We start from the raw sequence: 115343 nt of genomic DNA, 5'->3' as shown, positions 1-115343 counted from the left end.
TCGGGCGGGGTGGCCGAGACCCGCTCGGGGCGGCATTAGGGTGGAACGGTGCAGACAGGCCAGGACGCAGACCACCCGCACGCGGATCCACTCGGCGGACCCCGGATCTGGGGCGGAACCACGCTCACCGAACGCAAGCAGGTGCGGCGGGCGACGTTGCTGGAGGCGGCCCTCGATCTGATCGGCGAATCCGGAGCAGCCGGAGTCACCATGCGGGCGGTGTGCCGCCGGGCCAACCTCACCGACCGCTACTTCTACGAGAGCTTCGCCAGCCGGGACGAGCTGCTCGATGTGCTCTACCGGCAGGTGGCCGAGGAGTTCCTGGAGCCGATGACCGCCTTCGCCGTCGCCGACGATCCCTCCAGGGACCGCAGCCTGTCGGAGGTCCTGGTGGACAAGGTGCTCGAGGACCCGCGCAAATCCCGTCTGTTCCTGGTGGAGCCCTATTCCAGTACCGGCCTCGGTCAGACCACCATCGCGGTGATGCCCGCGTTCACCCGGCTCATCCAGGACCATCTGTTCTCCCAGATCGCCGACCCGGTGCGTCGCCGCCTGGCCGCCGTCACCATGGCCAGCGGCAACGCGGGCATGTTCTCGGCCTGGCTCGGCGGTTCGCTGCGCGCCGACCGCGCGGAGATCATCGACCATCTCGTCGCGATGATCACCGCCTATCGCGGGCTGTACCAGCACTGACCGCCGCTGCGGCGCCACCAGTGAAACGTAAGGTGAGCGTAGGAGGTTCGAACGTTGACCGATGCGGTGGTGGGTTCTACGGGTACGCTGATCTCGCCGATCCGGGGGGCCGGGACGCTGGGTGAGGTCCTGGTCGCCATCCGAGGGGGAACCGAGCTCTACATCGCGCGCGCCACCGAGCCGATCGCAGCCGGGGCGACCGTGCTGATCATCGCTGTCGACTCCGGCCGCATCGCCGACGTGGTGCCGTGGATCCCCCTCGTCCCGGATCCGCTGGACCGACGTTCGAAACAATAAGGGAGACACACGTGCTGGGTTACCACGTTCCTGATCCGGACGAGGCGATGCTGGTCAGCGGCGCCAAGAGCAAGGACAACGCCCCGTTCAGGGTGATCATCGGGCGCGGCGCCTGGGTGGTGCCGTTCTTCCGCAAGGTGCGGTACCTGTCGCTGGCGATGTTCGAGGCCGAGATCAAGGAGCGCTGCGAGACGAAACAGGCGATCCAGCTCGATGTGCGCGCGGTCATCGCGTTCAAGGTCGCCAACGACACCCCGTCGATCGTCAATGCCGCGCAACGATTCCTGTCCGAGCAGGAACGCGAGATGTCGATGCTGACCGGGCGGATCTTCTCCGGTCACCTGCGCTCCATCGTCGGCTCCATGACCGTGGAGGAGATCATCAGGGAGCGGCAGCGGCTCGCCGACGAGGTGCTGGTGGCGTCGAAGGTCGAGATGAGCAATATCGGCCTCTGGGTGGACTCGTTCCAGATCATGTCCATCGACGACGGCGAACTCGGCTATATCTCCGCGCTCGCCGCACCGCACAACGCCGCGGTACAGCGCGACGCCCAGATCGCCCAGTCCCAGGCCGCACAGCGCTCCGCCGAGGCCGAGCAGGAATCGCTGCGCCGGCAGGCCGAATACGAGCGGGAGACCTCGCTGCTCAAGGCCGAATACCAACGCGATATCGACAAGGCGCAGGCGGAGGCCGCCGCGGCCGGTCCGCTGGCTCAGGCCTTGGCCCAGCAGGAGGTGCTGATCGCCAAGGCCGAACAGGCGCGTAAAGAGGCCGAACTGCGCGAGCAGCAGTTGCAGGCCGAGGTGGTGAAACCGGCGGCGGCCGAGGCGGAACGAGTGCGCATTCTCGCCGAGGCCGAGGCCGACCGCACCAGAATTCAGGCCGAGGCCGCCGCCTCCAACAACCGGATCGCGCTGGACCAGTTGCTCATCGAGCAGCTGCCCGAGATCGTGCGGCAGGCCTCGCACGGGTTGTCCAATGCCAACCTCACCGTGCTGAACGGGCCCGACGGGGTGAGTGAATTGGTGAACGGAATGGTCGGTCAGGGGCTGACGGTCTTCACTTCGCTGCAAAAGGCGCTTTCCTCCAACGATGGAGAAAATGCGGGCTAAAGTGGCCCGGTAGCGTCGGCGGCGAGGAGCGGGTGTGGTGTCCATCGGGAAATTGGTGTCGTTCGACAGCTCGCGCGGATTCGGCTTCATCCGGCCCGAAGACGGCGGCCCGGATGTGTTCGTGCACGTCAACGACATCGGTCTCGACGAGGACGAACTGCGCCAGGGCCGGGTGTTCGAATTCGAGATCACCGAGGGTGATCGCGGCCCGAAGGCGGTCAACCTCGCCGCCACCGGCGCACCGGCGCCCGCTCCCCGCGGCCGGACCAGAGACCGGGCGGGCGTGGTCGTGCTCAGCACCGCCGAGCACACCAGGCTGGTCACCGAACTGTTGCTCGAGGCCAGCCCGGCGCTCACCGCCGGCGAGATCGTCACCATCCGCGAACGGCTCACCGCCTTCGCCGGTGAACACGGCTGGCTCGACGACTGAGCCGGCGGCGGGCGTGGCCGTTCGACGCGCCTGCCGCCGCATGCACGGATCCCGCACGCTGTCGGTGCCGCCGCATACGATCGCGACACCGATGAATCCTCGTCGGCCGCGACGTCGACATCGGTGAGGACCGACTCCGAGGAGGATCGCGTGGACCTACCGGTGATGCCACCCGTGCGACCGATGCTCGCCAAAGCCGCGCCAGCGGTACCGCGCGAGGCGGGTCTGAGCTATGAGCCCAAATGGGATGGATTCCGGTGCGTCGTGTTCCGTGACGGCGCCGAGATCGAGCTGGGCTCTCGTAATGATCGGCCGCTGACCAGGTATTTTCCCGAGGTTGCCGAACTGCTCGCGGCCGCGTTGCCGCCACGGTGCGTGGTCGACGGTGAGATCGTCATCGTCACCGAGGCCGGACTCGATTTCGACACTCTCCAGTTGCGGCTGCATCCCGCGGCCTCGCGGGTCGCCAAGCTCGCCGCGGAAACCCCGGCCAGTTTCGTCGCCTTCGATCTGCTGGCGCTGGGTGACGATGATCTGACCGGCGAACCGTTCCGCGAACGGCGGCGTCTGCTCGAGACGATCCTCGACACCGAGCTGGCTCGGGTGCACCTGACGCCCATCACCTCCGATCCCGATGTCGCCGAGGACTGGTTCACCCGCTTCGAGGGCGCAGGTTTCGACGGTGTGATGGTCAAGGCCGACGATCAGCGTTATCTCCAGGACAAACGGGTGATGCTCAAGGTCAAACACGAGCGCACCGCCGATTGCGTCGTCGCCGGATTCCGCTGGCACAAGGACGGTGCGGGCATCGGTTCCCTGCTGCTCGGGCTCTACGACGACGAAGGCAACCTGCATCACGTCGGGGTCGCCAGCAGTTTCACCGCCGCCAAACGCACCCAACTCATCGATGAGCTGGCGCCGTGGCGCGAGGGCGCGCTGGACGATCATCCGTGGCGCGACTGGGCCGATGCCGCGGCGCAGGCGCGGGCCGACGGGAAGATGCCGGGCGGGGTGAGCCGATGGACCGGCGGCAAGGATCTGTCCTGGGAGGCGCTGCGGCCCGAGCTGGTCGCCGAGGTGCGCTATGAGCATGTGCAGTCGGGCCGGTTCCGGCATGGCGGCAGGCTGGTGCGCTTCCGCAACGACCGCACACCGCAGTCGTGCACCTACGCCCAGCTCGACGAGGTGGCCCCCGCCGAATTGGCCGCCATCTTCGGTTCCGAGGTGGCCCGATGAGCGATTCGGTCGATATCGAGGTCGACGGCCGCGCGGTCACCATCTCCCACCCGGACAAGGTGTATTTCACCAAGCGCGGTGAGACGAAACTGGATCTGGCGCGCTACTACCAAGCCGTGGCCGAGCCGCTGCTCGGTGTGATCGGCCAGCGCCCGCTGCTGCTGGAACGCTATCCCGACGGCGCCTCCGGGAAATCCTGGTTCCAGAAGCGGGTGCCGAAATCCGCACCGGACTGGCTGCACACCGTCGAGGTGTCCACCCCCAACGGCACCACGAGCGATGCGCTCGTCGCGCACGATCTGGCGCATATCCTGTGGGCGGTCAACCAGGGCTGTCTCGGATTCCACGTGTGGCCCAACCATGTCGACGATCTCCGCATCGCCGACGAACTGCGCGTCGACCTCGACCCCTCCCCAGGTATCGGCTTCGACGATCTGCGTGCGGCCGCCGTACTCACCCGAGAACTGTGCACCGAACTCGGTATCGACGCACGCGTCAAGACCTCAGGGTCGCGCGGGCTGCACCTGTATGTCGCGCTGGAACCGCGATGGGACGGCTATCAGGTGCGAGCGGCGGCCGTCGCGTTGGCGCGGGAACTGGAGCGCCGCCACCCCGACCACATCACCGCGCAATGGTGGAAGGAAGAACGCGGCAGCCGCGTCTTCATCGACTTCAACCAGAACGCGCCGCACAAAACGGTTTTCGGTGCCTGGTGTGTGCGCCCCAAGGTCGGCGCACAGGTGTCGACACCGATCTCCTGGGACGAACTGGACTCGGTGGTGCCGGAGGAACTGACCATCGCCACCGTGCCCACCCGGCTCGCCGAACGCGGCGATCCCTGGGCCGACCGGCCCGCACAGTCGATCGAACCACTGTTGGAGATGTCCGAACGCGATATGGCCGCCGGGCTCATGGACGCACCATGGCCACCGCAGTATCCGAAGATGCCCAACGAGCCACCGCGGGTGCAGCCCAGCCGCGCCAAGAAGGCCGACTGAGTCCGGGTGTACGGCAGGGCGGCCCCCGGCCGTACACCCCCGCGCCTCAGTCCTCGAGCGCGTCGACGGTGGGGACGACGATGCCGAACAGGTCGGTGACGGTGGTCAGCGCCGCTGCCTGTAGCGCGGCCGCGGGCACGACCGTGCCATCGGGTGCGGTGAGGGCGCGGGTGGCGGTGGTCTCGGCGACGACGGTCGGGCGGTAACCGAGGGTGAACGCGCCCTGCGCGGTGAAGCCGACGCACATATGCGTCATGAAACCGGCGAGCACGAGATCGCTGCCGGGTTCGACGCCCGCGGCACGCAGTGTCGGTTCCAGTTCGGTGGCGTGAAACGCATTCGGGAACTGCTTCACCACCACCGGCTCACCCTCGATGGGCGCGACTTCGGCGCTGAGGGAGCCGATCTCGGCGCGGATATCGTAGGGGCTGCCCTCGCCACCGTCGTTGACGATGTGCACGACCGGAATTCCGGCGGCGCGGGCGCGTTCCAGCAGCCGCGCACCGGCCGTGAGGGCGGGCTCGGCGCCGTCCAAGGCCATGACGCCCGTCCGGTAGGTGTTCTGGTAGTCGATCATGATCAGCGCCGACTCACGCAGCCGCGGCGCCCGGTCGTCCAATCCGGAGACGGTGCGCAGGGTGGCGGAGGGGTGAGTTGTGGTCATGGAACAGCCTTTCGATGGGAAATGGGCATGCGAAATCCCCTCCTCGCACGGATGCCGAGGGGAGGTCGAGGGGTCGGGCGGATCAGGCCGTCCGAGTGCGGAAGCGGCGGCGATAGGCCGCCGGAGTGGTGCCGAGCTGGCGTTTGAAGGCCCGGTGCAGCGTCTCCACCGAACCGAGTCCCGCACCGGCCGCGACCTGGTCGAGGCCGCGATCGGTGGTCTCGAGCAAACGTCGCGCGACCTCGACACGGGTCGCTTCGACATAGGTGCTCGGACCGACACCCATCTCGGCGGTGAACACGCGCACGAAATGACGTTCGCTCAGACGCATCCGGGCCGCGAGTGCCTCGGTCGACAGATCCTGGTCGAAATGCTCGGCGATCCACAGCCGCAGCTCATCGATATCGCGGCGGGCCGGTGCGGGGCGGCTCAGCGGCACCGAGAACTGACTCTGTCCGCCTTGCCGTTTGAGGTACATCACCAGTTGGCGCGCGACCGCCAACGCGGTCTGCTCACCCAGATCCTCGGTGACCAAGGCCAATGCCAGGTCGAGGCAGGCGCTGATACCGGCGCCGGTCCACAGCCTGCCGCGGTCGGTGCGCACGAAGATGGGGTCGGGGTCGACGGTGATCTCGGGATGGCGGGCGGCCAGCTGCGCGGCGGTCGACCAGTGGGTGGTTGCGGTCTTACCGTCGAGCAGCCCGGCCGCGGCGAGCAGGTGCGCGCCGACGCACACCGAGGCCACTCGCCGCGCGTGCGGCGCCGTCGCGATCAGCCACGCCACCACCTCGTCATCGATCCGGGCGATGGGTCCGGTGTCGGTCATCTCGACCGCGCCCGGCACCAGCAGGGTGTCGACCTGCCCCTCGACCTGCTCGAAGGTCAGATCCGGCAGCAGCCGGACTCCGGCCGATGTGGTGACCGGGTCGGCCGACGGGGCCGCCAGCCGGATCTCGTACCCGGCGCGGCCCGCGGTCTCCCGGTTGGCCAGCGCGAAGACCTCCGCCGGGCCGGTGACGTCGAGGAGGTCGACCTCGGGGAAGACCGCGATGACGACTCGATGCGATATGGGCACGAACTCATCCTCGCCGCTGCCCCGGATGACGGCAATGACGAGTCTCTGTCAGATTCGGACATCCACGCTGCCGGGCCGCCGGAACCTCAGGCCGTCCACAGCACCCAGGTGGCGCCCCGGCCCTGTCCCTCACAGACCAGGGCACGCCCGTCCGCGGTGCGGGCGGTGGCCGCGACCCCCGGTGTACAGCTGGTGCCGCCCTCGCCGATGATCTCGGACACCGTGTAGGGGCCCTTCCATTGGAAACCGGTGGTCGAGGTCGCCGTGGTGAGGCACAGCAGCGTCGATCCGTCGGCGGCGGTGCCGATGAGGCCCGCCTCGGGGCAGGCGGTGCGCAGCGCGGCCGTCGGGGTCGCGGCGACCGCGGGCCCCGAGGTGGATGCGCCGGTGGGCGCCGTCTCGGGTGGCGCGGTATTCGTGTCCGGCGCGGGGCCGGTCGGTCCGGTCGCCGAAGCGGCCAACACGGACTGTGAGGTCTGCGTCGACGCGAGAGTCCCGGTGCGCGACACCACATCCGAGAGCAGATCGCCCGGCACCAGGATCAGGCCCGCGATGATCGCCGCCTCGATCAGGCCGAGCGCCAGCGCGGACAGTGCCATCACGCGGCCGCGCGGATGGCTGAAGGCGATGAGCCCGAACACGATCGCCACGGGCATCAACAGCAGCAGGGCCGCGACCAGCGCGATCACCGCGTAGGGGTTGACAATTCGGCGCGGGCCCGGCTCGTCGGCGGCGGCTCGGGACCATTCCTGCTCGTATTCGTCGTCGTGCTCGTCGAGCGCGACGCCTCGGCCACGGCGGGCACGCGCGGTGTCGGTGTCGTGCTGGACTTCCGGCCAGCGCTCATCGGCCCAGCGCTGCGAATCTGCCATTCGAGGTCCCTCTCCCACTCACCGTCGCGCGGAAACCCCGGATATCCGGCCCCGCCCCGACACCGAGAAGGATAGAGCCCCGTCGCCGAAACTTCCCGTGAATGGGCGGATCGCTCTACCCGACGGCATGCCGACCTGTCCGGCTTATGCGTAACGAACACAGCACGATTGATTTGCGGCCGCGTATCAGTGTCCGCTGTCGACTTTCGGCAACGACTCGGCGACCAGCGTCAGCAGCATGTCCACCAGCAGGCCGTGCACCTGCGCGCGGGTGAGGGTTCCGCGGGTGATCCATTCGCGTCCGGCGACTTTCACCAGCCCGCCGTAGGCGCGCACCATCGCGCGCATGGACGCACTGTGTGCCGAATCGGCGAGCCCGACCATCAGCAGCAGCCGTTCGGCGGCCGCGTCATCGGCCTGATCGAGGATCTGCTGGACGTCGGGGTCTTCACCGACACCCTCGTGGCTGGTCACTTTGACCCAGGTGCTGCCGTGTTCGGAGATGGTGTCGAGCAGCCAGTGCACGCTGGCCTCGACGCGCTCCCGTTCGGTGCCGGTGGGCACCACCATGTCGTCGGGCCGCGGCAGGGTCACCATCCGGCGCACCACGGCCAGGTAGAGATCGCGTTTGTTACCGAAGTAATGGTTGATCAGACCGCGCGCCACACCGGCCCGCTGGGCCAGCTCGGCTGTCGACACCGCGGCATAGGGCCGCTCACCGAACATCTCGATGGCTTCGGCCAGGATCTGGGCCCGCCGTTCGTCGGGCTCGAGCCGCCGACGGCGCGGTTGCCGGTCGGCGGCGGAGGCAGGGGTATCAGAGAGACCGCGCAATGAGATCCTTCATCACCTCGTTGCTGCCCGCGAGGATGCGCAGCACACGAGCGCCGGTATAGAGCTGGGAAATCGGGTACTCCGTCATGTAGCCGTAGCCGCCGAACAGTTGCAGGCAGCGGTCAACCACGATACCCAGCTGGTCGGTCAACCAGTACTTCGACATGGCAGCGGTGGGAATGTCGAGTTCGCCCCGCAGATGCTTGGCGATGCAGTCGTCGAGGAAGGTGCGGCTCACCGTGGTGAGCGTCGCGCATTCGGCGAGTTCGAATTTGGTGTTCTGCATCGCGAACAACGGTTTGCCGAACGCTTCGCGGCCCTTGGTGTATTCGACGGTCAGCTCGACGGCGCGTTCCATCATGGCGACCGCCATGATCGCGGTGACCAGGCGTTCCTGGGCCAGCATCCGCATCATCTGATAGAAGCCCTGACCCTCGACGCCGCCGAGCAGATTCGTGGCGGGCACGCGCAGGCCGTCGAAGAACAGTTCGGCGGTGTCCTGGCCCTTACCGCCGATCTTGGACAGGATGCGTCCCCTGGTGAATCCGGGCGTATCGTCGCCGACCTCGGCGAACAGCAGTGAGACACCGGCGGCGCCCTGCTCGGGGTCGGTTTTGGCGGCGATGATGATGCCGTCGCACAACCAGCCGTTGGTGATGAAGATCTTCGAACCGGTGATGACGTAGTCGTCGCCGTCGCGCACCGCGCGGGTCTTGATGTTCTGGAGGTCGGAGCCGGTGCCGGGTTCGGTCATCCCGATCGACAGCACCATCTCGCCACTGGCCGCCCGTGGCAGCACCCGCTGTTTGAGTTCCTCGGAGCCGAATTCGGCGAGGTAGGGCGCGATGATCGCGCTGTGCACCGGCATGCCCATGGCGCCGTCACCGGCCCTGACCTGTTCTTCGATGATCGCGGCCTCATGGGCGAAGGTGCCACCGCCGCCGAAGGGTTCGGGCAGCGCGGCGCACAGTAGGCCGAGCTTGCCCGCGGTGCGGTAGAGCTCGCGGTCGGGATGGCCCTGTTCGACGAACTTCTCCTCGTGCGGAACGACCTCGCGCTCGAAGTAGTTGCGTGCAAGATCCCGCACCGCCTCGACCTCGTCGTCACTCCATATCGGGCGTGCCATCGTCGCGTCCTCTGCTCGTCCTCCACCCGGCCTACCGGGGCTTACGGACCCAGATTCGCGCACTATTGGCATTCTGTCAACAAGTCGGGCATGGACCGGTGCCGAGGAGGAAGCGGAAGGGTTCAGCGGTCGGTATCGACCGCGGCGAGGGTGGTGAAGATCGGGGTGGCCGGGTCGGCGTCGATGCCGCGGCGCCGCAGGAAGCTGTCGATCAGACCCCAGACGTATTCGGTGGTCTGATCGACGAATTCGGTCGCCGCACGCGCCGGATCGTCGCCGCCGAGCCATAGATCGGTGATGGAGACGACCACCCCGGTGATGGCGCGGGCCAGATAGTCGATACCGCTGTCATCGATGGGCACGGCCTCGGCCACGGCGCTCGCCTGTTTCGCCAGGCGCCCCGCGACCTGCCGCCCGAGGTCGACCTGCACCACCGAGCCGTCACGATCGTGACCGGTCTGCGCCTGCCCGAGGAAGCGGAAGACGTTCGGATGTTCCAGGATGCCGTCGGCATAGGCACTCAGCACCGTACGCAACGCCGTTCGCGGCGGTTGCAGGACGAGGGTGAGATCGCTACCCGCCGCCGCGAACGCCGTTTTCGCCATGCGATTGCCGATTTCGGTGAACAGGTCGGCCTTATCGGCGAAGCGCCGGTAGAGGCGCGGTTTGGTGATACCGGCCTCGCGGGCGATGTCGTCCATGCTCGGGCGCGGGCCGTCTCGGTCGATCACCCGGATGGCCGCGTCGATGATCTCGTCGCGGCCGACGGACCGCGGCGCGGTGCGCACGCTGGTGCGGTTCACGATGGTCAGCTCCGTGCGGCCGGTGACGTCAGACGTTGGCGAGTACGGCGGCGTTCACCCCTCGATGCAACACCACCGACCCTGGGTCGAGAGCATACACGTACTCCGGGTACGTGCCAGTCGAGGCAGATGTTTCGATCATAAACCTCGAAAATCAGTGATCTATCACACATCGGCATCTACCTGCGGCATATGGTTTTCTTCGCCACCGTACTGACAGTATCGTCGACCGTACTGCCAGTACGTTCGAACGAGGTGACGTGATGACCGAACCGCGCGACCCGCACCACGGGCCCGGGCCCGATCGCCAGTGGACGATCCGGGTCGACGACATCGAACTCGCCGGATACGAATGGGGCGCCCCGACGGCCGAGCCGCTCGTGCTCATCCACGGCGCCTCCGACACCCACCGGGCCTGGGAGCAGGTGGCCGCGACTCTCGCCGACGAGTTCCGGGTCATCACCTATGACGTGCGCGGGCATGGCCGATCGGGCACGCCGAGCGGGCTCGGCGCCTATCGCCTGGATCGTTTGGCCGAGGACCTCTACACCGTCCTCGAGACCGTCTCCCCCGACCGCCCGGCGCATCTGGCCGGGCACGGCTGGGGCGCCATGCAGGGATGGGAGGCCGTGGCCGATCCGCGGGCAGGCACCCGCATCGCCTCGTTCACCGCACTCTCGGCGCCGCATCTGGACCATATCGGCCTGTGGTTGCGTCAACTGCGATATCGCACGCGGCGCGGCGTGCATCGACTGCAATCACGCACCACGCGCCGGTTCGTGTCATCGGTGCCGGCGGCGAGCGGGCGTGTGACTCACCCGGCGGCACCGGAACCTCCCCGGCACCGCCCGATCCTCGGTCGTGAGCGACATTCGGTCGGGCCGCACCGCGCGCTTCCGGCCACTCGCACCGCGCGCCGCACACCGATGGCGGTGTCCTCTGCGCTGGACGAAGCGCGCGTGACGCTGCACTCCTCGCCGTCGCTGCTGCGGCGCGCGGTCTACCAGCCTCGCCTACGCACGTGCCTGCGACAGATCGCGCACCGCTCGCCTCGTGCGGACACCCCGATCGCACCGACCTGGCGCACCGATCTGGTCGCCGGGATGCGAATCGTCCGCGCCAATCTCGGCCACCACCTGTGCCATCCACGCGATCAGCGCACCGCCGTGCCGGTTCAACTGCTGCTCGATACTGCCGACCCGGTCGCACGGGCGGGGATCCGCGCCGCGGTGCACGAGCGGGTGGATCGATTGTGGTGCTACACGCTTCCGGCCGACCATTGGCTTCCGGTGACCGAACCATTGCTGGTGGGCGAGGCGATCGCCAACTTCATCGGTGATCTGCGCGCCGACAACGACCCCGCGTTCCGCACCACCCACTGATCCGGCCCGGCGACACCCCGAGGCCCCTACAGCCATTCGCGACGAAAGGCATCATGACCACCGCAGCCGACACTGTGTCCCGGACGCTCGGCGCTCCCCTGCCCGCGGCCTTCGCCGACCTCACCGATGAACAGCTCACCGAACTCGACCATCTACTGCACGGCGCCTCGGCCCGCCGGGCAGGCCAGATGCGCGAGGCATTCGAGTCCGGGCTCGGGCTGATCCCGCGTCTGATGCGCCCGGCGGTGAAGAAGGCCCTCGGACTATGAGCGACCATCTGCTGGCCCTCGCCGAGACCACCAAGCTCGCCCGGCTCCTGGGTGTCGAGCCCGAGCAGCTGGGGTTCCTGGCCGATCTGCCGCCCGCGGCCATCCGCGAATTCCGCGACCGCAGCACCGATATGCTCTTCGACCGCGACCGGTCGAAACTGGCGCGGGTGGCCGCGGCGGCCAACCTCGTGCCGGTGGCGATCAGCGCCAAGATCGCCACCCACGCCTTCGGGCCGGTGCTGTGCGCGGCCGTTGCCGCCGTGGTGGACCCGCGGCGGGCGGTGGATATCGCGGCGGCCCTGCCCGCACCGTTCCTGGCCGAAGCGGCGATCGCCCTTGATCCGCGGCGCACCGCCGATGTGATCGCCAGGGTTGCGCCCCGGCAGGTTGCGGCGGTCGCCACCGAACTGCTCGCGCGCGAGGAACACGTCACCATGGGCCGGTTCGTCGGTGTGGTGCCCGAGCCGTCGCTGCGCGCGGCCGCGGCGGTCATCGGCGACGCCGATCTGCTGCGCATCGGATTCCTGATGGAGGACAAGAGTTCCATCGATACGTTGATGGAGATCGTGGCCGATCGGCTGCCAGGGGTCATCCGTGCGGCCCATACCGAGCGGCTGTGGGTGCAGGGCCTTGATCTGCTCGGCACGGTGAACAGCGCGAACAAGGCCAGGCTCGGCGATATCTGCGCCGACCTCGGCGACGACGCACTCGATGGGCTCCTCGCCGCCGCGATCGAACTCGACGCACTGGCGACCCTACTGCCGATCGCCGGCGCCATGAGCTCGACGGCTCTCGCGGCGCTGGCCGCCCGGCCCGCGCTACGCGATGAGCAGTTCCTCGGCGCATGTGTCGAGGCCGCGCTCGGCGAGGGGTTGTGGCTGGATCTGCTGCCGTTGACCGGGCATCTGCCCGCCGAGTCACTGACGGTCGTCGCCGCAGCGATCGCGGGCGAACCGGATGACCGGCTCGACGATCTCGTCCGCCGCGCGGGCGCCGCCGGGCGCTGGGATGCGCTGATCCCGCTCACCGCGGCCATGCCGGAGGACGATCGTCGTCGCCTGTCGGCGCTTGCGGTCATGAGCGAATCGGAGGCGTCCGGCCTGGCCATCGCCGGTGGGTCGTCCGGCACGCCGGAAGCCCGGCTCGGGGACGGTGCGTGGGCCTCCGGGCGGGCCGCGTTCGCCGAGGCGGTGCGGATCACCTGACCGCCATTCGAGAGCCGTGATCGCCCGGCACGAAACTCGGATGGGCGGTCACGACACGACAGTGGTACGTTCCCCGCCATGACGACATCGGGGGACTCCGCGAATCAGTCGGGCGCACAAGGCGATCAGCCGAACTCGACCGGTGCGGCGCCGCAGCAACCGCCCGTCGCGCCCGCCGATCCGACGGTGCTGCGCCAGCCGGGTACACCGGACCCGCAGCACGATCCGACGCTGCTGCGCTCCTTCGATCAGCCCCCTGGCGGATTCGCGTCGGCACCGCCGCCCGGTGTCGCTGCGGGCGGGCCCTCCGGGTCCCCGACGCCGGAGCAGGGATTCGCGCCACCCGCGCCTGGTTTCGCGCCGTCGGCGCCGCAGCAGCCCGTGGCCGGTTCGGCGCCACCCGACGCATCACAGGGTCAGTTCCCGCCGCAGGGCCAGTTCCCGCCGCCGCAGGGGCAAGGGTTCACACCGCAGGCGCAGGTTCCCGTGCCAAGCCAAGGTTTCACGCCGCAGGCGCACGCTCCCGCGCCAGGCCAGGGTTTCACGCCGCAAGGCCAGGAATTCGGCTCGCACGGACAGGGGTTCACACCTGAGAGCCAAGGTTTTGCACCGCAGAACCAGGGCTTCGCACCGCAGGGCCAGGGCTTCGCACCGCAGGGCCAGGGTCTCGCGTCGCAAGGCCAAGGATTCGCAGCGCAAGGCCAAGGATTCGCGCCGCAAGGCCAAGGATCGTCGCTGCACGGCCAGGACTTCGCAGCGCAGGAGCACGGAGCAGCGCCGGGTGGGTTCGGACCGGGCGGACCCGGTGGGACCGGATTCGGCCAGCCCGCACCGTCGTTCGGTCCGAACGGTTCCGGTGGTCGGACCTCCTCCGGCAAGGGCTGGTTGTGGGGGCTCGGCGGCATCGTCGTCGCATCAGTGGTGTGGGGCGGCGCGGTTCTCGCCTTCGGTGGCTTCGGCGGCAGCAGCTCGGGCGGAGTCGCGCCCGGTGAGCCCGACCTGCGCGGCTACACCTATTCCGCCGACTTCTGCGATGTGGCCGACACCGAACCGTTCACCGAATCCGGCTACAAGATCTCCACCAAGAGCATGTCGGGTACCTACGACTACCCGAACTTCACCGGTACCGAGCACACCGCGCGGGACACGATGTTCTGCGCTCAACGGCTTCTCGGCCCTGGAGCCGAGGAAGACGACTACGAGGACGCGTCCCTGTACTCCAGCGTGACGATCCACAAGAAGACCGATCCGGGCCCCGAGTTCATCGCGGGCTTCGATACCTGGGAGAACCCGTACGCCGACTCGGGCGCCGAGGGCCGGGCCGAGAAGATCTCCGGGATCGGCGATGAAGCCTATGTGACCGTCGAGCCCGACAAGGCGGGCGATCCCGCCCCCACCGTCACGCTCAGGATCCGCGATGGCTGGATCGTCGGCGCTTTCACCTGGTCGCAGTTCCTGTCCACGTCATCGTCGTCGAATTCGTCGAGGGCCCTGCCGGAATCGGAGGTCATCGACAAGCTGACCGAATCCGCCCGGTCCACCCTGGCCGCGCTGCGCGACTGAACCGCGCATCGCCATCAGCCGCCGAGGTGGAGGTGAGCGGCCGGTCACCCGACCCCGTTTGAGACAATGGGCGCGACACATGCCCAGCTCATGAAGGATGTCTCCACCTCCGATGGCCGAAACCACGATCGATCCCGATTCGCTCGCCACCTGTCTGCGGGTCTTGGAGCAGGCGGGACAGCTCGACAAGGATCATCCGGATTCGGTGGCGGTGCAGCGCGCCGTCGGGCATATGTTCAAAAAGCTCAAGCAGCGCCGTCGCGCGGCGGCCAGGGACGCGGTGTCCTCCGCCGACCGCGCGGTGGTCGCCGCTACCGCCACCGGATCGCCCCAGCGGATCGACGACGAGACCGCGGGCATCCCGATCAGTTCCACTGCCACCGGCGCCAGCGCGGGCACTCTGCTGCGGGCCCGGCCCTGCTACATCTGCAAACAGCGCTACACCCGCGTCGACGCGTTCTACCACCAGCTGTGCCCGGACTGCGCCGCCGACAGCCACGCCCGCCGCGATGCCCGCACCGACCTCACCGGCAAACGAGCACTGCTCACCGGTGGACGCGCCAAGATCGGCATGTACATCGCGTTGCGGCTGCTGCGCGACGGCGCGCACACCACTATCACCACCCGTTTCCCCCATGACGCCATCCGTCGCTTCGCCGCCCAGCCCGACAGCGCGGACTGGCTGCACCGGGTGCGCATCGTCGGTATCGATCTGCGTGATCCGGCGCAGGTGGTGGCCCTGGCCGACGATGTCGCCGCCCAGGGCCCGCTCGATATCCTGATCAACAATGCCGCGCAGACGGTGCGCCGCTCCGCCGGTGCCTACAGCGCTCTCGTCGAGGCCGAGTCCATGCCGCTGCCCGCCGGAGCGTTGCCCGATGTGGTGACCTTCGGCAAGACGATGCAGGCCCATCCCAGCGCGCTCACCGCCTCGCTCACCCCGACGCTCACCGCCGACGATGTGGCCGGGCTGGCGTTGGTGGCGGGTTCGGCCACGCCCGAGCGCATCTCCCGCGGTGTCGCCATCGACGCCGGTGGGCTGGTGCCCGATCTCGCCCACACCAACAGCTGGGTACAGACCGTCGGCGAAGTCGAGCCCACCGAACTGCTCGAAGTGCAGCTGTGTAACTCGGTCGCGCCGTTCATCCTGGTATCGCGGTTGCGCCCGGCGATGGCGGCGGCGCAGGCGCGGCGCAAGTACATCGTCAACGTCTCGGCGATGGAGGGCCAGTTCGGTCGGGCGTACAAGGGCGCCGGCCATCCGCATACGAATATGGCCAAGGCGGCGTTGAACATGCTGACCCGCACCAGCGCCGCCGAGATGTTCGAGGCGGACTCCATTCTGATGACCGCCGTCGACACCGGCTGGATCACCGACGAGCGCCCGCATTACACCAAGATCCGGCTCGCCGACGAGGGTTTCCGGGCCCCACTGGACCTGGTGGACGGCGCCGCCCGCGTCTACGACCCGATCGTGCAGGGCGAACAGGGCAATGACCTGTACGGCTGCTTCCTCAAGGATTACCGCCCCTCCCCCTGGTGATCTCGACTCGCTCCCGCGCGGTTCACCGTCGAGTGTCGGCACCGTCGAGTCGGTTGCCGATGGCCGCGGCCAGTTCCGCAGGGCGTTCATCGAGATAAAAGTGTCCGCCGGGGAATTGCGCACTCGTGAACTCGCCGGTGGTGAACTCACTCCAGCGGTCGAGCTGTGACGCCGAGGTCGTCGGATCGCACGTCGGAATCCGTTCCGGTCGACGGCTATTACGCTGGGTGCGGTGAGTGTGCACGAACGGCTGGTCCGTGATTACCAGGATGGCATCGGTATCGAGGACCATTCCGACACGCCCGCGCCGGAGTTCGGTGCCGTGTTGGCCGCGGCGTTGCCGGTGGCGGGGCTCGCGGCGGGTGCGATCGGGGCCGTCATCGGCGCGGCGAACCGGTTGCGAATGGCACACGGACTCGATCCCGTGCGGCATCGGATCGACCCGCAGCGCATCGCGGCCGCGTTCGCCAGTGAACGGCTGCTGCGCATCGACGGCGCACCGGTGGGGATGTTCGCCGACCTGTCGGGTTTCTTCCCGACCTTCGACGGATGGGTCCGCACCCATGCCAACTATCCGCACCACCGGGCCAGGCTGCTCGCCGCGCTGAACCTGCCCGGCGACGCTCCCCTCGACCTGGCCGTCGCGCAGATCGCGATGAGCCGCGCCGCCGATGTCGAGGACGCGGCCGCTGCCACCGGTGCCATCGCGGTGCGGGTGCGCACCGAACGCGAATGGGCGGCCACCCCGCAGGCACGTGCCGCCGCGGCGGGACCGCTGGTCTCCTCGATCGCCCGCGCCGACGCACGCGGTAGCGGACTGCCCGATGGTGCGACACCGTTCCTGCCGCTGCGCGGGGTCCGCGTACTCGATATGACCAGGGTGATCGCCGGACCGGTCGCGACTCGCACGCTGGCCCTGCTCGGCGCCGATGTCCTGCGGATCGACCCGCCCGGTCTGCCCGAGATCAGCTGGCAGTTCCACGACACCTGCCAGGGCAAACGGTCCACCGTGCTGGATCTGCGCGCCGACCGCGGGCGGATCGAGGCGCTCCTCGACACCGCGGACGTGCTGGTGACCGGCTATCGACCGGGCGCGCTCGAACACGCCGGACTGACGATCCGGCCGGGACTCGTGCACGGGCGGGTCAGCGCGTGGGGCGATACCGGCCCGTGGGGTGCGCGCCGAGGTTTCGACAGCATCGTCCAGGCCGCCACCGGCATCGCCATCATCGAAGGCGCACCGGCGGTGCCCAGCGCACTGCCCGCGCAGGCGCTCGACCACGCCTCGGGTTACCTGCTCGCCGCCGGCGTCATCGACGCGCTCACCGCCCGCGCCGCCGACGGTATCGGCCGCGATATCCGGGTCTCCTTGGCGCGCACCGCGTCCTGGCTGCTCGCCGCACCCGAACGCACCCTCCGCCACCCCGCGGCCACCGAACCCGATCCGCGACACACCGTCACCCACGGCAGTATCACGACCGCCCTCCCCGCCCTCGCCGAATACCCCGACTATCCGGCGCCCGCCCGCCGGTACGGCTGGGATCAGCCGACCTGGTCGTCTTCGGCGTCATCGCGCCGGCTGTGATCGGCGCCGGGGCAATCCGGGAGCAACAGAGCGCAGCGCGCAGGGCCCCGATCCGCGCGAGGGTTCCTACGGTCAGCGGGGCTGACGTTCTCCGGTGACGCCTTCCGCGAGCCCGGACCGCTACCGCCGGATGCGGGCTGGTTAGGCTCGGGACGTGCGGCAGAAGATCATCGTTGACGTCGATACCGGGGTGGACGATTCGCTGGCGCTGCTCTATCTGCTGGCCAGCCCGGAGGCCGAGATCCTCGGCATCGCGTCCACCGCGGGCAATGTGAGTGCCGCGCAGGTGGCGACCAACAATCTCGCCTGGCTCGATGTGTGCCGGGCGCCCGATATCGAGGTCGCGCTCGGCTCCGCCGTACCGCTGTCGATCCCTTTGCGCACCACCGAGGACACGCACGGTCCGCACGGAGTGGGATACGCGGAGCTGCCCGCGCCTACCCGGACCGTGTCCGAGCGCACCGCCGCCGACCTCTGGGTCGGTCTGGCGCGCGCGTATCCGGGGGAGATCGTGGGGCTGTGCACGGGCCCGCTCACCAATCTGGCGCTGGCGCTGCGGCGGGAACCGGCGCTGCCGCTGCTGTTGCGGCGCCTGATTGTGATGGGTGGCGCGTTCAACCATCCCGGCAATACCACTCCGACGAACGAGTGGAACGTCCACGTGGATCCGGAGGCGGCCAAAGAGGTCTTCGACGCCTTCTCCGCCGCACCGCCGGACCGGCGCCCGCTGATCTGCGCGCTCGACATCACCGAGACCATCGAGATGCGTCCGGGACATCTGGTCCGGCTCGCCGAACGCGCGGGAAGCACACCCGTCGAACTGGTGTCGCCTGCCGATCCGCCGGATGCCAGGTCGGCGGCCCGGAATCCGATCATCGGTCATCTCACCGACGCGGTGCGCTTCTATTTCGACTTCCACCACCGCTTCGATCTCGGATATCTGGCGCATATGCATGATCCGTTCGCCGCGGCGGTCGCCCTCGATCCCACGCTGGCGCGCACCCGGCCCGCGACGGTCGACGTCGAACTCGCCGGAACCCTCACCCGTGCGATGACGGTGGCGGACTGGGCGGGTATGTGGGGCCGAGAACCCAATGCCGACATCGTGATCGGCACCGACCCCGAGGTGTTCTTCGACCGGCTGATCGACCGGGTCGGCGGTTTCGCCGCCGAGGTGTATCCCCCGGCGGACCTGCCGGTTCCCGTAACCGCCGAGGAGGCGCCATGACCGACGACACCACCGCCTACCTCGCCGCGTTCCGCCACCGGCTCGGGCTGCCCGCCATCGTCGATGTGCACACCCATTTCATGCCCGATCAGGTGATGCGCAAGGTGTGGGCCTATTTCGATTCGGCCGGGCCGCTCACCGGGCGGGCGTGGCCGATCACCTACCGCGACGATCAGGCGGTGCGGTTGAAGACCTTGCGCGACTTCGGTGTTCGTGCGTTCACGTCGCTGGTGTATCCGCACAAGCCGGGGATGGCGGCGTGGTTGAACTCGTGGACCGCCGAGTTCGCCGCCGAGGTTCCCGATTGTCTGCACACCGCGACCTTCTATCCCGAGCCGGGCGTCGCCGACTATGTCGCTACCGCGCTGGCCGATGGCGCGCGCGTGTTCAAGGCGCATATCCAGGTCGGGGCCTATTCACCGGTCGATCCGCTGCTCGATCCGGTGTGGGGGATGCTCGCCGAGTCGGGCACGCCGATCCTCATCCATTGTGGTTCCGGCCCGGCGCCCGGTGAGTTCACGGGTCCGGGGCCGATGGTCGAGGTGCTACGCCGTTTCCCGGACCTCCGATTCATCGTCGCGCACATGGGTATGCCGGAGTATTCCGAGTTCTTGGATCTGGCCGAGCGCTATCCGGGCGTCCACCTGGACACCACCATGGCCTTCACCGATTTCTCCGAGGAAGAGGTCCCCTTCCCCGCCGCCGACCGGCCGCGGCTGCGTGCCTTCGGCGACCGGATCATGTTCGGCAGCGATTTCCCGAACATCCCGTACCCGTATCACCATGCCGTCGCCGCCCTGGAACGCCTCGACCTCGGCGACGACTGGCTACGCGCGGTCTGCCACGACAATGCCGCGCGCCTGTTCGAGCTGCCCGACGGCGGCGGGGACGCACACTCGGCCCCCGCATCGTGAGCCACGTCGTCGCGCTGATCAGTCGCCGTCGAAGGCGCGCAGTAATTCCTCGGCGGCCAGCGCCGCGGTCAGCCCACCTTCGCGGACCTGCTTTTCCACCTCGTCGCGCAGCGCCTTCACCCGCGGATTGTCGGCGAGGCGGCGCAGCAGCTGGTCGTGCACCATGGTCCAGGTCCAGTCCACCTGCTGACGGCGGCGCTTCTCGTCGAATTCGCCCGCATCGGTCAGCACGCGCCGATGCTCGAGCACCGTCGACCAGAACTGCTCCAGCCCGATACCTTCCAAACCGCTCATGGTGAGCACCGGTGGCCGCCACAGCGCATCGTGTGGATGGATGAGCCGCAGCGCGCCCACCAACTCCCGCGCGGCCTTCTTCGCCTCGAGTTCGTGTTTACCGTCGGCCTTGTTCACCGCCACCAGATCGGCGAGTTCCAGCACACCCTTTTTGATGCCCTGCAACTGATCGCCGGTCCTGGCCAGGGTCAGGAAGCAGAACACGTCGACCATGTTCGCGACCGTCACCTCGGATTGGCCCACCCCGACGGTCTCCACCAGGATCACGTCGTAGCCCGCCGCCTCCAGCAGCACGATGGTCTCGCGGGTCGCCTTGGCCACACCGCCGAGCGTGCCAGCGGTCGGCGAGGGCCGGATGAAGGCGTCCGGCTCCACCGACAGCCGCGCCATCCGGGTCTTGTCACCGAGGATCGAACCGCCGGTGCGCGTCGAGGACGGGTCGACGGCCAGCACCGCGACTCGATGCCCCTGGCCGATGAGAAACATCCCGAGCGCGTCGATGAAGGTCGACTTGCCGACGCCGGGGACGCCGGTGATGCCGACCCGGTTCGACAGCGCGGCACCGGTGGCCGGGGTCAGCTGGAGCAGTAGTCGCTGCGCCAGCTCCCGATGGTCGGCCCTGGTCGATTCGACCAGGGTGATCGCCCGCGCCAGGGCCGCACGCTCACCGGAGCGGACGGCCGCGGCGAGGGCGTCGACATCGATGACGCGCGGACCACCGCGGGCACCATCGGTCCTGGCATGATCGTGGCCGGGCTGACCGCTCATTCGGCGCCGCCGCCTCCGATCCGATGCCCGAGTTCGGTCGCGAGCTTCTTCAGCAGATCGATCGCCGCGTCCGCGATCACGGTGCCGGGCGGGAAGATCGCCGCCGCCCCTGCCGCGTACAGCTCCTCGAAGTCACCGGGCGGGATGACACCGCCGACGATGACCATGATGTCGGGCCGTCCGACATCGGCCAGCGCCTGCCGCAGGGCGGGCACCAGTGTGAGGTGACCGGCCGCCAGCGAGGACACACCGACAACGTGCACATCGTTGTCGGCGGCCTGGCGCGCCACCTCTTCCGGGGTCTGGAACAGCGGGCCCACATCGACGTCGAAACCCAGATCGGCGAAGGCCGTGGCGATCACCTTCTGGCCGCGGTCGTGGCCGTCCTGACCCATCTTCGCCACCAGGATGCGGGGGCGGCGGCCCTCGGCCTCGGCGAACTCCTCCACCAGATCACCGGCGGTGGTGATGTTGGTGACCTTGCCTGCCTCGTCGCGGTACACACCCGACAGGGTACGGATCTCGGCCTGATGGCGGCCGTACACCTTCTCCAGCGCATCGGAGATCTCGCCGACGGTGGCTTTGGCGCGAGCGGCATTGATGGCCAGCGCCAGCAGGTTGTTCTCCATACCGCCCTCGGAAGAGCCTGCGGCACGGGTCAATTCGTCCAGCGCCCGCTCGACCTCGGCTTGGTCGCGGTCGGCCCGCAGCTGCCGCAGCTTCTCGATCTGCTCGGCCCGCACGCGCGAGTTCTCGACCTTGAGGACCTCGACCTCGTGATCCTCTTCCACCTGGTATTTGTTCACGCCGATCACCGGCTGCTGCCCGGTGTCGATACGCGCCTGGGTCCTGGCGGCGGCCTCTTCGATGCGCAGCTTCGGGATGCCCTCCGAAATCGCCTGCGCCATACCGCCGTGCGCCTCCACCTCCGCGATATGGGCGCGGGCGCGGTCGGCCAGCTGATGGGTCAGCCATTCCACGTAGTACGAGCCGCCCCACGGGTCGATCGGGCGGGTCGTATTCGATTCCTGCTGGATCAGCAGCTGGGTGTTGCGGGCGATGCGGGCCGAGAAGTCGGTGGGCAGCGCCAGCGCTTCGTCGAGGGCGTTGGTGTGCAGCGACTGGGTGTGGCCCTGGGTGGCGGCCATCGCCTCGATGCAGGTGCGCGCCACATTGTTGTAGGCGTCCTGCGCGGTCAGCGACCAACCCGAGGTCTGCGAATGGGTGCGCAGCGATAGCGATTTCGCGCTCTTGGGCTCGAACTTCGCCACCAGCTCACTCCACAGCAGCCGACCGGCGCGCAGTTTGGCGACCTCCATGAAGAAGTTCATGCCGATCGCCCAGAAGAACGACAGCCGCGGCGCGAACTTGTCGACCTCCATACCCGCGTCGATACCGGCGCGGATGTACTCCACACCGTCGGCGAGGGTGTAGGCCAGCTCCAGATCGGCGGTCGCACCCGCTTCCTGAATGTGGTAGCCGGAGATGGAGATCGAGTTGAACTTCGGCATCTTCGCGCTGGTGTAGGCGAAGATATCGGAGATGATCCGCATGGACGGCTTCGGCGGATAGATGTAGGTGTTGCGGACCATGAACTCCTTCAGAATGTCGTTCTGAATCGTTCCGGCCAGCTGCTCGGGCGTGACGCCCTGTTCCTCCGCGGCGACCACGTACAGCGCCAGGATCGGCAGCACCGCACCGTTCATCGTCATCGAGACGCTGACCTGATCGAGCGGGATGTGGTCGAAGAGCTGGCGCATATCGAGGATGGAGTCGATGGCCACACCGGCCATACCGACATCGCCCTGTACGCGCGGATGATCGGAGTCGTAGCCGCGGTGGGTGGCCAGGTCGAATGCCACCGACAGACCCTTCTGACCGGCCTGGAGGTTACGGCGGTAGAAGGCGTTGGAATCGGCGGCGGTGGAAAAGCCCGCGTACTGGCGGATGGTCCACGGCTGGTTGACGTACATCGTCGGGTAGGGCCCGCGCAGGAACGGCGCCACACCGGGCACGGTATCGAGCGGATAGCCCTGTGCGACAACGGCATCGCGATCGGCCCTGGTGAACACCGGCGGCACATCGATGCCCTCGGGTGTCGACCAGACCAGCTGCTCGGGAGTGGTGTGGTTCGCCGTCGCGGCCTCGGCCACGAATGCGCGGACCTGGTCGGCGTCGACGGCGGCCGCCACGGGGTCGTGCTCGGTGAGCGGCACATCGGCGAAACTGCCGACGATGTGCTCGATATCGGATGTGGTCATCAGGCTCCCACCTTCTCCAACAGCTGCGACAAGACCGCGACCGCGTCGATGCGCAAGGTCAAGTATCCGTCGGGACGCTGTGCACCGCTGTACTGCGTGACCGACTTCTCCGGTCCGGCCAGCAGGACGGTCGTCACACCGGCGCCGCGCAGGGCTTCGGTCGCCTCCCCCGCCTCCTCGCCGTAGCGCTTGTCCGAACCGCACAGGACCGCGATCCGCGCACCGGATTCCGTCGCGGCGGCGGCAATGTCGTCGGCGGCCAGCGGGCCGGGATCGACCGCTTCGATTCCGCCGGAGGCCAGGACGTTCGCGGTGAAGATGGTGCGCGCATTGTGTTCGGCGACCGGGCCGAGCGGCACGATCAGCGCCTTCGGACGGGCACCGTTGGCGGCGAGATAGGCATCGGAACGGTTGCGTAGCGCCTCGAACGCGGCGCCGTAGCGCGGATTCGGACCCGGTGTCCGCGCCTGCTCCGACAGCGGCGCCTCGGCCAGATTGGGGAACTCGTTGACACCGGTGACCGCGCTGCGGCGATGGGCGACATCGGCGGCGCGGGTGGCGGCGGTCTCGGCGATCCGCGCGGCGAGCACACCGGACTCGAGCGCGGCGAGATAACCACCCGCGGCCTCGAGTTCCTGCATGAATTCCCAGGCCTTGGCGGCGAGTTCGTCGGTCAGCGCCTCCACGTACCAGGAACCGGCGCCCGGATCCTGTACGTGACCCAGGCGCGATTCCTCGAGCAGCAGCAGCTGGGTGTTACGAGCCATCCGCTGCGAGAACGTGGCCGATACGCCCAGCTCGCCCGCGGGCAGCGCCGAATCGAACGGCAGCACGGTCACCGAATCGGCGCCACCGACACCGGCGCCGAACGCGGCGAGGGTGGTGCGCAGCAGGTTCACCCAGGGATCGCGCTGGGTCATCATCGCGGCGGAGGTGATCGCGTGTTGCGGAGCCGCGCCGAACGCGGGCGCACCGCACACCTGGGCGACCCGCGCCCACAATCGCCGCGCCGCCCGGAACTTCACGATGGTGGCGAACTGGTCGTCGGTGGCCGCGAAGCGGAACTCGAGCTGACCGAGCGCATCGGCAATATCGACCCCGGCGCCGGTGAGCAGACGCAGATACGCCAGACCGGCCGCGACGGCGGCGCCGACCTCCTGTGCGTCGGCGGCGCCCGCATTGTGGAAGGCGATGCCGTCCACCGTGATCGCCCGCACCGTTTCGGCACGGGCGATCGCCCGCTGCGCCACGGCGACCGTCTCGGTCTGATCCAGATCCTCGGCGCCGGTGAAGGCGCTCGTCAGCGGCGCGGCGCCGAGACCGACCCGGATCTGCGTGCGATCGGCGACCGAGTAGCCGTCGAGCACCTCGAACACGCGCTCGGCCGCGGCGGCGGTCGCCGCACCGGCGACGAGGGTCAGCGGGGCCAGCTCGAACAACAGACCGCGCAGGGCGACGGGGATATCGTCGACGGGGACGCCGTAGGACCCGATGCCGAGCGCGATGGCGCTCACGCCGTTCTCCAGGCCGGTCAGGATCGTCCGGTTGGTGGCCTCGGCATCGTCTTCTCCGGCGAAGGCACTGACGAACCAGCCGCGCTGCGGATCACGGGCGGCATCGCCACCACGCACATAGGGGAAGGCGCCCGGCAGCGGCTGCTCGGGCAACTCGTCGCGGCGGGTGTAGAGGGGCGCGATGGTCAGCCCGTCGTAGGTGGTCTCGTCGAGCAGATGCTCGGGTTCCGCGGGGAGCTCCGATGTCTCGACCCGCCGCGCTTTGGCCAGCACGCCCGCCACACCCTTACGCCACGCGGCGTACTCGGGCACCGGTTCCGGGGCGAGTCCCGCCCCGGACTCTGAAGCTATCGGCATACGCTGATTCCCTCTTCCATTCGAGTACGGGCGCACCACTCCTGCACGCCCATACCTCTGCATCCGCCCAGCTCAGCGGACACTTTGGTTAACGAGCATTCGGCCCGTTGCCTCTGATGCTAGCGGGGCGCCAATACGCGCCTGTCCGAGGCCACCACTACCAACGGGTAACCTTGCGCGGGTGACTCGACTGCTCCGAGACCGCCGGATCGTCGCGCTGTTCCTCGGGATCTGCGCGCTTTTCGTTGTCGCGATGCTGATCGAGCTACCCGAACCGGCCCAGATCCAGGACTGGGCCGACAGCGTCGGACCGATCTTTCCACTCCTCTTCTTCGCCGGATACGCCCTGGTGGCCGTGGCTCCGGTGCCGCGGACCGTGCTCACCGTGAGTTGCGGTGTGCTGTTCGGATCCGGGCTCGGGGTCACAGTGGCATTGTCGGCCACAATGGTCGCGGCCGCACTGGCGCTGCTGCTGGTGCGCGCACTGGACCGCGATCGGGTCGCCGCCCGGCTCACCCATCCTGCGGTGCGCGCGATCGACGATCGGCTCGAGCGGCGCGGCTGGCTCGCGGTCGGTTCGTTGCGATTGATCGCGATCGCACCGTTCTCGGTGGTCAACTACTGCTGCGGGCTGTCCTCGATCCGGTTCTGGCCGTATCTGATCGCGACCGTCCTCGGTTCGCTGCCCGGCACCGTGGCCACCGTGATCCTCGCCGACGCACTCACCGGCGGCAGCCATCCGGCGATGGTGGTCATCTCGGGCATCTGCCTGGCCATCGGTGTGGTGGGGTTGGTGGTCGACGCCCGGTGGGCGCCCGCGCCTCGTGCACGCACGGCCGAACCGGAGGCAGTGGCGGTCACCGAGTGAGCAACGGTCGCGGCAGATCTCCGCGATAGTCATGCAACCCCAACCGCCGATCAGTCGACGGTGAGTTCGCTCGGCACCGCGATCACATCGACCATCGCCCCGTTGCGCAACACCGTGACCGGCACAGACGTGCCGATCGCCGCGGCGAACAGTTGCCGCTGGATACCCTGCGCATCCCGCACCTCGATCCGCGCGACGCTGAGCACCAGATCGCCGCGGCGCAGACCGGCCCGGTCGGCGGGGCCGTCGCCGATCACCTCGACGATGCGGACGCCGCCGTCCTGGCCGGTGCGGGCCGCGATATCGGCGGGCAACGGGGCGGGTACCCCCACCAGGCCCAGGTAGGCCCGCCGGACCCGGCCTTCGGCCCGCAGGGTCTGCACAATCATGCGGGTGGTGGCGTTGACGGGGATCGCCAGTCCGAGCCCGATCCCGGCGACCGCGGTGTTGATGCCGACCACCCGCCCCGCCGAATCGGCGAGCGCGCCACCGGAATTGCCCGGATTGAGCGCGGCGTCGGTCTGGATGACGTCCTCGATGACCCGTCCGGCCCGGCGCGAGGCCACCGGCACGGCCCGGCCGAGCGCGCTGACGACCCCGGCCGTCACCGATCCGGCCAGCCCCAGCGGGCTGCCGACCGCAACCACCAGCTGCCCGACGACGAGGGTGTCCGCATCGCCGAGCGTCACCGCGCCGGGGGTATCACCGCGCGTATGCAAGACCGCGAGGTCGGACAGCGGATCGGCGCCGACCACATCGAAACGGGTCTCGGCGCCGTCGGCGAACACCAGCTCACCGCCACGGGAGCCGCCGACGACATGCGCGTTGGTCAGCAGATACCCGTCTGCGCATAGCCTGCCGGGCTCGGATGCAGATGATCACCGCTGTCGGAGGCGGGGGCCATTGCATCGGGATCGTCCGGTGCGGCGATGGCATGCTCGAAGTCGATGACGGCCTCGAACTCGCCGGAGGTGCTGATCCACGCATTGACGGCGTCGCGCACGCAGAGGATGCGCGTAGATCCTCGGCCGAACCGGCGCGACCTCATCACCGTTGCCGCGTCCGGCGCCGAACGCGGCAACGGTGACGGCTCACTGATGCGTGCCCGGCGGCTGCCAGGGCCTGCCGTGGATATCACTGGCGCCCGGTTGTTGGGGTGGCGGCGAAAGCTGTTCCCGCACAGGCGGTTGCGGCGGTGCGGGAGCGGGTTTGTTCAGGTTCGCGGGTGAGGGATCCACGCCCGGCACCAGCCCCTCTACCGGGGTGCGCGCTGTCGCCTCGGCCGCGCGTACGGCCCGTTCGATGGCCGGATCGGGTGCGGTGTCGAACCAGTCGGCGACGTCTTCGGAATCGTCCTCCGGCTTGGTGTCGCTGCCGTCGGAGGCGGGCGGCTCGTACCGGAACACCCCGTCCTCGCCCTTGGTGGCGAAGTTCTTGGCGAAACCTTCCAGCGCCTTACCGAAATCGCTCGGCACCAGCCACACCTTGTTGGCGTCACCGCGCGCGACCATCGGCAGCGTCTGCATGTACTGGTATGCCAGCAGTTCCGGGGTCGGCTTACCGGATTTGATGGCGGCGAAGACCTTTTCGATCGCCTTGGCTTGGCCCTGGGCTTGCAGATAGGAGGCGGCGCGTTCACCCTGCGCGCGCAGGATGCGGCTCTGCCGTTCACCTTCGGCCGACAGGATCGCCGACTGCTTACCGCCCTCGGCGGACAGGATCTGCGCCTGTTTGGCGCCCTCGGCGGTCTTGATCTGCGATTCGCGTTGACCTTCCGCGGTGAGGATCATGGCGCGCTTCTCGCGGTCGGCCTTCATCTGCTTTTCCATCGACTCCTGGATCGAGGGCGGCGGGTCGATGGCCTTGAGTTCGACCCGCGCCACCCGCAGCCCCCAGCGGCCGGTGGCCTCGTCGAGCACACCGCGCAGCTGGCTGTTGATCTGATCGCGGGAGGTCAGCGTGTCTTCCAGGGTCATACCGCCGACCACATTGCGCAGGGTGGTGACCGTCAGCTGCTCCACCGCGGCGATGTAGTTGCTGATCTCGTACACCGCGGCCTGCGGGCTGGTGACCTGGAAATACACCACCGAGTCGATCTGGAGGGTGAGATTGTCCTGGGTGATCACCGGCTGCGGTGGGAACGACACCACCCGTTCCCGCAGATCCACCTTCGCCCGGATGCGGTCGGCGAAGGGGACGAGGAAGGTCAACTGCCCCGATACCGTGCGCGAATACCGGCCGAGTCGTTCGATCACCGCGGCCTCGGCCTGCGGCACCAGCGCGATCGATTTGAACACCACCACCACGACCAGCAGCACGAGCACCGCGGCCACGATCAATACAGCCATTACGGCCCTTTCCAGACGACGGCGGTCGCACCGTCGATCTTCATCACATACACGGTGGTTCCCTGCGGATACTCCTCGGACGGATCGAACGGGCGCGCCGTCCATTCCTCGCCACCGAGTTTCACCCGGCCGCTGTGCGCGCCGACGGCCTCGAGCACCAGCGCCGTCTTACCGGTCAGCGCATCCACATTGGTGAGGGTCGGCGGCGGAGTCGCGAAGCGCCGCAACAACATCGGACGCACGCCCAGCATCAGCGCAACCGAGACGATCGCGAAGATGATCGCGTCGGCCACCACGCTGGTGTCCGCGGCGAAACTGATGCCAGCGGTGATGAGCGCCCCACCACCGAGCATCAACAACGTCAGCTCACCGACGAACATCTCGGCCGCCACGAGCAGAATGCCCACGACCAGCCATACAACTGCGGCCACATCCTCCACTGTAGTGGCCGGACGCGATTCCCGTGGCGGTGCGAACACAAGATCATGAACCTGTGCCGCGCGGCCGCCGCGACCCACGGCGGTGCGCCGCGACCACAAACCGCTTCGGGTGCAGTAGCTTCGGCCGGGTGAGTTCGCGTGACATGTACGGCGGTGACATCTTCTCCCGGCACACCCGCGCCAGGAAGCCCGCGGTACCGCGGGTGACGGCCGAACGGGATCTCGTGGTCGAGGACGCGGCCAGCGGATTCTGCGGCGCCGTCGTCGGATTCGACCGCAGCTACGACGGCGAGTTCGTGAAACTGGAGGACGGGCGCGGCGCGGTCCGGCTGTTCGCGCTGCGCGAGGCCGCCTTCCTGATCGACGGCACACCGGTCACGCTGGTCCGGCCCACCGCACCGGCGCCCACCCGCGAGACCCGCTCCGCCTCCGGTTCCACGCGCGTCGAGGGACTGCGCGCCCGAGTCGCCGCGGCCAGCCGCATCTGGGTCGAGGGCGTGCACGACGCCGCCCTCGTCGAACGCGTCTGGGGCCACGACCTGCGGGTCGAGGGTGTGGTGGTGGAGCATCTCGAAGGGTTGGACAATCTGGCGGCGCGGCTCACCGAGTTCGGTCCTGGGCCGGGCAGGCGGGTGGGGGTATTGGTCGACCATCTCGTCACCGGAACCAAGGAATCCCAGCTCACCACCGGTCTCGGACCCCATGTACTGGTAACCGGACATCCGTACGTCGACGTCTGGCAGGCGGTGCGCCCGGCCGCGGTCGGTATCCGGGAGTGGCCGCAGGTGCCACGCGGCGAGGACTGGAAGACCGGCATCTGCCGTCGGCTCGGCTGGGGCACGCCGCAGCAGGGCTGGCGGCGCGTCTACAACGCCGTCGATTCGTTCCGTGACCTGGAGGCACCGCTGATCGGGGCGGTCGAACGGCTCATCGACTTCGTCACCGAACCGGAGTAGCGTCCGGCGTTCAGGGCGGGCCGTGCCCCGACCGGAACACCTGGTCGCCCGATACGGAGGTGAACATGTCCGCGAAGCCACTGGCGGCGCTGCTGATAGCCGTCGCATCGACCGTGCCCGTATGGTCCGCCCCGGCCGCGAGCGCCGCCCCGACGGCCGAGTACCGCACCCCCGCCGCGACCGGTTCCGCCGACCTCGCGCCCGCGCTGCTCGATCTCGTCATCTGCCTGATCCAGCTGCCGCCGTCGGCCTCCGGTGATCCGTCGCAAGGCTGCAATACGGCCGGATGATCATTGTCCGGGTGGCGTCGGCCGCGTCGTCCGGATCGTGCTGGGCGCACCGATGTCCGCGTATCGCGGCGAACCTTTATGCTCGAAGATTATGTGCTCCCCGAGTGCCACGCTGACGGTGTGGGCCGGCTCCTGGCTGGCCGGTACCAGTGCGCCCGACGACGTACTGGAGGCGCTGCACGCCTGGGCCCCGCGTCACACCCTCGCTGCGGGCGATCCGTTCAGCGGTGCGCGCACCGACCTACCGTGGTCCTCGCTGGGCAATCCGGCGGGCACCGGAGTCATGCCGCTGCTCAAGGTGATTCGGGAAACCATGGCCGAACCGGGCGCGCATCTGCGGCTCGTGCTGCCGGTTCCCGGTGATGTCCGCGGGCTGCCGGTCGGCACGGCGTTCGCCGCCGACGCCCTCGATGCCGGTGAGGGCATGCTCATCGGTGTTCCCGGCGCCGAGGGCACCGGGCTGATCCCGCAGTGGGAGGGCGAGCAGACCCTGCAATGGACCGTGTACAGCACACCCATTCCGGCCACCACCGGGATCGATATGTCACTGGGCGAAGCCGAATTCGCGATGCGTGAGGCGGTGCGCGATGCGGCCGACGCGCTCATGCGCCTGCACACGACGGGTCTCGGCGCCGGTGACGCCGATCCGCGGGAACTGATCGAGGCCGAACTGGCCGATTACACCCGCCACGACTACCCCGAGTCGATCCCGCTGCGTGCGCGCCGCATTCTCGACAGCGCCGATCATGTGGCCGCCATCCTCACCGTCGCGCAACGGGAACCGGCCTCCTCCCCCACCTCCGCGAGCGCCGTCACCGAACACGAGTCCCTGCTGCGCCCGCTGTGGGATGCCATCCGGGCGGCCCGTCTGGTGGCGGTGCACGCCTCGGCGCGCGGACACTGATCCCGGCCCGCGATCGATGAACGGCTGCTGTATCGGTACGGCCGGGTCGTCGTCACGCGGGCATCATCGGCCCCGGTACTCCCCGCTGGAGCACTAGCGGCGACGTGGTTCGGCCCCGACCGGGACTGAAACCACTCGCTCAGCGTCCGGGCCGGGCAGCAGGCGCGCAGCATCCCACCGCGCAGGGTTCACCATTGATGGTGCACCCGTATCCGGGCACGGCGCCCAACCGACGCGGCGGCCGATCCTCGAGCTGTTCGGCGATCAATTCCACCACCAGCCGAGCGAAGCGCGGGTCGGTGCCCGGTGTGCCCGCGCGAGCGAACGCCATACCCAGTTCGGCGGCCTTCTCGGCGGCCTCGTTGTCCAGGTCCCAGATCACTTCGAGATGATCGGAGACGAATCCGACCGGGCACACCACGACCGCGTCGACGCCCTTGCCGGACAGGTTCTCCAGATGGTCGACGATATCGGGATCGAGCCACGGCACCTGCGGCGGACCGGACCGTGACTGCCAGACCAGGTCGTACTCGGCGAATCCGGTGGCCGCCGCACACAATCGGGCCGCATCGGCGACCTGGCGACTGTAGAGCCTGCCGCCGTCGGCGGGCGGGCCCGCGCTCAGATCGGCCGAGACCGGGATCGAATGGGCGGTGAACACCAGCCGGGCCCGGTCGCGTCGCTCGGCCGGGATCTGTTGTACCGCAGTGCGAATCGCCTCGGCGAACGATTCGATGAGCAGCGGATGATCGAAGTACTGGCGCAGCTTGGTCATATCGGGTGCGCCCGCACCGACGGCGCCGCGCGCCCGCGCGATGTCCTCCTGGTATTGCCGACAGCCCGAATAGCCGCCCCAGGCCGAGGTGGGGAACACCAGCGCCGAACGCACACCGTCGGCGCTCATCCGGGCGAGGGTGTCCTCGACCATGGGATGCCAGTTGCGGTTGCCGAAATAGACCGGAAGATCTATTCCGGCAGTGGCCAATTCGGCCTCCACCGCGGTGATGATGTGCCGGTTGAGTTCATTGATCGGCGACACCCCGTCGAAGTGCAGATAGTGTTCGGCGACCTCGGCGAGGCGTTCGCGCGGCACCCCCCTGCCCCGAGTGACGTTCTCCAGGAACGGCATCACGTCCTCGGGGCGTTCGGGGCCACCGAACGACAGCAGTAGCAACGCATCGGCCGTGCGGCCCACTGTGACTCCTCTGTCGTGCGTGAACGGTCAGTCGACCGGCATGTTCTCCGGGAACCAGGTGTTGTGGCTGGCGCCGCCGTCGACGTAGATGATCGAGCCGGTGGTGCCGGGCAGCCAATCCGAGAGCAGCGCCACCACGGATTTGCCGACCACGGTCGGGTCGTCGACATCCCAGCCGATCGGCGAGGCGCCGTCCCAGTAGGTGTTGAGCTGGTTCAGCTTGGCGGCGTCGTCGGTGGCGGTGCCCGCGATGGCCTTGGCCGCGAGGGTCTTGATCGGACCGGCGGCGATCAGGTTCGATCGGATCTTCTTGGCCGCGCCGACCTCGCGCGCCACATAGCGGTTCACCGACTCCAGCGCCGCCTTCGCCACGCCCATCCAGTTGTAGTACGGCATCGCGGTGCGCGGATCGAAGTCCATACCGACGATCGAGCCGCCCTCGTTCATCACCGGGAGCACGGCCCGCGCGAGCGAGGCGTAGCTCCAGGCGGAGATCTCGAACGCCTTGGCCGCATCCGGGCCGGGGCCCTCGAGGAACGGCTTGGCCTCCGGGCCCATCAGGGTGCGCGGCGCGAACGCGATGGAATGCAGCACGCCGTCGAGGCCCTCGGGGGCAAGTTCACCGATCTTGCCCGCCAGCTCGGCGAGGTTCTCCTCGTTGGTGACGTCGAGGCCGATCGCCGGTGGCACCTCCTTCGGCAGCCGCTTGGCGATCCGGTCGATCAGGCGCAGGCGCTCCGGGATACCGGTGATGATCACCTTCGCACCCTGTTCCTGTGCGATCGCCGCCGCGTGGAACGCGATCGACGCGTCGGTGATGATGCCGGTGACCAGGATGGTCTTACCGTCGAGCAGTCCGCCCATGAGTTCTCGGTTCTCCCTGGAGTGTGGATGTGTGCCGCGGTCCGGAAGGACCCTCGGCTGCGCGCCCGATTCGGTCAGCGCGGCTTTTTCGATAGGTGATGGCCGTCAGTGGCCCATGCCCATGCCGCCGTCGACCGGGATGACGGCGCCGGAGACGTAGGCCGAGTCCTCGGAGGCGAGGAAGCTGACCACCGCGGCGACATCCTCGGCCTTGCCGAGGCGCTGCAACGGTATGAACTTCTTGGCCATATCCCGCAGGTCCTCGGGAAGATCCTTGGTCATATCGGTCTCGATGAAACCCGGTGCGACCACGTTGGCGGTGATCGAGCGGGAGCCCAGTTCACGGGTGACCGAACGCGCCAGCCCGATGACACCGGCCTTCGAAGACGCATAGTTGATCTGACCGGCCTGACCGGCCATACCGACCACCGAACCGAGGAAGATCATCCGGCCCCACCGGGCGCGCAGCATGGCACGGTTGGCCCGCTTCGCGCACCGGAAGGCACCGGTGAGGTTGGCGTCGATGACCTTCTCGAACTGCTCCTCGGTCATCCGCATCAGCAAAGTGTCGTCGGTGATACCGGCATTGGCCACCAGCACCTCGACCGGACCCTGATGCGCCTCGACCTCGGCGAACGCCCGGTCCACCGATTCGCTGTCGGTGACATCGCATTTCACACCGAACAGCCCGTCCGGCGCGCCCGAACCGCGATGGGTGACGGCCACCTTGTGTCCATCGGCGAGGAGGCGCTGCGCGACCGCGAGACCGATGCCGCGGTTACCACCGGTCACCAGCACCGACCGGGACGCCCGCTCCGCGTTCTGCGATTCCGACTTACGACTGTCCTCGACAGAGTTCGACATGCGGACAATCTAGCCGATGGTTCCGGTGGGCGAAAAACACGGCCGGGTCGGCAGAGTCGAGGACAATTGGGCGCGCGAACGCCCTCACCTGTGTGCGAACTCGCACGGTGCGGATTCCGCTGTCGTCGATCACAGAATGCCCGACGGAAAGCAGGGGAATGCAATAGGCGACGGCGTCCGCGGTGTGGCGCGAATAGGCGCATTTGCCTGACATCGCGTGCGTCGCGCGATTATCGGCGGCACCCGAACATGGCTGTTCCGGGGACCGCTCGACCCCCGGAACACGCCACGACTACGGCAAACGCTGCCGATACACCAGCCCGGTGACGACACCGGCGGAAATGAACACCAGGCCGAACAACAACCAGGGGCGGCTGGCGTCACCCATGGTCATCTCATAACCGATCTGCTGTTCGAGGGTGTCGTATACGGCGGTGAGTTCGGCCAGACTCGACGCGGTATAGAAATCCCCGCCGGACAATTTGGCGATCTCCCGCAGAGAATCGTCGTCCACCGGAACCGGGACCCGCTGCGGGCTGCCACCGTCCTCGTCCGGAATCTCGACGACGCCCCACTCGGTACCGAAGGAAATGGTCGAGACCGGGATGTTCCTGGTTTTGGCGAGCCTGGCGGCGGTGAACGCGTGCCGCGGATCGTCGACGTCCTGATCGTCGGGCACGGTCTGCTTACCGTCCGACATCAGCACCACCCGCGCCGGTGGCGGCGTCTCGGCACCACCGAGCACCGAGGCCAGCGTTTCGATCGACTGCAACGCGGCGAAGATGCCCTCACCGGTGGCGGTGCGCTCGCTGAGCTTGATGTTGTCGATGGCGGCCTTGACGGCCTCACGGTTGGTGGTCGGTGACACCAGCACCGAGGCGGTACCCGAATACACCACCAGACCGAGGTTGATGCCGGGAGTGAGGCCCTCGGCGAAATTCTTGGCCGCCTTCTGCGCGACTTCCAGCCGGTTCGGTTCCACGTCGGTGGCTTCCATCGACAGCGAGACGTCCATCACCAGCACGACCGTCGCCCGGTTGCGCGGCTCCTTCTGCGCCGTCGTCGGGCCCGCCGCGGCGATCGTGAGGAAGACCAGGCCGATCAGGATCAACGCCACCGGGACATGGCGCAGCGGACTCGGGCGCGAGGGGGCGACCTTCTCCAGCTGCTCCATATTGCTGAACCGCAGCATATGCCGGTGCCTGCGGCGCTGCACCAGCACATAGCCGAGCGCGATGAGCGCGACCACGGCAAGGAAACCGAGCCAGATCTGCGCGGTGAAATGCGAAATACTCACTGACGTGGCACCCGCCCGGTCGGGGCGCCGAGGCTGTGGCGCCGGGTGGACACGAACCGGACCACGTCGGCGATCCAGTCCCGATCGGTCTGCAAGGTGAGCACCGGCGCGCCGCAGCTGCGCAGCGCCTGCTCCACCTGGTCACGATGGCGCCGCGCGGCCGCCGCGTAATCGGCCCGCAGCGCCGGGGTGACGCTGAACTCGCGGGTGCGGCCGGTCTCCGGATCGTGCAGCACCACATCGCCCATATCGGGCAGCGAGATATCGCGCGGATCCAATACCTGCACCGCCAGCAGATCGTGGCGCGCGGAGATGGCGCGCAGCGAACGCTGCCAGTCGATGTCACCGAGGAAATCGCTGATGATCACGGCCAGCCCGCGTTTGCGCTGCGGACGGCGCAGCGATTCGATCGCGGTGCGCAGATCACCGCGCACACCGTCGCGGGCGTGCGGGGTGGTCGCGATACCGCGCAGCAGCGACTGCGCGTGCACCCGGCCGCTACGCGCCGGAATCCGGGTGAGATGTTCACCCGTCGCCACGACGGCGCCGATGCGGTTACCGCCGCCGCTGGTCAGATGCGTGATGGCCGCGGCGGCGGCAATGGCGAGATCGCGCTTCTGACAGGCCGCGGTACCGAAGTCCAGGCTGGCCGACAGGTCGACCACCATCCAGGTCTCCAGTTCGCGGTCGGCGATCATCTGCCGCACGTGCGGATGTGTGGTGCGCGCGGTGACCGACCAATCCATCTGGCGCACATCGTCACCGGGCTGGTAGGCGCGGGCCTCCCCCGGTTCGGAACCGGGACCGGGGATCAGGCCGAGGTGATCACCGTGCAGTACGCCGTCGAGGCGTCGGCGCACGGTGAGCTCCAGGGTCTTCAGCGCCGCCGACAGCTTCGGGTCGGTCAGCTCGCCGGCTCGGAACGAGGGTGGTGCGTGCGATGACATCGGTACTCGGTCGACCGGCTCCGGCGTCGCCGTCACTTCGACTGGCTGTTGACGGCGGCCTGCGGCACCTGGTTCGACTGCGGCTGCGGGGGCACCGGCTGCTGCGGCGGCGCCGACTGCTGCTGCGGCGCGGGGCCGTTGGCCTGGGTGCCGTTGGCCGGAGCGGGCGCGGTGGGCGCGCCCTGGCCGACCGCCTGCGGCGCGACCTGCGGCAGACCGACGGTCTGCAAAACGCGCTTGATGACGTCTTCGGGGCTGATCTCGTCGGCGAGGGCGTCGTAGGACAGCACCAGCCGGTGCCGCAGCACATCCGGGATCACCTCGACCACATCCTGCGGCACCACGTAATCGCGGCCGCGGATCAGCGCGACCGCACGCGCCGCGGCGATGATGCCGAGGCTCGCGCGCGGGGAGGCGCCGTAGGAGATCCAGTTGGCCACATCGTTCATGCCGAATTCGGCGGGTGTGCGGGTCGCGGCGATCACCCGGACGACGTAGTCGACCAGTGCGTGGTGCACGAAGGTGTTGGCGGCCAGCTGCTGCAACCGGATGAGTTCGGCCGGTTCCAGGATCTGCTTGGCTTCCGGCGCGCTCACACCCATCCGGTAGATGATCTCGCGCTCTTCCTCCACCGAGGGGTAGTCCACGACGACCTTGAACAGGAAGCGGTCACGCTGCGCCTCGGGCAGCGGGTACACGCCTTCGCTCTCGATCGGGTTCTGGGTTGCCATGACCAGGAACGGATCCGGCATCGGGTAGGTCTTGCCACCGATGGAGACGTGCCGTTCGGCCATCACCTCGAGCAGCGCCGACTGCACCTTCGCGGGTGCGCGGTTGATCTCGTCGGCGAGCACGAAGTTCGCCACCACGGGGCCGAGTTCGGTGTCGAACTCCTCGCGGCCCTGCCGGTAGATGCGGGTACCGATGAGGTCGGTGGGCACCAGGTCGGGCGTGAACTGGACGCGGGAGAAGGAGCCACCCACGACCTTGGCGAAGGTCTCCACCGCCAGGGTCTTCGCGATACCCGGTACACCCTCGAGCAGTACGTGGCCGCGGGCGAGCACACCGACCAGCAGCCGCTCGACGAGCCGGTCCTGTCCGACGATGACCCGCTTGACCTCGTAGATCGCCTTCTCGAGGGTCTGGACGTCACGCTCGAGGGTGCTCGACCCGGGTGCAGGCGCCTTTTTCGCCAAACTTGCCCCGCTGACACCGTCCGTCGAAGTCACCAACATCCCCGCTTTCGCCTTGGTCTTGTGCGTGTTGCCACAACTATTCCAGGTAATGACCGCATTCGCCGCAACCGGACCCGATATGCCGGAATTCGGCGCCGGAATTCGAGCGCCCGCAGCGATCTGTGGTCCACCGTACGTGCAGGCGGCGGGTCCGCATTCGCTGCGAGCAGACAGGGTTCGCTCCGGCAGGGCGGATCACCCCGTTAGCTGACGATGCGTACCGCATAGGGCATGATGCCCGATTCCCGCACGGGGGAAACCTTCACCACGTCGCCGGACTGCGGCGCCTCCACCATTTTTCCGTCGCCCAGATACAACGCGACGTGCTGACTGCCGTTCGGGCCCCAGAAGAGCATGTCGCCGCGTTCTCGCTCGTCGACCGGCACCCGGGTGCCCGCGTTGTACTGATAGCCGCTGTAGTGCGGCAACGAGACACCGATACCGGCGAAGGCGTAGAGCATCAACCCGGAACAGTCGAAACCGACCTTGTTGTAATCGCCGTGGCTGTCGGCCACGCCGCCATCACGGATGCCGAGGGTCGGGCCGTCCTCGTCACCGCCGCCCCAGGCGTAGGTGACGCCGAGCTGGGACATGGCCCGATCGACGACGATCTCGATCGCCTCGCTGCCGGTGACGGAGGGGACGTCGCTGTCCTCGTCCTCGCTCCCGGACTCATCGCTGCCGGATTCGTCCTCGTCACCACCGGGCTTCGGTGTGGGTTTGGTCGTGCGCGGTGTGTCCTCGAGCTGGGTGTGTGGACGTTTACCCGCGCCGAGTTGGGCCGCGCGATCCTTGGCCGCCTGGTCGGCCGCAGCGCGCGCCGCCGCGGCCGCGGCCGCCGCCAGCACCGCCGCTTCTTCGGCCCGGCGCTGCTGATCCCAGGCCTGGTAGGCATCGCGCTGGCCCTGCAATCCGGTGACGTTCATCCGCGCCGCGTCCAAGCGGGCCTGGGCATCGGCGCGCTGGCGCAGCAGATCGTCTCGGACGCTCGTCTGCTGGTTCAGTTCCGCCGTCGCCGTGCTCACCGCGTCCTCGGCGGCGACCTTCTTCTGCTCGGCGTCGGCGGCCGCGGCGTCGGCGGCGGTCTTGGCCTGGCGCGCACCCGCGTTCTTGTTGCCCTGGTCGATCTGGGCGCGCCGCAGGCCGTCCATCACCTGCTGCTGATTCTTGGTGACCAGGCCGATGATCTGGGCGCGGTCGAGGGCGGCGTCGGGATCGGCGGCCGAGAGGTAGGTCATCATCGTGCCGGTGCCGGGGCGGGTGTAGGCCTGGGTGGCGAATTCGTCGAAATCGGTGCGCGCCCGGTCGACTCGCGCGCCCGCGTCGGTGAGATCGCGCTGCGTGGTCGCGACCAGGTCGGCGGCCGCGTCGGCGGCATCGCGCGCGTTCTGTAGGTCGACCAACGCCTTGTTGACCTGCTCGCGTCGCTGCGCCACCGCGTCATCGAGTTGACGCACCTGCTGGTCGACGACGGCCACCTGATTGATCAGCACACCCACCTGGCCGATACCGGCGTCGACCCGCGCTCCGGCGTCGGCCAGTTCACCGTCGCTCGGATTGGGCGGAGGCGGCGGAACCGCTGTCGACGGCGCGCCGGTGATGACGATCGCCGCCGATATCAGCAAACCGAGAGCGATCGACACGGGACGACGATGACGGACCCCTCGCGTGTTGCGCATCGCACCTCCAGGCGACCCGACTGCGGTGTGGCATCACGAGCACCAGCCGACCCACGCAGCACTGTGGTCGGCAAATTGCCCTGTTAACACTCTTTCCCCAACAGCGATCACTCGAACCGTACGACACTTCCGTCACCGTCGGAACTACAGCAACGGAATCACAGACGCGTAATTTGCGCTTTGCTCGAAATTAGCCGGATATGGCACAGGGTTCACCCCTGGAAAACAAACCGACCGTCAGGAAATGCGTCTCGGATCGAGACGCATTCAACGAAGAGGCTCAGACTGCGGCAGATGCCGAATCATCCGCGGGGTCCGCCGGAGACGATTCGGCGGCGGCCCGTCGACGCTTCACCCAGTACAGACCGCCGACGGCCAGAACGGTGCCCGCGAGCAGCACACTGGTGAACCCGGTCCACGGCACCGATTCCTCCTGGTGCAGCCGATCGGTGAAGATCTGCACCGCCTCCTCGGACTTGCCGCCCTTCCATTTCGCGGCGTCCTCGGCCCATTCCAGGTGCACCCTGCTGATCGAATCGCTGTAGGTGCCCATCCAGTCGTCGCTGAAAACGGCGACGGTGCCGTGCTGAAACTTGCCGACCTCGGTCGCCAGATCGCGCAAGCTGGAATCGTGCCACGGATTGCCCTGTACGACGACCACACTGAGCGGGATGCCGTCGGCGCGCGCCTGAGCCACGATGGCGGCCAGTTCGGACTGATCCTTGCCCTCGGGCGCGGCTACACCGTCACCGGCCAGATCGGCCCGGATATCACCGAGGTCGGTGTTGTCCGGTAGCTCCGTGGCGACGAGCGAAAAAGCCCAGGTGTGCGAGACGGTCATCTTCCATCCGGTCTTGTCGAGCCGCATCGGCACGCGAGGCGACGGGGTCTCCTACACTGCGGATGAGCACGCCGAAGGGCCGTCCGTCCGGACCGGCCGCCCCGACAGCTCACGAGGCACAGTACGCGACGCAGTGTCGCATCGGCGCCACTCGCCACGCCGACCGGCGCCGGACTACGCCCCGGCGCGTTCATAGGACAAGCGTACTGTTAGAGTCGAAGCTGCGAGGAAGCCGGAACCACGCGGGACCGGCACCCCTCCGAAGACGTAGACCGCCCGGCACAGCCCCGCCTGGCGGCAACCCTCACAGACGAGTGGAGCTGACGTGACGACAAGTATCGATACTTTCGGCGCCAAGGGCACCCTCGAGGTCGGAAGCAACTCCTACGAGATCTTCCGGCTCTCGGCCGTGCCAGGTACCGAAAAACTCCCCTACGCACTGAAAGTCCTCGCCGAGAACCTGCTGCGCACCGAGGACGGCGCCAACATCACCGCCGATCACATCCGCGCGATCGCGAACTGGGATCCGTCGGCCCAGCCGAACGTCGAGATCCAGTTCACCCCCGCCCGGGTGATCATGCAGGATTTCACCGGTGTGCCCTGTGTGGTCGACCTCGCCACCATGCGTGAGGCCGTCACCACCCTCGGCGGCGACCCGAACAAGGTCAACCCGCTCTCGCCCGCCGATATGGTCATCGACCACTCGGTGATCCTCGACGTCTTCGGCCGCGCCGATGCCCTCGAGCGCAATGTCGATCTCGAGTACGAGCGCAACGGTGAGCGCTACCAGTTCCTGCGCTGGGGCCAGGGCGCCTTCGACGACTTCAAGGTCGTCCCGCCCGGTATGGGCATCGTGCACCAGGTCAACATCGAGTACCTGGCGCCCACCGTCATGGTCCGCAACGGCCAGGCCTACCCGGACACCTGCGTCGGCACCGACTCGCACACCACGATGGTCAACGGCCTCGGCGTGCTGGGCTGGGGCGTCGGCGGTATCGAGGCCGAGGCCGCCATGCTCGGCCAGCCGGTCTCCATGCTGATCCCGCGCGTCGTCGGCTTCAAGCTGACCGGTGAGATCCAGCCGGGCGTCACCGCCACCGACGTCGTGCTCACCGTCACCGATATGCTGCGCAAGCACGGTGTGGTCGGCAAGTTCGTCGAGTTCTACGGCGCCGGTGTGGCCGAGGTGCCGCTGGCCAACCGCGCCACCCTCGGCAATATGAGCCCCGAATTCGGTTCCACCGCGGCGATTTTCCCGATCGACGCCGAGACCATCAACTACCTGCGCCTGACCGGCCGCACCGACGAGCAGCTCGCGCTCGTGGAGGCCTACGCCAAGGAACAGGGTATGTGGCACGACGCCGATCGTGAGCCCGAGTACTCCGAGTACCTCGAACTCGATCTGAACACCGTCGTCCCCTCGATCGCCGGTCCGAAGCGCCCGCAGGACCGCATCCTGCTCAGCGAGTCGAAGATCGCCTTCCGCAAGGACATCTACAACTACACCGACGACGCCGTCGCCACCCCGCACACCCAGCTGGACGAGGCGATCGAGGAGTCCTTCCCGGCCTCGGATCCGGCCGAGCTGTCCTTCGCCGACGACGGCGCGGTCGACGTGACCTCCGCCGCCAACGGTTCGGAGGGTCGCCCGTCCAAGCCGGTGCGGGTCAAGTCCGAGGAGCGCGGTGAGTTCGTGCTCGACCACGGCGCCGTCGTGGTCGCGGGTATCACCTCCTGCACCAACACCTCGAACCCGTCGGTCATGATCGGCGCGGCGCTGCTGGCCCGCAACGCGGTCGAGAAGGGCCTGTCGTCCAAGCCGTGGGTCAAGACCAACATGGCGCCCGGCTCGCAGGTCGTCTCCGACTACTACGAGAAGGCCGGTCTGTGGCCGTACCTGGAGAAGCTGGGCTTCTACCTGGGCGGTTTCGGCTGCACCACCTGCATCGGCAACACCGGTCCGCTGCCGGAGGAGATCTCCAAGGCGGTCAACGACAACGACCTGTCGGTCACCGCGGTGCTGTCGGGTAACCGCAACTTCGAGGGCCGCATCTCCCCCGATGTGAAGATGAACTACCTGGCCTCCCCGCCGCTGGTCATCGCCTACGCGCTCGCGGGCACCATGGACTTCGACTTCGAGACCGACGCCCTCGGCCAGGACACCGACGGCAACGATGTGTTCCTGAAGGACATCTGGCCGTCTCCGCAGGAGATCGACGACACCATCAAGTCGGCGATCAGCCGGGACATGTTCACCAAGTCCTACGCCACCGTGTTCGAGGGTGACGAGCGCTGGCAGAACCTGAACACCCCCGAGGGCGACACCTTCGCGTGGGACGAGAACTCGACCTACGTCCGCAAGGCGCCGTACTTCGACGGTATGCAGATGGAGCCCTCGCCGGTCGAGGACATCAAGGGCGCGCGCGTGCTCGCGCTGCTCGGCGATTCGGTCACCACCGACCACATCTCCCCCGCCGGTCCGATCAAGCCGGGCACCCCGGCCGCGCAGTACCTGGACGCGCACGGTGTGGAGCGCAAGGACTACAACTCGCTGGGCTCGCGTCGTGGTAACCACGAGGTGATGATCCGCGGCACCTTCGCCAACATCCGGCTGCGTAACCAGCTGCTCGACGACGTCTCGGGTGGTTACACCCGCGACTTCACCCAGGAGGGCGGCCCGCAGGCGTTCATCTACGACGCCTCGCAGAACTACCAGAAGGCCGGTATCCCGCTGGTCGTGCTCGGCGGTAAGGAATACGGTTCGGGCTCCTCGCGTGACTGGGCCGCCAAGGGCACCCGCCTGCTCGGCGTCAAGGCCGTCATCACCGAGTCCTTCGAGCGCATCCACCGCTCGAACCTGATCGGTATGGGTGTCATCCCGCTCCAGTTCCCGGCGGGCGAGTCCGCCGTGACGCTGGGCCTGACCGGCACGGAGACCTTCGATATCGAGGGCATCACCCAGCTCAACGAGGGTGTGACCCCGCAGACGCTGAAGGTCACCGCCACCAAGGAAGACGGCGAGAAGATCGTCTTCGACGCGGTGGTCCGCATCGACACCCCCGGTGAGGCGGACTACTACCGCAACGGCGGTATCCTCCAGTACGTGCTGCGCAACATGATCCGTGGCTGAGGTCGCCTCCCTGCATACGCGGGGGTGATCCCGATCTGATCCGTGGCTGACAACGCCGCTTCCCCGCAGCGGGAAAGGATCCGACCAGCGGCTGACACAATCGCCGCGATGCGCACAGTGAGGTCCGCGCACCGCACCCGCGGTGCGCGGACCTTCGCGCATTCCTCCGACTCGATATTTCTCGTTCGCACCAAGACTCCGAGGGAGTTCGCCCATGCCGAAGGTCAGTGACGATCACCTCGCTGCCCGGCGCAGCCAGATACTCGATGGTGCTCGGCGCTGTTTCGCCGAGTTCGGTTACGACGGCGCCACCGTGCGCCGACTGGAGGAGGCCATCGGCCTATCGCGCGGGGCGATCTTCCATCATTTCCGCGATAAGGACGCCCTGTTCCTGGCCCTCGCTCAAGAGGATGCCGAGCGGATGGCCGATGTCGCGGCCAACCAGGGCCTCGTGCAGGTCATGCGGGATATGCTGGCCAACCCCGAGCAGTTCAACTGGCTCGGCACCCGGCTCGAGATCGCCCGCAGGCTGCGCACCGATCCCGAATTCCGGGCCGGATGGACCCAGCGTTCGGCCGAACTCACCGCCGCCACGCTGGCCCGACTGGAGCGGCGCAAGGCCGCGGGCGCACTACGCGACGATGTGCCGACCGATGTCCTGCTCGGCTACCTCGACCTCGTGCTGGATGGCCTCATCGCCCGCATCGCCTCCGGCCATACGAACGAAAACCTTTCAGCCGTGCTGGACCTCGTCGAGGCCTCGGTGCGCCGCAGAGAGTGATCGCGAGCCGACTCTCCGAACAGCTCGGCAGCCCAGAGATATTCGGCAGTCGTCGAGGTGCCGCAACACCGGCGAAGCCCCCCTGTGCCCCGCCGCCTGTTCCGCCCCAGTAGCGCCCACCCCGAACCCCGGCTCAGGGAGTTTCGGCTTCCAGCCCGGTGAGCAGCGCGCGCACGATGCGGTCCAGCTCCCTGCGATCGGCGGCGGAAAGCACTGACAGCAACCGGGTTTCGTTCTCGGTATGCGCCGTGACAACCGTGTCGACCAGGGCGCGCCCCTCGTCGGTGAGCGCTACCCGGATCGCGCGCCGATCGGCGGCATCGGCGATGCGGCGCACCAGACCCGCCGATTCCAACCGGTCCAGCCGTCCGGTCATACCCGCCCGCGACAACATGAGCGTGTCGGCGAGGACCGAGGGATTCAGTTCGAACGGTTCCCCGGCCCGCCGCAGTGCCGCCAGCACATCGAATTCGCCGCGGTGCAGTCCGTGTGCGAGGAACACGGCTTCGACCTCGCGCCGGGCCACGGACTCGAGCCTCGCCAGGCGTCCGAGTACCGCCATCGCCTCCAGCTCGAGGTCCGGGCGTTCCCGGCGCCATTGGGCGACGATCGCGTCCACGGCGTCGGTTGTCGAATCGGTCATGGACGCATTCTATTCGCTGCGATATAGTTCGGTAGCGAATTATAAATTGACGAACGACTGGAGCCGACATGTCGACCACCGACCGCAGTGCCGTCATCCGTCAGCCACAGGACGCCGAGCGACTCGGCACCGGCGCCACGCAGATGCGGCTGCTCATCGACTCCGATGATGCGGGCGGATCGGTCAGCACCCTCGAGGTCACCATGGCCCGCGGCGCAGACGGTGCGGCACCGCACTATCACACCCGGTCCGACGAGCTGTTCTATATCGCCGCGGGTGAGCTGCAACTGCTGGCGGGCGATGAGATCGTGACCGTCGCCGAGGGCGGATCGATCCTGGTCCCCCGACTCATGCCGCACGCCTTCGGCGCGACACCCGACAGCGACGCGCGCATCCTGATCGCGCTCATGCCCGGTGTACAACGCTTCGAATATTTCCGGCTGCTGGATCGGATCGCCAACAGCGAGGCCTCCCTCGCCGATCTCGGCGCCGCCCAGGACGAGTTCGACAACCACTTCGTCGACGCACCGCACTGGTGGCGCGAACGCAGCGCCGGTCGCGACCGATAGCACCACTTTCGACGGAGGGAACAATTCCCGGCGCCCGCGAGTTCGGCTAGGCATGACCTTCTCCGTCCCCGTCATCGTTCGCGGTTACGAGCTCGACGTCCAGGGCCACCTGAATCAGGCCGTGTACTTGCAGTACGCCGAACATGCGCGGTGGGAGCTGCTGCGCGCGGCCGGGATCGGCCAGGACAAGCTGATCGCCAGTGGCGTCGGTCCGGTGGTGCTCGAACAGAGCATCAAATATCTGCGCGAACTGCGCGGCGGTGACGAAGTGGAGGTCACCTGCGAGTTCGAATGGCAGGAGGGCAAGATCTTCACCATGCGCCAGCAGATCCGCAGGCTCGACGGCACCGTCTCGGCCGAGTTCCGGGTCACCGGCGGGCTGCTCGATCTCACCGCGCGCAAACTCGTCACCGATCCACGCGAACGCTTCCGCGCGCTCACCGACCGCGCCGATCTGCTCGGGCTCTGAGCCCCAGCGACGCTGCGCACCGGGCGGGCGTCGATCACGGATTGCCCACTGTTTGTGAAACTCTCGCGGCTCGCTTCGCGGGCACACATCGGTCGCACGCCAACCTCGGGCAATGCCTATCGGCGGCCACCGATGCCACGCGGTAGCCGTGTGATTGCACGCCCTCCCACGTCTCCACACCGAAAATCTTTCGGCGCTAGCGGTTCCCATGCGCAATTCCGATGTGCCGCAGCCGCGGTAAATCTCCCGATCCGGGCCGTGCGCAACCCCGCACGCGATATGATCCAGAGCACGCTCGGGGGTCCTGGCAAATCGTGAGCAGACGTGAGCAGATCGGAGTTCCACCATGACCGATGCCATCCACTTCCCCGGCGCCGCGGCGACCGGTGATCGGGTTCCCGCATTGCAGGGCATGCTCGTCGCCCAGTCGGAACGCGATATCACCGTCCGGGTCGCCGAGGGAACGTGGACCTTCCGGCGCGCCGATGTGCTGCGTGTACTCGAATCCGATGCCTCGGCCGCCGCACCAGGGCGTCCGGTACTCGTCGACATCCGCCCCGGCGCCACCGCCGACTTCACCCGCCGGCTGCGCATCGACGTGGTCGACCGCCCCATGACGCTGGCCGCGCCACCCTCACCGGCGCTCGGCGACGATCTACTACGCGAGCTCACCGCGTCCTGGGCCGATGAACTCCAGCTGCTCGACGCACCCGGCACCGGCGCCACTTTCACCTATTGCCAGACGAAATCGCATGCGGGCAGCGACGACGGCATCAACTGCGACAGCCTCGACTGAGCGGCGGGCAGGTGGCCGCACCCCGGACGGGCTCGGTGCTGATCGTGTCCGAGTCCGACGATCTGCACGCGACCGCCATGGCGGTGACGCTGCGAGAACAGCACGGCGTCAACCCGATTCAGCTGGATCTGCGCGACTTTCCGCGCGAATCCGGTAGTTTCCGGCTCGACCGGCTCGGCACCACGCGGTCGATGTCACATCTCATCGGCCTCGACGAGGTGCGCTCGGTGTGGTGGCGGCGCCCGCATCCGAGCCAGGTACCCGCCGGTGTGCGCGCCACCGACGACGCCTTCCGCCAAGCCGAATGCGATGGATTCATCCAGGGCCTGCTGTGGTCGATTCCCGCGCAGTGGGTCAACGACCCGGGCAACGACCGCACCGCCAACCGCAAGATCGTGCAACTCGAAACCGCCCACCGGGCCGGGTTCGCGGTACCGGAGACGCTGATCACCAATGATCCGGAGGAGGCTCGCGGATTCATCGAATCACGTTCCGGCGCAGTCGTTTACAAGCGAACCGGAACCAGCCGCGCCGAATTCGCCGAAACCAGGATCGTCGGCGAAGCCGACCTCGCCAGGCTCGCGGGCATCCGGTCGGCGCCGACCACCTTCCAGGATTACATCGTCGCGCAGTGCGATCTGCGGGTGGTGTGGGTCGACGGTGTGGCCTGGACGGTCCGCATCGATTCCCAGGCGGGGGCCGGGCGGGTCGATTCGCGGCTGGACACCTCGGTCGAGTTCGCGCCCCATCAGCTACCCGCCTCGGTCAGCAAATCCCTTGCGGTGCTCATGGGCGCGCTCGGCCTGAGCTTCGGCGTGCTCGACCTGCGCTTGGGGGCCGACGGCGAGTACTACTTCCTCGAAGTCAACCCGCAGGGGCAGTTCGCGTATCTGGAGATCAAGACCGGACTGCCGATCTTCACCAGCCTCGCCAATCTGCTCGTACACGGTGACGGATCGGTCGCGAACGGCTGAACGTCGCGCGACCTTCGAGCGCACGGCATCGTCGCGGTACCGAATCGACGCCGGTACCGGTATCGGGGGCAGCGCTACTGGGCTTTGCGCCGATTCGCCCCACCGCGGCTGCGAAGCTGCACATGCGACTCCACCAACACATTGTGGATGAAGCCGTAGGAACGTCCGGTCGAACGCGCCAGCGAACGAATGCTCGCGCCCGCCTCGTATTGCTTCTTCAACTGCGATTGCAGGCGGTCGCGCGACTTTCCCGTGACGCGTGTGCCCTTACCAAGGGTGGTCTTTCCCGATGTGGCTCTATGTGCCGGCCTGTCGCTCATGGCTTCCTCCGAGTCGCCGAGCAGCGTCATTCCAGGCTAAGCACTCCGCGGGCCGTGATCAACGGATTCCGGTGATGAAAATCACGCGAGCTGAATCAGTTCCAGGTACTCGGCCGACCAGTGGTCCTCGGTGCCATCGGGCAGCAGGATCACCCGCTCGGGTGAGAGCGCTTCGGCCGCACCCGGGTCGTGGGTGACGAGCACGACCGCGCCCGCGTAGGTGCGCAACGCGTCGAGCACCTGTTCACGCGAGACCGGGTCGAGGTTGTTCGTCGGCTCGTCCAGCAGCAGCACATTCGCCGCCGAGGACACCAGACCGGCCAGCGCCAACCGCGTCTTCTCACCACCGGACAGGGTGCCCGCGGGCTGATCCAGCTGCGGGCCGGTGAACATGAAGGCGCCGAGCAGACCGCGCAGATCCTGCTCACCCGCGTCCGGGGCGGCGTGGCGGATGTTCTCCCAGACCGTGGCGTTGTCGTCGAGGGTGTCGTGTTCCTGGGCGAAGTAGCCCACCTTCAGCCCGTGCCCGGCGACCAGACCGCCCGCGGTCGGCTTCTCCACCCCACCGAGCAGGCGTAGCAGCGTGGTCTTACCCGCACCGTTGAGGCCGAGCACCACGACCCGGCTGCCCCGGTCGATGGCCAGATCGACGCCGGTGAAGATCTCCAATGAGCCGTAGACCTTGGTCAGGTTCTCCGCCATCAGCGGTGTCTTACCGCAGGCCGCGGGCTCGGGGAACTTGATCCGCGCCACCTTGTCGGCCACGCGCACATCGTCGAGTTCGGACATGAGCCGCTCGGCGCGCTTGACCATGTTCTGTGCGGCAACGGCTTTGGTGGCCTTGGCGCCGAGTTTGGCGGCCTGGGCACGCAGCGCCGAGGCCTTCTTCTCGGCGTTGGCGCGTTCCCGGCGGCGGCGCTGTTCGTCGGTGGCGCGGGCGTCGAGGTATTTGTGCCAGCCCATGTTGTAGACGTCGGCTTCACCGCGTACCGCGTCCAGGAACCACACCTTGTTCACCACGTCGGCAAGCAGTTCGACATCGTGGCTGATCACGATCAGCCCGCCTTCGTGGCTCTGGAGGAATCCGCGCAGCCAGGTGATGGAATCGGCGTCGAGGTGGTTGGTCGGCTCATCGAGCAACAGGATGGTGTCGGAGCGGCCGCCGCTGCCGTCGGAGGCGGCGAACAGGATCCGCGCCAACTCGATGCGGCGACGCTGACCACCGGACAGGGTGCGCAGGGCCTGACCGAGCACCCGGTCGGGCAGACCGAGGCTGTTGCAGATCCGGGCCGCCTCGCTCTCGGCGACGTAGCCGCCCAGCGCGGAGAACCGCTCCTCGAGCCGACCGTACTTGCGGACCGCGCGATCGCGTTCGGTCTCGTCGGCCACCTCGGCCATCAGCGCCTGCTGCTTCTCCATATCCCGGATCAGGGTGTCGAGGCCGCGCGCCGACAGCACCCGGTCGCGGGCCAGCACGTCGAGGTTGCCCTCGCGGGGGTCCTGCGGCAGATAGCCGATATCGCTCGAGCGCAGGATCTTGCCCGCGTAGGGTTCACCCTCACCGGCCAGGATGCGCAGGGTGGTGGTCTTGCCCGCACCGTTGCGCCCGACCAGTCCGATCCGGTCACCCGCCTGCACTCGTAGGGCCGGCCCCGGGGCCGACAGCAGTGTGCGGACTCCGGCCCGGACTTCCAGGTCGGTCGCGGTGATCACAGATGTCTCCTCGGCGCGTGGTTGGGGTTGCTGCTCGATTGTGCGATGCGATGCGCACAAGAACCACCGATTTTACCTGCCGTACGCCTCCGTCCGGACATCCGGCGGACGTGAGAGGCATTACCCTCGCCGCCACCCTGCCATGCGGGTCGGCTATCGCACGCTCCGCCGGACGCACCGGCCGGTACCTCGTCGGTCCGCCGTTGAGGCTGCCCGGCACCTGGCCGATCCCCGGCACGGCCCCATCAGCGCAGGACTGAAGTAACGTGACCTCACATGACTACGGATCTGTTGGGCAAAAGCGCGCTGGTGACCGGGGCCAGCCGCGGAATCGGTCACGCGGTGGCCGCCGAACTGCTGCGCCGCGGCGCGAATGTGCTGATCACCGCACGCAAGGCGGAGCCGCTGGAGCAGGCGGCCGCGCAGCTGCGCGAACTCGGCCATCAGGGCGAGGTGGTGGCGCTGGCGGGCAACTCCGGTGACGCCGAGGCCCGCGCGGCCGCGGTGGACCGCGCGGTGACCGAATTCGGATCGCTCGACATCCTGATCAACAACACCGGCATCAACCCCGTGTACGGCTCGCTCATGGAGGCCGACCTCGATGCCGTGCGCAAGATCTTCGATGTGAATGTGGTCGCCGCGCTCGGCTACATCCAGCAGGCCCATCGGGCGTGGATGGGCGAGCACGGCGGCGCCGTGGTCAATGTGGCCAGTGTGGCGGGTATCCGGTCCACCGGTGTGATCGCCGCCTATGGCGCCTCCAAGGCCGCGCTGATCCGGCTCACCGAGGAATTGGCCTGGCAGCTCGGTCCGAAGATCCGGGTGAACGCCGTGGCGCCCGGTGTGGTGAAGACATCGTTCGCCGACGCCCTGTACTCGGCCGATGAGGAGGCCGCGGCGCGGGTGTATCCGCTGAAGCGGCTCGGCGTGCCCGAGGATGTCGCGCGGCTGATCGCCTTCCTCGTCTCGGCGGAATCCGGCTGGATCACCGGCGAGACCGTGCGGGTCGACGGCGGGCTGCTGTCCACCGGCGGAATCTAGCGGTAGGTCGGGTCGGTGGCGTCCGCATCCGCGCGGACACCACCGTCGCGGTCAGACCTTGACGGGCTGACGCCAGTCGTCCTCGCCGATCCGGGTCGGCGGCAGCGACGGCCCCTCCTCCAGCCCGTACCGATCGTGCAGGCGGCGCAGCGGGCCGGGCGCCCACCAGTTCCAGTCGCCGAGCACCTTCATCGCGGCGGGCAGCAGGAATCCGCGCACCAGCGTCGCGTCCACGAGCACCGCCAGCGGTAGGCCGATGCCGAACGCCTTCATGAAGGTGATGTCGGAGGCGAGGAACCCGAGGAACACCAGCGAGATCAGCACCGCGGCGGCGGTGACGATACGGCCGATGCGCTCGAGACCCACTGCGATGGCGACGTCGTTCTTACCGGTCTGGTCGTACTCCTCGCGGATCCGGGCCAGCAGGAACACCTGATAGTCCATGGCGAGGCCGAAGGCGACGCCGAACAGCATGACCGGCACCGTGGCGGGCAGATCGCCGGTGACCGTGAAATCGAGCAGACCGGACAGATGCCCGTCCTGGAAGATCCAGACCAGCGCGCCGAAGGTCGCGGTGAGGCTGAGGAAGCTGAGCACCACCGCCAGCAGCGGCAGCACCACGCTTCCGGTGAGTAGGAACAGCACCACCAGCATCACCAGAATGACGAAACCGAGCGCGATCGGCAGCGTCGAGACCACCTCGTCGATGGCGTCGGCATTGGCCGCGGCCACCCCGCCGACCAGCACCGCCGACGGCGCCTCGACCGCCCGGACCTCGTGCACGATCCGGTCCAGCGCGGCCGGATCGGTCGTATCCGGCACGACCGACAGATAGGCGGCCGATTCCGCGGCGAACTGATCGTGGCGGTCGGCAGCCGGGGCGAGCAGGCCACCGTGGGCGTAGCTACCGGTGGCGGTGTCGACGCGCTGGACGTCGTCGATATCGGAGATCCGGCGCGCGTAACTGTCGAGACCGGATTTGTCCTCGGGCAGCACGATGAACAGACCGCTCTGCTCGGTGACGGTGAAATCTCGTTGGATCGCCTCGGTGACCTGCCGGTTGTTCATCGACTCCGGTAGTGACCGTTCGTCGGGGAAGCCGAGCTTGATACCGAGGAATGGCGCGCCCAGCACCAGTAGCAGCGCCGCCACGGCGAGGCCGATCGGCACCGGCCGCCGCATGACGGCCGTCGCCAGCCGATGCCAGAAACCTTCGCCGGGCGCGGGCCGCGGCGCCCGGAAGAACCAGCCGAGTTGCCCCTTGTCGATGCGGGTGCCGACCAGATAGAGGATCGCGGGCAGCACGGTCAGCGAGACCGTGGCCGCGATCACCGCGACGGCAAGCCCGGCATAGCCCATCGAGCGGACCGCGAGCAGCGGGAAGAACAGCAGCCCCGACAGGGCCACGGCGACGGTGGCGGCGGAGAAGGCCACGGTGCGCCCGGCCGAGCGCATGGTGGCCGCGACCGCAGGGCCCGGGTCGACACCGGCGACCAGTTCGTCGCGGAATCGGTTGATCATCAGCAGGCTGTAGTCGATGGCGAGGCCGAGCCCGAGCAGGGTGGCGACATTGGTCGCGGTCGCGGCGAGGTCGGTGGCCAGGGCCAGCAACCACAGGGTGCCCATGGTGATCATCACGGTGACCACGGCGACCAGCAGCGGCAGACTGGCCGCGACCAGGCCGCCGAAGACGAACAGCAGCGCGATCAGCGTGATCGGGAAGGCAATGGATTCGCCCATGACCACGTCCTTTTCGCTCTGCTGCACGGTTTCCCGCAGCAGCATGGCGTAGCCGCCGATGCGCACCTGGACCGGGCCGTGGCCGCCTTCGAAGCGTTCGGCGATATCGCCGACCCGGCGGTCGACCTCGGCCTCGTCACCGAGAATGCTGGCCACGATCAGGCCCTTGCGCCCATCGGCGCTGCGCAGGGCCGGGATCTCGTCGGTCCAGTAGGAGGCGACGCCGGTGACATCGGCCTCGGTCTTCAGATCGCGCACCAGTTCGGTGGCGGCGGTGGCGATCTCGTCGTCTTCGATCGAGCGGTCCGCTTCGACCAGCAGGACCAGGTTCGGCGGGGCCTGTCCGAAGATATCGGCCAATGCTTCGGTAGCCCGGCTGGATTCGCTGTCGGGGGCGATGTATCCGCCGCCCTGTACCTTGTCGAACAGGGTCGAACTCAACATCCCCATGGCCAGGGCGAGCACCGCGAACACGGCCAGAATCTGTCGGCTGCGCCGCCTGGTCAGTCCCAACACAGCCTTATCCCTCACTCCCGCGCCCACGATGGGGCGCCACCCTTCTCACGTGCACTCGGGTGACGTCGGCCACCGGGGCGTCGCGGCCGACGCCCGCGCGATCGTAACAACCCGCGCGGCAAAGCCGCTGAGCAAGAAGGGTTTCCATCGGCTCGCCGCTACGGGATCGCGGTCGCTACGGATTAGCCGACCGAGCGAGCGTGGTCGGGGATCGCCGGGCTACGGCACCGCCACCGCGGCCACCGGCGTGCGGAAAGCGCGGAATCAGGACTGCTTGGGCAGGTTCTGCAACCGCACCTGACCGCGTGCCACCAGCCGACCGGTCTCGTCCGTGATCACGACCTGCCACAGTTGCTGGAGGCGGCCCTGATGCAGCGGGGTGGCCTCACCGACCAGCGTGCCCTCACGAACGGCGCGCAGGAAGTCGGTGCTGTTGTTCACGCCGACCACATTGCCCTGTTCGCCGTACCAGACACCGCCGCCGACGCTGGCCAGCGATTCGATGACGGTGCAGAGCACGCCACCGTTCTGAATACCGGCCGGTTGGTGCAGCCGGGGGGTCACCTCCCATTCGCCGCGCACCAGATCCGGGCCGACGGCGGTGTAGCGCAGGCCGATCAGATCGGTGAAGGTGCCCTTGCTGTACTCGGTCATCAGTCCGGGGGTGATGTCGGCCAGCGAGGTGGGCGCGTCGGTGTGCTGTTGCGTCATGGATCCACCTTTACACCACCGGTGCCGGGCCGCCCGCGGGCGGAACCCCGAGACAGAGCGACGGGCCCCACCGAAGTGGAGCCCGTCGCGGCAATGGATCGGGGGTCACCGCAGCCCTCGGGACTCTCGCACGATCCGTACGCCGGACATGAGTATAGGTCAGGCTTACCTAACTAGGCAACCCGTTGCGCAACCGAGCCTCGACACGGCCGCGGACCTGCCCGAAGACGGTCACGCTCCCCGACCGCCGGGCGCCCGGAGCAATCGGGCCTGCAAGGCCAAGTACAGCCGTGCGGCGTCGGCTGGCACCGCCAGCACGACTCCGGTCAGCTGTTCGACCCGCTTGAGGCGGTGCAGGACCGTATTGCGGTGCAGGTGCAGATGCTGCCCGACGGCCGCGGTCGAGCCCGCGAGTTCGAACCAGGCCGACACGGTGCGGACGAGATCGTCGGCGTCATCGGGGCGGAGGCCGTCGAATGCGGCGATCGTCTCGCCGAGCACATCGGTGGCGAGGTCGGGGTGGGCCGCGATCAACGCGCGCGCGGGCGATGACGCGTACCAGTGGATGTCGACATCGCCGGGGCCCAAGCATCGAAAGGCCAGGCGGGCCTGCTCGAGCGCGGCGGGGGCGCTGGCGAGATCTTCGAACGGTTTGCTGGCACCCGATCGAGACCGCACGCAGCGCAGAGCCTCCTCGACGCCGTGGGCGGACCGCGCGGCGACCAGGGTCACCTGATCGCCTGCGACTACGGTGCGGATGGTCGTCACGCCCGAAACATCGAGGCAGCTATCGCCGACCAGGATGACGAATGCGCCACCGACCGGAAGACCCAGCTGTTCGCCCGCCCGCGCGCGATGCGCCGGAGGGAGGGCGGGATCGAGCAGCGCTCGCAACAACCGCGGTTTGGGCCGTTCGTCACCGGCGGCCACGATGCGCCGGTAGGAATCGGCTGCCGCGACCGAATATTCGTCCACCGTCGCCCACACCACGGTCGACAGTCGCGACAGCGCGGGCCCATCGGCGTGGTCGGCACGTTCGACGATGATTTCCCAGAACGCCAATCCGGCCAGGCGGAAGGCGTGCAGCAGGCTGTCCAGCGAGACCCCACGCTCGGCTTTGAGACGTCCGGTGCGGCGGGCGGGCTCGAGGGAATACGGTGCGCCCGCGATGGCGTCGAGCATGGATGCGAGATTGTCGGTCACGACGGCTGTCAGCTCGTCGTGATCCAACGCGGCAGCGCTGTAGTCCTGCTCGTCGTAGTTGATTCTGGCGGTGACCTTTTCGGAGATTTCGGCCAGGTCCGCACGCAGTCCCCGCAGCAGTGGGGTGGATTCGGCGGACGGTGAGTCCCAGGTCACCGGAGTCAGTTTAATTTCCGTTGTGCGGGCGCACAGCGAAATGCCCGAAGCGCAGGCGTGCGCCCGTCGCCACGAGGGCCAGGTGGCAGAGACACTGAATGCCTGCGATCAGTATCGAATTCCAGCGACCGGCAGCCGGTTCCGACCCGATAGGGATCCGGTCGGGCACAACATCCCAGGACGGAAGTCATGAGCACAGCAACCCGCGAATTGTTCGACCGCTATCACGCCTGCTGGGCCGACCACGACCCGGACCGCATTGTCGAGCTGCACTCCGAGGACTCGGTATTCCACCTACATTCGGGACAGGGTCCGGCACGGGGCCGGGCCGCCATCCGACAGGCCGCGGCGGGTACGTTCGCCCTGGTACCCGACCTGACCTTCCAACTCGTCTCGTTGCGCGTCGGCGAGGATTTCTGGGTGGTGCAGTGGCATCTGACGGGAACATCCGCGACCGGCAATCCGGTAGCCGTCGACCTCGCGGACTTCGTGCTGGTCGAGGACGGCGCCGTCAAGGAGAAACATTCCTATGTGGACGGCGTCGCCATGCAGGCCGCCGTCGGCCCGGCGACCCTCGACCGAACGCCCTCCGCCCGATAGCCGTTCGGCGCCGTCGACGACGACGCCGAACACCACCGCCGCGCGATCCGTCCCCCGGATCGCGCGGACTCACCACACCAGGGCGCCCGTGGCCCGGCGCACCGGCAGACCGCGCTCCTCCAACGCCATGAGCAGGCCCTGACCCCGGCGCATACCGACCGCCGCATCGGTGCGGGCCAGATCGGGCACGTATGTCGCGGCGCCCGAGACGGATTCACCGACCAGGCTCCAGAACCGACGTGCGCTCAGACCCGCGCATCGGGTCAGACACTCCTGGATCAACGTCAGCGACGGCTCGCAGCGATGGGCCAGCCAGACGAACATCGCCTCCTCACACGGCAGCCCGACCACGCCCTGCTCCCCCACGGCCATATCGTCGTCGATCGCGCGGATGGTGGTGTCCACCAGGCCCGCCCAGTCGATGCCGCCATCGTTGTCGGTGTGGATCCAGAGGTTCTCCAGACCCGGATCCCAAGCACGCCCCTCGGCGACGAGCAGCGCGACCACGCGGCCGATCACGGCGTGGATGAGCGCGGTGGCGACGACCTCGGCGGCGGTATCGGCGCTGATCATCTCCGCCGCGTGCCGCCGGTACATCAGTTCGATCCGACCTTCACGCAGTCCGTCGGCCAACCGCCACCAACGGCGTTTGCCCTGGTCGGCCATGGCGGCCACGGCATACACTCGCGGATGCTCGGGCTGCAAGGCCCGCAGCCGGGTACAGGCTCGCCCGAAGGCCGGCTGGGTGGTACGGAACGTGCCAGTAGTCGCGAGTTCGGGCATCGAACCTCCTCGGGGTGGACTCCGTCGCGATGTCACTCGGAAGATAGGTTAGCCTTACCAGACCTAGCAAGTATTGCGTCGAACACAGTGAGGAGTCTTTCGCCGCCGTGACCGCCCTTGCGACCATGAGGCGGCGTCGTATCACCGGTCTCCTGCTGCTGACCGCGCTGCTGGGGCTGACGCTGATCGCCAGCGTCGCGATCGGTACCCGATCGCTGGCCCCGTCCACCGTGTACGACGCCCTCGACCACGCGCTGTCCTGCGCGAACGGACCGTTCAGCTGCGCCGCACTGTCCACCGAGGAGGAGATCGTGCGCGGGCTGCGCCTGCCGCGCACCGCCCTCGCCCTGGTCACCGGACTCGCGCTCGGCATGGCGGGCGCCCTCATCCAGGGCTACACCCGCAACCCGCTCGCCGACGCCGGACTGCTCGGCCTGAACGCGGGCGCGGCGTTCTTCGCGGCACTGAGCATGTACCTGTTCGCATTGACCGCACCGGAGCAGTACATCTGGTTCGCGTTCGCGGGCACGCTGATCGCCGGACTCATCGTGTTCGGCGCCTCATCGATCGGCGCCGGCGCGGCCAGTCCGTTGAGCCTGGTGCTCGCGGGCGCCGCGGTCACGGCGTTCCTCCAAGCGATGACCAATGCGATCGTCACCCTCGATACGAGCGCGCTCGACAGCTACCGGTTCTGGGTGGTCGGCGAGGTGGCCGGTCGTGGTCCCGAGGTCTTCTGGCAGGTACTGCCGTTCCTCGGCGCAGGCGTGGTGCTGGCCTTGATCGCCGCGCCCGGTCTGAATCTGCTCGGCCTCGGCGACGATGTGGCCCGTGGTCTCGGCGTACACATCGGCCGCAGCCGGGCGCTCGGGCTGGCCGCGGTGGTCCTGCTGTGCGGGGCGGCGACGGCGGCGGTCGGGCCGATCGCATTCATCGGGCTGGTGGTTCCGCATATCGCGCGCGTGTTCACCGGTCCCGACAACCGGTGGCTGATCCCCTATTCGGGACTGTTCGGTGCACTGGTGCTGCTGATCGCCGATACCGCGGGACGGGTCGTGGCGCGGCCGGGTGAACTGCAAGTGGGCGTGATGCTGGCCGCGATCGGCGCGCCCTTCTTCATCGCACTGGTCCGGCGACGAAAGCTGGTGAGCGTATGACCGTCTCGCTGACCAAAACCGCGGAGACCGAGGTGCCGCGAGTGCGCGCGGCGCTGCGGGTGGGCCCGATCTCGCTGCTGTGGCGACCGCGCATGGTCGTGATCATCGCGGTGCTGGTCGTCGCGCTGTTCGGTCTGTTCTGCCTCGATATCGCGCTCGGGCAGACCACTCTCGGGTTCGGCAAGGTCCTCGACGTCCTGGCGGGCGGCGGCAGCCGATCACAACGCTTCATCGTGTTCGAATCCCGACTCCCGCGCGCGATGACCGCCGTGGTGGTCGGCGCGGCGCTCGGCATCGCCGGTGCCATCACCCAGTCGATCCTGCACAATCCGCTCGCCGCACCGGACTTTCTCGGTATCACCTCCGGGGCCGCGCTCGGCGCGGTCGCGGTGATGGTCGGCACCGGCGGCGCGACCACCGGGCTTGCCGTTTCGCTCGGCACACCGGTCGCGGCCATGGTCGGTGGTCTCGGCACCGCCGCGGCCATCTATCTGCTGGCCTGGGGACGCAACCCGGTCGGCGGCAGCGGCGTGACGGTGATGCGACTGGTGCTCATCGGGGTCGGCGTGAATTCGCTGCTGCTGTCGGCGATCAGCTGGATGCTCACCCGCGCCAGCCTCGAAGACGCCGCCCGCGCCCAGCTGTGGCTCACCGGTTCGCTCAATTCCGCCGACGACACCAAACTCGTCCCGGCCGCGATCGCGCTGCTGATCGTGCTGGTCGTCGCGGTCGTTTCCGCCCGCACGCTGGCCGCGTTGCGCCTGGGCGACGACACCACCCGTGTGCTCGGTGTCCGTATCCAGTCCCAGCAGGCGGTATTGATCGGCGCCGCGGTGATCGGTGCGTCGGTGGCGACCGCGGCGGTCGGCCCGGTGGCCTTCGTCGGGCTGTGCGCCCCGCAGATCGCTCGCCGGGTGCTGCGCACGCCGGGCGAACCGCTCATCGGTTCGGCGGTGATCGGTGCGATCCTGGTAGTCGGCGCCGATATCGTCTCGCGCACGCTGTTCCCGGTCGAATTGCCGGTCGGCATCGTGACGGCGGCCATCGGCGGCCCGTTCCTGCTGTTGTTGCTCATACGTGTGAATCGGAAGGCCACGCTGTGAAGACCGGAGAAGCGCCGCACCACGCCGCACATCGGCTGGCAGCCGATGGCGTCACCCTCGGCTACGGCGAACGGATCATCGTCGACGGACTGAGCCTCGATATCGCCCCCGGCGTCATCACCACCGTGATCGGCCCGAACGGCTGCGGCAAATCCACCCTGCTGCGATCGCTGGGACGGCTGCTGAAGCCGAGCAATGGTCAGGTTCTGCTCGACGGTAAGGCGATCTCGTCGATGAAGACCAAGGACGTCGCGCGCATCGTCGGCATGCTGCCGCAGACGCCGGTGGCGCCGGAGGGGCTCACCGTCGCCGATCTGGTCTCGCGCGGACGTCATCCGCATCAGTCCTGGATCCGACAATGGTCGGCCACCGACGAATCCGAGGTCTTCACCGCCCTGGAACAGACCGGTATCGCCGATCTGGCCGACCGTTCGCTCGACGAGCTGTCCGGCGGTCAGCGGCAGCGGGCCTGGATCTCGATGGCACTGGCCCAGGGCACCGACATTCTGCTGCTCGATGAGCCGACCACCTATCTCGATCTGGCGCATTCGCTCGAGGTGCTGGATCTGGTCGACCGGTTGCACGATGAACTCGGCCGCACCGTGGTGATGGTGCTGCACGATCTCAACCTGGCCATCCGCTACAGCGATCGGCTCATCGTCATGCGCGACGGGCGGATCATCGCCCAGGGCTCCCCCGCCGACATCATCGACGCCGAACTGCTGCGCGAAGTGTTCGGGCTCGAGGCCACCGTGCTGGAGGATCCGATGTCCGGGCGGCCGATGATCGTGCCGATCGGGACCAGGCATGTGCTCGGTACCGCGGGCGGTCCGGCCCGCGTCGACACTCCCGCCGACGGAGTATGACCAATACCACACCCGATACCAGCCGGTTACGACACCCTGTAGTACGCATCAGCGTCGTTGAGTCCGTAAAATTGTGGAATGGCAGGACTTGGTGAACTCGAGAAAGCGGTCATGGACCAGTTGTGGTCGACCGACGAACCGCAAACGGTCCGGCAGGTGCACGAAGCGCTGTCGGCGCGCCGCGAGCTCGCGTACACCACGGTGATGACGGTGCTCCAGCGTCTGGCGAAGAAGAACCTCGTCGTTCAGCGGCGCGATGACCGCGCGCACCGCTACGCTCCGGTGCATACCCGTGACGAGCTGGTAGCAGGCCTCATGGTCGATGCGTTGCAGCAGGCAGAGGAGGCGGGCAGCCGTGCCGCCGCCCTCGTGCACTTCGTGGAACAGGTCGGGAAGGACGAGGCTGCGGCGCTGCGTGAGGCACTCGCTAAGCTCGAAGCAGATGAGGACACCGCACCACCGTCACCGTGACCGCGGTGTCTTCGACCCCTGGCCCCACAACGCAGTGAGCTGAGTCGATGAACGCAACCGCGCCGGTCTTCGCCGGTCTCGCATTGCTTCTCGCGGGGCCTGCACCAGCCCTGCTCGCCCGGGCGAAGTGGACATACCGCACGCCACGGGCCGCATTGGTGCTGTGGCAGGCCATCGCGCTGGCCGCCGTGCTCAGCGCCTTCGGTTCCGGTCTCGCGATCGCCAGCGAGCTGCTGGTGCCCGGCGAGGACGGCCGGCCAACCACTTCGCCGACCGATGAGATCGATGCGCTCGGGTTGCCGCTGTGGCTGGCCTATGTGTTCGTCTTCGCGCTCACCCTGATGGTCGGCGCGCGCCTGATCTACGCCGCGATCCGCGTCGGCGTGCACACCCGCCGACGCCGCGCCCGCCACCGGATGCTGGTCGACCTGCTCGACCAGAGCGGACCGGAGCGCCGGGCCGCCGATATCCGGGTGCTCGCCGCGTCCGAACCGATCGCCTACTGCCTGCCCGGCCTGCGCCAGCGGGTCGTGGTGAGCGCGGGCACCCTGGACAATCTGGACGAGCGTGAACTCACCGCGATCCTCAGCCATGAGCGGTCACATCTGCGTGCCCGCCACGATCTGGTGCTGGAGGCGTTCACCGCCGCGCACGAGGCGTTCCCGCGGTTCGTCCGCAGTAAATCCGCGCTCGATTCGGTGAAACTGCTGATCGAGCTGCTCGCCGACGATTCGGCGGTCAAGGTGACCGGCCCCAAGCCGCTGGCGCGGGCGCTCGTGGCCTGTTCGAAGTCCTCCGCGCCGCAGGGCGCCCTCGCCGTCGGCGGGCCGAGCACCCTGATCAGAATCCAGCGGTTGTCCGGTCCGCTCGGCGATGTGCGGATCGCGGTCGCCGCCTATCTGGGTTCGCTGGCGATTCTGGTGGTGCCGACGCTGGCCGTCGCGATTCCGTGGCTGGTCGAGTTGACACGGCTGTTCCGTGCCTGAACCGGCCACCGCCCCGGCCACATTCGCCGCGCTCGGGTTACCGGTCGTGCTCGTGCACGCGCTGGGCCGCGAAGGTATCGGCGCACCGTTTCCGATCCAGGCGGCGACCATCCCCGATGTGCTCGCCGGACGCGATGTGCTCGGGCGGGCGCCCACCGGCTCGGGCAAGACCCTCGCCTTCGGACTGCCCATGCTGGTGCGCCTGGCCGGTGCGCCCTCGGCACCGGGGCGGCCGCGTGGACTGGTGCTCGCGCCGACTCGGGAACTGGCGGTGCAGATCGAGAGCGCCCTGGATCCGGCTGCCCTGGCGTTGGGTCTTCGCCTCGGGACCGCGGTCGGCGGGATGCCGATCAAACGTCAGGCCGAGCGGCTCGGGCGCGGAGTGGACCTGCTGATCGGCACCCCCGGCCGGCTGGCCGATCTGATCGCCCAGCGGTCGCTGTTCTTGGACGCGGTGCGCGTCACTGCCATCGACGAGGCCGATCACCTCGCCGAACTCGGTTTCCTCCCGCAGGTGCGTGTCCTGGTCGATCAGGTACCCGCCGACGCCCAGCACCTGCTGTTCTCGGCCACCCTCGACGACGCCGTCGACGAGGTGGTCCGCCGCTATCTGCGTGATCCGCTCACCCACTCCGCCGACCCGCTACCCGAGACCGCGGCCGCTCCCGCCGCCACCCACCACCTCCTGCACCTGCGCAAAGCAGATAAGCGCGAGGTGATCGCCGAGATCGCCGCCCGCGACGGCCGGACCCTGCTGTTCGTGCGCACCCAGTACGGCGCCGACAAACTCACCGGACGCCTGCGTGAGGCCGGGATCGTGGCGCAGGCGCTGCACGGGGGGAAATCCCAGAACAACCGCAACCGGGTGCTCGCCGCCTTCGCCGACGGGTCGGTGCCGGTGCTCGTCGCCACCGACGTCGCCGCCCGCGGGATCCACGTCGACGATATTTCGCTGGTCGTGCATGTCGATCCACCCGCCGATCCGAAGGACTACGTGCACCGCGCCGGTCGCACCGCCCGCGCGGGCGCCACCGGCGCCGTCGTCACGCTCGTGACCGAGGATCAGCGCGCCGAGGTCACCGCGCTCACCCGCAGCGCCGGAATCGACGCCGCCGAGGTGGACGTCGCACCCGGCGATCGCCAGCTGCGCCGTCTGACCGGCGCTCGTAAGCCACCGGGCGCCCCGGTGCCGGCGCCTACCGAAGCAGCAGAGCCGACACCATCCCGCCGCCCCACACGACCCGGCGACACACCGAGGAACCCCCGGCGCCGCACGGAACACACTGCACGTTCCGGGGCTCGCCGCAACCGTCGCGCACGCTGACCGCGCCCGAAGCACGGCGACCAAACCCCACCCGTCGCTGGTACGTCCCATGCCGGGCATGGCGCCCGTATCGAGGCGTTCCGGCCGCGGGTGGGCGGTCGAATTACTCGCGGACCTGATTGCTCACTGTGGGATGTGCGTCACCCGAGTCCACACCCAGGCCCGCGAGCAGGCGTAGCCCGTCCTCGGCGGGGCTGCCGGGTGACGCGGACAGCACTATCAGCTCCATGCCTGTTTCATCCGGGAGTGCGAAATTCTCCTGATGCAGTTCCAGCAGTCCGACCAGGGGATGCCGGTATGCCTTGCGCCCATGTGCGCGGGCCCGCACGTCCGCGCGAGCCCACAGGCGGCGAAAACGCTCGCTGCCCATCGCCAACTCGCCGATGAGCGAGGCCAGGCGCGGATCCTCGGGGTACTTACCGGCGGCCAGACGCAGATGCCCGACCACATCGAGGGTGCATTGCTCCCAGTCCGCGTACAGGCCGCGCTCGGCCTCCTCGAGAAAGATGTGGCGGGCAGTGTTCAGACCCGGGATCGACCGGCCATAGAGGAGTCCGGCGAGACGGTTCGCGGCGAGCACGTTCATACGATGGTCCATGATCAGCGCGGGTGCGTCAGCGACCAGATCGAGGATGCGCAGCAGCTCCGGCCGGACCCGCCCGCCCGGCGCCTTCGCCCGCCGACGGCGCTGCCGGGCGAGCCGGTAGAGGTGCCCGCGCTCGGTCTCGTCGAGGCCGAGGACCCGGGCGAGCGCGTCGAGGACCTGCTCGGAGGGCTGGGTCGCGCGGCCCTGCTCCAGGCGCACGTAGTAGTCGACACTGACTCCCGACAGGTGCGCGACCTCCTCGCGGCGCAGCCCTTCGACCCGACGATGCCGATCGGTGGAGATGCCGACGGCTGCCGGGTCGACTCGGGATCGCCGGGTCCGCAGAAAGCCCGCAAGATCGTCCATGCCCCCAAGTATGGCTGTGGTGGCGCTGGTGAAGGTGGTCCTGCCGGTACCAGGAAGTCCAGTCCGATGGAAGAGCGGCCCCTGAACACCGGCCACCGCGACGCCCAGGATCGAAAGCACCCGATCCGAAGGAGTTCTGATGAAGACGCTGATCGTCTACGCCCACCCGGAGCCGAAGTCGCTGAACAGCTCGCTGAAGGACCTCGCGGTGTCCACGCTGGAGGCTGCCGGGCACGAGGTGCGAGTGAGCGATCTGTACGCGATGAACTGGAAGGCGATCCTCGACGCCGCGGACTATGGCCCCGAGGCTTCGAGTCCGCTGAAGGTCGCCCGGGACTCGGGCCGGGCCTTCGACGCCGGGACACTCGCCCCGGACATCCGCGCCGAGCAGCAGAAGCTGCTGTGGGCCGATACGATCATCTTCCAGTTCCCACTGTGGTGGTATGCGATGCCCGCGATCCTCAAAGGCTGGGTGGACCGAGTGTTCACCTACCACTTCGCATACGGGGTCGGCGAGCACAGCGACACCAAGTATGGTGAGCGCTTCGGCGAAGGCACCCTGGCGGGCAGGAAGGCCCTGCTGTCGGTGACCGTCGGGGGCCCGGAGTCGCATTACGCGGCCCGAGGTATCAACGGTCCCATCGATGATCTGCTGTTCCCGATCCAGCACGGCATCCTCTACTACCCGGGCATCGACGTACTGCCGCCGTTCGTGCTGTACGGCGCCGACCGGATGACCGACGAGAACTACCCGGACCTCGCCAAGGCATGGGAGCAGCGTCTGCTCAGCGTGGAATCGACCGAACCGATCGCGTTCCGACAGCAGAACTTCGGTGACTACCAGATCCCCTCGCTGCATCTGAAGGAAGGACTGGAGCCAGCGGGCCGCACAGGTTTCGGGCTGCACGTGCGCGGCTAGCGACCGGCCGCGAGATCAGGCCGGGTTGGTCGTCATCGCCCCGCGTGGCGACCCTGGCCACCGGTTGGGACGCGAGGCAGACGAGTTCGTCCTCGGTGAACGCCATGGGGGTGACTCCCTTCCTCCGTGCCGGACCAGGCAGATCGCGGGCTTCGCGCGCCCGAATCGACCATCGCCCATGGGTCCGTGCGGCGCAACCACCGGCGCGTCCAGGGCCGCCGTGCAGCTGGCGGCCCTGGACCATGGCGAGAACGGCACACGTTCGGTGCGACGCGATTACCATCGGTGCAGTGCAGTTTCTCCCTGGACATCAGCCGCCGTACGACCTGACCTACGACGACGTCTTCCTCGTCCCGAACCGGACGGATGTGGCGTCGCGGTTCGACGTCGATCTGGCGACGACCGACGGGTCGGGCACCACCATTCCCATCGTCGTGGCCAATATGACCGCCGTGGCCGGGCGCCGCATGGCCGAAACCGTGGCGCGCCGCGGTGGCATCGTGGTCCTGCCGCAGGACCTGCCCAACAATGCCGTCGCCGATACCATCGCCTTCGTCAAGAGCCGGCCACTCACCGCCGACACCCCGGTCACCCTGCGGCCGGAGCAGTCGGTGTCGGAGGCCGTCGCGTTGATCCACAAGCGCGCGCACGGCGCCGCCGTGGTGGTCGACGAGCACGGACGCCCGGTGGGCGTGGTCACCGAATCCGCCTGCACCGATGTCGACCGGTTCGCCCGGCTGGGCGATGTGGCCGCGACAGATTTCGTCACCGCACCCGTCACCGCGCAGCCGCGCGAGATCTTCGACCTGCTCGAGGCCGCACACGCCACCCTGGCCGTGCTGCTCGCCGAGGACGGCACCCTCGCGGGCGTACTCACCCGCACCGGCGCGATCCGCACCGGTATCTACGCCCCCGCCGTCGACGGTGCGGGCAAGTTGCGCATCGCCGCCGCGGTCGGCATCAACGGCGATGTGCCCGCCAAGGCGAAGGCCCTGGTGGACGCGGGCGCCGATCTGCTCGTCGTCGACACCGCGCACGGCCATCAGGTCAAGATGCTCGAAACCCTGCGCGCCATCCGCGATCTCGGACTCGGTGTGCCGCTGGTGGCCGGTAACACCGTCTCCGCGCAGGGCACCCGCGATCTGGCCGAGGCCGGCGCCGACATCATCAAGGTCGGTGTCGGGCCCGGCGCCATGTGCACCACCCGCATGATGACCGGTGTGGGCAGGCCACAGTTCTCCGCCGTCGCCGAATGCGCCACCGCCGCACGTGAACTCGGTGTGCACATCTGGGCCGACGGTGGCGTCCGCCATCCCCGTGACGTCGCCCTCGCACTGGCCGCCGGTGCGTCGAACGTGATGATCGGCTCCTGGTTCGCCGGCACCTACGAATCACCGGGCGATCTGCGCGTCGACCGCGACGGCAACGCGTACAAGGAGAGCTTCGGCATGGCCTCCAAGCGCGCCGTCGCCGCCCGCACCGCCGGTGACAGCGGCTTCGACCGCGCCCGCAAGGCGCTGTTCGAGGAGGGTATCTCCAGTTCGCGGATGCGCCTGGACCCCGAACGCCCCGGTGTCGAGGACCTCATCGACCACATCTGCTCCGGTCTGCGCAGCGCGTGCACCTACGCCGGTGCCCGCTCACTGGCCGAATTGCACGACAAGGCCGTCCTCGGCGTGCAGTCCGCCGCCGGATTCGCCGAGGGGCGGCCGCTGCCGAGCGGTTGGTGAATCAACCCGGACCGGCCCACGCCGCGACGTGCGTGGGCCGGTAACATGAGGGTTGCCGACGCCGTCGGCACCGACCGCCATGCGAAAGGAACCAGTTGTCACCCGCGTCCGAGGACGCCGCACAGGAGGGCTCCTCTATCGAGCCGGGTGACCGACCCGGCGTCCTCCTTCCCGCAGCCGTCCAGCTCATCGCCGCACGTACGACCGCGTCCACTGATCACCGGGCCGGGTGGTGCTGACCGTGTCCGTCGTGCTCACCGTGCTCAGCCTGATCGGGTTCATCGCACTCACCGCGGGGACCGCGCTGTTCGTGGCCGCGGAATTCTCCCTCACCGCACTCGAACGCAGCACCGTCGAAGCGCACGCCCGCGACGGCGATGTGCGCGCCCGGATGGTCCGCCGAGCCCATCACACCCTGTCGTTCCAGCTGTCCGGTGCACAGCTCGGCATCACCATCACCACCCTGATCACCGGCTATATCGCCGAGCCGGTGCTGGCGCGGCTGCTGACCCCGGTGTTCTCGGCGGTCGGCGTCGGTGACAGCGCCGCGCGCGGTATCTCGCTGGCGCTGGCGCTGATCCTGGCCACCTCGCTGTCGATGATCTACGGCGAACTGGTGCCCAAGAACATCGCCATCGCCGCCCCGCTGGCCACCGCGCGGATCACCGCCGGGCCGATGGTCGCCTTCTCGGTCGTGTTCAAATGGCTGATCCACTTCCTCAACGGCAGCGCCAACTGGGTAGTGCGCCGCCTCGGGGTGGAACCGGCGGAGGAACTGCGTTCGGCGCGCTCCCCGCAGGAACTGGGCTCACTGGTACGGACCTCCGCCAAGCGCGGCGCGCTCGATCAACGCACCGCGCAGGTGATGGATCGTTCCCTGGAATTCGGTGAACGCAGTGCCGAGGAATTGATGACACCGCGGGTGAAGATCGAATCGCTCGACAAATCCGACACCATCCCCGACCTGATCGCCGCCGCGGGCCGCACCGGATTCTCCCGGTTCCCCGTAATCGACGGCGATCTCGACAACACCCTCGGCGTGGTCCATGTCAAACAGGCGTTCACCGTCCCGGCCGAATCCCGGCGTGGACTCTCCCTGCATCTACTGGCCCGACCGGTGCCTATCGTGCCCGCCAGCCTCGACGGTGACGAGGTGCTCGAACGCATCCGCGCCGACGGTATGCAGGTGGCGCTGGTCGTCGACGAATACGGCGGGACCGCGGGCCTGGTCACCATGGAGGACATCATCGAGGAGATCCTCGGCGATGTACGCGATGAGCACGATGAAGAAGAACGCGATGTACGGCGGGTCTCCGACGGCTGGGACTGTTCGGGTCTGCTGCGCATCGATGAGGTCTCCAGGGCCACCGGTTACGAAGCGCCGGAAGGCGAATACGAAACCCTCGGCGGTCTGGTGCTCATCCGGCTCGGCCGGATCCCCGAGGCCGGTGACACCGTCGTCCTGCCCGATTCGCATGCGCATCAGCGTCGCCCCGGCGACGGTCAGGGAGGATGGCTGGCCCGGGTGGATCGCATGGACGGCAGGCGGGTCGACCGTGTGCGGTTGATTCCGGTCACCGCCGACGTGCTCGACGGACAGGAGGCCGACCATGGGTGATCTGTTCGCCGTCGCGCTGACCGTCGTCTTGCTGGCCGGGAACGCATTCTTCGTCGGCGCCGAATTCGCGCTGATCTCGGCCCGCCGCGACCGACTGGAAGCTCTTGCCGCACAGGGCAAACGCAATGCCAACACCGTCATCCGCGCGGGTGAGAACCTGTCGATGATGCTGGCGGCGGCCCAGCTCGGCATCACCATCTGCTCCATCCTGCTCGGCCGGGTCGGCGAGCCTGCGGTGGCGCATCTGCTGGAAGGTCCGTTCGCGCTGGTCGGGCTGCCCGATCAGTTGCTGCATCCGGTGGCGTTCACGGTCGCGCTCGCCATCGTGGTGGTCCTGCACATCCTGTTCGGCGAGATGATCCCGAAGAACATCGCGCTGGCCGGGCCGGAGCGGTCGGCGCTGCTGCTGGTGCCGATCCACCTGATGTGGCTGCGGCTGGCCCGCCCGCTCATCGCCGTCTACAACCTGGCGGCGAACATGTCGCTGCGGATGCTGCGGATCGAGCCGAAGGATGAACTCGACGCCACCGTCTCCAGTGTCGAACTCGCCGAGATGATCGGCGAATCACGCTCGGAGGGTCTGCTCGACGAGGAGGAACACCGCAGGCTCACCCAGGCCCTCGGCACCTCCGAGCGGGTGGTCGGTGATGTGATGGTGGCACTGGACACCACCCGTACGGTGCCGCTGCGCGGCAACGGCACCACCCTCGGCGATATCGAGTCCGCCGTCGCGGCGACCGGCTTCTCCCGATATCCGGTCCGCGCCGACGACGGCTCCCTCGTCGGCTACCTGCACGTCAAAGACGTCCTCGACCTGGTCGCCGACGACACCGCGGGCCCAGCCACCCCCATCCCCCGCACCGATATCCGACCCTTGCCGACGGTACTGGCCGGGACACCCCTCTACGAGGCCCTCGCCCGCTTACGCCGCACCAACAGCCACCTCGGCCGCGTGGTCGACAACCGCGGCAACACGATCGGCATCGTCGCCCTCGAAGACCTGATGGAGGAATTCGTCGGCACCGTCCGCGACGGTACCCACCGGGTGATCGATTAGCTCCCCACCCGCACCGGCCACCATCCGTTGTCTGCGAGGTTGCCGGTCGGGTTCGCGACACGTTATCAGCAGCTCACGGAGCGGCGGATTCGCACCGACCCTCGCCGTCGGATAGTCGATCGCTCGTGTCTCGCAAGCGAATTCGCCCATTCGCGCGCTCCACGAGGCCGTGGGGTCCATCGCCCCCAGCGGCCTCGTCCATGCGTGGGCGTTTATCGACGTCAGAGGCGGAATCCAGCTCGTGCGGACGCTCTCGATCCACACATCGCAAACGTGGGGCGCCCCATTCGGGACGAATCGACCAGCGGCCGTCCGCCGCGGACGAACAGCTGGGTGAGCATCCGGTTGCGCGAATCCGGGTCCCCCGCAGCCGAAATCCGTTCAGACATTCCCGGTGAGCGTCAGCTACCGGGGTGCGGAAGTCGACCACAACCGGCCTTCGTCGCTGTCGGCAGGCTGACCGAGCCAGGCAGCCGCGGCGCCCCGGGCCGGACGATCCGGGGCGCCGCTACCGGTCGGGAGACCCACATTAAGCTACGTTTGCGTAGCTACGAGTGCGTAGCTATCCTGGTGGGGTCATCTGCTGAGAGAGGCCACCATGACCGACGCACTGCCCGTCACCGTCGACTGGACGACACCGACGATCACCTCCCGCACCACCTTGACCACCCACCTCTGGACCGCGCCGCCGCTACAGCGCAGCTCACCCGCCCACGATCGGGCCTTTGCCGCACTCCGCGACCTCCGGGCCCGATACGCGCGGTTCCTGCCCTGGTGGTCCTCGCCGAAACTGTCCGTCCCGGAACTCGATCCACCCACCGCCGAGCGCGCCTCGTGGGACTTCGGCCGGCTCGACGAATTCGTAGAGGATTTCGTGGCGGCCGCCGAGGGCAGGCCGGTGGTGGCGAACTTCGCCACCATCCCCACCTGGATGTTCGAGACTCCGGAACCGTATGTCCTGCAAGATGATCCGGCAGCCATCCACTGGGACTACGAACAGGGCACCGAATTCCGCGATCCCGATCTCACCGAGGTGGCCGAACACTTCGAACGGATCGGGCGGTGGTACATCGACGGCGGATTCACCGACCAGTTCGGGGTCCGGCACGAATCCGGTCACGATTACCGGTTCGCCTTCTGGGAGGTGCTGTGTGAACCCGATGTGGGACACAAGCTCTCACCCCAGGTCTACACCCGGCTCTACGATGCCGTGGTCGCGCGGTTGCGGCCGCTCGATCCGGAGATGAAGTTCATCGGCCTGTCGCTGAGCCTGGTCGATTTCGACCCCGAGTATTTCTGGTACTTCCTCGACCCGGCCAATCACACCGACGGTATCCCCCTCGATGCCTTCTCATACCACTTCTACTCGATGCCCGATATCCTCGACCCGTTCTCGCCGCAGGGGAACATCCCCTTCGAGAAATGGCACAGCGTGCTCTTCTCCCAGGCCGACGGATTCTTGCGCCAAGTGCAGCTGATCGAATCGATCAAACAGCGGCTCTCACCCGACACCGAAACCCATATCAACGAGATCGGCACATTCACACCCGACATCCTGAACCCGGAGCCGGATGCGCCCGCCGAATACTGGGCGTTGAGCGGGGCGGTGGTCAGCTACCTCTGGTCGCGGCTGACCGCACTCGGCATCGAACTCGTCGGGGTGGCCGAGTTTCTCGGATACCCAGGGATGATCCCCGGGGTATCTCTGGTGGACTGGCAGACAGGCGAACCCAACGCCCGTTATCGAGCGCTGGAGCTGTTGCTGGCGCACTTCGGCCCCGGCGATGTCCTGCACCCGGCCGGAGCCGCGCCCACCCTGGCGGCGCCGGACGTCCGGATTCACAGCCAGGCCTTCGCCTGCACGGACGGAAAGCGGCGGATCCTGCTGGTCAACAAGTACCCCGAGCCCGTGCGCGTCCACTTCACCGACCCCGCGACGAGCATCCACACCGTCGACACCTCGACCGGGGCCGATCCGGCCGTTACCCGGCCGGTCGACAACGGTGAGGTCGAACTCGGCCCGTTCGCCACCGCGGTCGCCCTCGTGGAGCCGGCCGCCGACTAGGCTGCACAGGTCAGTCCCGCGCGAACCGGAGGGTCGTATGCCCGGAACACGTGGCCGCCGCAGCGATGCCGAAGTTGTGGCGGCCGTGCACACCGCCGTGGTCGAGGAGGTCATCACGGTCGGGATGGGCAAACTCACCATGGACGGGATCGCGCAGCGCGCCGGTATCGCAAAAACCTCGCTGTACCGGCGCTGGGACAGCCCGCAGGCGATTCTGCTCGACGCCTTGGGAGCGGAGTTCCCGCAGGAGAGCCCGACCGCGGCGCCCACCGGCGATCTCCGCGGCGATCTGATCGCGGCGTTGCGGCTCATGGTGACCTGGTTGGCCACCCCCACCGCGCGCGCCACCGGCGCGATCCTCGCCGAGCGTGAACGCTATCCAGAGCTGGCCCAGGCCATCTACACGCGGGTTTTCGAACCCAAGGGCGGCCGGTTCACCAGCACCGTGCTGCGGCACTACGCGACAATCGGCCGCATCGACCCGGCCCGCCTCACCCCCGTGGTCCTCGATATCGGCGAGGCACTCGTCCTGAAGTTCTCCTTCGACTCCGGCGCACTCCCCGACGAGCAAACCCTCACCGACATCGTCGACCAGGCGATCCTGCCCGCGGTAGGCGGACTCGGCTGACCGGCTGTTCAGCGTGAGCGGTTCCAGCGGCGATCGCATGCGCCAAGCACAGCCGACGATGGCTCACCGCCGGATCCGAAATTGGTTCGCCTGGTATGCGATTCAATCGAAGTAACCTCGCGTCCGGTGCGAACATCGAACGCGAAGTCCATCAGCGGTGCTCCTTCAGCGCGGTGAGGCCGGATTCGAGGAGGGGTTCCACCGCATCACCGACGTGCGCGAAGCCCTCGCCCACCGTCTGGCCGTGCAGATAGCGGTAGTGCACGCCTTCCAGAATCGCGGCGAGCTTGAATGCGGCGAGCCCGAGGTAGAAGCCGAAGCGGGACATATCTCGGTCGCTGCGTTCGGTGTAGCGGGCGATGATCTCGGCCTCGGTCAGGAATCCCGGTGCCGTCGATGCGTCGGCGACGCGCACCTCGGTGATCGGTTCGGCGGCCAGCCGACCGTAGACGATCATCAGCGCCAGATCGGTGAGCGGGTCACCGAGTGTGGCCATCTCCCAATCGATGACGGCCGCGGGGCGGTCCTGGTGGTCGAAGAGCACGTTGTCGAGCCGGTAGTCACCGTGCACGATGCCCGCGGTGGACTCGGTGGGCACGGCGGCGGCCAGCCGGGTATGCAGCTCGACGGCAGCGGGCAGGTCGCGGGTGTAGGAGGCGTCGAGCTGCTGCTTCCACCGATTCACCTGACGGATGAGAAACCCCTCCGGCCGGCCGAAGTCCGACAGGCCCACCGCCGCCGGGTCGACCGCGTGCAGCGCGGCGAGGGTGTCGATGAGACGGGCCGAAATGGCCCTGGTGCGTTCGGGTCCCAGCTCGGCCAGCTCGGCGGCGGTGCGGTACGGCGTGCCTTCGACATGCTCCATCACGTAGAACGGCGCACCGAGCACGGTGTCGTCCTGGCACAGCGCATACATCGCGGGAACCGGAACATCGGTCGGCCGCAGCGCGGCCATCACCCGGTATTCGCGTGCCATATCGTGCGCGGTGGCCAGCACATGCCCCAGCGGTGGACGCCGCACGATCCAGCGGGTGGTGCCGTCGCTGACCTGGTAGGTCAGGTTCGACTTGCCGCCGGCGATCACCGTGCCGCTGAGCGCCTCGCCCGTCATGGGTAGCCGATCACGCAGCCAGGTCGAAAATCGGCCGAGATCCATACCCGGCAGCTCGGTCGTGGTGTCCATCAGGCCACCACGAGGGCCAACGACTCGACCACGCAGACCGGCTTGTCGCCGCCTTCGCGCTCGATGGTGACCTCGGCGGTGACCAGATGCCCGGCCGGGCCCGGTGCGACCGAGATCAGCTCGACCCCGGCGCGCACCTTCGAGTCCACAGGCACCGGGGCCGGGAACCGCAACTTGTTGGCACCGTAGTTGACCGCCATCCGCACGCCTTCGACCCGATAGATCTGCGCGACCAGCCGCGGCACCAGCGACAAGGTCAGGTACCCGTGGGCGATGGTGGTGCCGAACGGACCGCCCGCGGCCCTCTCGGTGTCGATGTGAATCCACTGGTGGTCACCGGTCGCGTCGGCGAAGGCGTTGATCTGCGACTGGGTGATGGTGTGCCACTCGGAGTAACCGAGGTGCGAACCCACCGCGGCTTCGAGTTCGGCCACACCCTCCAACGTCCTCATACCGTCGGCCCTCCCGCGACGTAGAGCACCTGGCCGGAAACGAAACCGGCGCCTTCGCTGACGAAGAACGACACCGCGTGCGCGATATCGTCGGGCACACCGGTGCGCGCGACCGGGATCTGCTCGGCGGCACCGGCTTTGAAATCCTCGAACGGGATACCGACACGTGCCGCGGTGGCGGCCGTCATCTCGGTTTCGATAAAGCCGGGCGCGACGGCATTGGCGGTGACCCCGAATTTGCCGAGTTCGAACGCCAGGGTCTTGGTGAAGCCTTGCAGACCCGCCTTCGCCGCCGCGTAGTTGGCCTGGCCGCGATTACCGAGGGCCGATGTGCTCGACAGGTTGACGATGCGCCCGAATCCGGCCTCGACCATGTACTTCTGGATCGCGCGGGTCATCAGGAACGAGCCACGCAGGTGCACGTTCATCACGGCGTCCCAGTCGTCGGTCGTCATCCGGAACAACATGTTGTCACGGATGATGCCCGCATTGTTGACCAGCACAGTAGGTGCGCCGAGTTCGGCGGTGACCCGCTCGACGGCCGCGGCCACGGCGGCTTCGTCGGATACGTCGGCGCCGACGGCGATCGCGCGGCCACCCGCAGCCTCGATCTGTTCGACGACCGGCTTGCCGGCGACCTCGTCGAGGTCGATCACGGCCACGGCCAGGCCGTCGGCGGCGAGCCGGCGGGCCACGCCCGCGCCGATGCCACGGGCCGCGCCGGTGACGATCGCGGTTCTGGTCGGGGTGCTCATAGGTTTCTCCTGGAGTCGAATGTTGTTGTCAGACGCCGCCGGTCAGCATGACGCCGCCGTCGAGGACCAGTAGCTGGCCGGTGATCCAGGCAGCGTCGTCGGAGAGCAGGAACGCCACCGCGCCCGCGATGTCCTCGGGCACGCCGAGTCGCCCGAGCGGGTAGGTCGCGGCGAGTTCGGATTCCCGGCCCTCATAGAGGGCGGTGGCGAACTTGGTCTTCACCACGGCCGGGGCGACCGCGTTGATCCGCAGCTGCGGGCCGAGTTCCACCGCGAGTTCCTGGGTGAGGTAGGTGAGCATCGCTTTGCTCGCGCCGTAGAAGCCGATTCCGGGCGCGGGGCGGATCCCGGCCACCGATGACACGTTGACCACCGCGCCACCGTGCTCGGCCATCCACGCCTTGTGCACGTGCTGGGTCCACGACAGCGCGGCCAGACAGTTGACCTCGATGATCTTGCGTGCGGCGTGCAGATCCATGTCGATCATCGGGCCGTACACCGGATTGATTCCGGTGTTGTTGACCAATAGGTCGGCGCCACCGAATGTTTCGATCGCACGGCCGACGGTCTCTTCCTGATGCGCGGTATCGTCGGCGTGCCCGGCGACACCGAGAGCATGCTCGGGTCCGCCGAGCTGCTCGACCGCCGCATCGAGGGCATCTTGTTTGCGGGCGGTGATGACGACCTTCGCGCCGTCGTGCACCAGCCGTTGCGCGATGCCGAGGCCGATGCCACGGCTCGCGCCGGTGACGATCGCGGTCTTTCCCGCGAAACGGCCGGTCACGACAGACGCTCCAGCACCATGGCCATACCCTGACCGCCACCGACACACATCGTCTCCAACCCGAACTGTTCGTCGTGGTAGCGCAGCGAGTTGATCAATGTGCTCGTGATCCGGGCGCCGGTCATGCCGAACGGGTGGCCCACCGCGATCGCGCCGCCGTTGACATTGAGCTTGTCTTCGGGAGTCCCCAGTTCCCGGGCCGAGCCGATCACCTGCACAGCGAAGGCCTCGTTGATCTCGACCAGGTCGATATCGTCGATGGTGAGACCGGCGCGCCGCAGCGCCTGCTTCGACGCCTCGACCGGACCGAGGCCCATGATCTCCGGGGACAAGCCGGACACACCGGTGCTGACGATACGCGCGAGCGGAGTCAGGCCCAATTCCTTTGCCCTGGTATCGGACATGATCACCAGGGCCGCCGCGCCGTCGTTGAGGGCACAGCAGTTACCCGCCGTCACCGTGCCGTCGGGCCGGAATGCCGGCTTCAGCTGGCTCACCGCCTCCAGCGTCACACCAGGGCGCGGGCCGTCATCGGCGCTGACGACGGTGCCGTCGGGCAAGGTCACCGGGGTGATGTCGGTGGCCCAGAAGCCGTTGGCGATGGCCTTTTCGGCGAGATTCTGTGAGCGGACACCGAATGCGTCCTGCTCGGCGCGGGTGATCCCGGTGAGCTGGGCGACGTTCTCCGCGGTCTGGCCCATGGCGATGTACACATCGGGCAGCGCACCGTTGCTCCGCGGGTCGGCCCAGGAGGCTGCGCCGCCGGTGGCACGCTCGACTGTGCGGGCGACCGCGTCCGCGAAGATCGGGTTCTGGGTGTCGGGCATGCCGTCGGCACTGCCCTTGACGAACCTGCTCACCGTCTCGACGCCGGCCGAGATGAACACATCACCCTCGCCCGCCTTGATGGCGTGCAGCGCCATGCGCGTGGTCTGGAGACTCGACGAACAGTACCGGTTGACTGTGGTGCCGGGGACCGTGTCGAGCCCGGCCTGTACCGCGACCACCCGCGCCAGATTGAACCCCGACTCGCCGGCGGGCTGCCCGCAGCCGAGAACGAGATCTTCGACTCGGGCCGGGTCGAGGTCCGGCACCTGAGCCAATGCGGCACGCACCATCTGAACGGTCAGGTCATCGGGACGCATGTCCTTCAGTGACCCCTTACCCGCACGGCCGATCGGGGAACGGGCAGCGGCGACGATCACAGCTTCCGGCATCGAACCTCCTCAGTAACTAAGCGCTTGCTTAGAATGCATGGTGCAGGAGGCTGCCGAGCGCCGTCAATAGCCGCGAGCGTGCGGCTTCCTGTTAGCCACATCACAGCACCGGCGAACAGCGGGCCCCTCGGAGGCGAGATAATGGCGATCCCATGACCGAGACGACCGAACCCCGTGGCGACGCGACGCGCGCACGGCTCCTGGAAGCCGCCGCCGCCGCATTCGCCGACAAGGGCTTCAACGCGACGACGACTCGCGATATCGCCGCCGCCGCGGGCATGAGCCCGGCCGCGGTCTATGTGCATCACAGGTCCAAAGAGGAACTGCTCTACCTGATCTCACGATCGGGCCACGACGCGACACTCGAACTGGTACACAAGGCGGCCGCATCGTCCAGCGACCCGATCACCGCACTACGCAATGTGATCCACGATTTCGCGGTGTACCACGCCCGCGGACACACCAACGCCCGGATCGTCAACTACGAGCTGAAGTCGCTCAGCCCCGAGCACCTCACCGAGATCCTCGACATCCGCCACCGCATCGATCAAGCCATGCGGGAGCTGGTCGAGCGCGGCGTCCAAGCGGGCGTCTTCCACACCCCCGACCCGCGGATCGCCGCCGTCGCCCTACTGTCGCTCGGCATCGATATCGCCCGCTGGTATCGCGAGGCCGGTGACTGGTCGCCGGACGACATCGGTACCGCCTACGCCGACATGGCATTACGCATTGTCGGCGTCAGATGAGCAGGCGGGCCGGCGGATCAGCTCGGGACGCTCCCGCGCCGCCTCCAGCAGATCCTCGCTCGCGTCCTTCGAGTCATCGGCCACGACGCCTCACCGCGTCGCGGCCACTCCCACGAATGCCGCGTCCACGAGCTCGATGGCGGTCGCGAGATCGGCCCGCAGCTTCTCTTCCGAGCGCGCGACGACGAAGCGCAGCAGGATGCCATCGAGCACCGAGCCGACGATCCGCGCGAAGCGCTCACGCGTGACCGAGAGATCCTCGGACCAGCCCGCTCGCTGCAACCCCTGCTCGACGAGCTCGTCGAGCCTTCGCATGACCCCTATCGCCGCACCGCTGCGCGTCTCGTCCACAACGGCCCAATTCAGCAGTTGGTACTGCGCGGCGATCAGGTCGGGGTCGGCGATCGCCAGCTCCACGTAGCGGGTCAACATCTCGCGCGCGGTTCCATTCGGCCCGGCACCCACCGCGACGGCGGCGTCGACGATCTCGCTGGCCACGTCCCAGCAGTAGGCGAAGGTCGCGTCGAGGAGATCTTCTTTGCTGCCGAAGGTGTAGTGGAGAGTGCCGATGTTCGCATTCGCCTCAGCGCCGATCCGACGAGTCGTGGCCTTGGCAACTCCCTCGCGACCGATCACCCGCGCCGCCGCCTCGATGATCTGGCGGCGGCGTTCGGCCGCGGGGACGTGCGCCATTGTCCACTCCTTCGCTCGGCTGGCCCAAGGGCCCGAGTTAGTCAAACGTCTAGGTACACCGACCAGCGTAGCCAAGTTCTGCTGGGAAGCGAGCACGTAGGAACAGTGCCGCATCCGCAACGGCCCGTCGCGCCTTGCACAGCGTCCGCACTTCGGTGAAGAACCCATGAGCCACGCCGTCGTAGCGCCGCATCTCCACCTCGACACCGGCAGACGCGGCGAGCGCGGCGAAACGCTCGTAGTCCGATCGCAGTGGATCCACTTCGGCGGACACGACAAGCATCGGCGGCAGGGCATAGAGGCTCGTCGACAGCTCAGGCACCGCCCGCGGGTCCCGCCGCGCTTCCGTGTCGGCATAGGCCGCCAGAACCACTCGGCATCGGCCTTGCACAGCACGGGGGCATACTCGAACGCTTCCCAGGACGGCCCCTCGAAGGAGGCAGACGTCGCAGGATAGGCCACCACCAGACATGTCGGCAGTGGGCGCCCCGCGGCCGCCAGTGACGTGCACACCGATAGCACGAGATTCCCGCCGGCGCTGTCGCCCGCCAGTGCCAGTCGAGTCGAGTCGATCCCGAACTCGTCGCCTCGACGCTCGAGCCGGTCATAGACGGCGAGGCAGTCGTCGGCAGCGGCGGGAAACACCCATTCCGGTGCGCGCCGGTAATCGACGGATACCACCACACAGCCCGCGGCCACCGCCAAACTCCGGCACAGTTCGTCGACGCCGTCCAGGGTTCCGATCACGAAACCTCCACCGTGGACGTACATCAGCGCGGGCAGTCCGGGGTCGAGCGACGGACGGTAACACCGGATGGTGAGCTCGCCATGCGGTGTGCCGATGCCGAGATCGAGCACCTCGGCGACCTGCGTCTGCGCCGGCAGGCGGGAATCACTGTCGAATATCGCCCGCATCCCCGCCACGCCATACCGGTGATACGGCGGGGCGGGCGCCTCCCGTAGCAGAGCCTCCGCGGCCGCTCGTGCGTCGTCGTCCAGCACATCGAGCATCGCTTGCATCGACTGCGCCATGGCGCCTCCTTCGAAAAATTCCCGCCATCCCCTTGACGTGATGACGGCAACAGTGTGACTCTAATCATCAGACTTAATCAAATGGTTAGGTCAAATGATTAGATCCGAGGTGTCGAGATGCCACATACAACAGACCCGGAGGCCGTCACCGGGACGGTGACAGTCGCCGGGCGACGCACACCGATGGTGCTGTCGGTAATGCGCTGTCTTCGCGAGGGGCTCGAGCGGGGTGACCGGGTCTCGGCAGGAAGCACCCCCCGGACCGTGTCGTTGCATTCGGCCACCGACGCCCAGCGGGCGCACGTGACGTTCACCGGGTCCGACGTCGTCGTGACGGCCGATGCGACGGATGACGCCGAGGTCACCTGGCAGGTCCGCTGGTCCGACCCTGTGCCCGCCGAAACCGGCGATGACGTATTCGCCAAGGAGGTCGAGCAACTCCTGTCCGGTCGGGTCACCGAGTGGCGCGCCGCCGCCGAGGAATTCTGGCGCCGCGCGGGCGCTTTCCCCGGCCTGCCGACCGGTTTGCACATCTACTGCGCCGACGACGACAGCGTGGTCGTCCTCGGCGAGCCCGGCCCGGACGGTCAGGGCTTGTTCGGCACCGCCGCCGCGCTGACCAGCTTCTTCCAGGGGCGGTCGACGCTGCTCGAAGTCCTCGAGAGCGGCGAGTTCGGCGTCAACGTCTCGTTCACCGCGTTCTCCTCGCTGCTGGGCGCGAACCTCCAGGTGGTGTGTGGTGAGCGCTGAACGCATCTCGATCGACCAGATCGACAACCTCGCCGGCATCCGCGTCGAAGCGACGAACCACGACGGCGTACTGGTGGGCAAGGTCGTCTCCCCCGCCAAGTACCGGGCCGCGGGCAGCAAAGGCATCGCGTTCCCGGATCTCATCCTCGGCCTCGACCTGACCAACCACGCCCAGTTCGGCTTCGCCTATCCGAAGTGGCGCAGGCAGGGCTTCATGCCCGACCTCTACATGCGCCCCGACGAGAACACGCTCGTGGAGTGGAAACCGGGTGTCGCCTCGGTGATCTGCGACTTCTGGACGGCCGACGGGTCGCCCGTGGAAGCCGACCCCCGGCAGGCGCTCAAGCGGATCGTCGCGGCGTACGCCGAGCGCGGCCTCACCGTCAAGGCGTCGGTCGAGATCGAGGCGACGGTGTTCAAGGAGTCGATCGACCAGGCCCGCGCCCAGGATTACCAAGGCCTGAGCCCGCTCGGTGGCAACGCCGGAGCCGCCGGCGTGCTGGCGAAATCGCCGGACTTCATCGCCTACGGCGAGGCCGTGACCGCCCGGCTCGACGAACTCGGCATCGCCTGGGAGGCATGGTCCGACGAGGCCGCGAGCGGTCAGATCGAATTCAACCTCGCCCCCGCCGATGCGGTGACCGCCGCCGACCTGTGGGCGCGCACGCGGCAGGTCATGCGCGAGGTCGCCTACGCCCAGGACCGCAGCGTCACGTTCATGTCGAAGTGGTCCGCCGAGTACGGACAGGCTTCGCACCTGAACGTCTCGGTCAGCGACGACCACGGCAATCTCTTCTTCGACGCCGCCGCCCCGGAACAGCCCAGCGAACACATGCGGCACTTCCTCGGCGGCGTGATGGGTTCGCTGGCGGGGGCCACGAGCTTCGCCCTGCCCACGATCACCGCGTACCGGCGACTGCTGGACCTCGAGGGTCCGCCGACGACGCTGACCTGGGGCGTGGCCAACAAGTCCTGCGCCGTGCGGGCCGTGCTGGCCGGGCCGGACGCCAGCCGGCTCGAGTACCGGATCCCCTCCGCCGACTCCAACGCCTACCTCGCCCTCGCCGCCTTCCTCGCCGCCGGCCTGGCCGGACTCGACACGAAGCCGACTCCGCCCGCCGCGTACGAGCTCATGGCCTGGGGAGCGCCGGGCGAGATCGCGCCCCGCATTCCGTCGAACCTCTACGACGCCATCGCGGCGCTCGAGCAGGACACCGTCCTGCGCGAATACCTCGGCGACGAACTCGTCGACTACTGGATCGGCCTGCGTCGCTGGGAGTGGCTCACCTTCCACACCGAGACCGAACGCGACGACGAGCAGCTGTCGGTCTGGGAATCGAAACGCTACTTCGAGCTCGCCTGAGCACCCACCCACGGCAACCCCTCAACCCACACGAAGGAAGAACACCATGTCCACACAGCTCAGCGATGCCACGACTGCCGCCGAGGCCATCGAGATCCTGGAACGGGACGGCGTCGTCCGCCTTCCCGACCTGCTCACCGCGGAGCAGCTCGAGACGGTCAGGAATGACCTGTTGCCCCTGATGCAGGCGACGCCGGACGGCAAGGACGAGTACTTCGCCGGAACCAGGACCCGCCGCCTCGGCAGGATCTTGAAGCACACCCGAGGACTCGATACGGCCGCGCTCAGCCCCGTGTTCCAAGGGACGGCGCAGCATTTCCTGTGTCCGCCCAAGGGCATGTGGTACGGCCAGGACCGTGTCGACGAGACCCCGACGTTGCAGATCGGCGCCACCCAGTGCATCCAGATCCACCCGGGTCAGGGCCGCCAGCCCCTGCATCGCGACGACAGCATCTTCTACACCGTGCACCCCGGTAAGACCGACGCGATCGGCATGATGATCGGCCTGTCGGACTTCACCGAGGAGAACGGCGCCACCCGCGTCATCCCCGGCAGCCACCTGTGGGACGACGAGCGGATGCCCGAGGACGGCGAGACGATCCCCGCCGAGATGAGCGCCGGGTCCGCCGTCATGTGGCTCGGCGGGACCTACCACGGCGGCGGGCAGAACGTCTCCAAGGACTCGATCCGCACCGGCGCCATCCTCGGGATCGCCCGCGGCTACCTCCGTCAGGAGGAGAACCACTATCTGTCGCTGTCCCTGGACGAGGTCAAGCAGATCCCGCGGCCGATCCAGGAGCTCTTGGGTTACACGGCCTCCAACCCGTACATGGGCTGGGTCGAGCACAACGGCGAGATGGCGGACCCGAAGGTCGTGCTCGGCGACATCGAAGGCGCCGGGCTGCTCACCGGAGTCGAGGCCTGATGTCTGCCACACCCGCCCAGTTGCGCGACCTGGCTGCCGCCGTCCCCACCTCCTTCGGGATGTGGGACGGCGGGGGCTGGGCCGAGGCGGCCGACTTCGAGACCCTTCCGCTGCGGGATCCGTGGGCCGACGCGGTGTTCACCCACGTGCCCGGGGCCTCGGCGACCGACGTCGACCGCATGGTCAAGAAGGCGACGGCGACGTTCGAAGGTGGCTCCTGGTCCAGGATGTCGCCGGCGGCCCGCGGCGCGATCCTCATCGCCTGGGCAGACCTGATCGACCGGCACGCCGACGAACTCGCCGTGCTCGTCTCACGCGAGATGGGCAAGCCCTTCCGCGACGCCCGCGAGATCGAAGTCGCCTCCACGTCGAAGCTGCTGCGCTGGTACGGCCAGCTCGCGGACAAGCTCATGGACGCCTCGCCCCGCGGCCTGACCGACGCCTTGGCACTGGTCACCCGCGAACCGGTCGGCGTCGTCGCGGCCATCACGCCCTGGAACTTCCCGCTCAGCCTGGCGATGCTCAAGATCGCGCCCGCCCTGATGGCGGGCAACAGCCTCATCCTCAAGCCGGCCTTGCAGACCTCGGTCTCCTCGCTCCGGCTCGCGGAACTGAGCAGTCTCGCCGGACTTCCCGACGGTGTGTTCCACGTCGTCACCGGGCGCGGCGCCACCGTCGGCACGGCATTGAGCAGGCATCCCCGCATCGCCTGCATCGCCTTCACCGGATCGACCGAAGTCGGTCTGCGCCTGCTCGGCGACTCCGCGGTGTCCAACGGCAAGACGGTCTCGCTCGAGCTCGGCGGCAAGTCGCCGAACATCATCTTCGCCGACGCGCCCGATCTCGAGGCCGCGATCAAGACCGCTGTCTGGGCGTTCACCTTCAACACCGGACAGATGTGCACGGCGGGAAGCCGCCTGTATGTGGAGCAGTCGGTCTACGACGAGGTGGTCGAAGGTGTCCGGATCGGCGCGGAGCGGCTGCGCATCGGTGACCCCCTCGACCCGGCGACCGATCTCGGGCCGCTGAGCAGCCGCAGCCAGTGCGGCACGGTGCTCGAGTACATCACCTCCGGCCTGCACGACGGCGCCACCCTGCACACCGGCAGCGACCAGGCTGTCGACGCCGATCGATCGACGGTCGCGCCCGCCGTCTTCACCGGGACCAATGCCTCCATGCAGGTCGCCCGCGAGGAGATCTTCGGACCCGTCGTGTGCGTTCAGCCGTTCCGGGACGAGCCGGAGGCGCTGCGCCTGGCCAACGACACCGAATTCGGACTCGCCGCGTCGGTGTGGACCCGCGATGTCTCGCGCATCCACCGCATGGCGCGCGGCCTCGAGGTCGGCAACGTCTGGGTCAACTCCTACGAGGAGGGCGTGCCCGCCACCCCGTTCGGCGGACGGAAGCTGTCGGGCAACGGCGCCGACAAGGGCACCTACGCCCTGGACAAGTACACGCACCTCAAGCACACCTGGATCGCACTATGACCGAAGAAGTCGTTGCCGCCGTCCTCAATACGGCTCCGGGCAAACTCGAGCTGGAAACCCTCCGGCTCGACGACCCGGGCCCCGACGAGGTGCTGGTCGACGTCCACTACGCCGGCCTGTGCCGTTCCGACCTGCACGAGATCGAAGGCGTCTGGCCCGCCAGTTGCCCGACGGTGCTCGGCCACGAGGCTTCCGGGGTGGTCCGCCGCGTCGGCGACCGGGTGACCGGCGTGCGCGTGGGAGATCACGTCGTCACGTGTCTGAGCTCGTATTGCGGCACCTGCCGGTTCTGCCTCGCCGGGCGGATGACCCTGTGCGCCGGGCGTGGTCGCCTGCGTGAACGCACCCGTCCGGTCCTCACCAACGGGGTGGGGCAGGCCGTGCACCCGACGGCTGGGCTGGGCGCGTTCGCGACCGCGATGGTCGTGCACCGGCATTCGCTGGTGGTGATCCCCGAGTCGATGCCCCTGGCCGCGGCGTCGGTGCTCGGGTGCGCGGTCGTCACCGGTATCAGCGCGGTGTTCCGCAGCGCGCGGGTCGAGCCGGGGTCGACAGTGGCGGTCCTCGGATGCGGGGGCGTCGGTATCGCCGCGATCCAGGGAGCGAAGCTGGCCGGGGCGGCCGAGATCATCGCGGTCGACACCAACAAGGCACGCCTGGACGATGCGATCGGCTTCGGTGCCACCGCCACCGTGGACGCTGCCACTACCGACAGCGTCGAGGCGGTTCGCGAGCTCACCGGCGGTGGCGTCGACTATTCGTTCGAGGCCATCGGCTTCGCGGGCACCGTCGAGCAAGCCTTCGCCATGCTCGGTCCCGGTGGCACCGCGACCGTGCTCGGCCTGGTTCCCGACAGTCAGCCGGTCTCGATCCGCGCCTCGGAACTCTTCGTATCGGAGAAGCGCCTCCAGGGCGCCTTCCTGGGCTCGAACCAATTCCCCACCGACATCCCGCGCTACGTCGGTTTCTACCAGCAGGGACGGCTGAATCTGGACGACATGCTCTCGGCCTTCGTGCGGCTCGACGAGATCAACGAGGGCTTCGAACGCATGCGGCAGGGCGGTCCGACCCGCGTCGTCGCCGATATCAGGAGGCAGGCATGAAACCGCTGATCGCCATCACCGGACGGCGGATCTCCGCTACCACGCTGCACGGGCTCGACGCGCGGTGGGCCACCGCCCGAGTCGATATGTTCTGGGCCGAGTTCGGCATGAAGGTCACCGAGGCAGGCGGCATCCCGGTCCAGCTGCCCTATGAGAGCGCGGGCGCCGAGGTCGTGGACCGGATCGACGCGCTCATCGTGACCGGCGGTCAGGACATCGATCCCGAGGTCTGGGGAGGGCCGCCACCCACCGCGGGTGGAGGTGGCGAAGTCCTCACCATCGACCGGCAGCGCGACGACTACGAGATCTCGCTCGTGCGCCACGCCCTGGAACGCGACATCCCGGTGCTCGGGATCTGCCGCGGCCATCAGGTGCTCAACGTCGCGCTGGGCGGCACGCTGGTTCCCGATCTGGTCGAGACCACCGTGCGCCACCTCTCCCAGGCGAGCACCCCGGACCGGCGACCGGAACGGGAGCACCCGGTCACCTTCGCCGACGGCACCCTCGCCGCCCACCTCTACGGTCACCGGTGCCCCGTCAACTCATGGCATCACCAGGCCGTGGCTCAACTCGGCACGGGGCTCATCGCTTCCGGGCACGCCCCCGACGGTGTGATCGAGTCGATCGAACTGCCCGGACACCCCGTGCTCGGCCTGCAATGGCATCCCGAGATGAGCGTGGAACTCGAGCCCTGCTTTCCCTGGCTCGTGGCACAGGCTCGGGCCCGGTGCCTGGTCGGGGAGCGCTCATGAGCACGCTCCCCCACACGGTGTGGGGCCAGGCCGGCACCGCCGAGGCCCTGGTCGACGGAGACCTGCGGCTGACCTACGCCGAGCTGCGCGAGCGCGCCGAACGTGCCGCAGGCCTCCTGGTCCAGCTGGGCGTGCGTCCCGGCGACCGGGTCGTCCTCGTCGGCCACAACACCGTCGGCTGGGTCGTCACCTACCTGGCCGGGCTGCGGCTGGGTGCGATCGTCTCGCCCGCCAACAACCGCCTCAACCCCGCGCAGTTCCGCGAGCAGTGCGACCTCCTCGACGCCCGCGTCGTCGCCCACGACGGCGCGCACGAGGCTCTCGCCCGAGCCTCGGAACGGCAGACCTACCGGCTCGAGGACCTCGCCGCCTGCCGGCAACCACCGCTGGCAGCCGACCACCCGTGGCCCGGCCCCGACGACGACGCCGTCATCAGCTTCACCTCGGGGACCACCGGCACACCCAAAGGCGCGGTCCTCTCCCACGGCGCGATCCTCGCCGCGGCGCGGACCATCGCCGACTGCGCGGGGCTGAACTCCGAGGACAGCACCCTGGTCCTGGTCCCGCTGTTCCACAACACCGGGTTCAACGACCAGCTCGGCGCCCTGCTCGCCGTGGGCGGCAGCACCCACCTGCTCGGCCGCTACCGCACCGCCGACGCGCTGGCCGAGCTGCGCCGCAGGCCGGTCACCTACCTGACCGCCGTGCCCAGCATCCTGCGGCTGCTCATGGTGGCCGACGACGCGGCGGCCGCGTACGGACCGGCGCGTGTGGTGCTCTTCGGCGGCAGTCCGATGCCGGCCGCGTGGTCCGAGGAACTGCTGACCCGGTGGCCCCAGCTCGTGCTCCTGCACGGTTACGGCCTGACCGAGTTCACCTCCGGGTGCACCGTCCTGCCGCCGGACCGGATCATCACCGAAGGCGAGTCCGTCGGGCTGCCCTTTCCGGGCGTCACCATCCAGGTGACGCGAGAGGACGGTACGCCCGCGCCCGCGCCCGAGGGCGAGGCGGGCGAAGTCTGGGTCACGGGACCGACCCGGATGAGCCGGTACTGGGCGCAGCCCGAACTGACGGCCGCCAAGATCAGCGGCCCCTGGCTGCGCACCGGCGATCTCGGCCACCTCGACGGTGACGGACTGCTCTGGCTGTCGGGCCGGGTCGATGACGTGATCAACCGGGGCGGCGAGAAAGTGCTGCCCGCCCACGTCGAGTCGAAAGTCTCCGCCCTGCCCGCGGTCGCCGAGGCCACTGTCTTCGCGGTTCCCGATCCGGTCTTGCAGGAACGCGTCGCCGTCGCCGTCATCCTCAGACCGACCAGTGCCCTCGACATCGACGCCGCACGGGCCCACCTCCTCACTCAGCTGCCCGACTATGCCGTGCCCGAGCACTGGACGGTGCTCGACGAGCTGCCGCGCACCGCCTCCGGCAAACCCGACCGGCGGGCGATCACCCGCACCTTCCTGGAAAGAGTCGACTCACCGTGAACAGCACCAACGATTACGACGTGATCGTCGTCGGGGCCGGCATCTCCGGTATCGCGGCGGCGGTCCAATTGCAGCGCGACTGCCCCGACAAGACCTTCACGATCCTGGAGATGCGTGACGGCGTGGGTGGCACCTGGGATCTGTTCCGGTACCCGGGCATCCGCTCCGACAGCGACATGTTCACCCTCGGCTACGCCTTCAAACCCTGGACGGCGCCGGAGGCCATCGCTTCCGGCGAGGCGATCAGGAACTACCTCGAGGACACCGCCCGCGAGTTCGGTCTCCTCGAGCGCATCCGGTTCGGCACCCGCCTGGTCGCGGCCTCGTGGGACAGCGGCGACAACCGGTGGACCCTGACCGTCGAGACCACGGCGGGGCGGCAGACCCTGCGGTGCCGGTTCGTCTATCTCGGCACCGGCTACTACAGCTATCGCGGTGGCTTCAACCCGACGCTGCCCGGCGAGGACACCTTCGACGGACTCGTGATCCACGCCCAGGACTGGCCCGAGGACCTCGACTACCGCGACAAGAACATCGCGGTCATCGGCTCGGGAGCGACCTCGGTGACGCTCATTCCCAGCCTGGCCCGCGAAGCGGCGAAGGTGACGATGGTCCAGCGCTCCCCCGGTTACGTCTACATCGAGAACGGAGTCGACCCGGAGGCTGTCGAGCTGCGGCGCGAGGTCGGACCCGAGGAGGCGTTCTCCCGCATCCGGCTGCGCAATCTGCACAACCAGCAAGAGGTCTACGCCCAAGCCCGACGCCATCCCGAGACCTTCAAGAAGCTGCTGTTCGAGGCCATCGACGAGGTCGTCGGCGAGGACATCCGGCGCAGGCACTTCACGCCCGACTACGAACCGTGGGACCAGCGAGTCTGCGTCGTGCCCGACGCCGATCTCTTCCACGCCATCCGTGACGGTCGCGCCGACGTGGCCACCGGCCATATCGACCGCATCACCGAGTCCGGCGTGCTGATGCGCGACGGACAGCACATCGACGCCGACGTGATCGTGAAGGCCACCGGCCTCCAGGTGGTCATGGGCGGTGAGGCCGCATTCGACGTCGACGGAGTCCCGATCGACATCGGCCGATGCTGGACCTATAAGGGCCTGGCCCTGTCGGGCGTGCCGAACCTGTTCTACGCCTTCGGGTTCATCAACGCGTCGTGGACCCTGCGCATCGAGGCCGTGAACGAGTACTGGTGCCGCGTCCTGCGGCATATGGACGAACTCGGCGCCTCCCGCGTGACGCCACGCCTCGCGACAGCGGACGAAGAACTGCCCTCGCTGCCCTACGTGACCGATGTGACCTCGGGCTACCTGCAACGCGCCGTCGGGAAGTTCCCCAGTCAGGGCAACCGCGCGCCGTGGATCAACCCCCAGAACTACGCCGACACCCAACGACTGCTCGAGTCGGTGGACGACGGCGTCCTGCACTACGAGAACTGACGATCAGGAGAACCCGAAATGCGAGTAACAGTTGTAGGCGGCGCAGGCGCGATGGGACGCAAGGCAGTGGAAACACTGACCTCGTTCGACGAAATCACCGAGGTCAAAGTCCTGGACCGCGATGTGTCGGCCCTGTCCTTGATCGACCTGGGCGAGAACGAACTGCGCAAGCTCACGCCGGTGGTCGTCGATGCGCTGGCCGATGATCTCGTGCCGCACCTCGAAGGCTCGGCCGTGGTGGTCAGCACCCTCGGCCCGTTCACGATCTTCGGCGAGCGAGTGCTCGGCGCAGCCGTCGACGCCCGAATCGACTACGTGGACATCAACGACGACTGGGAACCGACTCTCGCCGCCCTCGAATGGGACGAGCGGGCCCGCGCCGCGGGTATCACCGCCCTCATCGGGATGGGCGCCAGCCCCGGAGTGTCGAACGTCCTGGCCGCGCGTGCCGCCGCCGAACTCGACACGGTGCACGAGCTCTACACCGGCTGGCTGGTGGCAGGCACCGAGAGCGAACCCGGCGGTGCCCGCCCTGCCGCCGCGCTGCTGCACCTCGTGCACGAATGCACGGGCAAGGTCCAGGTCCTCAAAGACAGTGTGCCATCGCTGGTCACCCCGTTGGAGCCGATGCGGCTGCACTACCCCGGCCTGGGTGAGATCGACGTCCGCACGATCGGGCACCCCGAGACCATCACCCTGCCACGCCGCTTCCCCGAACTCCGGCAGTGCTACAACGTCATGTCCGGACCGACCTGGTGGTTCGACGGGATCGCCCCGATCATGGCCGCCGTCGACGCGGGCACCGTGTCCGCGCACGACGCCGCACTCCGGATCGAGGACGGCATCGAACGCCCGGCGAACACTGTCCGAACTCGCCGTACCCCGAATCTCTGGGCGCTCGCCCACGGCGAACTCGACGGTCGACCCACCCGCGCGGCCGTCAGCATGCAGCGCTGGTCCGGCGGGCGCATGGCCGGCGCTACCGCGATCCCGGCAGCCATGGCCGCGCGAATGTTGCTGCGCGGTCACATCGCTCGGCCCGGTGTCAATGCCCCAGAGGATCTGGTGCCCTTCGAGCTCCTCATGGAATCGCTGGCACCGCTCTACGACCTCCCCGATCCCGCACGCCCTCTCTTCGAGGTCACCACGGAGCCCGTCGACAACACCGCCGACCACCGCTAGGCCGCACCCGCAGGCCACCGTGTGGCCTCATCAACAACAGGGAGGAATACACCCGATGCGCGCATCCCAGGAGAAGCGGTACGACGTCTTGGTGGTGGGGTGTGGCCTCATGGGGTCGGCCCTGGCACGAACGCTGGTCCGCCAGGGCAACGTGGTGGCGGCGTGGAACAGGACGCCCGAGAGGGCCCGGGCTCTTGTCGGCGACGGCATCGTGGCTGTCGATGACATCGAGAACGCGGTGCGCTCGTCACGCATCGTCCTCGCGTGCACCGCTACCTATGAGACAACACGTGCCGCGCTCGAAGCCGTTGCCACGTGGGAGGGATCGACGCTCGTCAACGTGGGCAGTGGCGCTCCCGACGAGGTCGAGGTGATCGAGCGGTGGGCCGGTGCCCGTGGTGCCGCGTACCTCGACGGCGCGATCCTCTGCTATCCCCAGCATGTCGGCACACCCGATGGGCTCTTCTTCTCGGGTCCTACGCAGGTGTGGCAGGAGCACGAACAAGTGCTCTCCGCGCTCGGCACCTGCACCCATGTCTCGGCCACGACACGCGGTGCGAGCGTCCTGGATGTCACCTTTGCCGGCGGGTTCTACATCACAGCGCTCGCCGCATATGCCGAAGCGGCCTCCTACGCCCTGAGCCAGGGTCTGACGGCGGCTGAGCTCACCGATGTGACCCGATCCGTTCTCGCCATGATGGCCGGCACGACCGAGGACATCGCCCGTTCCATCGAGACCGGACGGCACGATACCGACCAGGCCACCATCGCGGTGTTCGCCGCCGGCGCCGGAATGTGCCTGGAAGCAATGCGGGCCACCGGCCATCGCGCCCGGATCCTCGAGGCGACCACCCAACTGCTGGCCGCCGCGCAAGCAGCCGGACTGGGCCACCTCGGGTTCTCGGCCCACGCCTGCCTCGCCAACCGCTCCCAGGACTGAACGCGAACCCGCGTCGTCTCACATCTCACCCGAAAGGCCCCCATGACCACCCTGGACAATCCCATCCGTCAGGCCGACCGCCTCTACCACGACCTCCTCTCCCCCGCGGAGACTCGGGAGATCCGAGACCGAGTTCGCAAGATCGCCTCGGACGCGCTGCTCGGTGGTGAGCCCGGACACGGTCTCCGTCAGGCCCTCGCCACCCTCACGCTCGGTCGCATCGGCAGCGCGGCCGCCGGTGTCGGTATGGCGCAGGCCGCCTTCGATCACGCTGTCGCGCATCTGTCGAGCCGGGAGGCATTCGGACGGAAGCTGGCCACAAATCAGCATTGGCAGTTCCTGATGGCCGAGCGGGCGACCGAGATCGAGAACGCACGCACCTTGTATCTCAAGGCAGCCCTGCGCCGCGACGCCGGCGAGATCTTCCCTGAGCCGGAAGCCTCGATGTCCAAGTTCTACGGCAGTCGGCTCGCCGTCGACATGGCCCGCGACGCGGTCCAGGTGTTCGGCGGTCTCGGCTTCGCCCGCGAGCTGGCCGCCGACGCCACACCCGGACCGGTCGAGGCGATCTACCGCGACAGCAAGATCGGCGAGATCTACGAGGGCACCAACGAGATTCTGAAGTGGGTCATCGCACGCAATATTTTCGGCAAGGCCATCGTCGGATGAGCCTGGCGACTACTGAACGCACTCGACGCATGCGAAGGAACGTCCCATGACCGAGAACCAGCCCGTAGCCGCCGACCATCACATCCTCATCGAGGCCGAGGAGTTCGACGATTTCGGCGGCTGGACACTGGACTCCCAGTTCGAGATGGAGATGGGGTCGCCGTACCTTCTCGCCCACGGACTGGGTATCCCCGTTGCTGACGCAACCACCGTGGTCGATATCGAGGCGGCCGGCAGATACCGCGTGTGGGTGCGTGCCAAGGACTGGGTGCCCGACTACCACCCCGGCCGGTTCGCCGTCTCTGTCAACGGCGAGCGGCTGCCGGTCGAATTCGGCGCGAACGGACGGAATTGGCACTGGGAGGACGCCGGGCGGGTCGACCTGGCGTCCGGCCGAACCAGTATCGCTCTCACCGACCTGACCGGGTTCGACGGCCGATGCGATGCCATCTACCTGACCACCAGCGATACGGAACCACCCAACGGCATCGATCCCGGCGCTCGTGCCTGGCGGCGCCGGTTGCGTGGTCTGCCGCGGGAACCAGTCGACGGCGGAACATTCGACCTGGTGGTCGCGGGCGGGGGTGTCACCGGCTGTGCGGCCGCACTCGCGGCAGGCCGGCTCGGCCTGTCCGTGGCCCTCATCCAGAACCGCCCGGTTCTGGGTGGCAATGCGAGCAATGAGATCGGACTGACGCCCCGCGGCGAGACCGGTCCCCTCGTCAAAGCGCTCTCAGCACGGTCCGACGACGGCGATCTCGCCGCGCTCGATCTTCTCCGAGCAGAACCCACCGTTTCGGTATTCCTCGAGCACCAGATCTACGACCTGGCCCGTAATGGCGACCGGATCGCCTCGATCGACGCCAGGCAAGCCCGCACCGGGCGGGAGACCCGATTCCACGGCGCGGTCTTCATCGACTGCACCGGTACCGCGATCCTCGGCCTGCTCGCCGGCGCCGACACCATGTTCGGCTACGAGAGCCGAGCCGAGTTCGACGAACCACTCGCTCCCGAGAACCGGGTCGAATCACATCACGGCAACACCTTGTTCTTCCGAACCCGGGAAGCAGCCCAGCCGACCGACTTCCCCGACGTCCCCTGGGCGGTCGACGTGGCCAAGGACTACGCCAACCTCGGCGGACAGCTCGAACGCCCCGGTGTCGACAACACACCGGGGCCCGTGGCAGGACCCGCCCGCACCCCCGACCCGAGCATCCGCCGACGCATGCTCTCCCCGCTGACCCACTTCTGGGAGTACGGCCACGACCTCGATCCCTACACCGACGCCGAACACATCCGTGACCACCTCTTGCGAGCGATCTACGGAACGTTCTCGAACGTCAAGACTCTCGAACCCGAGACCTACGCGAACCTGACACTCGACTGGGTCGCACACGTCCCTGGCCAAGGAGAGTTCCGCAGGTACAAGGGCCCGTATGTACTGACCGAGAACGACATTCGTGAGCACAAGAGGTTCGGCGACACCGTGGCCTGGAACTCCGGCGCCTTCTGTCTCCACTACCCCGGCCACGAGATGTACGACTTCCGGCTCCGGGACTGGAAGTGGGACACCCGCGACAACACACCGTTCGAAGTGCCGTTCCGGTGCCTGTACTCAGCCGACCTCGACAACCTGATGATGGCCGGAAAGCACATCAGCGTGACCCATATCGCCGGATCGGTCACCAAGTTCATGGGCAATGGCGCCCAGCACGCCATCGCCACCGCGGCGGCGGCGAAGGTTTGTCTCGAGCACGACGCCACACCGGCGCAAGTCCTCGAGAATCACCTCGAGGCGCTTCAGACGACCATCACCGATCTCGGCGGATCGGTCGGGCATCCCGTCTGATGTCTGCGGCGAGTTACGGCGCATGGCCCCGATCTGCATGATTCCGCACTAGCTCCGGCGATACTCTTGGGATAGCCGTAGAGAGGTAGGCCATGAATCCTGTGCCGCCGAGATCGGACGCATCGGCCTAGTCGATGACCGGCGATCCCTACGCGACACAACGCGGTGTGTCCGGTTCGGTCGTGGCGGAATTGGCCGCGGCCGGATTCGACGATGCCGTGGAGATCGGGCGCGGCGGGTTCGGCACGGTCTTTCGCTGCACACAGGCTTCGCTCGACCGTGTGGTTGCGGTCAAGGTCCTCCTCGCCGATCTCGACGACGACAATGTGGCGCGGTTCCTCCGTGAACAACGCGCGGCAGGCAGGCTGACCGGACATCCCAACATCGTCGATGTCCTGCACACGGGCGCGACCGACAACGGTCGACCGTTCATCGTCATGCCCTTCTATCCCCACGGATCGCTCGCGGCACGGATTCGCGATCACGGAACGCTCCCGCTGCCGATGGCGCTTCGGGTCGGGGTGAAGATGGCCGGAGCCCTCGCGACGGCGCATCGGGCGGGCATCGTCCATCGCGACGTCAAACCCGCGAACATCCTGTTCACCGCCTATGACGAGCCGACGCTGGTCGATTTCGGAATAGCGCACATCGCAGGCGGGTTCGTCACCGCCGCCGGCATCGTGACGGGAACACCGGCCTTCACCGCGCCGGAGGTGATCGCCGGCGAGCCGCCCGGTCCGGCGGCCGACATCTACGGGCTCGGCGCCACCGTGTTCGCCGCGATCACCGGCCATGCCGCCTTCGAACGCCGCAGCGGTGAGCAGCTGGTAGCTCAATTCCTCCGGATCACCTCCGAGCCCATCCCGGATCTGCGAGACCGCGGCATCTCCGAGGAAGTCGGTGCGGTCGTCGAACGTGCGATGTGCAGCGACCCCCACGACCGCCCCTCGGCGACGGAGCTGGGCGAGCAGCTCCGAGCGGCCCAGCGCCATCACGGATTCCCCATCGATGAGATGGCCCTGTCCCCCACCACCGCTGACGTCGTAGCGTCCGAACACGACAAGCCCCGCCCATCCGAACCTCCCGACCACCAACCGCCGAGGTCGGCCATGAGTTCGGGTCATCATGCGGTTCCGTTGGAATTGACCAGTTTCATCGATCGACGCACAGAACTGGCCGCCGCGACAAATGCGTTGTCGACCTCGAGGTTGGTGACGTTGACCGGGATCGGCGGTGTCGGCAAAACCCGGCTGGCGGTGAAGGTCCTCGCCGACGCGAGGCCTGATTTCGCCGACGGTGTTGCCTTCGTCGAGCTGGGCGAAGTACACGACGAGTCACTTCTGGAGGGGATCCTGGCCGGCGCACTGGGTCTACCGGACCGGTCGGCGCGGCCGTTGCGCGAGCTGCTCGTGGAATATCTGTCCGGACGGGAATTGCTGATCTTGCTGGACAACTGCGAGCAGATGACGGCCGCCGTGGCCGGGCTCGCGGAAACCCTGCTCCGTGCGTGCCCCGGACTGCGAATACTTGCCACAAGTCGTGAGCCGATCGGCATCGCTGGCGAGTCGTTGTTACCGATTCACCCACTCGCGGTTCCCGATCCCGATCGGCCACCGCAGCTGCCGTCGACGCATGATGCGGTGACCTTGTTCGCCGACCGGGCCGCCGCCGTGGTCGCGGGGTTCGAACTCACCGCGGACAATATGGCCACGATCGCGCGGATCTGTCGGCGGCTCGACGGTCTTCCGCTACCGATCGAGCTCGCCGCGGCCCGGTTGTCAGCACTGTCGCCCGAGCAGATTCTGGCGCGGCTGACCGATCGGTTCGCGCTGCTGACCCGTGGTCACAGGGGTGCTCCGCCGCGGCAACAGACTCTGCGCACTTGCATCGACTGGAGTCACGACTTGTGTTCTCCGACCGAACAACGGGCGTGGGCCCAGCTCTCGGTGTTCGCCGGGGACTTCGGCATCGAGGCCGCACAACACATCTGCGCTGATCTCGATGCTGCCGAACTGCTGGATACGCTGGCCCTCTTGGTCGAAAAATCGATTCTGACCCGAGAGCAGTCGGGCGCCACCGTGCGATTCAGAATGCTCGGCACCGTGCGTGACTACGGTCGAGAGAAGGCACAGCAGAGAATCGACTACCTCGATCTCTGTCGCCGCCACCGAGACTGGTGCGAACAACTGGCGGCCGATGCCAACGCCGACTGGGCCGGTCCCCGAGCGCTCGAACACATCACCCGGTTGGGCCGGGAGGAAACGAACCTGCGCCAGGCGCTGGAATTCTGCGTAGATTCCAGCCCCGACATCGGAATTCGGATCGCTGCGGCGATCTGGCCGTACTGGTTCTCCCAAGGTGCGCTCACCGAGGCCCGACGCTGGTTGAGTCGGCTACTGACACGCTGCGCCGAACCCCTCACGGTCGATCAGGCCGCGGCCAGCTATGCCGCCTGCCTGATGGCCGCAGTGCAGGGCGATCTTCCAGCAGCGACGGCGCTGGTACGCCGAGAGCGACCGTTTCTCACCCCGTCTACGGGCCCATTGATCCAGGCTCATATCGACCTCGCCGACGGGGTCCTCGCACTGTTCAGCGGAAACCTCTCCGCAGCCCGACCTCATCTCGAGCAGGCGGCCGGCGTATATGAGCAGCATCTTCACGTTCAATTCGAGGTCGACGCCCTCACCAACCTCGGGCTCACATACGAGTTGCAACACAACACTACCCGAGCGATCGAATGCTACGAGCACGCCCTCGCGCTGACCGAACAACATGGTGAGACGATCTACCGGTCCTATGTGCTGTGGTCACTCGCTGTAGCACTCTGGCGGCAGGGAAATCTGGTGCGCACGACAACGTTGCTCGCAGAGTCGTTGCAGATGAGCCGAACTGTCGGCGATCGCACCAATGCGAGCGCATGCCTACAAGTCCTCGCCTGGATCGCCGCCGAAGAGCATGACGCCGAGCGCGCGGTCGTGCTCACGACGGCCGCGGAGCAGATCGGCGGATCAGTGGGCGCCTCGCCCATCCAGCTTCCCGATCTGCTCGTCCACCAGCAGACGTGCGAGCGCTTGATTCGAGAAGCGATGAGCGATGAGGACTACTCCGCAGCCCGACGCCAGGGCGCCCGGCTCAGCTTGACCACCGCGATCGCATACGCCCTGTATGAGGAGTTGTAGTACTCGACGACGCAGCCCGCGACAGCCCTGTGGCTTGCCGACGCGATACTCGGTAGGCCGACGAGAACGTCGCGGCTTTCGACGACGAGTTCATTCCTCCTGTCCGGCTCGAGCGGTGGAAAACGCGGCGGCGGCGTCACCTTCCGACCGGCGCGGGCCGGAAGTCTCAGGAATTGCGGACCAGGTCGAGCGCGATGTCGGCGATCATGTCTTCCTGTCCACCGACCAGTCCCCGCCGACCGGCAGCAGTGAGCAGGGTGCGCACGTCGACACCGTATGTGGCCGATGCGTTCTCTGCGTGACGCAGGAAGCTCGAGTAGACGCCCGCATAGCCCAGCGTCAGGGTCTCGCGGTCGACCTGAACGGGCCGGTCCATCAATGGCGCACCAAGTCGTCGGCCGCGTCGGTCAGCTGGTCGAGGTTCGCGCTGTGTTCCCAGCCGGTCAGGTCGGCAACGGCGACGAACGCTTCGAGCGGAGTGTTGCCTGCGCCGGCGCCCAGTCCGGCCAGGGACGCATCTACGCGGGTCACTCCTTCCTCCACCGCGACGACGCTGTTCGCCACAGCGAGCGAGAGGTTCTGGTGGGCGTGGATGCCGATTTCGGTGCCGGGGTCGAGCGCCGCCCGGTAGGCGCGGACGCGTTCACGAACACCGTCCATGGTGAGTCGCCCACCGGAGTCGGTGACGTAAACACAGTGCGCACCATAGGTTTCCATGAGCTTCGCCTGGTCGGCCAAACCGTCCGGGCTGTTCATATGGCTCATCATCAAGAAACCGGACACGTCCATGCCGAGTTCACGCGCATAGGCGATGTGCTGGGCGGAGATGTCGGCCTCGGTGCAGTGTGTGGCCACCCGGACCGAGCGCACGCCGAGATCGAACGCACGGCGCAGATCCTCGATGGTGCCGATTCCAGGCAGCAGCAGAGTCGTCAGCCGGGCGTACCGCAGCGCACCCGCGGCTGCTTCGATCCATTCCCAGTCGGTGTGGCTGCCCGGTCTGTAGGTGAGGCTGGCGCCGTGGAGTCCGTCGCCGTGGGCGACCTCGATCGCGTCCACACCGGCGGCGTCGAGCGCGGCGGCGATCCGGGCGACCGTGGCGGGGTCGACGCGGTGGCGCAGCGCATGCATGCCATCGCGCAGGGTGACGTCCTGCAAGAAGATTTCGGTGGTCATCGGATGGTCTCCTTGGTGGATGCCGCGATCCGTTCTGCGACCTGCACCGCGGCCGAGGTCATGATGTCGAGGTTGCCTGCGTACGCGGGCAGATAGTGCGCGGCACCCTCGACCTCGAGGAAGACGCTGACCCGATGGGTGACCGGGACGTCCCCGACGAGGGTGCGCAGCGGCGCGCCGGCCTCGACCGGGGTGATCTGTACGTCCTGCTTCAGCCGGTAGCCCGGCACGTACGCGGCGACGTCGGCCACCATGGCCAGAATCGACTCTTTGATCCGCGCGTGGACCTCCACGTCGGCGTTGTCGATGAGTGCCAGCACGGTATCGCGCATGATCAGTGGCGGCTCGGCGGGGTTGAGCACGATGATCGCTCGTCCGCGCTGGGCACCGCCTACCGCGGCGATCGCCTCGGAGGTCGTCTCGGTGAACTCATCGATGTTGGCGCGGGTTCCCGGGCCCGCGGATTTCGATGCGATCGAGGCGACGATCTCGGCGTAGGGCACCGCGGTGACCCGGGCGATGGCGGCAACCACCGGAATCGTCGCCTGACCACCGCAGGTGACCATGTTGACGTTGTCGCCCGCCAGATGCTGGTCCAAGTTCACCGCGGGGACGACAAAGGGGCCGATCGCGGCAGGTGTCAGATCGATCAGACGTTTGCCGAAGGGCGCGAGGGCAGCGGCATTCGCCTTGTGCGCACCGGCCGAGGTGGCGTCGAAGACGATCTCGATGTCATCGAAATCCGGCAGGGCGATCAGCCCTTCGACGCCGCGAGCCGTGGTTTGCACGCCCAGCCGGCCGGCACGGGCGAGTCCGTCGGAATCGGGGTCGATGCCGACCATGGCGGCCATCTCGAGGGTGTCGGACAGACGTAACACCTTGATCATCAGGTCGGTGCCGATATTGCCCGATCCGATGACGGCAACCTTGGTGCGGCTCATTGCTCCTTCTCCAGTGTGAAGTCGACGGTGCCGAGCGACCCCGAGCGCTGGGACAGTTCGGCCTGTACCCGCGCACCGGGCACCAGCGGGGCCATCGGTCCCAGCGCGCCGGACAGCACGATCTCCCCCGCGCGCAGCGGATCTCCCAGGTCCTTGGCGGTACGAGCGAGCCAGGCCAGAGCCAGCAGTGGGTCGCCCAGGCAGTCCGAACCCTTTCCGCGCGAGACGATCTCGCCGTCGATGCGCATGACCATCGTGATGTCGAGCGGCTCGAAATCATCGAGCGAGAGCCGCTGTTCGCCGAGCACGAACCAGCCACTCGACGCGTTGTCGGCCACAGTGTCGCCGAAGGTGATGTCCCAGCCTGCGATTCGGCTGTCCACGATCTCGAGTGCCGGTGCGGCGTAGTCGACGGCGCCGCGCACGGTGATGGGGTGGATGTCGTCTCCGGTCAGATCGGCGCCGAGTACGAAAGCGAGTTCGGCCTCGACCTTGGGTTGCAGCAGCCGCGGCCGCTCGGACACCGGCGTCGCACCGGCATCCATATCGTGGAAGAGCACACCGAAATCGGGTTGGTCGACACCGAGTTGCCGTTGCACCGCCGTGGAGGTCAATCCGATCTTGCGCCCGACGACGCGGGCGCCCTCGTCGATCCGCCGGCGAGTGCCGAGGCTCTGCACCGCGTAGGCCAGCCCCACGTCGTCGGCACCGATCAGGTCACGCACCGCGGCAACGGGTACGCCCGAGTTCGTTGCGGTCGCGAGTCGTTCGGCAGCGGCGTGGACGGCGGGCAGTCCATCGACGATTGTGGTCATCGGGCTTCCTCCAAGGAGCTCGGCGCGGCGGACGCCACGGCGCGCAGCGGATTGTGATTCGCGGTCAGCGTCGCGGGGGTGACGGCGAGACGGGCCAGCAGTGCGGTGACCAGCTCGGTGGCGTCGGATTTCGTACTGGTTCCGAACACGTACCTGTCCGGGCGGAGCAGGACCGTGCCGCCCTTGGCGACACCGGCCCTGGCGAACCACCGAGCCATGTCGCCGGTGTGGTCCTCGACATCAGCGGAGTCGGTGGCGGCGGCACGTCCGTCTCCCGGCTCACCCTGCGGACGGCCACCGATCGGATACACGGTGACGAACCGGGTACCGAGCACCTGCAAGGCGTTTCGCTGTGCGATGCCGAGTCCCTCGCGCGGATCGACACCGTAACCGACCAGCGCGAAGCCGAGACCGAGCGCATCGTCGAGGCGCTGGTGGCGTCCGTCGAAGGTGCGGACCTCCGGCTGTGGCGCCAGGGTGCCCTCCACACCACGAATCCACTTGCGTGGCAGTCCGAAGTAGGCTCCGCGGCGGAAACGCGGAGACGGCTTCATCTTCGCCTCCCGGATCCACGTGTTGAGGCCGGGGACCTTCAGGGCGGTGGCCAGGCCGATATCGCGGGCGCCCGCGGCGAGCCTGTTGTCGACCGAGACGATGCTCTTGTTCAGCACCGACAGGTCGATCATCGCCTTGGCGTGTGGCCGTCTCTCCGTTTCGTAAGTGTCGAGGAGATCGAGACCGGCACCGTGCTCGATGATGGCGCCGAGCTTCCAGGAGAGGTTGTCGGCGTCACGAACGCCGGAGTTCATTCCCTGGCCGATGAATTGGGGCGTCATGTGCGCGGCGTCTCCGGCGAGCAGGACGCGTCCGTCCCGCCATCGGTCGGCGACCACGGCGTTGAAGGTGTAGACCAGTTTGCGCAGGACCCGCACTTCGTCGGGATCGACGTATCGGCTGATGAGACTGCGGACCTGTTCGGGGTCCTCCATCTCCTCCTTGCTCTGCTCATCGCTGAGCATGAACTCGAAACGGTGATGCCCGCCAGGCTGCGGACACGACACCGTCGGCAGCTCGGGGTCACAGACGAAGTTGAAGTACGGCAGATGCCGGAACGCGTCGACACCGTCGTTGGCGAGCAGATCGACAACGAGCCAGCGTTCGGGAAAGCTCGTGCCCGTCATATCGATGCCCAGCTGCGTGCGCACCACACTGCGACCGCCGTCGCAACCGACGAGGAACTCGGCCCGCACCTCCTCGGCGGTGGCCGGATCGGTGTCGGCGTCGTGTTTGCCGTACCCGGTGCCGCGGCATTCGGCATGCCGCACGAGAACACCGTCGGCGTCCTGGTCGAAGCCGAGGACCTCCCGCCCACGGCGCACCGTCACGTGCGGATAGCGGTCGAGGGCATTCTCGAGGGTGTTCTCCAGGTAGGGCTGATACAGGAAGTTGGCCACGGGCCAGCCCAGCGGGCGTGCGGCCTGGTTGAACTGGGCGAGCACGGACCCGTCGCTGCGCACCCATTGCACGGTGCAGTCGAGGTTCATCTGTGCCGAGGCTTCGTCGGCGACACCGGCGGTCTGGAAGATCCGCATGCCTTCGTCGTCGGTGTACACCGCCCGCGCCAGGCCGTAGAATTCCGGCTCACGCTCGAGTACCAGCACCCGCACGCCGCGACGGCCGAGCAGGTTCGCCAGGGTCAGACCGGTGGGCCCCAGCCCGACGACTACCACGTCGTAGTCGAACGATGTCATCGCGCCATGCCTCCGGTGAGTTGGGGAACTGTGATCTCGGGTGTCCGCAGGGTCCGAACGACCTGCCGGAACTGAGCGAACTTGTCCAGCACGGTCTCGCCGACCGGCGTGTGACCCCAGATACTGATGCCCTGATAGGTGGTCGGCTCCCATGTGGATTCGCGTTCCGGACCCAACACGATCGGATTCCAGCCGACCTCGAGTTCGAATCCGGAGGGAGTGATGCAGTAGAAGGACAGCTCACGATCATTGGTGTGCTGGCCGACCGACCAGGCCATCCGGAAGCCGAGATCGGTGACACGCCCGTAGGCCGCCAGCACGTCGTCGAGCGAGCCCGACTGAATATTGATGTGCTGCACCCGAGTTCGGATCGGGTCGATCTTCACCCCGCGGATGTTGGCGATCGCGATCGAGTGGTGCCGCTCGTTCACCCGGAGGAACCTGATCTTGAGGGTGAGTCCGGAGACGTTCTCGTCGATGTAGTCGCTGAGCCGGGAGTCGAAGACCGTCTCGTAGTAGCCGCGCAATGATTCCGGTTCCCTCGATGTGATCGCGACATGGCCCATACCGGCTTCGCCGGTCACCCACCCGGAGCTGAGCATGCGCAGCGGCTCAGGGGTGGTCACCGGGACGGTGAAGATCTCCTGCACGATCCCCTTGGGGCCGGGAAACCGCCACAGTCGCTCGACGCCGCGGCGTGCCGCGTCCTCGGCGCTACCTTCGACGATCGGCACCCCTCGATCCGACACACGGGACACTATGCGATCGAACGACTCGTGATCGTCGACCTGCCAGCCGATCGCGGTCACGTCCTCCTGCGGTCCGCGCTCCACCAGGAACCGGCACGCGTGATCGTCGAGGCGGAAGCGCAGCGTGGAATGGTCGAGCCGATCGACGTGCATACCGATCGCCTCGGCGCCGAAACGCTGCCAGTCGGGCAGCCGCGTGGACTCCACCACGATGTAGCCCAGATGAACCGTGCCGAATACCGACTCGGCGCCGAAAGCGCGGTCAGCACTCATTGCTCGGCCTTCAGAAACCCGACCGCGAGGGTGTTGAACAGCTCGGCCCGCTCCCATTGCGCCCAGTGCCCCGTGCGCGCGAAGAGGTACAGATCGCAGTTGGGCATGGTCTCGGCGAGCGTCCTGCCGCCGGACGGTCGGTTCACCTTGTCGTCGGCACCCCACACCACCAGCGTGGGGTGCGGCACCTTGCGCAGGCGCGAATCACGGGTGAAGTCCATCCGCACGAGCGTGCGCAGGGCGAACAGGCCGGAGGGCCGGCGCAACGGTGGGTTCGCGATCACCTCGGGGTCGATGCTGGCCTGGTAGCGCTGCTCGATCAGTTCGCCCGGCACTGTCGAACCGTCGTACACCAGGTACTCGCGGATGAACCGGATGATCTTCTCGCGACTGGGACCGCTGCCCCGGTAGTAGTTGAGCAGCTCCTGCAATCCGTCGGTCGGCAACCCACGGGTGGAGCCGATACCTCCGGGGCCCATCAGGATCAGGCGATCGACCTTGCCGGGTCGGTCCATCGCCAGCCGGAGTGCCGCCGCCCCGCCGTAGGAGTTGCCGATCAGGTGCGCCGAGTCGACCTCCAGCACATCGAGGAACTGCCCGAGCACCTTGGCCAGATGGCCGAAGGGGTCGGACTGGTCGACGTACTTCGACGACCGGCCGTAGCCCGGCATATCCAGCACGAGCACCCGGAAGTGCTCGGCCATGGCCTCGATGTTGCGCGCGTAGTTCGACAGCCCGGTCGCGCCGGGGCCGCCGCCGTGCAACAGCACGACCGCGGGGCCGGACCCGAATTCGTTGAAGTAGATCTCGCTGCCGCCGACCTGCACGGTGCGCCCGGTGTCGACTTCCTTGTCGATGCTTGTCACGATGCACCTCCCAACGAAGTTGATAATATCATCACTTTCGATCGTTTCCCTGTCAAGGTTTTTTGATGAAAGAATCAGAACCGAGCGGTGGGCAGCTCTCACCCGAGGAGTAGGACACGGTTCGCGGTCTGGCGATCCATCTCGTCCTGCATCGCGCGGTGGGCGCACACGTTCCGCGCAGCCGAACACCACCGCGTCTCCGATCCCTCCACGGAGGGCATTCTATTGATGAAATAGTCAAATTTGACGCAGTGCTCACAAGAGTGTGATCGGACCCACCCGACCGCACACGGCACACATCGCCGATCACATCCGGGCAACCGTGGCCCGCGGTCGCGGCTACTTCATCAGAGCCGTTCTGCCGTGACTCAGCGCTGCCATGCGGTCATCTCGACGTCGCGATCATGGAACCCGCCGAAGCCGCCTTCCGACCCCGAATCGGCGCCGATCGACGCTCACCGGGTTCCGGCTGTCGAGACGGAACGGCGTTCCAGTCCCTTCCGGTCGTAGAAGCTGGTCGCGACCAGGCCGATGACCAGGCCGATCAGCAGACCGAGCAGGGCCATCCACACCCCTTGCGCCAGGCCCGAGTTCGCGCGGGCGTTGTAGTAGAGGATCGCCCGGACCGCGATGAAGATCTGGTGCATCGGTTCGAAGGTCGACAGCCACTCCATGGCCCGCGGCGTTGCCTCGATCGGCACGGTTCCTCCCGCGGAGGGCAGGCCGAGGACAATGAAAACGATGAGGTTGACGAGCAGGCCGGCCGCGCCGAAGATCGCCAGGATCGACAGCGCGGTGACCCCGACGGCCACAATCGCGAGTACCCCGTAGAGGAACAGCATCGGCGCACGCTGGATCGACATCCCGAGCAGTGTCGCGACTGCCAGGTATATGCCTGACACCACCGGCGCGACGGCCAGCAGGATGCCCCATTTGAGCAGCAGTGTCCGCACGCGCGAGATCGGTGTCGGCGGGGTAATGGATGTACCAGGGCCCGTATTCGGTCGGCGCGAATCCCAGCGATGAATCCACCATCGTATGGATGATCATCGCGCCGGTGAACCCTGCGAGCAGCAACAGCAAGGTGTAGAAGAACGCCGACAATCCCCCTCCGGCGCCGTCGGGAAGAGTGCGGAACGGCACCACCACCGATATCGGTTCGGCAAGGGCGAGGCGGCTCACGCCGGAGAGTTCGGTAGCGGGAGCACCTGAGTCCGACCGGAGTTCGCCTTGGACCCGGTCGAGCAGCTGGGCACCGACTTCCCGGTTGGCCGCGTCCGTCGCCTCGGTGGTGATGCGCAGGAGAATCTGCGTCGCGTAGGCGCCGGCGGCCGGGTTCGTTTCGACAGTGATGACGGGCCGCTCGACATCACCGGGCACAACACTGGCCGCACCCAGAATCGAGACACGCTTGGTGAAGTCGCTGGGGATGACGACGGCGCCGTAGATCGTGCCGTTGAGCATTGCCCGATGCAGCTCCGGCAGGCCCATCTCCCGCAGCTCCACCTTGTCGTCGGGGATCTGCTGAACCATCGAGGACGCGATCTGGTCGCCCACGTTGACGTGTTGGCCGCCGACCATGTCGCCGACGTCGAGGTTGACCAGCCCGACCGGGAAGTCATGCAGGTTCTTCTCGGGGTCGACGATGTATCCCAGATACATGGTCGCCAGCAATGCGGCGAGCACCGCGACAACTGCGCCGGGGCGGAGCCACATCGCCACAGCCTTACCGGTAATCGCCATGGAACCGCTCCTTACAGCTCGGCAACCTCGTCGCTACCCACCGTGTCGATCATCGACCAGCGACTGTTCACAGGTCAAGCGTTTCTGATGAAACAATCAGCATGTATCGCCACGCCCTGGAAGCTCAGAACTCCCACCACGGAGTTCGACCCCGATTCCCGAATCGGTCACGGTCACAGATTCCGGGCGAAGTCCCAACGGATAGCCGCCGAGACTCCGCGAGAGCAGGTCGGCGATCTCCGCCGCCAACTGCGGGGAGACACCGCGAGAAGAGACGATCTCGACGCGAACGATCCCGCCTTCGACATAGGGTCGCAGCCGCACCGACACCACACCGACGACTCCCGTGACATCGACCGTGCCGTCGACGGCCGACGTCCTGACATCACCGGCCAGGCCGTGCAACGTCCGCCCGATCGCGTCGACATCCCAATCGACGCGCGCCTCGGAGCCGCCCACGGAGGCCGAACCTCCACCTTCCCCCATCGAGACCTGACGCAGCGTGGCATGAACCGTCATACCGACAGCCGGACCGAACTGCGCGTCGTCGCTGTCGACCGTCAGCTCCGGGAGCCGCCGGTCGATCAGACTCAGTACGACGGGCCGGGGACCGAGGTCCACATCCACCGAGGAACCGAGGTCGTCGCGCAGATCTGTAGCCAGGCAACCCTCGATCCGGTTCCGCAGATACAGCTCAGCCGATGCGATCCCGATCGTCGCCAGCACGAGCGCAACAACGAGCACACGCGTGGCGCCACGCGCGATTCGGCCCCGCACGTTCCGGACGGGGACGTCGTCGCGAACAACGGAGTCCAATTCGTGAAGCTTCATTCACTCTTCTCCAGACTTCCCCAGCCGATCCGAAAGAAGCGGTCCAGGGGAATGACGCAACAGCGGGAATAATTGATGAAATCATCATATATGATGAATATAGGCATTTGCTGTGTCGTCGCACACGCAGGCCGTCGGCGCAGCGAACAATCAGATCGGGTCTGATACTTTCATCAGCGACTGCGCATCGCTTCGCTCGATCGACTCCACCGAGCACTCCCCACGATGCGCCGTCCGCTCCAGCGGACTCCGACCATGCCGCCTCGGCCGAGCGCGGGTCCGCGATGCGACTGAACCAACCGAAAGGAAGGACCTCCCGTGAACGAATCCGGTACCCCGTCGCGCGCTGGCATGAGCCGGCGCCGCATGCTGGGGGGGAGCTGCCGCAGGCACGCTCGGTGTAGCCGCGGCCGCGGCACTTCCCCTCGGCGCGTCGCCCCAGTTCGGCGCAGTCGGCACAGCCCGCGCCCAGCAGCCCGCGCCGAGCGGCACCTACCGCATCGACCTGCACACGCACGTGCTGCCGCCGGACTACCGGGCGGCACTGCTGTCGCACGGGCACGTGACCGTCGGCGGCTACCCCACACCCCAGTGGTCGCCCGAGTCGGCGATGGAGTTCATGGACTACTACGGCATCCAGGCCCAGGCCCTGTCGGTCTCCGACCCGGGGGTCGGCTTCCTGTCACCAGGCAAGGAAGCCAACGACATGGCCCGCTACTGCAACGACTATGTCGCCGGGCTCACCAAGAAGTACCCCACCCGCTTCGGCTCGTTCGCGGTTCTCCCCATGCCCGACATCGCCGCCTCGGTCGCCGAGGCGATCTACGCCCTCGACGTCCTCCACGCCGACGGCATCGTTCTGCTGTCCGCCTACAAGGGCGTCTACCTGGGCGACCCGCTCTACGAGCCCTTGATGATCGCGCTGAACCAGCGCAATGCCTACGTTTTCGTGCACCCCGCCGCGATCCCGGACGACGCCAAGCCGACCTTGCCCCTGCCCGACTTCCTCATCGAGTACACCTTCGACACGACCCGGGCCGCGACGATGATGATGCTGACCGGCGTCACCCAGCGCTACCCCAACATCCGGTTCCAGCTCTCCCACGCGGGCGGCACCCTGCCCTTCCTGTCCTGGCGGGTCGGCGTCGCCTCCGAGACAGCAGTCGGCGAGAACTGGCCGCAGGGCCTGGGCAAACCGTCCCTGCTCGATGCGAAGACGCAGATCTCGCGCTTCTTCTACGACACCGCACTGAGCGGATCCGGTGCCGCGATGTCCGCGGTTTCGGCCGTGACGACTCGAGACCATATCGTCTTCGGCTCCGACTGGCCGTTCAGTGCGACCACTCTGCCGCAGACCGGAACCCATGACCCCGCTCCCGGACTCAGCGATATCTTCGATGCCGATCAGCGGATGGAAGTCGAGCACCACGCCCCGCTGCGTCAGCTTCCCCGATTGGCAGCAGCGATCAACGCGGGCTGACCTCGATGATCGACCGTCGCCGGGCGCGCAGCCGCTCTCCGCGTGCCCGGCAGTTCTCATTCATCATCGGCCGGGCGTCCGACTGTTGATCCCCCGATCTCGCACCAATGACGACTTCCTCATAGTTGACAGAGTCATCCAACCAGTATCGACCGGTGGCTACGCACCGACGCGGGTGCGGCTCGCATCGACACCGACGACGGGCCATCGATCTCGGCACCCAACGCACCACCGTGCGATACGCGTCGTGATCGCGTCGCCTGGCGCGGCGGACTCGCAGACCTTGGGCGCCAAGGTCACCCATCTGCGTCAGAATCGGAACTGAATGTACGATCAGTTATGATTCTTGCGGCAACTCGAGGTGGAGGGCAGATGACAGCCGAACAGACCGCGCCCACGCGTACCGATCGCCGCAAGGAACGCACGCGCAACGCACTGCTCGGCGCGGCGCGGAAGTTCCTGTCCGAAGGCCAGTCGTCGGTGAGCATCAAGGAGATCACCGACGCCGCGGACGTCGGTTTCGGCTCCTTCTACAACCATTTCGATTCCAAAGAACAGCTCTTCGACGAGGCCGTGCAGTCCGCATTGAAGGTCTACAACGAGATGCGCGACCACGTCGTGGCCCGCTACGACGACCCCGCGGAGATCTTCGCGGTCAGCTTCCGGCTCACCGGTCGGCTGCAACGCCAGCTTCCGGAGATGGTGCGTGTCGTCCTCCATTCGGGCATGGGAGTCATGCTGCGCGACCAGGGACTCGCACCCAGCGCGCGCCAAGACATCATCGCCGCCCAGGAAGCCGGGCGATTCGAACCGATGGATCCCGATCTGGCCATCATGGCGGCGGGCGGAACCCTGCTCGGACTGCTCCAACTGCTCGACGCCGATCCCGACGCGGATGCGGCCGCACTCGCCGACGAGATGACCTATCGGGCTCTCCGCATGTTCGGCATGAACAAGCGGTCCGCGCAACGCCTCAGCTCCGCCCCGCTGCCCGAGCTGCCCACCAATCCCGACCTGCTCTTACAGGCCGGCACGTAGACCTCGCCCGGGTCAGACCGCCGAGAGGCCGCCCGCCCGATCGCCCCGCGGCCGGCGCATCCATATCGGCAACGGCACTGTCGCGAGAACGCGGACCTGACCGGTGCGGGACAATAGCGGGGTGAGCACGCGCGACACCTTGGATCACCCCCTTGACCTGCGAGTATTACCGCTGGTCGAGTGGCGGGATCGGGCCCAGGCCCACCGCGCGCATATCGACGAGCTGATCGGCCCGTACCTGGAGCGCAGGGCGGCGGGTTCGACGCATCCGGTCATCGATTTCTTGTTCACCTACTACGGCCACAAGCCTGCGCAGCTGCGCCGTTGGCATCCGGGCTTCGGGGTGGGGCTGGCGGAGGCGACCGAATACGACGGGGCGCGCGGTTATCACCGACGCACCGGGGACGATTCGATGATCGTCACGACTGCCGATCCGGCTTTTCTGATGAAGCGCCGCGACACCGTCGAGTTCGTGGCGCGGCTGCTGCGCGCCACCGCGACGCGGCCCGCGCAGCTGTCGTGCTTCGGCCTGCACGAATGGGCGATGGTGTATCGCTCCGAGGAGGTGCGCCATGCGGTTCCGCTGCGGCTGGGCCGCTCGGGCACCGATGCGGTGGTCGAGTCGATGTCGTTGCGCTGCACCCATTTCGACGCCTACCGCTTCTTCACCCCCGACGCCGTCGGCCGCAATACCCAAGTACTCACCCGCGACGACCAACCGCTGCGCGAACAGCCGGGCTGCCTGCACGCGAATATGGATCTGTACAAATGGGGCTTCAAACTGGTCCCGCTGATCAGTTCGGACCTGCTGACCGACTGTTTCGAACTGGCCTGCGCCGCCAGAGAACTCGACATGCGCGCGAGCCCCTACGACCTCACCGACTACGGCTACCAACCCGTACCCATCGAAACCCCGGCCGGACGCGCCGAGTACGCGCGCACCCAATCCGACCTCGCCGAACGAGCGACACCGTTGCGGGCACGGCTGCTGCGGGCGTGCGAAGAGTTGCTCGACGCGGCCCCGGCGCCACCGCGCTGACCACCGCTGTCGAGCACAGGCAACACTGAAAAGCTCGGCGCGCGTGGCTCACGACCCAGACAGCTCGCACCACCTGCACTGATAGCCCGGACGCATCGACCGACCGTCGCGCGATGCTCCACAAATGCCGTAACCATCCCCGCCTTGCGATATTTCGCGTGGTCAGAGCAGTTCCACCACCTCGAACCGAGGGGTGACCCACGACAATTCCACGAAAACACTCCCGACACACGACACCCCTATTAAGCTCCGTTCAGTAACACCGACCCCAGTGTCTGAGACGACGACAGGTCGGCGGTGACCGGAGACGAAGGAAGTTGGGGGATGCGATGAGGCGTCCGTTGAAGCTGCGCCGGACAAGGCCGTTCGCCCTGGCCGCTGTCGCATTGATCGCCACGATGATGCTGCCAGCGGGCGCATCGGCCGATCTGCAATCCGATATCGCCAATGGGGTCCGTGAATTCCTCGACGTGGGCCGCACCTCGGTGCCGCGAGCCGACTGCGGCCCCGGCTCCATGCCCGAACCCGGTCTACAGGGCGATGTTCCGGCCGCCGATCGCGACAGCGGACGCAGCACTCAGGGGTACCGGTGCAATATGTCGATGATCGGGCAGTTCGCCGGGCGCGGCGCGGGCATCACCTCCACCAGTTTCGAACACTGTGCCTATATGGGTTCGTTCTTCCCGGGCAACCTCCTTGGCGAAGGCCGCGGCGTGCAGGTGCTCGACGTCTCCGATCCGGCGAACCCGCGCCCGACGGCCAACCTCACCGAACCGGCGATGCTCGCGGGCACCTGGGAGAGCCTGAAGGTCAACAAGGAGCGCAAACTGCTCGTCGGGACCGGGGTTCCGGTCGGGACCGGCGTCGGCTACCTCTCGGTGTACGACATCTCCGATTGCGCGCATCCGCGTCTGCTGAACCCGGGCCCCGGCACGAATCTGGCCATGCCGCTGCCGATCACGACGCATGAGGGCGGCTTCTCCCCCGACGGCCGCACCTATTGGGCCTCGGGTATCGCACCCGGTTTCGTCAGCGCCGTCGACCTCACCGACCCGGCGAATCCACACGTCGTCTGGCAGGGTCTGACCGGTATCGAGGCACACGGTTTCGGCGTCAGTCCCGACGGCAACCGCATGTACATCTCCGCGCTCGGCGGATTCACCGTGCTCGATATCAGCGCGGTCCAGCGGCGCGACCCGAATCCACAGGTGCACCACATCGGCCGGGTGTTCTGGACCGACGGCTGGGCCACCCAGCACAGCGTCCCGGTCAGCTACGACGGCAAACCGTACCTGTACACCGTCGACGAGGGCGGCTCCGGCGGGGTCAAGCTGATCGATATCTCCGATGACACCGCACCGAAGGTGGCGGCCAAGCTCAAACTGGAGATCAATCTGCCGCAGCACCTCGACAGCAATATCGGGTCATCGATGGGCGGTTCGGCCTTTGCCTACGAATCGCACTACTGCGCCGCCGACCGGCAGGACAACCCCACCGCGCTCGCCTGCGGCTGGATCTCCTCGGGCATCCGGGTCTTCGATGTGCGCGATCCGGGCAATATCCACGAGATCGCCTACTTCAACCCGCCCGCCCGCACCGGTCGCAATCTGGAGCTGTGGAATTCACCGCATGCGCTGGCGTCGATCATCGGTGTCCCCTTGATGAGTGCGCCGAGTGCGGTGCGCGCGGTCCTCGAAGGCGAGTTCGATCCGATGGACGCGCTGACCCCGCGCACCGGACGCCTCGCCTTCGGTGATGTCTCCACCGACTGGTGCTTCTCACCGCCGGAATGGCGCGGCAATCAGCTGTATGTGGCGTGTTCGGACAACGGATTCATGGTGCTCGAGCTGAACAACGGCGTCTACACGCCGCCGCCGAACCAGTCCTCGATCGTCGGGTCATGAGCATGCCGCGCGGAATGCGGATCGCCGGATACGCGGCGGTCGCGGTGTTGCTGCTGGTGCTCGGCGCGGCGCTGCGGCCGCTGTTCATCGACGACGATCGACCGGCCGAACCCGTGCTCGACGCGGTGGAGATCGGCTTCGTACAGGATATGACCGCCCACCATCAGCAGGCGTTGATCATGGTGCAGCGGCTCGATCCTGCGGTCGATCCGGGCGTGGTGCGGCTGGCTCAGCAGCTCGCCGACACCCAGCGCCTCGAGATCGGCGCCATGCTCGGCTGGCTGCGGTTGGCCAACGCGTCGCCGTTGTCGCCACGGCCGATGGCATGGATGCACGAAGCCGCCGAGCCCGGTCATCAGCACGGCGCGACCGCCGCCCACGATCCGTCCGGCCACGCCATGCCGGGTATGGCGACCACGGCCGAACTCGACGCCCTGTCCGCCGCGCGCGGTCGCGACGCCGAGATCCTGTTCCTCCAGCTCATGCTGCGCCACCATCAGGGCGGTGTGGCCATGGCGCAGGCGGCCGATCAGCTCATCGAATCGGGGCCGGTCAAGGAAACCGCCCGCTCGATGATCCACGGCCAATCCCAGGAGTCCGGGGTGATCGCGGCGCTGCTCGGTCAACGCGATGCGCGACCGCTGCCCTGATCGACCGGGTCGGTCAGTTGTCGACCATCTGCCGCGGCCACTGCCGACCGCTGGTGGCGAGAGTGGCCGGATCGGTGCTGGCCAGGGTGGCGGTTTCCCGGTGTTCGGGTTCGAGGACGGTGGCGGCGGCGATGCTGCGGACCTCCAGTTCGGCCACGCCGACCAGCACGACCAGACCGACGACGACCAGCGCGACGGTCGTGATGAGCGGGGTGAGCAGCTCCACCGGCGCGATACCCTCCGGTGTTCCGGTGTGGTTGCCGTGGTCCGCGCTCAACGCCATCATGCCGGTGTAGTGCATACCGCAGACCGCGAGACCCATGATCACGGCCGCGCCGACGGTGTTGGCCCAGCCACGTACGTGCACCATGAACCAGAACGCGGCAGTCGCGGCGACCACCGCGATCACGATGGACAGGGCGACCAGACCGGCGTCGTACTCCATCGCGGTGCCGGTGTTCATCGCGGCCATACCGAGGTAGTGCATGGCGGCGACCCCGAACCCGGTGATCGCACCGCCGAGCGGAAGTGCGACCGCCTCCCGATGCCCACGCACCACGATCGCCAGCCCGATCAGCACCACGACCACGGCGATGGCGGCGCTGAACAAGGTCAACGGCACGTCGTAGCGGATGTCGACACTGTCGATGGCGAACCCGAGCATCGCCGTGAAGTGCATGACCCAGATACCCGCGCCGCCGAGCGCGACGGCGGCCGCGACCAGCCATCCGGCGGGCGATTTCGCGGTGCGGGCGTGCGCCGCGCACCGTAGGCCGAGTACCGACCCGATGAACGACATGAGGTAGGCCAGGGTGGGCGTCACCCACCCATTGCTGAAGTGCTCGAGATGCACGTCTACTCCGATGTAGCTAGTCGATTTCCGATCCGCGATCGGGTGCACGAGTGTACGAACCACCGAAATGAGGATTTCAAGATGGGAAGTTCATCATGGATGCGCTGGGAGCCGCCAATTGATGTCTCCACTGCGCCATCCGGCGGCCGTCCCGGTCATCCGAGCAGGTAGGTCGGCGTCGCGTCGGGGACGACACCGTAGACGAACTCGCGCCGCAGGCGATGGTACGGCTCGCCCTCGGCGTAGAAGTTCCGGCGCATCTCGGTCAGTTCCTCGGCCCGGTATTCGGCCAGCGGTTTGCGTGTCTCATCCGCTTCGCGGCGCTGCTTCTTGGCCACCAACCGGCCCTCCAGCTCGGGTGAATCGGCCAGTAGCGCGGCCTCGCGACGCACCCATTCACCGAAGGCGCCGGTACCACCGGGCGCCGCCCGATCCACCAGGCCGATCCGTGCGGCGGCCTTCGCGCCGACCGGGAGGGTCTCGCGGGTCAGCCGTCCGGCTTCGGTCTCGCCGACCCGGCGCGGCAACGAGTAGGTCCAGTACTCCGAACCGTAGAGCCCCATCAGCCGGTAGTGCGGGTTGAGCACCACCGATTCCCGGCACCACACCTCATCGGCGGCCAGGGCCAGCATCACGCCACCGGCTGCGGCATTACCGGCCAGCGCGGAGATGACCAGCTTGTCCGTGGTCGTCAGGATCGCCTCGACCAGGTCGTTCATCGCGTTGATGTTGTGCCAGGACTCCAGCGCCGGATCGTCGGCCGCCTCGATGACATTGAGGTGGATGCCATTGGAGAAGAAGTCACGGGCGGGACCGAGCACGAGCACACCGGTCGGCCGGGCGCACGCCTGCCGATAGGCGGTCAGCAGCCGCTGGCACTGGCCGGTGCTCATCGCACCGCCGGTGTAGGCGAACTCGAGATAGCCCACCGCACCGTCCTCGCGGTAGCGCAACTCCGACCAGGTATCGCGCACGGCCGCCTCGGCCGGGGTCACCGGCACCTCCGGGATCGCGGCGGTCACCTCGGCGCCGAGCGCGTCGACGGCGGGCCGTTTGAACGTCGCCGGACCGCCGGGTACCCGGCGTGGCCGCAGTTGTGGCAGCCAGACCGCACCGTCCACGGTGGCCCGGCAGACCGCACCGTCGCGGGTGGCGATCAGCTCGCCGGGGGTTCCGCGCAGCTGGTCCTCGTTGTGCCCGCCGTGCACGAAATACTCCCGGCCGTACAGTTCGTCCAGCACACCCGGTTGTGAATCGGCCGCGCGCAGTCGGCGCAGGATCTCGACGGTGCTGTCGGTGGACCAGTCGATCCGGCGGTACTGCTGGGAGTGGTAGGGGCGCAGCTGCCCCCGCACGTCCGGCCGGCCGTAGTCCAACGGTTCGGGTTCGAACCCGCCGTCGGCGAACCGCTGGACGGCCAGCAGCACCGCCTCGACGGCGGCATCGGACACCTCGTTGCGATACAGCTCGCTCTTGCCGCAGTCGGCTACCGGGAACGACACCGAGGCCCAGATCGGGCCAGCGTCCATCTCCGCCACCGCCTGCAACACCGTCACGCCCCATTCGGCCGCGCCCGTCGCGATGGCCCAGTCCAGCGAGGACGGTCCGCGATCGCCCTTGGGGCCCGGATGCACGATCAGAACCGTGTGTTCGGTCCAGATGTCTTCCGGGATGGCCGCGGTGAGCATCGGCGCCACGATCAGGTCGGGCCGGAAGTGGGCCACCCGCGCCCGCAGCAGATCGTCACCGAGTGCCAGCTCGACCCCGACCTTGTGCCCGCGGTCGCGCAGTTCGGTGTGAACTCGCTGGGTGAGGCTGTTGAAAGCACTGGCGACTAGCAGGACGCGCAAGGTTTCCCCTCCATCGGGCAGGGGTGAGCGGCCTCACCCCCGGTACGTTAGCGATCTCGACCACGCTAGCCGTACGCCCGACGCAGCGCAGCGCGAGCACCCCGCCGAACATGACCGGAATCACTGTGCGACATGCAGACCGAACCCGGTCGCCCCCGGATCCTCCCGGCCCGGCTCGAGCCGCAGACCGCGATCGTAGTCGCCGCCGCCCTGCCGCCGGTATCGGATGGGTTCGGTCTGTTCGAGTTTCGACAGCCGTTCCCGCAGGTCAGCGGCGATCGCGCCGAAGCGTTCGTCATCGACCCGCAGCGCGCCGTGCACCACGAACGGCGGCAACACATCCATGCCCGGGTAGTAGAGGATCCCGTGCTGGATGGGGAACAGCAGATCATCGATCGGGCCGTTGATGCCTCGATCGGAATACGACGGTTCCTTACCGCCGATGGCGACCACGAGCATGGCACGCCGGCCGGCCAACATGCCGTCGCCGTAGCGCGGTATCGCCGTACCACCGGCCCCATAGGCGAATCCGCAGGTGAACACCCGATCGACCCAACCCTTCAGGATCGCGGGCATGGAGAACCACCACAGCGGGAAATGCAGCAGCACCGCGTCGGCCCACAACAGTTTGTCCTGTTCGGCCCGGATCTCCGGGGACAGCGTGCCGTTCGCATACGCCTCGCCCGAGGCCAGCATGAAGTTCTGTTCGGCGACGGCGCCGAAATCGTCGGTGTCGGCGTGGGCCTTCCAGCCCATGGCATAGAGGTCGGTGACCCTCACCTCGTGCCCGTCGGCGCGCAGTTGTGCTACGGCAACATCTTTCAGCGCACCGGTCAGCGAATTCGGCTCGGGATGCGCGTACACGATCAATACCTTCACCCTCCGACCAACATCATCGCGGGCGCCGGACATTCCGTGCACGCCGCGCGAGGAGTTCGTACGCATGGTGTGCGCGCTCCCGATGCCGCCGGAACCAGCCGACGGCATGGCCCGACCGCCACCAGCCGTTCGACCGCCCGAACGCTGTCCCGACCGTTGCGTCGTCGAGCACCCAGATGGCGAGCGCACGGTGAGCAGGTCGGGGCCGTTCATCACGCCGAGCACGCTGATCGCCGAGCGTGCCGCGACACCTTGCCGACGATATGCGACTAGCTGCTCGAACTCCCGCCAGCGCAGTACCACTGGCAAAGGTTCCCACTGCTGTCAAGCGGCTACCCGCTGACGATCCGATCGCGGTGCCGGTGCTGACCCAGCCGAGAAACGGGCGGAATTGCGCCGGATGCAACATTCGGCGCACCGCCGTACCGGCGGCGGACTGCACTGACGGGCAGGCCCGGCCAGCGTGGAGCCGGCCGGTGCTCGGCCGTCGCGTCAGGCGTGGCGGGGCGCGTACATGATGATCGCGACGCCGACCAGGCACACGATCGCGCCGGTGACGTCCCAGCGGTCTGGTCGGAATCCGTCCAACGCCATGCCCCACAGCAGCGATCCCGCCACGAACACCCCGCCGTAGGCGGCGAGGATCCGGCCGAAGTTGGCGTCGGGTTGCAGAGTGGCGACAAATCCGTAGATGCCGAGGGCGATCACCCCGGCGCCGATCCAGGCCCAACCGCGGTGTTCGCGCACGCCTTGCCATACCAGCCAGGCGCCGCCGATTTCGGCGACGGCGGCGAGGACGAACAGCAGGATCGAGCGCAGAACAGTCACGGTGGGCGATCCTAATTGCCCGGATTCACGCGGTGGTGGACGCGACGGTGCACCCGCACCCGGTACCGGCCCACGAGCTGTCGGTGTCCGAGGCCACGGCGCAGCGCGAGTGCCGGGAGCGCCGCTGGCTCCATATCAGGCCCACAACACCGATGCCGATGAGCACGAACCCGAGGGCGTCGAGCCACGACAGGCTGATCAGTAGCATTCTACTGCCAGGATTCCCGCAGTGATGAGCAGGGGTGCCAAGCAGCGGCACAGCAGCGCGCCGGTGCTGATCGAGGCCACCAGTGCCGCGTCCTCGTCTCAGCAGTCACGGCGGCCTCCGGTGTGGTTCGCCGAGGTGGCCTCGACGGTGTCGGACGGTACCGGGCAGCTCGGTGCATCGCTGCACACCAGCAGGTCGTCGCACCCGGCGGCCAAGGCCGCGCGCAGGGTGTCGCGGACCTCGGTGAGTTCGGCGAGCTTCGTGTCGACCTCGGCGAGCTTGTCGGTGACGCGGGCCCGCAGCCCGGCGTCGGCGCGGCGGGCCGAACCCACTCGGGTGCCGGTGAGCATGTCGGCGACCTCGTCGAGGGTGAACCCGAGCCGCTGGGCGGCCTTGATCACCCGTAGCACGGTGACCGAGGCCTGCGGGTAGAGGCGGTGCCCGCCCGGTGTGCGGGTCGGTTCTGGGAGCAGTCCGCGTCGTTCGTAGTAGCGCAGGGTCTGGGCGTTCACGCCGTGGCGGCGAGGAGCCTGGATCCCCAATCTTTCATGAGGTCGGTCGCTTCGGGTGGTCCGTGCACGGTGAACGGTGCTCCGATCGAGACGAGGCAGAAGGCCGCCCAGTCCAGGGATTCGGCGGCGATATGGACTTCGCACGAGTCGGGGTCGATGGCGGCGACGGTGCCGTAGTGGACGATCTCGGCTCGG

Annotated in this window: 103 protein-coding genes and 5 pseudogenes; 57 read left to right on the top strand and 51 right to left on the bottom strand. The window is 67.8% G+C overall.

The window, feature by feature from the left end:
* The first annotated feature begins 48 nt into the window (after window positions 1–48).
* From QH168_RS03060 to ligD, 6 genes are all read left to right on the top strand, one after another.
* Complete coding sequence (locus QH168_RS03060; protein WP_280232836.1) at window positions 49–693, top strand: TetR/AcrR family transcriptional regulator; 645 nt, start codon at window positions 49–51, stop codon at window positions 691–693.
* Window positions 694–747: 54 nt separating this feature from the next.
* Entirely contained in the window at window positions 748–990 is a 243-nt protein-coding gene (locus QH168_RS03055) for a hypothetical protein (protein ID WP_280232835.1), read from the top strand.
* Window positions 991–1001: 11 nt separating this feature from the next.
* Window positions 1002–2102 (top strand): SPFH domain-containing protein, encoded by a 1101-nt coding sequence (locus QH168_RS03050; RefSeq protein ID WP_280232834.1) that lies wholly within the window; start codon window positions 1002–1004, stop codon window positions 2100–2102.
* 34 nt (window positions 2103–2136) lie between these two features.
* Complete coding sequence (locus QH168_RS03045; protein WP_280232833.1) at window positions 2137–2532, top strand: cold shock domain-containing protein; 396 nt, start codon at window positions 2137–2139, stop codon at window positions 2530–2532.
* A 150-nt stretch (window positions 2533–2682) separates the two neighbouring features.
* A complete protein-coding gene (locus QH168_RS03040) occupies window positions 2683–3768 on the top strand; it encodes an ATP-dependent DNA ligase (RefSeq protein WP_280232832.1) in 1086 nt (361 codons plus the stop codon).
* A complete protein-coding gene (gene ligD, locus QH168_RS03035) occupies window positions 3765–4766 on the top strand; it encodes a non-homologous end-joining DNA ligase (protein ID WP_280232831.1) in 1002 nt (333 codons plus the stop codon). Before QH168_RS03040 ends, ligD begins: the two co-directional genes overlap by 4 nt.
* 46 nt (window positions 4767–4812) lie before the next feature.
* On the opposite strand, the gene QH168_RS03030 is transcribed toward ligD, so the two are convergent.
* From QH168_RS03030 to QH168_RS03005, 6 genes are all read right to left on the bottom strand, one after another.
* Entirely contained in the window at window positions 4813–5430 is a 618-nt protein-coding gene (locus QH168_RS03030) for a cysteine hydrolase family protein (protein ID WP_280232830.1), read from the bottom strand.
* An 82-nt stretch (window positions 5431–5512) separates the two neighbouring features.
* Window positions 5513–6505, bottom strand: a complete 993-nt coding sequence (locus tag QH168_RS03025; RefSeq protein WP_280232829.1) for a GlxA family transcriptional regulator — start codon at window positions 6503–6505, stop codon at window positions 5513–5515.
* An 86-nt stretch (window positions 6506–6591) separates the two neighbouring features.
* Window positions 6592–7377, bottom strand: a complete 786-nt coding sequence (locus tag QH168_RS03020) for a hypothetical protein (protein WP_280232828.1) — start codon at window positions 7375–7377, stop codon at window positions 6592–6594.
* A 186-nt stretch (window positions 7378–7563) separates the two neighbouring features.
* The gene (locus tag QH168_RS03015; protein ID WP_280232827.1) at window positions 7564–8211 is read right to left on the bottom strand and encodes a TetR/AcrR family transcriptional regulator; all 648 of its coding nucleotides are present in this window, start codon (window positions 8209–8211) and stop codon (window positions 7564–7566) included.
* A complete protein-coding gene (locus QH168_RS03010; protein ID WP_280232826.1) occupies window positions 8195–9337 on the bottom strand; it encodes an acyl-CoA dehydrogenase family protein in 1143 nt (380 codons plus the stop codon). The genes QH168_RS03015 and QH168_RS03010 overlap by 17 nt, the downstream gene beginning before the upstream one ends.
* A gap of 122 nt (window positions 9338–9459) precedes the next feature.
* On the bottom strand, window positions 9460–10140 hold the full coding sequence (locus QH168_RS03005; RefSeq protein WP_280232825.1) for a TetR/AcrR family transcriptional regulator: 681 nt from the start codon (window positions 10138–10140) through the stop codon (window positions 9460–9462).
* A gap of 263 nt (window positions 10141–10403) precedes the next feature.
* Here QH168_RS03005 and QH168_RS03000 point away from each other — a divergent pair, with 263 nt between their 5' ends.
* The 8 genes from QH168_RS03000 to QH168_RS02965 all read left to right on the top strand — a co-directional run bounded on the left by QH168_RS03000 (window position 10404) and on the right by QH168_RS02965 (window position 19829).
* Complete coding sequence (locus QH168_RS03000; RefSeq protein WP_280232824.1) at window positions 10404–11522, top strand: alpha/beta fold hydrolase; 1119 nt, start codon at window positions 10404–10406, stop codon at window positions 11520–11522.
* Window positions 11523–11575: 53 nt separating this feature from the next.
* Complete coding sequence (locus QH168_RS02995; RefSeq protein WP_280232823.1) at window positions 11576–11791, top strand: hypothetical protein; 216 nt, start codon at window positions 11576–11578, stop codon at window positions 11789–11791.
* Window positions 11788–12996, top strand: coding sequence for a hypothetical protein (locus QH168_RS02990; protein ID WP_280232822.1), 1209 nt, complete (start codon window positions 11788–11790; stop codon window positions 12994–12996). Before QH168_RS02995 ends, QH168_RS02990 begins: the two co-directional genes overlap by 4 nt.
* Before the next feature lie 78 nt (window positions 12997–13074).
* The gene (locus QH168_RS02985; protein ID WP_280232821.1) at window positions 13075–14559 is read left to right on the top strand and encodes a hypothetical protein; all 1485 of its coding nucleotides are present in this window, start codon (window positions 13075–13077) and stop codon (window positions 14557–14559) included.
* A gap of 112 nt (window positions 14560–14671) precedes the next feature.
* A complete protein-coding gene (locus QH168_RS02980) occupies window positions 14672–16102 on the top strand; it encodes an SDR family NAD(P)-dependent oxidoreductase (RefSeq protein ID WP_280232820.1) in 1431 nt (476 codons plus the stop codon).
* Window positions 16103–16334: 232 nt separating this feature from the next.
* Entirely contained in the window at window positions 16335–17687 is a 1353-nt protein-coding gene (locus tag QH168_RS02975; protein ID WP_280232819.1) for a CoA transferase, read from the top strand.
* Window positions 17688–17841: 154 nt separating this feature from the next.
* Window positions 17842–18915, top strand: coding sequence for a nucleoside hydrolase (locus tag QH168_RS02970; protein WP_280232818.1), 1074 nt, complete (start codon window positions 17842–17844; stop codon window positions 18913–18915).
* On the top strand, window positions 18912–19829 hold the full coding sequence (locus QH168_RS02965; protein WP_280232817.1) for an amidohydrolase family protein: 918 nt from the start codon (window positions 18912–18914) through the stop codon (window positions 19827–19829). Before QH168_RS02970 ends, QH168_RS02965 begins: the two co-directional genes overlap by 4 nt.
* A gap of 18 nt (window positions 19830–19847) precedes the next feature.
* Here QH168_RS02965 and meaB read toward each other — a convergent pair whose 3' ends face one another.
* The 3 genes from meaB to QH168_RS02950 are packed head-to-tail and all read right to left on the bottom strand — an operon-like array spanning window position 19848 to window position 25023.
* Window positions 19848–20891 carry a methylmalonyl Co-A mutase-associated GTPase MeaB gene (gene meaB, locus QH168_RS02960; RefSeq protein WP_280232816.1) on the bottom strand — a complete coding sequence of 348 codons (1044 nt, stop codon included), beginning with the start codon at window positions 20889–20891 and terminating at the stop codon, window positions 19848–19850.
* On the bottom strand, window positions 20888–23152 hold the full coding sequence (scpA, locus tag QH168_RS02955) for a methylmalonyl-CoA mutase (protein ID WP_280232815.1): 2265 nt from the start codon (window positions 23150–23152) through the stop codon (window positions 20888–20890). Before scpA ends, meaB begins: the two co-directional genes overlap by 4 nt.
* Window positions 23152–25023, bottom strand: a complete 1872-nt coding sequence (locus tag QH168_RS02950; RefSeq protein ID WP_280232814.1) for a methylmalonyl-CoA mutase family protein — start codon at window positions 25021–25023, stop codon at window positions 23152–23154. The genes scpA and QH168_RS02950 overlap by 1 nt, the downstream gene beginning before the upstream one ends.
* A gap of 181 nt (window positions 25024–25204) precedes the next feature.
* Here QH168_RS02950 and QH168_RS02945 point away from each other — a divergent pair, with 181 nt between their 5' ends.
* Window positions 25205–25891: a TVP38/TMEM64 family protein gene (locus QH168_RS02945; protein WP_280232813.1), complete on the top strand. Its 687-nt coding sequence runs from the start codon at window positions 25205–25207 to the stop codon at window positions 25889–25891.
* A gap of 50 nt (window positions 25892–25941) precedes the next feature.
* Here QH168_RS02945 and QH168_RS02940 read toward each other — a convergent pair whose 3' ends face one another.
* The 4 genes from QH168_RS02940 to QH168_RS02925 form a co-directional block, all read right to left on the bottom strand.
* Entirely contained in the window at window positions 25942–26724 is a 783-nt protein-coding gene (locus tag QH168_RS02940; protein WP_280232873.1) for a S1C family serine protease, read from the bottom strand.
* Entirely contained in the window at window positions 26721–26894 is a 174-nt protein-coding gene (locus tag QH168_RS02935; protein WP_280232812.1) for a hypothetical protein, read from the bottom strand. Before QH168_RS02935 ends, QH168_RS02940 begins: the two co-directional genes overlap by 4 nt.
* 88 nt (window positions 26895–26982) lie before the next feature.
* A complete protein-coding gene (locus tag QH168_RS02930) occupies window positions 26983–28239 on the bottom strand; it encodes an SPFH domain-containing protein (RefSeq protein WP_280232811.1) in 1257 nt (418 codons plus the stop codon).
* Entirely contained in the window at window positions 28239–28670 is a 432-nt protein-coding gene (locus QH168_RS02925) for an NfeD family protein (RefSeq protein WP_280232810.1), read from the bottom strand. The genes QH168_RS02930 and QH168_RS02925 overlap by 1 nt, the downstream gene beginning before the upstream one ends.
* Window positions 28671–28822: 152 nt before the next feature.
* Here QH168_RS02925 and QH168_RS02920 point away from each other — a divergent pair, with 152 nt between their 5' ends.
* From QH168_RS02920 to QH168_RS02910, 3 genes are all read left to right on the top strand, one after another.
* Window positions 28823–29635, top strand: a complete 813-nt coding sequence (locus tag QH168_RS02920; RefSeq protein ID WP_280232872.1) for a DUF3097 domain-containing protein — start codon at window positions 28823–28825, stop codon at window positions 29633–29635.
* Window positions 29636–29700: 65 nt separating this feature from the next.
* Window positions 29701–29925, top strand: a complete 225-nt coding sequence (locus QH168_RS02915) for a hypothetical protein (protein ID WP_280232809.1) — start codon at window positions 29701–29703, stop codon at window positions 29923–29925.
* Between the two features lie 91 nt (window positions 29926–30016).
* Complete coding sequence (locus tag QH168_RS02910; protein ID WP_280232808.1) at window positions 30017–30829, top strand: hypothetical protein; 813 nt, start codon at window positions 30017–30019, stop codon at window positions 30827–30829.
* Between the two features lie 139 nt (window positions 30830–30968).
* On the opposite strand, the gene QH168_RS02905 is transcribed toward QH168_RS02910, so the two are convergent.
* From QH168_RS02905 to QH168_RS02870, 8 genes are all read right to left on the bottom strand, one after another.
* A complete protein-coding gene (locus QH168_RS02905) occupies window positions 30969–32024 on the bottom strand; it encodes a ferrochelatase (protein ID WP_280232807.1) in 1056 nt (351 codons plus the stop codon).
* Window positions 32025–32051: 27 nt separating this feature from the next.
* Entirely contained in the window at window positions 32052–32888 is an 837-nt protein-coding gene (inhA, locus tag QH168_RS02900; RefSeq protein ID WP_280232806.1) for an NADH-dependent enoyl-ACP reductase InhA, read from the bottom strand.
* A 105-nt stretch (window positions 32889–32993) separates the two neighbouring features.
* Entirely contained in the window at window positions 32994–33752 is a 759-nt protein-coding gene (fabG1, locus tag QH168_RS02895) for a 3-oxoacyl-ACP reductase FabG1 (RefSeq protein WP_280232805.1), read from the bottom strand.
* Window positions 33753–34044: 292 nt separating this feature from the next.
* On the bottom strand, window positions 34045–35049 hold the full coding sequence (locus tag QH168_RS02890; protein WP_280232804.1) for a VWA domain-containing protein: 1005 nt from the start codon (window positions 35047–35049) through the stop codon (window positions 34045–34047).
* Window positions 35046–35996, bottom strand: a complete 951-nt coding sequence (locus QH168_RS02885) for a DUF58 domain-containing protein (protein ID WP_280232803.1) — start codon at window positions 35994–35996, stop codon at window positions 35046–35048. The genes QH168_RS02890 and QH168_RS02885 overlap by 4 nt, the downstream gene beginning before the upstream one ends.
* A gap of 32 nt (window positions 35997–36028) precedes the next feature.
* Complete coding sequence (locus QH168_RS02880; protein ID WP_280232802.1) at window positions 36029–37231, bottom strand: AAA family ATPase; 1203 nt, start codon at window positions 37229–37231, stop codon at window positions 36029–36031.
* Between the two features lie 203 nt (window positions 37232–37434).
* Complete coding sequence (locus tag QH168_RS02875; RefSeq protein WP_432421022.1) at window positions 37435–38910, bottom strand: NlpC/P60 family protein; 1476 nt, start codon at window positions 38908–38910, stop codon at window positions 37435–37437.
* A gap of 280 nt (window positions 38911–39190) precedes the next feature.
* Window positions 39191–39778, bottom strand: coding sequence for a DUF6676 family protein (locus tag QH168_RS02870; RefSeq protein ID WP_280232800.1), 588 nt, complete (start codon window positions 39776–39778; stop codon window positions 39191–39193).
* Between the two features lie 298 nt (window positions 39779–40076).
* Between QH168_RS02870 and QH168_RS02865 the strand changes: the two genes are divergently transcribed.
* Window positions 40077–42881 carry an aconitate hydratase gene (locus QH168_RS02865; protein WP_280232799.1) on the top strand — a complete coding sequence of 935 codons (2805 nt, stop codon included), beginning with the start codon at window positions 40077–40079 and terminating at the stop codon, window positions 42879–42881.
* A gap of 214 nt (window positions 42882–43095) precedes the next feature.
* Window positions 43096–43662, top strand: coding sequence for a TetR/AcrR family transcriptional regulator (locus QH168_RS02860; protein WP_280232798.1), 567 nt, complete (start codon window positions 43096–43098; stop codon window positions 43660–43662).
* 133 nt (window positions 43663–43795) lie between these two features.
* Here the strand turns inward: QH168_RS02860 and QH168_RS02855 are convergent, their stop codons facing one another.
* Window positions 43796–44305 carry a MarR family winged helix-turn-helix transcriptional regulator gene (locus QH168_RS02855; protein ID WP_280232797.1) on the bottom strand — a complete coding sequence of 170 codons (510 nt, stop codon included), beginning with the start codon at window positions 44303–44305 and terminating at the stop codon, window positions 43796–43798.
* A gap of 143 nt (window positions 44306–44448) precedes the next feature.
* Between QH168_RS02855 and QH168_RS02850 the strand changes: the two genes are divergently transcribed.
* The 4 genes from QH168_RS02850 (at window position 44449) to QH168_RS02835 (ending at window position 47113) form a co-directional block, all read left to right on the top strand.
* Window positions 44449–44874 carry a cupin domain-containing protein gene (locus QH168_RS02850; protein ID WP_280232871.1) on the top strand — a complete coding sequence of 142 codons (426 nt, stop codon included), beginning with the start codon at window positions 44449–44451 and terminating at the stop codon, window positions 44872–44874.
* A 52-nt stretch (window positions 44875–44926) separates the two neighbouring features.
* Window positions 44927–45343, top strand: coding sequence for an acyl-CoA thioesterase (locus tag QH168_RS02845; RefSeq protein ID WP_280232796.1), 417 nt, complete (start codon window positions 44927–44929; stop codon window positions 45341–45343).
* Between the two features lie 346 nt (window positions 45344–45689).
* Window positions 45690–46139, top strand: coding sequence for a hypothetical protein (locus tag QH168_RS02840; RefSeq protein ID WP_280232795.1), 450 nt, complete (start codon window positions 45690–45692; stop codon window positions 46137–46139).
* A gap of 44 nt (window positions 46140–46183) precedes the next feature.
* Window positions 46184–47113 carry a hypothetical protein gene (locus QH168_RS02835; RefSeq protein ID WP_280232794.1) on the top strand — a complete coding sequence of 310 codons (930 nt, stop codon included), beginning with the start codon at window positions 46184–46186 and terminating at the stop codon, window positions 47111–47113.
* Window positions 47114–47187: 74 nt separating this feature from the next.
* On the opposite strand, the gene QH168_RS02830 is transcribed toward QH168_RS02835, so the two are convergent.
* Both QH168_RS02830 and QH168_RS02825 read right to left on the bottom strand, forming a co-directional pair.
* Window positions 47188–47433, bottom strand: a complete 246-nt coding sequence (locus QH168_RS02830; RefSeq protein ID WP_280232793.1) for a helix-turn-helix domain-containing protein — start codon at window positions 47431–47433, stop codon at window positions 47188–47190.
* Between the two features lie 81 nt (window positions 47434–47514).
* Complete coding sequence (locus QH168_RS02825) at window positions 47515–49146, bottom strand: ABC-F family ATP-binding cassette domain-containing protein (protein ID WP_280232792.1); 1632 nt, start codon at window positions 49144–49146, stop codon at window positions 47515–47517.
* Between the two features lie 276 nt (window positions 49147–49422).
* On the opposite strand from QH168_RS02825, the gene QH168_RS02820 reads away from it, so the two are divergent.
* On the top strand, window positions 49423–50187 hold the full coding sequence (locus QH168_RS02820) for an SDR family oxidoreductase (RefSeq protein ID WP_280232791.1): 765 nt from the start codon (window positions 49423–49425) through the stop codon (window positions 50185–50187).
* Between the two features lie 51 nt (window positions 50188–50238).
* On the opposite strand, the gene QH168_RS02815 is transcribed toward QH168_RS02820, so the two are convergent.
* The 3 genes from QH168_RS02815 to QH168_RS02805 all read right to left on the bottom strand — a co-directional run bounded on the left by QH168_RS02815 (window position 50239) and on the right by QH168_RS02805 (window position 54513).
* Window positions 50239–52443 carry an MMPL family transporter gene (locus tag QH168_RS02815; protein WP_280232790.1) on the bottom strand — a complete coding sequence of 735 codons (2205 nt, stop codon included), beginning with the start codon at window positions 52441–52443 and terminating at the stop codon, window positions 50239–50241.
* A gap of 264 nt (window positions 52444–52707) precedes the next feature.
* A complete protein-coding gene (locus QH168_RS02810) occupies window positions 52708–53097 on the bottom strand; it encodes a PaaI family thioesterase (protein WP_280232870.1) in 390 nt (129 codons plus the stop codon).
* 288 nt (window positions 53098–53385) lie between these two features.
* Window positions 53386–54513 (bottom strand): PucR family transcriptional regulator, encoded by a 1128-nt coding sequence (locus QH168_RS02805; protein ID WP_280232789.1) that lies wholly within the window; start codon window positions 54511–54513, stop codon window positions 53386–53388.
* 189 nt (window positions 54514–54702) lie between these two features.
* On the opposite strand from QH168_RS02805, the gene QH168_RS02800 reads away from it, so the two are divergent.
* A complete protein-coding gene (locus tag QH168_RS02800; RefSeq protein ID WP_280232788.1) occupies window positions 54703–55113 on the top strand; it encodes a nuclear transport factor 2 family protein in 411 nt (136 codons plus the stop codon).
* 69 nt (window positions 55114–55182) lie between these two features.
* Here QH168_RS02800 and QH168_RS02795 read toward each other — a convergent pair whose 3' ends face one another.
* Window positions 55183–55896, bottom strand: a complete 714-nt coding sequence (locus QH168_RS02795; protein WP_280232787.1) for a hypothetical protein — start codon at window positions 55894–55896, stop codon at window positions 55183–55185.
* Window positions 55897–56003: 107 nt separating this feature from the next.
* Here QH168_RS02795 and QH168_RS02790 point away from each other — a divergent pair, with 107 nt between their 5' ends.
* From QH168_RS02790 to QH168_RS02765, 6 genes are all read left to right on the top strand, one after another.
* A complete protein-coding gene (locus QH168_RS02790) occupies window positions 56004–57050 on the top strand; it encodes a FecCD family ABC transporter permease (RefSeq protein ID WP_280232786.1) in 1047 nt (348 codons plus the stop codon).
* Window positions 57047–58153, top strand: a complete 1107-nt coding sequence (locus QH168_RS02785; protein WP_280232785.1) for a FecCD family ABC transporter permease — start codon at window positions 57047–57049, stop codon at window positions 58151–58153. Before QH168_RS02790 ends, QH168_RS02785 begins: the two co-directional genes overlap by 4 nt.
* Complete coding sequence (locus tag QH168_RS02780; protein ID WP_280232784.1) at window positions 58150–59019, top strand: ABC transporter ATP-binding protein; 870 nt, start codon at window positions 58150–58152, stop codon at window positions 59017–59019. Before QH168_RS02785 ends, QH168_RS02780 begins: the two co-directional genes overlap by 4 nt.
* Before the next feature lie 78 nt (window positions 59020–59097).
* On the top strand, window positions 59098–59490 hold the full coding sequence (locus QH168_RS02775) for a BlaI/MecI/CopY family transcriptional regulator (protein ID WP_163821665.1): 393 nt from the start codon (window positions 59098–59100) through the stop codon (window positions 59488–59490).
* Window positions 59491–59537: 47 nt separating this feature from the next.
* The gene (locus tag QH168_RS02770; protein ID WP_280232783.1) at window positions 59538–60476 is read left to right on the top strand and encodes a M56 family metallopeptidase; all 939 of its coding nucleotides are present in this window, start codon (window positions 59538–59540) and stop codon (window positions 60474–60476) included.
* Entirely contained in the window at window positions 60469–61800 is a 1332-nt protein-coding gene (locus QH168_RS02765; RefSeq protein WP_280232782.1) for a DEAD/DEAH box helicase, read from the top strand. The genes QH168_RS02770 and QH168_RS02765 overlap by 8 nt, the downstream gene beginning before the upstream one ends.
* A 103-nt stretch (window positions 61801–61903) precedes the next feature.
* Here the strand turns inward: QH168_RS02765 and QH168_RS02760 are convergent, their stop codons facing one another.
* Window positions 61904–62752, bottom strand: coding sequence for a helix-turn-helix transcriptional regulator (locus QH168_RS02760; protein WP_280232781.1), 849 nt, complete (start codon window positions 62750–62752; stop codon window positions 61904–61906).
* A gap of 139 nt (window positions 62753–62891) precedes the next feature.
* Between QH168_RS02760 and QH168_RS02755 the strand changes: the two genes are divergently transcribed.
* The 6 genes from QH168_RS02755 (at window position 62892) to QH168_RS02730 (ending at window position 70769) form a co-directional block, all read left to right on the top strand.
* Window positions 62892–63671 carry an NAD(P)H-dependent oxidoreductase gene (locus QH168_RS02755; RefSeq protein WP_280232780.1) on the top strand — a complete coding sequence of 260 codons (780 nt, stop codon included), beginning with the start codon at window positions 62892–62894 and terminating at the stop codon, window positions 63669–63671.
* A gap of 290 nt (window positions 63672–63961) precedes the next feature.
* Window positions 63962–65401 (top strand): GuaB1 family IMP dehydrogenase-related protein, encoded by a 1440-nt coding sequence (locus QH168_RS02750; RefSeq protein WP_280232779.1) that lies wholly within the window; start codon window positions 63962–63964, stop codon window positions 65399–65401.
* A gap of 241 nt (window positions 65402–65642) precedes the next feature.
* Complete coding sequence (locus tag QH168_RS02745; RefSeq protein WP_280232778.1) at window positions 65643–67019, top strand: hemolysin family protein; 1377 nt, start codon at window positions 65643–65645, stop codon at window positions 67017–67019.
* Window positions 67012–68076, top strand: coding sequence for a hemolysin family protein (locus tag QH168_RS02740; protein ID WP_280232777.1), 1065 nt, complete (start codon window positions 67012–67014; stop codon window positions 68074–68076). Before QH168_RS02745 ends, QH168_RS02740 begins: the two co-directional genes overlap by 8 nt.
* A 598-nt stretch (window positions 68077–68674) precedes the next feature.
* Window positions 68675–70141 carry a hypothetical protein gene (locus QH168_RS02735; protein ID WP_280232776.1) on the top strand — a complete coding sequence of 489 codons (1467 nt, stop codon included), beginning with the start codon at window positions 68675–68677 and terminating at the stop codon, window positions 70139–70141.
* Between the two features lie 37 nt (window positions 70142–70178).
* Window positions 70179–70769: a TetR/AcrR family transcriptional regulator gene (locus tag QH168_RS02730; RefSeq protein WP_280232775.1), complete on the top strand. Its 591-nt coding sequence runs from the start codon at window positions 70179–70181 to the stop codon at window positions 70767–70769.
* 151 nt (window positions 70770–70920) lie between these two features.
* Here the strand turns inward: QH168_RS02730 and QH168_RS02725 are convergent, their stop codons facing one another.
* From QH168_RS02725 to QH168_RS02705, 5 genes are read right to left on the bottom strand one after another with little or no spacing between them, the layout of a single operon-like run.
* Entirely contained in the window at window positions 70921–71952 is a 1032-nt protein-coding gene (locus tag QH168_RS02725) for a phosphotransferase family protein (protein ID WP_280232774.1), read from the bottom strand.
* A complete protein-coding gene (locus tag QH168_RS02720) occupies window positions 71952–72404 on the bottom strand; it encodes a MaoC family dehydratase (protein ID WP_280232773.1) in 453 nt (150 codons plus the stop codon). The genes QH168_RS02725 and QH168_RS02720 overlap by 1 nt, the downstream gene beginning before the upstream one ends.
* Entirely contained in the window at window positions 72401–73159 is a 759-nt protein-coding gene (gene fabG, locus QH168_RS02715) for a 3-oxoacyl-ACP reductase FabG (RefSeq protein ID WP_280232772.1), read from the bottom strand. Before fabG ends, QH168_RS02720 begins: the two co-directional genes overlap by 4 nt.
* A gap of 28 nt (window positions 73160–73187) precedes the next feature.
* Window positions 73188–73943 (bottom strand): SDR family oxidoreductase, encoded by a 756-nt coding sequence (locus QH168_RS02710; protein WP_280232771.1) that lies wholly within the window; start codon window positions 73941–73943, stop codon window positions 73188–73190.
* Window positions 73940–75160, bottom strand: coding sequence for an acetyl-CoA C-acetyltransferase (locus QH168_RS02705; RefSeq protein ID WP_280232770.1), 1221 nt, complete (start codon window positions 75158–75160; stop codon window positions 73940–73942). Before QH168_RS02705 ends, QH168_RS02710 begins: the two co-directional genes overlap by 4 nt.
* Window positions 75161–75312: 152 nt before the next feature.
* Between QH168_RS02705 and QH168_RS02700 the strand changes: the two genes are divergently transcribed.
* Window positions 75313–75906: a TetR family transcriptional regulator gene (locus tag QH168_RS02700; RefSeq protein ID WP_280232769.1), complete on the top strand. Its 594-nt coding sequence runs from the start codon at window positions 75313–75315 to the stop codon at window positions 75904–75906.
* Between the two features lie 90 nt (window positions 75907–75996).
* On the opposite strand, the gene QH168_RS27670 is transcribed toward QH168_RS02700, so the two are convergent.
* A complete protein-coding gene (locus QH168_RS27670; RefSeq protein WP_432421021.1) occupies window positions 75997–76599 on the bottom strand; it encodes a TetR/AcrR family transcriptional regulator in 603 nt (200 codons plus the stop codon).
* A 49-nt stretch (window positions 76600–76648) separates the two neighbouring features.
* Window positions 76649–77514 (bottom strand): annotated as a pseudogene (locus QH168_RS27665) (alpha/beta hydrolase).
* A 234-nt stretch (window positions 77515–77748) separates the two neighbouring features.
* Here QH168_RS27665 and QH168_RS02690 point away from each other — a divergent pair.
* From QH168_RS02690 to QH168_RS02630, 13 genes and pseudogenes are all read left to right on the top strand, one after another.
* The gene (locus QH168_RS02690; RefSeq protein WP_280232767.1) at window positions 77749–78381 is read left to right on the top strand and encodes a hypothetical protein; all 633 of its coding nucleotides are present in this window, start codon (window positions 77749–77751) and stop codon (window positions 78379–78381) included.
* Window positions 78371–79744, top strand: a complete 1374-nt coding sequence (locus QH168_RS02685; RefSeq protein ID WP_280232766.1) for a glutamine synthetase family protein — start codon at window positions 78371–78373, stop codon at window positions 79742–79744. Before QH168_RS02690 ends, QH168_RS02685 begins: the two co-directional genes overlap by 11 nt.
* Window positions 79745–79790: 46 nt before the next feature.
* Window positions 79791–80669: a phytanoyl-CoA dioxygenase family protein gene (locus QH168_RS02680; protein WP_280232765.1), complete on the top strand. Its 879-nt coding sequence runs from the start codon at window positions 79791–79793 to the stop codon at window positions 80667–80669.
* Window positions 80669–82156, top strand: coding sequence for an aldehyde dehydrogenase family protein (locus QH168_RS02675; RefSeq protein WP_280232764.1), 1488 nt, complete (start codon window positions 80669–80671; stop codon window positions 82154–82156). The genes QH168_RS02680 and QH168_RS02675 overlap by 1 nt, the downstream gene beginning before the upstream one ends.
* On the top strand, window positions 82153–83259 hold the full coding sequence (locus QH168_RS02670) for a Zn-dependent alcohol dehydrogenase (protein ID WP_280232763.1): 1107 nt from the start codon (window positions 82153–82155) through the stop codon (window positions 83257–83259). Before QH168_RS02675 ends, QH168_RS02670 begins: the two co-directional genes overlap by 4 nt.
* Window positions 83256–84011, top strand: a complete 756-nt coding sequence (locus QH168_RS02665) for a gamma-glutamyl-gamma-aminobutyrate hydrolase family protein (RefSeq protein WP_280232762.1) — start codon at window positions 83256–83258, stop codon at window positions 84009–84011. Before QH168_RS02670 ends, QH168_RS02665 begins: the two co-directional genes overlap by 4 nt.
* Window positions 84008–85495 (top strand): class I adenylate-forming enzyme family protein, encoded by a 1488-nt coding sequence (locus tag QH168_RS02660; protein ID WP_280232761.1) that lies wholly within the window; start codon window positions 84008–84010, stop codon window positions 85493–85495. The genes QH168_RS02665 and QH168_RS02660 overlap by 4 nt, the downstream gene beginning before the upstream one ends.
* Window positions 85492–86943, top strand: coding sequence for a flavin-containing monooxygenase (locus QH168_RS02655; protein WP_280232760.1), 1452 nt, complete (start codon window positions 85492–85494; stop codon window positions 86941–86943). Before QH168_RS02660 ends, QH168_RS02655 begins: the two co-directional genes overlap by 4 nt.
* An 18-nt stretch (window positions 86944–86961) precedes the next feature.
* The gene (locus QH168_RS02650; RefSeq protein WP_280232759.1) at window positions 86962–88125 is read left to right on the top strand and encodes a saccharopine dehydrogenase family protein; all 1164 of its coding nucleotides are present in this window, start codon (window positions 86962–86964) and stop codon (window positions 88123–88125) included.
* A gap of 55 nt (window positions 88126–88180) precedes the next feature.
* A complete protein-coding gene (locus QH168_RS02645) occupies window positions 88181–89065 on the top strand; it encodes an NAD(P)-binding domain-containing protein (RefSeq protein ID WP_280232758.1) in 885 nt (294 codons plus the stop codon).
* A 138-nt stretch (window positions 89066–89203) separates the two neighbouring features.
* Window positions 89204–89734: pseudogene (locus QH168_RS02640) on the top strand (acyl-CoA dehydrogenase family protein); the annotation flags it as partial.
* A 46-nt stretch (window positions 89735–89780) separates the two neighbouring features.
* Window positions 89781–91583, top strand: a complete 1803-nt coding sequence (locus QH168_RS02635) for an FAD-dependent oxidoreductase (protein ID WP_280232757.1) — start codon at window positions 89781–89783, stop codon at window positions 91581–91583.
* Window positions 91584–91717: 134 nt separating this feature from the next.
* Complete coding sequence (locus tag QH168_RS02630; protein WP_280232756.1) at window positions 91718–94762, top strand: protein kinase domain-containing protein; 3045 nt, start codon at window positions 91718–91720, stop codon at window positions 94760–94762.
* A gap of 166 nt (window positions 94763–94928) precedes the next feature.
* Here the strand turns inward: QH168_RS02630 and dmpG are convergent.
* The 9 genes and pseudogenes from dmpG to QH168_RS27575 form a co-directional block, all read right to left on the bottom strand.
* Window positions 94929–95938 (bottom strand): annotated as a pseudogene (dmpG, locus tag QH168_RS02625) (4-hydroxy-2-oxovalerate aldolase).
* Window positions 95935–96879 carry an acetaldehyde dehydrogenase (acetylating) gene (locus tag QH168_RS02620; protein WP_280232755.1) on the bottom strand — a complete coding sequence of 315 codons (945 nt, stop codon included), beginning with the start codon at window positions 96877–96879 and terminating at the stop codon, window positions 95935–95937. The pseudogene dmpG and the gene QH168_RS02620 overlap by 4 nt, the downstream one beginning before the upstream one ends.
* Window positions 96876–97694, bottom strand: coding sequence for a 2-keto-4-pentenoate hydratase (locus tag QH168_RS02615; RefSeq protein WP_280232754.1), 819 nt, complete (start codon window positions 97692–97694; stop codon window positions 96876–96878). Before QH168_RS02615 ends, QH168_RS02620 begins: the two co-directional genes overlap by 4 nt.
* Window positions 97691–99445 (bottom strand): bifunctional 3-(3-hydroxy-phenyl)propionate/3-hydroxycinnamic acid hydroxylase, encoded by a 1755-nt coding sequence (locus tag QH168_RS02610; RefSeq protein ID WP_280232753.1) that lies wholly within the window; start codon window positions 99443–99445, stop codon window positions 97691–97693. The genes QH168_RS02615 and QH168_RS02610 overlap by 4 nt, the downstream gene beginning before the upstream one ends.
* Window positions 99442–100467 carry a VOC family protein gene (locus QH168_RS02605; protein WP_280232752.1) on the bottom strand — a complete coding sequence of 342 codons (1026 nt, stop codon included), beginning with the start codon at window positions 100465–100467 and terminating at the stop codon, window positions 99442–99444. The genes QH168_RS02610 and QH168_RS02605 overlap by 4 nt, the downstream gene beginning before the upstream one ends.
* Window positions 100464–101324: an alpha/beta fold hydrolase gene (locus QH168_RS02600; protein WP_280232869.1), complete on the bottom strand. Its 861-nt coding sequence runs from the start codon at window positions 101322–101324 to the stop codon at window positions 100464–100466. Before QH168_RS02600 ends, QH168_RS02605 begins: the two co-directional genes overlap by 4 nt.
* Before the next feature lie 464 nt (window positions 101325–101788).
* A complete protein-coding gene (locus QH168_RS02595; RefSeq protein WP_280232751.1) occupies window positions 101789–102286 on the bottom strand; it encodes a DUF3533 domain-containing protein in 498 nt (165 codons plus the stop codon).
* Window positions 102287–102425: 139 nt separating this feature from the next.
* Window positions 102426–102995: pseudogene (locus QH168_RS02590) on the bottom strand (YhgE/Pip domain-containing protein); the annotation flags it as partial.
* A 177-nt stretch (window positions 102996–103172) separates the two neighbouring features.
* Complete coding sequence (locus QH168_RS27575) at window positions 103173–103907, bottom strand: LmeA family phospholipid-binding protein (protein WP_432421020.1); 735 nt, start codon at window positions 103905–103907, stop codon at window positions 103173–103175.
* 517 nt (window positions 103908–104424) lie between these two features.
* Here QH168_RS27575 and QH168_RS02585 point away from each other — a divergent pair.
* The 5 genes from QH168_RS02585 (at window position 104425) to QH168_RS02565 (ending at window position 110018) form a co-directional block, all read left to right on the top strand.
* Window positions 104425–105387: an amidohydrolase family protein gene (locus QH168_RS02585; protein WP_432421019.1), complete on the top strand. Its 963-nt coding sequence runs from the start codon at window positions 104425–104427 to the stop codon at window positions 105385–105387.
* A gap of 372 nt (window positions 105388–105759) precedes the next feature.
* Window positions 105760–106425, top strand: coding sequence for a TetR/AcrR family transcriptional regulator (locus QH168_RS02580; protein ID WP_280232750.1), 666 nt, complete (start codon window positions 105760–105762; stop codon window positions 106423–106425).
* A 157-nt stretch (window positions 106426–106582) separates the two neighbouring features.
* On the top strand, window positions 106583–107464 hold the full coding sequence (locus QH168_RS02575) for a 3-methyladenine DNA glycosylase (protein ID WP_432421024.1): 882 nt from the start codon (window positions 106583–106585) through the stop codon (window positions 107462–107464).
* 329 nt (window positions 107465–107793) lie between these two features.
* Window positions 107794–109368, top strand: coding sequence for an LVIVD repeat-containing protein (locus QH168_RS02570; protein WP_280232749.1), 1575 nt, complete (start codon window positions 107794–107796; stop codon window positions 109366–109368).
* Complete coding sequence (locus QH168_RS02565) at window positions 109365–110018, top strand: DUF305 domain-containing protein (protein WP_280232748.1); 654 nt, start codon at window positions 109365–109367, stop codon at window positions 110016–110018. The genes QH168_RS02570 and QH168_RS02565 overlap by 4 nt, the downstream gene beginning before the upstream one ends.
* A 13-nt stretch (window positions 110019–110031) precedes the next feature.
* Here the strand turns inward: QH168_RS02565 and QH168_RS02560 are convergent, their stop codons facing one another.
* From QH168_RS02560 to QH168_RS02535, 6 genes and pseudogenes are all read right to left on the bottom strand, one after another.
* Window positions 110032–110871 carry an MHYT domain-containing protein gene (locus QH168_RS02560; RefSeq protein WP_280232747.1) on the bottom strand — a complete coding sequence of 280 codons (840 nt, stop codon included), beginning with the start codon at window positions 110869–110871 and terminating at the stop codon, window positions 110032–110034.
* 155 nt (window positions 110872–111026) lie between these two features.
* Window positions 111027–112721 (bottom strand): hydrogenase maturation protein, encoded by a 1695-nt coding sequence (locus QH168_RS02555; protein ID WP_280232746.1) that lies wholly within the window; start codon window positions 112719–112721, stop codon window positions 111027–111029.
* A 120-nt stretch (window positions 112722–112841) separates the two neighbouring features.
* The gene (locus QH168_RS02550) at window positions 112842–113600 is read right to left on the bottom strand and encodes an NAD(P)H-dependent oxidoreductase (RefSeq protein ID WP_280232745.1); all 759 of its coding nucleotides are present in this window, start codon (window positions 113598–113600) and stop codon (window positions 112842–112844) included.
* A gap of 492 nt (window positions 113601–114092) precedes the next feature.
* Window positions 114093–114428, bottom strand: a complete 336-nt coding sequence (locus QH168_RS02545) for a YnfA family protein (protein ID WP_280232744.1) — start codon at window positions 114426–114428, stop codon at window positions 114093–114095.
* A gap of 306 nt (window positions 114429–114734) precedes the next feature.
* The gene (locus QH168_RS02540; protein ID WP_280232743.1) at window positions 114735–115148 is read right to left on the bottom strand and encodes a MerR family transcriptional regulator; all 414 of its coding nucleotides are present in this window, start codon (window positions 115146–115148) and stop codon (window positions 114735–114737) included.
* Window positions 115145–115343 (bottom strand): annotated as a pseudogene (locus QH168_RS02535) (hypothetical protein); the annotation flags it as partial. The gene QH168_RS02540 and the pseudogene QH168_RS02535, both read right to left, overlap by 4 nt.

It is taken from the genome of Nocardia cyriacigeorgica, from assembly GCF_029868385.1.
GTDB classification, from domain to species: Bacteria; Actinomycetota; Actinomycetes; order Mycobacteriales; family Mycobacteriaceae; genus Nocardia; species Nocardia cyriacigeorgica_F.
The sequence above is the reverse complement of the archived record's forward strand: the minus strand, read 5'-3'. Positions and strand labels throughout refer to the sequence as shown.

Excerpts from the sequence above, each read along its gene's own strand:
- QH168_RS02820 (WP_280232791.1), top strand. The coding sequence starts at position 49,423 with ATGACTACGGATCTGTTGGGCAAAAGCGCGCTGGTGACCGGGGCCAGC.
- QH168_RS02855 (WP_280232797.1), bottom strand. The coding sequence starts at position 44,305 with ATGACCGATTCGACAACCGACGCCGTGGACGCGATCGTCGCCCAATGG.
- QH168_RS02730 (WP_280232775.1), top strand. The coding sequence starts at position 70,179 with ATGCCCGGAACACGTGGCCGCCGCAGCGATGCCGAAGTTGTGGCGGCC.
- QH168_RS02985 (WP_280232821.1), top strand. The coding sequence starts at position 13,075 with ATGACGACATCGGGGGACTCCGCGAATCAGTCGGGCGCACAAGGCGAT.
- QH168_RS02615 (WP_280232754.1), bottom strand. The coding sequence starts at position 97,694 with ATGACCACAATCGTCGATGGACTGCCCGCCGTCCACGCCGCTGCCGAA.
- QH168_RS02670 (WP_280232763.1), top strand. The coding sequence starts at position 82,153 with ATGACCGAAGAAGTCGTTGCCGCCGTCCTCAATACGGCTCCGGGCAAA.
- QH168_RS02580 (WP_280232750.1), top strand. The coding sequence starts at position 105,760 with ATGACAGCCGAACAGACCGCGCCCACGCGTACCGATCGCCGCAAGGAA.
- QH168_RS02915 (WP_280232809.1), top strand. The coding sequence starts at position 29,701 with ATGTCCGCGAAGCCACTGGCGGCGCTGCTGATAGCCGTCGCATCGACC.
- QH168_RS02735 (WP_280232776.1), top strand. The coding sequence starts at position 68,675 with ATGACCGACGCACTGCCCGTCACCGTCGACTGGACGACACCGACGATC.
- QH168_RS02995 (WP_280232823.1), top strand. The coding sequence starts at position 11,576 with ATGACCACCGCAGCCGACACTGTGTCCCGGACGCTCGGCGCTCCCCTG.
- QH168_RS02850 (WP_280232871.1), top strand. The coding sequence starts at position 44,449 with ATGCGGCTGCTCATCGACTCCGATGATGCGGGCGGATCGGTCAGCACC.
- scpA (WP_280232815.1), bottom strand. The coding sequence starts at position 23,152 with ATGACCACATCCGATATCGAGCACATCGTCGGCAGTTTCGCCGATGTG.
- meaB (WP_280232816.1), bottom strand. The coding sequence starts at position 20,891 with ATGAGCGGTCAGCCCGGCCACGATCATGCCAGGACCGATGGTGCCCGC.
- inhA (WP_280232806.1), bottom strand. The coding sequence starts at position 32,888 with ATGGGCGGACTGCTCGACGGTAAGACCATCCTGGTCACCGGCATCATC.
- QH168_RS02565 (WP_280232748.1), top strand. The coding sequence starts at position 109,365 with ATGAGCATGCCGCGCGGAATGCGGATCGCCGGATACGCGGCGGTCGCG.
- QH168_RS03000 (WP_280232824.1), top strand. The coding sequence starts at position 10,404 with ATGACCGAACCGCGCGACCCGCACCACGGGCCCGGGCCCGATCGCCAG.
- QH168_RS02840 (WP_280232795.1), top strand. The coding sequence starts at position 45,690 with ATGACCGATGCCATCCACTTCCCCGGCGCCGCGGCGACCGGTGATCGG.
- QH168_RS02870 (WP_280232800.1), bottom strand. The coding sequence starts at position 39,778 with ATGCGGCTCGACAAGACCGGATGGAAGATGACCGTCTCGCACACCTGG.
- ligD (WP_280232831.1), top strand. The coding sequence starts at position 3,765 with ATGAGCGATTCGGTCGATATCGAGGTCGACGGCCGCGCGGTCACCATC.
- QH168_RS02605 (WP_280232752.1), bottom strand. The coding sequence starts at position 100,467 with ATGAGTGCTGACCGCGCTTTCGGCGCCGAGTCGGTATTCGGCACGGTT.
- QH168_RS03020 (WP_280232828.1), bottom strand. The coding sequence starts at position 7,377 with ATGGCAGATTCGCAGCGCTGGGCCGATGAGCGCTGGCCGGAAGTCCAG.
- QH168_RS02650 (WP_280232759.1), top strand. The coding sequence starts at position 86,962 with ATGCGAGTAACAGTTGTAGGCGGCGCAGGCGCGATGGGACGCAAGGCA.
- QH168_RS03030 (WP_280232830.1), bottom strand. The coding sequence starts at position 5,430 with ATGACCACAACTCACCCCTCCGCCACCCTGCGCACCGTCTCCGGATTG.
- QH168_RS02720 (WP_280232773.1), bottom strand. The coding sequence starts at position 72,404 with ATGAGGACGTTGGAGGGTGTGGCCGAACTCGAAGCCGCGGTGGGTTCG.
- QH168_RS02635 (WP_280232757.1), top strand. The coding sequence starts at position 89,781 with ATGACCGAGAACCAGCCCGTAGCCGCCGACCATCACATCCTCATCGAG.
- QH168_RS27575 (WP_432421020.1), bottom strand. The coding sequence starts at position 103,907 with ATGAAGCTTCACGAATTGGACTCCGTTGTTCGCGACGACGTCCCCGTC.
- QH168_RS02880 (WP_280232802.1), bottom strand. The coding sequence starts at position 37,231 with ATGTTGGTGACTTCGACGGACGGTGTCAGCGGGGCAAGTTTGGCGAAA.
- QH168_RS02795 (WP_280232787.1), bottom strand. The coding sequence starts at position 55,896 with ATGCCCGAACTCGCGACTACTGGCACGTTCCGTACCACCCAGCCGGCC.
- QH168_RS02980 (WP_280232820.1), top strand. The coding sequence starts at position 14,672 with ATGGCCGAAACCACGATCGATCCCGATTCGCTCGCCACCTGTCTGCGG.
- QH168_RS02810 (WP_280232870.1), bottom strand. The coding sequence starts at position 53,097 with ATGACCGAGTACAGCAAGGGCACCTTCACCGATCTGATCGGCCTGCGC.
- QH168_RS02610 (WP_280232753.1), bottom strand. The coding sequence starts at position 99,445 with ATGACATCGTTCGACTACGACGTGGTAGTCGTCGGGCTGGGGCCCACC.
- QH168_RS02760 (WP_280232781.1), bottom strand. The coding sequence starts at position 62,752 with ATGGACGATCTTGCGGGCTTTCTGCGGACCCGGCGATCCCGAGTCGAC.
- fabG1 (WP_280232805.1), bottom strand. The coding sequence starts at position 33,752 with ATGTCGAACTCTGTCGAGGACAGTCGTAAGTCGGAATCGCAGAACGCG.
- QH168_RS02645 (WP_280232758.1), top strand. The coding sequence starts at position 88,181 with ATGCGCGCATCCCAGGAGAAGCGGTACGACGTCTTGGTGGTGGGGTGT.
- QH168_RS02690 (WP_280232767.1), top strand. The coding sequence starts at position 77,749 with ATGCCACATACAACAGACCCGGAGGCCGTCACCGGGACGGTGACAGTC.
- QH168_RS02675 (WP_280232764.1), top strand. The coding sequence starts at position 80,669 with ATGTCTGCCACACCCGCCCAGTTGCGCGACCTGGCTGCCGCCGTCCCC.
- QH168_RS02570 (WP_280232749.1), top strand. The coding sequence starts at position 107,794 with ATGAGGCGTCCGTTGAAGCTGCGCCGGACAAGGCCGTTCGCCCTGGCC.
- QH168_RS02785 (WP_280232785.1), top strand. The coding sequence starts at position 57,047 with ATGACCGTCTCGCTGACCAAAACCGCGGAGACCGAGGTGCCGCGAGTG.
- QH168_RS02660 (WP_280232761.1), top strand. The coding sequence starts at position 84,008 with ATGAGCACGCTCCCCCACACGGTGTGGGGCCAGGCCGGCACCGCCGAG.
- QH168_RS02680 (WP_280232765.1), top strand. The coding sequence starts at position 79,791 with ATGTCCACACAGCTCAGCGATGCCACGACTGCCGCCGAGGCCATCGAG.
- QH168_RS02800 (WP_280232788.1), top strand. The coding sequence starts at position 54,703 with ATGAGCACAGCAACCCGCGAATTGTTCGACCGCTATCACGCCTGCTGG.
- QH168_RS02965 (WP_280232817.1), top strand. The coding sequence starts at position 18,912 with ATGACCGACGACACCACCGCCTACCTCGCCGCGTTCCGCCACCGGCTC.
- QH168_RS02740 (WP_280232777.1), top strand. The coding sequence starts at position 67,012 with ATGGGTGATCTGTTCGCCGTCGCGCTGACCGTCGTCTTGCTGGCCGGG.
- QH168_RS02950 (WP_280232814.1), bottom strand. The coding sequence starts at position 25,023 with ATGCCGATAGCTTCAGAGTCCGGGGCGGGACTCGCCCCGGAACCGGTG.
- QH168_RS02620 (WP_280232755.1), bottom strand. The coding sequence starts at position 96,879 with ATGAGCCGCACCAAGGTTGCCGTCATCGGATCGGGCAATATCGGCACC.
- QH168_RS02920 (WP_280232872.1), top strand. The coding sequence starts at position 28,823 with ATGTACGGCGGTGACATCTTCTCCCGGCACACCCGCGCCAGGAAGCCC.
- QH168_RS02860 (WP_280232798.1), top strand. The coding sequence starts at position 43,096 with ATGCCGAAGGTCAGTGACGATCACCTCGCTGCCCGGCGCAGCCAGATA.
- QH168_RS02665 (WP_280232762.1), top strand. The coding sequence starts at position 83,256 with ATGAAACCGCTGATCGCCATCACCGGACGGCGGATCTCCGCTACCACG.
- QH168_RS02875 (WP_432421022.1), bottom strand. The coding sequence starts at position 38,910 with ATGCGCAACACGCGAGGGGTCCGTCATCGTCGTCCCGTGTCGATCGCT.
- QH168_RS02725 (WP_280232774.1), bottom strand. The coding sequence starts at position 71,952 with ATGGACACCACGACCGAGCTGCCGGGTATGGATCTCGGCCGATTTTCG.
- QH168_RS03010 (WP_280232826.1), bottom strand. The coding sequence starts at position 9,337 with ATGGCACGCCCGATATGGAGTGACGACGAGGTCGAGGCGGTGCGGGAT.
- QH168_RS02830 (WP_280232793.1), bottom strand. The coding sequence starts at position 47,433 with ATGAGCGACAGGCCGGCACATAGAGCCACATCGGGAAAGACCACCCTT.
- QH168_RS02630 (WP_280232756.1), top strand. The coding sequence starts at position 91,718 with ATGACCGGCGATCCCTACGCGACACAACGCGGTGTGTCCGGTTCGGTC.
- QH168_RS02775 (WP_163821665.1), top strand. The coding sequence starts at position 59,098 with ATGGCAGGACTTGGTGAACTCGAGAAAGCGGTCATGGACCAGTTGTGG.
- QH168_RS02770 (WP_280232783.1), top strand. The coding sequence starts at position 59,538 with ATGAACGCAACCGCGCCGGTCTTCGCCGGTCTCGCATTGCTTCTCGCG.
- fabG (WP_280232772.1), bottom strand. The coding sequence starts at position 73,159 with ATGAGCACCCCGACCAGAACCGCGATCGTCACCGGCGCGGCCCGTGGC.
- QH168_RS02705 (WP_280232770.1), bottom strand. The coding sequence starts at position 75,160 with ATGCCGGAAGCTGTGATCGTCGCCGCTGCCCGTTCCCCGATCGGCCGT.
- QH168_RS02990 (WP_280232822.1), top strand. The coding sequence starts at position 11,788 with ATGAGCGACCATCTGCTGGCCCTCGCCGAGACCACCAAGCTCGCCCGG.
- QH168_RS02755 (WP_280232780.1), top strand. The coding sequence starts at position 62,892 with ATGAAGACGCTGATCGTCTACGCCCACCCGGAGCCGAAGTCGCTGAAC.
- QH168_RS02700 (WP_280232769.1), top strand. The coding sequence starts at position 75,313 with ATGACCGAGACGACCGAACCCCGTGGCGACGCGACGCGCGCACGGCTC.
- QH168_RS02930 (WP_280232811.1), bottom strand. The coding sequence starts at position 28,239 with ATGGCTGTATTGATCGTGGCCGCGGTGCTCGTGCTGCTGGTCGTGGTG.
- QH168_RS02845 (WP_280232796.1), top strand. The coding sequence starts at position 44,927 with ATGACCTTCTCCGTCCCCGTCATCGTTCGCGGTTACGAGCTCGACGTC.
- QH168_RS02910 (WP_280232808.1), top strand. The coding sequence starts at position 30,017 with ATGTGCTCCCCGAGTGCCACGCTGACGGTGTGGGCCGGCTCCTGGCTG.
- QH168_RS27670 (WP_432421021.1), bottom strand. The coding sequence starts at position 76,599 with ATGGCGCACGTCCCCGCGGCCGAACGCCGCCGCCAGATCATCGAGGCG.
- QH168_RS02885 (WP_280232803.1), bottom strand. The coding sequence starts at position 35,996 with ATGTCATCGCACGCACCACCCTCGTTCCGAGCCGGCGAGCTGACCGAC.